99 protein-coding genes, 1 tRNA gene and 3 pseudogenes (1 of these 103 cut by a window edge) are annotated in these 114652 nt (G+C 70.6%); 50 read left to right on the forward strand and 53 right to left on the reverse strand.

Features of this window, described 5'->3' with window-relative positions; translation table 11 throughout:
- From ACQHII_RS30890 to ACQHII_RS30900, 3 genes are all read left to right on the forward strand, one after another.
- Window positions 1-767, forward strand: partial view of a sugar phosphate isomerase/epimerase family protein gene (locus ACQHII_RS30890; protein ID WP_427925443.1) — the 3' portion only. It extends 34 nt beyond the left edge of the window; only the last 767 of its 801 coding nucleotides appear in the window; its start codon lies off the left edge, out of view; its stop codon occupies window positions 765-767.
- Between the two features lie 177 nt (window positions 768-944).
- On the forward strand, window positions 945-1469 hold the full coding sequence (locus ACQHII_RS30895; RefSeq protein ID WP_427922350.1) for an RICIN domain-containing protein: 525 nt from the start codon (window positions 945-947) through the stop codon (window positions 1467-1469).
- Window positions 1470-1793: 324 nt separating this feature from the next.
- Complete coding sequence (locus ACQHII_RS30900; protein WP_427922351.1) at window positions 1794-2150, forward strand: hypothetical protein; 357 nt, start codon at window positions 1794-1796, stop codon at window positions 2148-2150.
- Between the two features lie 97 nt (window positions 2151-2247).
- On the opposite strand, the gene ACQHII_RS30905 is transcribed toward ACQHII_RS30900, so the two are convergent.
- Entirely contained in the window at window positions 2248-2625 is a 378-nt protein-coding gene (locus ACQHII_RS30905; protein WP_427922352.1) for a DUF937 domain-containing protein, read from the reverse strand.
- A gap of 384 nt (window positions 2626-3009) precedes the next feature.
- Between ACQHII_RS30905 and ACQHII_RS30910 the strand changes: the two genes are divergently transcribed.
- From ACQHII_RS30910 to ACQHII_RS30920, 3 genes are all read left to right on the forward strand, one after another.
- On the forward strand, window positions 3010-4005 hold the full coding sequence (locus ACQHII_RS30910; protein WP_427922353.1) for a DUF5937 family protein: 996 nt from the start codon (window positions 3010-3012) through the stop codon (window positions 4003-4005).
- 240 nt (window positions 4006-4245) lie between these two features.
- Window positions 4246-4656: a hypothetical protein gene (locus tag ACQHII_RS30915; RefSeq protein ID WP_427922354.1), complete on the forward strand. Its 411-nt coding sequence runs from the start codon at window positions 4246-4248 to the stop codon at window positions 4654-4656.
- 74 nt (window positions 4657-4730) lie between these two features.
- Window positions 4731-5606, forward strand: a complete 876-nt coding sequence (locus ACQHII_RS30920; protein WP_427922355.1) for a hypothetical protein — start codon at window positions 4731-4733, stop codon at window positions 5604-5606.
- Window positions 5607-5659: 53 nt separating this feature from the next.
- Here the strand turns inward: ACQHII_RS30920 and rbsD are convergent, their stop codons facing one another.
- The 6 genes from rbsD to ACQHII_RS30950 all read right to left on the reverse strand — a co-directional run bounded on the left by rbsD (window position 5660) and on the right by ACQHII_RS30950 (window position 12479).
- Complete coding sequence (gene rbsD / locus ACQHII_RS30925) at window positions 5660-6049, reverse strand: D-ribose pyranase (RefSeq protein ID WP_427922356.1); 390 nt, start codon at window positions 6047-6049, stop codon at window positions 5660-5662.
- A complete protein-coding gene (locus ACQHII_RS30930) occupies window positions 6046-6948 on the reverse strand; it encodes a ribokinase (RefSeq protein WP_427922357.1) in 903 nt (300 codons plus the stop codon). Before ACQHII_RS30930 ends, rbsD begins: the two co-directional genes overlap by 4 nt.
- Before the next feature lie 48 nt (window positions 6949-6996).
- Window positions 6997-8949, reverse strand: coding sequence for a substrate-binding domain-containing protein (locus ACQHII_RS30935; RefSeq protein ID WP_427922358.1), 1953 nt, complete (start codon window positions 8947-8949; stop codon window positions 6997-6999).
- The gene (locus ACQHII_RS30940) at window positions 8939-10483 is read right to left on the reverse strand and encodes a sugar ABC transporter ATP-binding protein (protein ID WP_427922359.1); all 1545 of its coding nucleotides are present in this window, start codon (window positions 10481-10483) and stop codon (window positions 8939-8941) included. Before ACQHII_RS30940 ends, ACQHII_RS30935 begins: the two co-directional genes overlap by 11 nt.
- The gene (locus ACQHII_RS30945; protein ID WP_427922360.1) at window positions 10480-11508 is read right to left on the reverse strand and encodes a LacI family DNA-binding transcriptional regulator; all 1029 of its coding nucleotides are present in this window, start codon (window positions 11506-11508) and stop codon (window positions 10480-10482) included. The genes ACQHII_RS30940 and ACQHII_RS30945 overlap by 4 nt, the downstream gene beginning before the upstream one ends.
- A gap of 146 nt (window positions 11509-11654) precedes the next feature.
- Window positions 11655-12479 (reverse strand): helix-turn-helix transcriptional regulator, encoded by an 825-nt coding sequence (locus tag ACQHII_RS30950; protein ID WP_427922361.1) that lies wholly within the window; start codon window positions 12477-12479, stop codon window positions 11655-11657.
- Window positions 12480-12699: 220 nt separating this feature from the next.
- On the opposite strand from ACQHII_RS30950, the gene ACQHII_RS30955 reads away from it, so the two are divergent.
- The 4 genes and pseudogenes from ACQHII_RS30955 (at window position 12700) to recD2 (ending at window position 16322) form a co-directional block, all read left to right on the forward strand.
- Entirely contained in the window at window positions 12700-13437 is a 738-nt protein-coding gene (locus ACQHII_RS30955; RefSeq protein WP_427922362.1) for an SDR family oxidoreductase, read from the forward strand.
- Window positions 13438-13515: 78 nt separating this feature from the next.
- A pseudogene (locus ACQHII_RS30960) lies at window positions 13516-13821 on the forward strand (Scr1 family TA system antitoxin-like transcriptional regulator); the annotation flags it as partial.
- Between the two features lie 8 nt (window positions 13822-13829).
- The gene (locus ACQHII_RS30965; protein WP_427925444.1) at window positions 13830-14024 is read left to right on the forward strand and encodes a DUF397 domain-containing protein; all 195 of its coding nucleotides are present in this window, start codon (window positions 13830-13832) and stop codon (window positions 14022-14024) included.
- A 33-nt stretch (window positions 14025-14057) separates the two neighbouring features.
- The gene (gene recD2, locus ACQHII_RS30970; RefSeq protein ID WP_427922363.1) at window positions 14058-16322 is read left to right on the forward strand and encodes an SF1B family DNA helicase RecD2; all 2265 of its coding nucleotides are present in this window, start codon (window positions 14058-14060) and stop codon (window positions 16320-16322) included.
- Between the two features lie 28 nt (window positions 16323-16350).
- On the opposite strand, the gene ACQHII_RS30975 is transcribed toward recD2, so the two are convergent.
- Window positions 16351-16872 (reverse strand): hypothetical protein, encoded by a 522-nt coding sequence (locus ACQHII_RS30975; protein WP_427922364.1) that lies wholly within the window; start codon window positions 16870-16872, stop codon window positions 16351-16353.
- Window positions 16873-17051: 179 nt separating this feature from the next.
- Between ACQHII_RS30975 and ACQHII_RS30980 the strand changes: the two genes are divergently transcribed.
- A complete protein-coding gene (locus ACQHII_RS30980) occupies window positions 17052-20771 on the forward strand; it encodes a hypothetical protein (protein WP_427922365.1) in 3720 nt (1239 codons plus the stop codon).
- Window positions 20772-20803: 32 nt separating this feature from the next.
- Here the strand turns inward: ACQHII_RS30980 and ACQHII_RS30985 are convergent, their stop codons facing one another.
- The gene (locus ACQHII_RS30985; protein WP_427922366.1) at window positions 20804-21949 is read right to left on the reverse strand and encodes a hypothetical protein; all 1146 of its coding nucleotides are present in this window, start codon (window positions 21947-21949) and stop codon (window positions 20804-20806) included.
- 369 nt (window positions 21950-22318) lie between these two features.
- On the opposite strand from ACQHII_RS30985, the gene ACQHII_RS30990 reads away from it, so the two are divergent.
- On the forward strand, window positions 22319-23608 hold the full coding sequence (locus ACQHII_RS30990; protein WP_019065715.1) for a citrate synthase: 1290 nt from the start codon (window positions 22319-22321) through the stop codon (window positions 23606-23608).
- Window positions 23609-24480: 872 nt separating this feature from the next.
- On the opposite strand, the gene ACQHII_RS30995 is transcribed toward ACQHII_RS30990, so the two are convergent.
- From ACQHII_RS30995 to ACQHII_RS31005, 3 genes are all read right to left on the reverse strand, one after another.
- Window positions 24481-26739 carry a heavy metal translocating P-type ATPase gene (locus ACQHII_RS30995; protein WP_427922367.1) on the reverse strand — a complete coding sequence of 753 codons (2259 nt, stop codon included), beginning with the start codon at window positions 26737-26739 and terminating at the stop codon, window positions 24481-24483.
- Window positions 26740-26837: 98 nt separating this feature from the next.
- A complete protein-coding gene (locus tag ACQHII_RS31000; RefSeq protein WP_427922368.1) occupies window positions 26838-27077 on the reverse strand; it encodes a heavy-metal-associated domain-containing protein in 240 nt (79 codons plus the stop codon).
- An 83-nt stretch (window positions 27078-27160) separates the two neighbouring features.
- A complete protein-coding gene (locus tag ACQHII_RS31005; RefSeq protein ID WP_427922369.1) occupies window positions 27161-28111 on the reverse strand; it encodes a PrsW family intramembrane metalloprotease in 951 nt (316 codons plus the stop codon).
- 61 nt (window positions 28112-28172) lie between these two features.
- Between ACQHII_RS31005 and ACQHII_RS31010 the strand changes: the two genes are divergently transcribed.
- Window positions 28173-29384, forward strand: coding sequence for a cation:proton antiporter (locus ACQHII_RS31010; protein WP_427922370.1), 1212 nt, complete (start codon window positions 28173-28175; stop codon window positions 29382-29384).
- Here ACQHII_RS31010 and ACQHII_RS31015 read toward each other — a convergent pair.
- A complete protein-coding gene (locus tag ACQHII_RS31015) occupies window positions 29362-30030 on the reverse strand; it encodes a TetR family transcriptional regulator (RefSeq protein WP_427922371.1) in 669 nt (222 codons plus the stop codon). The two genes, ACQHII_RS31010 and ACQHII_RS31015, sit on opposite strands and share 23 nt — an antisense overlap.
- Window positions 30031-30198: 168 nt before the next feature.
- On the opposite strand from ACQHII_RS31015, the gene ACQHII_RS31020 reads away from it, so the two are divergent.
- Together ACQHII_RS31020 and ACQHII_RS31025 are read left to right on the forward strand one after the other, a co-directional pair.
- On the forward strand, window positions 30199-32490 hold the full coding sequence (locus ACQHII_RS31020) for an MMPL family transporter (RefSeq protein WP_427922372.1): 2292 nt from the start codon (window positions 30199-30201) through the stop codon (window positions 32488-32490).
- Window positions 32459-33502, forward strand: a complete 1044-nt coding sequence (locus tag ACQHII_RS31025) for a zinc-dependent alcohol dehydrogenase family protein (protein WP_427922373.1) — start codon at window positions 32459-32461, stop codon at window positions 33500-33502. The genes ACQHII_RS31020 and ACQHII_RS31025 overlap by 32 nt, the downstream gene beginning before the upstream one ends.
- 13 nt (window positions 33503-33515) lie before the next feature.
- Here the strand turns inward: ACQHII_RS31025 and ACQHII_RS31030 are convergent.
- From ACQHII_RS31030 to ACQHII_RS31040, 3 genes and pseudogenes are all read right to left on the reverse strand, one after another.
- A pseudogene (locus ACQHII_RS31030) lies at window positions 33516-33856 on the reverse strand (GNAT family N-acetyltransferase); the annotation flags it as partial.
- 119 nt (window positions 33857-33975) lie between these two features.
- Window positions 33976-34176, reverse strand: a complete 201-nt coding sequence (locus tag ACQHII_RS31035; RefSeq protein WP_200711938.1) for a helix-turn-helix transcriptional regulator — start codon at window positions 34174-34176, stop codon at window positions 33976-33978.
- Window positions 34177-34616: 440 nt separating this feature from the next.
- On the reverse strand, window positions 34617-35450 hold the full coding sequence (locus ACQHII_RS31040; RefSeq protein WP_427925445.1) for a helix-turn-helix domain-containing protein: 834 nt from the start codon (window positions 35448-35450) through the stop codon (window positions 34617-34619).
- A 289-nt stretch (window positions 35451-35739) separates the two neighbouring features.
- Between ACQHII_RS31040 and iolC the strand changes: the two genes are divergently transcribed.
- From iolC to ACQHII_RS31090, 10 genes and pseudogenes are all read left to right on the forward strand, one after another.
- Complete coding sequence (gene iolC, locus ACQHII_RS31045; protein WP_427922374.1) at window positions 35740-36690, forward strand: 5-dehydro-2-deoxygluconokinase; 951 nt, start codon at window positions 35740-35742, stop codon at window positions 36688-36690.
- A gap of 170 nt (window positions 36691-36860) precedes the next feature.
- Window positions 36861-37730, forward strand: coding sequence for a Cgl0159 family (beta/alpha)8-fold protein (locus tag ACQHII_RS31050; RefSeq protein ID WP_427925446.1), 870 nt, complete (start codon window positions 36861-36863; stop codon window positions 37728-37730).
- A 139-nt stretch (window positions 37731-37869) separates the two neighbouring features.
- A pseudogene (locus tag ACQHII_RS31055) lies at window positions 37870-37971 on the forward strand (5-deoxy-glucuronate isomerase); the annotation flags it as partial.
- A gap of 137 nt (window positions 37972-38108) precedes the next feature.
- The gene (iolD, locus tag ACQHII_RS31060) at window positions 38109-40025 is read left to right on the forward strand and encodes a 3D-(3,5/4)-trihydroxycyclohexane-1,2-dione acylhydrolase (decyclizing) (protein WP_427922375.1); all 1917 of its coding nucleotides are present in this window, start codon (window positions 38109-38111) and stop codon (window positions 40023-40025) included.
- A 14-nt stretch (window positions 40026-40039) separates the two neighbouring features.
- Window positions 40040-41542: a CoA-acylating methylmalonate-semialdehyde dehydrogenase gene (gene mmsA, locus ACQHII_RS31065; RefSeq protein WP_427922376.1), complete on the forward strand. Its 1503-nt coding sequence runs from the start codon at window positions 40040-40042 to the stop codon at window positions 41540-41542.
- 208 nt (window positions 41543-41750) lie between these two features.
- Complete coding sequence (locus tag ACQHII_RS31070; protein WP_427922377.1) at window positions 41751-43178, forward strand: APC family permease; 1428 nt, start codon at window positions 41751-41753, stop codon at window positions 43176-43178.
- A gap of 161 nt (window positions 43179-43339) precedes the next feature.
- Window positions 43340-46027, forward strand: coding sequence for an alpha/beta fold hydrolase (locus tag ACQHII_RS31075; RefSeq protein ID WP_427922378.1), 2688 nt, complete (start codon window positions 43340-43342; stop codon window positions 46025-46027).
- Window positions 46024-46887, forward strand: a complete 864-nt coding sequence (locus ACQHII_RS31080) for an ABC transporter permease (RefSeq protein WP_427922379.1) — start codon at window positions 46024-46026, stop codon at window positions 46885-46887. Before ACQHII_RS31075 ends, ACQHII_RS31080 begins: the two co-directional genes overlap by 4 nt.
- Before the next feature lie 148 nt (window positions 46888-47035).
- The gene (locus tag ACQHII_RS31085) at window positions 47036-48640 is read left to right on the forward strand and encodes a YfbK domain-containing protein (protein WP_427922380.1); all 1605 of its coding nucleotides are present in this window, start codon (window positions 47036-47038) and stop codon (window positions 48638-48640) included.
- 107 nt (window positions 48641-48747) lie between these two features.
- Window positions 48748-50679, forward strand: coding sequence for an AMP-dependent synthetase/ligase (locus ACQHII_RS31090; protein WP_427922381.1), 1932 nt, complete (start codon window positions 48748-48750; stop codon window positions 50677-50679).
- 54 nt (window positions 50680-50733) lie between these two features.
- On the opposite strand, the gene ACQHII_RS31095 is transcribed toward ACQHII_RS31090, so the two are convergent.
- Both ACQHII_RS31095 and ACQHII_RS31100 read right to left on the reverse strand, forming a co-directional pair.
- Complete coding sequence (locus ACQHII_RS31095) at window positions 50734-51144, reverse strand: rodlin (protein WP_019065695.1); 411 nt, start codon at window positions 51142-51144, stop codon at window positions 50734-50736.
- Window positions 51145-51369: 225 nt separating this feature from the next.
- A complete protein-coding gene (locus ACQHII_RS31100; protein WP_019065694.1) occupies window positions 51370-51783 on the reverse strand; it encodes a rodlin in 414 nt (137 codons plus the stop codon).
- Between the two features lie 190 nt (window positions 51784-51973).
- Here ACQHII_RS31100 and ACQHII_RS31105 point away from each other — a divergent pair, with 190 nt between their 5' ends.
- From ACQHII_RS31105 to ACQHII_RS31115, 3 genes are all read left to right on the forward strand, one after another.
- A complete protein-coding gene (locus tag ACQHII_RS31105) occupies window positions 51974-52390 on the forward strand; it encodes a rodlin (protein ID WP_200711928.1) in 417 nt (138 codons plus the stop codon).
- Window positions 52391-52691: 301 nt separating this feature from the next.
- On the forward strand, window positions 52692-52919 hold the full coding sequence (chpD, locus tag ACQHII_RS31110) for a chaplin ChpD (RefSeq protein WP_033284615.1): 228 nt from the start codon (window positions 52692-52694) through the stop codon (window positions 52917-52919).
- 107 nt (window positions 52920-53026) lie between these two features.
- Window positions 53027-54037 carry a chaplin family protein gene (locus ACQHII_RS31115; RefSeq protein ID WP_427922382.1) on the forward strand — a complete coding sequence of 337 codons (1011 nt, stop codon included), beginning with the start codon at window positions 53027-53029 and terminating at the stop codon, window positions 54035-54037.
- Between the two features lie 54 nt (window positions 54038-54091).
- On the opposite strand, the gene ACQHII_RS31120 is transcribed toward ACQHII_RS31115, so the two are convergent.
- Together ACQHII_RS31120 and ACQHII_RS31125 are read right to left on the reverse strand one after the other, a co-directional pair.
- Window positions 54092-55348, reverse strand: coding sequence for an NAD(P)-binding domain-containing protein (locus ACQHII_RS31120; protein WP_427922383.1), 1257 nt, complete (start codon window positions 55346-55348; stop codon window positions 54092-54094).
- Window positions 55348-56655 carry an ATP-grasp domain-containing protein gene (locus ACQHII_RS31125; protein WP_427922384.1) on the reverse strand — a complete coding sequence of 436 codons (1308 nt, stop codon included), beginning with the start codon at window positions 56653-56655 and terminating at the stop codon, window positions 55348-55350. The genes ACQHII_RS31120 and ACQHII_RS31125 overlap by 1 nt, the downstream gene beginning before the upstream one ends.
- A 140-nt stretch (window positions 56656-56795) precedes the next feature.
- Between ACQHII_RS31125 and ACQHII_RS31130 the strand changes: the two genes are divergently transcribed.
- Window positions 56796-58097, forward strand: coding sequence for a glycoside hydrolase family 26 protein (locus ACQHII_RS31130; protein ID WP_427922385.1), 1302 nt, complete (start codon window positions 56796-56798; stop codon window positions 58095-58097).
- Between the two features lie 22 nt (window positions 58098-58119).
- Here ACQHII_RS31130 and ACQHII_RS31135 read toward each other — a convergent pair whose 3' ends face one another.
- From ACQHII_RS31135 to ACQHII_RS31175, 9 genes are read right to left on the reverse strand one after another with little or no spacing between them, the layout of a single operon-like run.
- The gene (locus ACQHII_RS31135; protein WP_427922386.1) at window positions 58120-59223 is read right to left on the reverse strand and encodes a GNAT family N-acetyltransferase; all 1104 of its coding nucleotides are present in this window, start codon (window positions 59221-59223) and stop codon (window positions 58120-58122) included.
- A complete protein-coding gene (locus tag ACQHII_RS31140) occupies window positions 59220-59852 on the reverse strand; it encodes a lipopolysaccharide biosynthesis protein (protein ID WP_427922387.1) in 633 nt (210 codons plus the stop codon). The genes ACQHII_RS31135 and ACQHII_RS31140 overlap by 4 nt, the downstream gene beginning before the upstream one ends.
- Window positions 59849-61000 (reverse strand): glycosyltransferase, encoded by a 1152-nt coding sequence (locus tag ACQHII_RS31145; protein WP_427922388.1) that lies wholly within the window; start codon window positions 60998-61000, stop codon window positions 59849-59851. The genes ACQHII_RS31140 and ACQHII_RS31145 overlap by 4 nt, the downstream gene beginning before the upstream one ends.
- Window positions 60997-61755: a polysaccharide deacetylase family protein gene (locus ACQHII_RS31150; protein ID WP_427922389.1), complete on the reverse strand. Its 759-nt coding sequence runs from the start codon at window positions 61753-61755 to the stop codon at window positions 60997-60999. Before ACQHII_RS31150 ends, ACQHII_RS31145 begins: the two co-directional genes overlap by 4 nt.
- On the reverse strand, window positions 61739-63460 hold the full coding sequence (murJ, locus tag ACQHII_RS31155) for a murein biosynthesis integral membrane protein MurJ (RefSeq protein ID WP_427922390.1): 1722 nt from the start codon (window positions 63458-63460) through the stop codon (window positions 61739-61741). Before murJ ends, ACQHII_RS31150 begins: the two co-directional genes overlap by 17 nt.
- The gene (locus ACQHII_RS31160) at window positions 63457-64800 is read right to left on the reverse strand and encodes an O-antigen ligase family protein (RefSeq protein ID WP_427922391.1); all 1344 of its coding nucleotides are present in this window, start codon (window positions 64798-64800) and stop codon (window positions 63457-63459) included. Before ACQHII_RS31160 ends, murJ begins: the two co-directional genes overlap by 4 nt.
- Before the next feature lie 3 nt (window positions 64801-64803).
- Window positions 64804-66225, reverse strand: a complete 1422-nt coding sequence (locus ACQHII_RS31165) for a sugar transferase (protein ID WP_427922392.1) — start codon at window positions 66223-66225, stop codon at window positions 64804-64806.
- Window positions 66222-67400: a glycosyltransferase gene (locus ACQHII_RS31170; RefSeq protein ID WP_427922393.1), complete on the reverse strand. Its 1179-nt coding sequence runs from the start codon at window positions 67398-67400 to the stop codon at window positions 66222-66224. The genes ACQHII_RS31165 and ACQHII_RS31170 overlap by 4 nt, the downstream gene beginning before the upstream one ends.
- Before the next feature lie 54 nt (window positions 67401-67454).
- Window positions 67455-68534 carry a DUF3344 domain-containing protein gene (locus ACQHII_RS31175; RefSeq protein ID WP_427922394.1) on the reverse strand — a complete coding sequence of 360 codons (1080 nt, stop codon included), beginning with the start codon at window positions 68532-68534 and terminating at the stop codon, window positions 67455-67457.
- 254 nt (window positions 68535-68788) lie between these two features.
- Between ACQHII_RS31175 and chpG the strand changes: the two genes are divergently transcribed.
- The 7 genes from chpG (at window position 68789) to ACQHII_RS31210 (ending at window position 73431) form a co-directional block, all read left to right on the forward strand.
- Window positions 68789-69028: a chaplin ChpG gene (gene chpG, locus ACQHII_RS31180; RefSeq protein WP_019065678.1), complete on the forward strand. Its 240-nt coding sequence runs from the start codon at window positions 68789-68791 to the stop codon at window positions 69026-69028.
- A 272-nt stretch (window positions 69029-69300) separates the two neighbouring features.
- A complete protein-coding gene (locus tag ACQHII_RS31185) occupies window positions 69301-70095 on the forward strand; it encodes a hypothetical protein (RefSeq protein WP_427922395.1) in 795 nt (264 codons plus the stop codon).
- A gap of 216 nt (window positions 70096-70311) precedes the next feature.
- The gene (locus tag ACQHII_RS31190; RefSeq protein ID WP_019065677.1) at window positions 70312-70602 is read left to right on the forward strand and encodes a hypothetical protein; all 291 of its coding nucleotides are present in this window, start codon (window positions 70312-70314) and stop codon (window positions 70600-70602) included.
- Between the two features lie 126 nt (window positions 70603-70728).
- Window positions 70729-71226 (forward strand): DUF5949 family protein, encoded by a 498-nt coding sequence (locus tag ACQHII_RS31195; protein ID WP_019065676.1) that lies wholly within the window; start codon window positions 70729-70731, stop codon window positions 71224-71226.
- Between the two features lie 188 nt (window positions 71227-71414).
- Window positions 71415-71933, forward strand: coding sequence for a hypothetical protein (locus ACQHII_RS31200; protein ID WP_427922396.1), 519 nt, complete (start codon window positions 71415-71417; stop codon window positions 71931-71933).
- A 204-nt stretch (window positions 71934-72137) separates the two neighbouring features.
- A complete protein-coding gene (locus tag ACQHII_RS31205; protein WP_427922397.1) occupies window positions 72138-72581 on the forward strand; it encodes a tyrosinase family oxidase copper chaperone in 444 nt (147 codons plus the stop codon).
- Complete coding sequence (locus ACQHII_RS31210; RefSeq protein ID WP_427922398.1) at window positions 72565-73431, forward strand: tyrosinase family protein; 867 nt, start codon at window positions 72565-72567, stop codon at window positions 73429-73431. The genes ACQHII_RS31205 and ACQHII_RS31210 overlap by 17 nt, the downstream gene beginning before the upstream one ends.
- A gap of 98 nt (window positions 73432-73529) precedes the next feature.
- Here the strand turns inward: ACQHII_RS31210 and ACQHII_RS31215 are convergent, their stop codons facing one another.
- Complete coding sequence (locus tag ACQHII_RS31215) at window positions 73530-73832, reverse strand: chaplin (RefSeq protein WP_427922399.1); 303 nt, start codon at window positions 73830-73832, stop codon at window positions 73530-73532.
- Window positions 73833-74029: 197 nt separating this feature from the next.
- Between ACQHII_RS31215 and ACQHII_RS31220 the strand changes: the two genes are divergently transcribed.
- On the forward strand, window positions 74030-74569 hold the full coding sequence (locus tag ACQHII_RS31220; RefSeq protein WP_427922400.1) for a DUF2087 domain-containing protein: 540 nt from the start codon (window positions 74030-74032) through the stop codon (window positions 74567-74569).
- A 151-nt stretch (window positions 74570-74720) separates the two neighbouring features.
- Here the strand turns inward: ACQHII_RS31220 and ACQHII_RS31225 are convergent, their stop codons facing one another.
- Together ACQHII_RS31225 and ACQHII_RS31230 are read right to left on the reverse strand one after the other, a co-directional pair.
- Window positions 74721-75680: a D-2-hydroxyacid dehydrogenase family protein gene (locus tag ACQHII_RS31225; protein ID WP_427922401.1), complete on the reverse strand. Its 960-nt coding sequence runs from the start codon at window positions 75678-75680 to the stop codon at window positions 74721-74723.
- Window positions 75681-75703: 23 nt separating this feature from the next.
- On the reverse strand, window positions 75704-77236 hold the full coding sequence (locus ACQHII_RS31230) for an APC family permease (RefSeq protein ID WP_427922402.1): 1533 nt from the start codon (window positions 77234-77236) through the stop codon (window positions 75704-75706).
- Window positions 77237-77562: 326 nt separating this feature from the next.
- On the opposite strand from ACQHII_RS31230, the gene ACQHII_RS31235 reads away from it, so the two are divergent.
- Window positions 77563-78420 (forward strand): inositol monophosphatase family protein, encoded by an 858-nt coding sequence (locus ACQHII_RS31235; protein WP_427922403.1) that lies wholly within the window; start codon window positions 77563-77565, stop codon window positions 78418-78420.
- Window positions 78421-78529: 109 nt separating this feature from the next.
- On the opposite strand, the gene ACQHII_RS31240 is transcribed toward ACQHII_RS31235, so the two are convergent.
- Both ACQHII_RS31240 and ACQHII_RS31245 read right to left on the reverse strand, forming a co-directional pair.
- Complete coding sequence (locus tag ACQHII_RS31240) at window positions 78530-78934, reverse strand: DUF6924 domain-containing protein (protein WP_427922404.1); 405 nt, start codon at window positions 78932-78934, stop codon at window positions 78530-78532.
- A gap of 49 nt (window positions 78935-78983) precedes the next feature.
- Window positions 78984-79059, reverse strand: a tRNA-Arg gene (locus ACQHII_RS31245).
- 323 nt (window positions 79060-79382) lie between these two features.
- Between ACQHII_RS31245 and ACQHII_RS31250 the strand changes: the two genes are divergently transcribed.
- The 7 genes from ACQHII_RS31250 to ACQHII_RS31280 all read left to right on the forward strand — a co-directional run bounded on the left by ACQHII_RS31250 (window position 79383) and on the right by ACQHII_RS31280 (window position 88231).
- A complete protein-coding gene (locus ACQHII_RS31250) occupies window positions 79383-80990 on the forward strand; it encodes a dynamin family protein (protein WP_427922405.1) in 1608 nt (535 codons plus the stop codon).
- Window positions 80991-80993: 3 nt separating this feature from the next.
- Complete coding sequence (locus ACQHII_RS31255) at window positions 80994-82964, forward strand: GTPase (RefSeq protein ID WP_427922406.1); 1971 nt, start codon at window positions 80994-80996, stop codon at window positions 82962-82964.
- A gap of 199 nt (window positions 82965-83163) precedes the next feature.
- Complete coding sequence (locus ACQHII_RS31260) at window positions 83164-83646, forward strand: single-stranded DNA-binding protein (RefSeq protein ID WP_427922407.1); 483 nt, start codon at window positions 83164-83166, stop codon at window positions 83644-83646.
- Window positions 83647-83933: 287 nt separating this feature from the next.
- A complete protein-coding gene (locus tag ACQHII_RS31265; protein ID WP_427922408.1) occupies window positions 83934-85352 on the forward strand; it encodes a Cys-Gln thioester bond-forming surface protein in 1419 nt (472 codons plus the stop codon).
- 130 nt (window positions 85353-85482) lie between these two features.
- Window positions 85483-87147, forward strand: coding sequence for an energy-dependent translational throttle protein EttA (gene ettA / locus ACQHII_RS31270; protein WP_399118127.1), 1665 nt, complete (start codon window positions 85483-85485; stop codon window positions 87145-87147).
- A 5-nt stretch (window positions 87148-87152) separates the two neighbouring features.
- Window positions 87153-87566 carry an acyl-CoA thioesterase gene (locus tag ACQHII_RS31275; RefSeq protein ID WP_427922409.1) on the forward strand — a complete coding sequence of 138 codons (414 nt, stop codon included), beginning with the start codon at window positions 87153-87155 and terminating at the stop codon, window positions 87564-87566.
- Window positions 87563-88231, forward strand: coding sequence for a hypothetical protein (locus ACQHII_RS31280; protein ID WP_427922410.1), 669 nt, complete (start codon window positions 87563-87565; stop codon window positions 88229-88231). Before ACQHII_RS31275 ends, ACQHII_RS31280 begins: the two co-directional genes overlap by 4 nt.
- Window positions 88232-88321: 90 nt before the next feature.
- Here the strand turns inward: ACQHII_RS31280 and ACQHII_RS31285 are convergent, their stop codons facing one another.
- Window positions 88322-88726 carry a globin gene (locus ACQHII_RS31285; RefSeq protein ID WP_427922411.1) on the reverse strand — a complete coding sequence of 135 codons (405 nt, stop codon included), beginning with the start codon at window positions 88724-88726 and terminating at the stop codon, window positions 88322-88324.
- 154 nt (window positions 88727-88880) lie between these two features.
- Between ACQHII_RS31285 and ACQHII_RS31290 the strand changes: the two genes are divergently transcribed.
- Window positions 88881-89846: a methyltransferase domain-containing protein gene (locus ACQHII_RS31290; RefSeq protein ID WP_427922412.1), complete on the forward strand. Its 966-nt coding sequence runs from the start codon at window positions 88881-88883 to the stop codon at window positions 89844-89846.
- Window positions 89847-89864: 18 nt separating this feature from the next.
- On the opposite strand, the gene ACQHII_RS31295 is transcribed toward ACQHII_RS31290, so the two are convergent.
- From ACQHII_RS31295 to ACQHII_RS31360, 14 genes are all read right to left on the reverse strand, one after another.
- Window positions 89865-91802 (reverse strand): FHA domain-containing protein, encoded by a 1938-nt coding sequence (locus tag ACQHII_RS31295; protein ID WP_427922413.1) that lies wholly within the window; start codon window positions 91800-91802, stop codon window positions 89865-89867.
- A gap of 61 nt (window positions 91803-91863) precedes the next feature.
- Window positions 91864-93210: a vWA domain-containing protein gene (locus tag ACQHII_RS31300; RefSeq protein WP_427922414.1), complete on the reverse strand. Its 1347-nt coding sequence runs from the start codon at window positions 93208-93210 to the stop codon at window positions 91864-91866.
- Window positions 93211-93308: 98 nt separating this feature from the next.
- The gene (locus ACQHII_RS31305; RefSeq protein WP_427922415.1) at window positions 93309-94667 is read right to left on the reverse strand and encodes a PP2C family serine/threonine-protein phosphatase; all 1359 of its coding nucleotides are present in this window, start codon (window positions 94665-94667) and stop codon (window positions 93309-93311) included.
- A complete protein-coding gene (locus ACQHII_RS31310; RefSeq protein ID WP_427922416.1) occupies window positions 94668-97199 on the reverse strand; it encodes a tetratricopeptide repeat protein in 2532 nt (843 codons plus the stop codon). It lies immediately after the preceding gene.
- Between the two features lie 26 nt (window positions 97200-97225).
- Entirely contained in the window at window positions 97226-98557 is a 1332-nt protein-coding gene (locus tag ACQHII_RS31315) for a hypothetical protein (RefSeq protein ID WP_427922417.1), read from the reverse strand.
- 69 nt (window positions 98558-98626) lie between these two features.
- Entirely contained in the window at window positions 98627-99685 is a 1059-nt protein-coding gene (locus ACQHII_RS31320; RefSeq protein WP_427922418.1) for a glutamate ABC transporter substrate-binding protein, read from the reverse strand.
- A 14-nt stretch (window positions 99686-99699) separates the two neighbouring features.
- Window positions 99700-101145, reverse strand: coding sequence for a hypothetical protein (locus tag ACQHII_RS31325; RefSeq protein ID WP_427922419.1), 1446 nt, complete (start codon window positions 101143-101145; stop codon window positions 99700-99702).
- A gap of 185 nt (window positions 101146-101330) precedes the next feature.
- Window positions 101331-102302: an N-acetylglucosamine kinase gene (locus ACQHII_RS31330; RefSeq protein WP_427922420.1), complete on the reverse strand. Its 972-nt coding sequence runs from the start codon at window positions 102300-102302 to the stop codon at window positions 101331-101333.
- On the reverse strand, window positions 102293-103558 hold the full coding sequence (locus tag ACQHII_RS31335; RefSeq protein ID WP_427922421.1) for a 6-phospho-beta-glucosidase: 1266 nt from the start codon (window positions 103556-103558) through the stop codon (window positions 102293-102295). Before ACQHII_RS31335 ends, ACQHII_RS31330 begins: the two co-directional genes overlap by 10 nt.
- 6 nt (window positions 103559-103564) lie before the next feature.
- A complete protein-coding gene (locus tag ACQHII_RS31340) occupies window positions 103565-104458 on the reverse strand; it encodes a carbohydrate ABC transporter permease (RefSeq protein ID WP_427922422.1) in 894 nt (297 codons plus the stop codon).
- 2 nt (window positions 104459-104460) lie between these two features.
- The gene (locus tag ACQHII_RS31345) at window positions 104461-105402 is read right to left on the reverse strand and encodes a carbohydrate ABC transporter permease (RefSeq protein ID WP_262058107.1); all 942 of its coding nucleotides are present in this window, start codon (window positions 105400-105402) and stop codon (window positions 104461-104463) included.
- Between the two features lie 7 nt (window positions 105403-105409).
- Entirely contained in the window at window positions 105410-106747 is a 1338-nt protein-coding gene (locus tag ACQHII_RS31350) for an ABC transporter substrate-binding protein (RefSeq protein ID WP_427922423.1), read from the reverse strand.
- A 129-nt stretch (window positions 106748-106876) separates the two neighbouring features.
- Window positions 106877-108103: an ROK family transcriptional regulator gene (locus ACQHII_RS31355; protein WP_019065639.1), complete on the reverse strand. Its 1227-nt coding sequence runs from the start codon at window positions 108101-108103 to the stop codon at window positions 106877-106879.
- A 189-nt stretch (window positions 108104-108292) separates the two neighbouring features.
- Window positions 108293-109126 (reverse strand): hypothetical protein, encoded by an 834-nt coding sequence (locus ACQHII_RS31360; protein ID WP_427922424.1) that lies wholly within the window; start codon window positions 109124-109126, stop codon window positions 108293-108295.
- Window positions 109127-109476: 350 nt separating this feature from the next.
- Between ACQHII_RS31360 and ACQHII_RS31365 the strand changes: the two genes are divergently transcribed.
- The 4 genes from ACQHII_RS31365 to ACQHII_RS31380 all read left to right on the forward strand — a co-directional run bounded on the left by ACQHII_RS31365 (window position 109477) and on the right by ACQHII_RS31380 (window position 111709).
- Window positions 109477-109950 carry a hypothetical protein gene (locus ACQHII_RS31365; protein ID WP_427922425.1) on the forward strand — a complete coding sequence of 158 codons (474 nt, stop codon included), beginning with the start codon at window positions 109477-109479 and terminating at the stop codon, window positions 109948-109950.
- Between the two features lie 52 nt (window positions 109951-110002).
- Window positions 110003-110437, forward strand: a complete 435-nt coding sequence (locus tag ACQHII_RS31370; RefSeq protein WP_427922426.1) for a VOC family protein — start codon at window positions 110003-110005, stop codon at window positions 110435-110437.
- A gap of 192 nt (window positions 110438-110629) precedes the next feature.
- Window positions 110630-110977 carry a hypothetical protein gene (locus tag ACQHII_RS31375; RefSeq protein WP_427922427.1) on the forward strand — a complete coding sequence of 116 codons (348 nt, stop codon included), beginning with the start codon at window positions 110630-110632 and terminating at the stop codon, window positions 110975-110977.
- A gap of 201 nt (window positions 110978-111178) precedes the next feature.
- Complete coding sequence (locus ACQHII_RS31380) at window positions 111179-111709, forward strand: DUF4760 domain-containing protein (RefSeq protein WP_427922428.1); 531 nt, start codon at window positions 111179-111181, stop codon at window positions 111707-111709.
- 134 nt (window positions 111710-111843) lie between these two features.
- Here the strand turns inward: ACQHII_RS31380 and ACQHII_RS31385 are convergent, their stop codons facing one another.
- From ACQHII_RS31385 to ACQHII_RS31400, 4 genes are all read right to left on the reverse strand, one after another.
- Window positions 111844-112692, reverse strand: coding sequence for an inositol monophosphatase family protein (locus ACQHII_RS31385; RefSeq protein ID WP_427922429.1), 849 nt, complete (start codon window positions 112690-112692; stop codon window positions 111844-111846).
- A 114-nt stretch (window positions 112693-112806) separates the two neighbouring features.
- Window positions 112807-113430, reverse strand: a complete 624-nt coding sequence (locus ACQHII_RS31390) for a hypothetical protein (protein ID WP_427922430.1) — start codon at window positions 113428-113430, stop codon at window positions 112807-112809.
- A gap of 61 nt (window positions 113431-113491) precedes the next feature.
- Window positions 113492-113665: a DUF397 domain-containing protein gene (locus tag ACQHII_RS31395; RefSeq protein WP_427922431.1), complete on the reverse strand. Its 174-nt coding sequence runs from the start codon at window positions 113663-113665 to the stop codon at window positions 113492-113494.
- Window positions 113666-113668: 3 nt separating this feature from the next.
- Window positions 113669-114547: a helix-turn-helix domain-containing protein gene (locus ACQHII_RS31400; RefSeq protein ID WP_427925447.1), complete on the reverse strand. Its 879-nt coding sequence runs from the start codon at window positions 114545-114547 to the stop codon at window positions 113669-113671.
- Window positions 114548-114652: the final 105 nt, after the last annotated feature.

Here is a 114652-nt window from a genome sequence, read left to right on the forward strand (position 1 = left end):
TCGACGCCTGCCTGGAGTTGGGCGTCCCCGGCGTGGGCCTGTGGCGCGAGCCGGTCCAGTCGTACGGCCTGGACGCCACCGCGAAGCTGGTCCGCGACGCGGGCCTCGCGGTGACAACGTTGTGCAGGGGCGGCTTCTTCACGGCGCTCGACCCCGCCGAGCGCGCCCGCGCCCTGGACGACAACCGCCGGGCCGTCGACGAGGCGGCCACGCTGGGCACGGACACCCTCGTGCTGGTCTCCGGCGGTCTGCCGGCCGGCTCGAAGGACCTGCACGGCGCGCGGGAGCGGATCGCCGACGCGCTGGGCGAGTTGGGGCCCTACGCCGAGGAGCGGGGCGTACGGCTGGCCATCGAGCCGCTGCACCCCATGTTCGCCTCCGACCGCTGCGTGGTCTCGACACTCACCCAGGCCCTCGACCTCGCCGAGCGCTTCCCCGCGCAACAGGTCGGCGTCACGGTGGACACGTACCACATCTGGTGGGACGACCAGGCCCCGGCGCAGATCGCCCGGGCCGGCGCGGGCGGCCGTATCCACACCTTCCAGCTCGCCGACTGGACCACCCCGCTGCCCGAGGGCGTCCTCAACGGCCGCGGGCAGATCGGGGACGGCGCGGTGGACATGCGGGAGTGGAAGGCGTACGTCGAGGCCGCCGGATACACCGGCCCCATCGAGGTCGAACTGTTCAACGACGGCCTGTGGGCCCGCGACGGCCGCGAGGTGCTGGCGGAGACGGCGGCACGGTTCGTGGAGCACGTGATCCGATGAACCTGTGAGCGACCCGCTCGTGTCCCGCCCCGCTCCGCTCCGGCGGGGTGGGGCGGTTCCGTTCGCCGGAACAGGGCGGGACAGGCCTCTCCCGGCCGGGCCACACTGCCCACGGACGGTCCGGCATCGCGGCGGCACGGAGCCGTCGCGGCCGTCCGACGGGGGGATGAGACGGCCATGTCCAGTGTCTGCAGACGCGCGGGGGCGCTCCTGACGCTCCTGGCGCTCGTGGTGATCGGTGCGTCCGGTACCGCCGGCGCAGAATCGGCAGGCCCGGCCCTGCCGGCGCTGGCCGGTGCGTACTTCAAGGTGGTCAACCAGAACAGCGGCAAGTGCCTGGACGTCAGGCGGGAGGACCCCAAACCGGGTGCGTCCGTTCAGCAGTACGGCTGCACCGGAACGGACAACCAGCTGTGGTCGGCGGTGCCCGTCGGCAACGGTGTGTACACGCTGGTGAGCAAGGAGAGCGGCCTGTGTATGGCTTCCTTCCTCTTCAACCTCATGGTGGTGAACACGTGCAACGGCGTCCCCGGTCAGCAGTGGAGGGCGGTACCAGCGGGATTCGAGTGGAGCGAGCTGCGGTCGCAGGGCCTCAATGAGTGCACGACGGTACGAAGCTCCAGCACGGCCGATTCCGCGGTGATCGAGCAGTCGGCCTGCATCGGCCTGCCGTCCCAGCATTGGCAGTTCGTCACCGTCTGATCCTTCTGCCCCGCATCGGCGATTCGTCCTGCGGGGCAGTTTCATGTCCGGCGCCGGAATGTGAGAGTCGCCTTCACACAGGTCTCTTTAATAAATGCAGATCACGGCGTGTGTATTGGCCGCAATTCCTGTGATTGAGCTGTCGATTCGTCTTTTTCGGAGTCCTCCGGAACCGTATCTCCCCAGGTCGTGTCTATAGGATCGTGCTCGCCGCGGGGCCGGGGGAAATCCCGGAAACGCGGTAGGCCGGGCTTTCTCTCGCATGAGAGAAGTCTGAGAGCCGCATAAGAGAAGTAATTCTCGGAATCGAACAAGGAGTTATCTGTGAACGTGCGTATCGCCGCCGTCTCCCTGGCCTCCGCCGCGCTCGTCGCCGTCGGCGCCACCGCTGCCGTCGCCGCGCCCGCCCCGGCGCCGGGCATCACGCTCAAGGCCGATCACACCGCTGTGAAGCTCGGCGACGTGGTGACCTTCACCGGCAAGTCGACCGGTCTGAAGGAGGGCTCCAAGGTGACGCTCCAGGTCAAGACGGGCGCGACCTGGAAGTCCCTGCCCGTGACCGCCAAGGTCAACCACAGCGCGTACAAGCTGACCGACAAGTTCCAGAAGAAGGGCGTCCAGGTCCTGCGCGTCAAGGACGGCGCCACCGTCTCCAAGGCGGTCTCGGTCACCGTCCGCTGACGTCGGCCGCCCCGCGCTGAAACACCCCTGAGCCCTGCCCCACCCCGTCCGATCCGGGGTGGGGCAGGAGGTCAGGAGTATGCCGTACCGGCCCGCCCTACTTCTTCGCCGCCCGCTTCGTCAGGACCGCCAGCACCACCGGGATCAGCATCTCGACGACCCGGGTGACCGTCGCCGGCGGCAGGCCCGTCTTCTTGGCGACCGCGTTCGCCACCGGCTTGGCCGCCTTGGCCAGCACTCCGGCCATGAGCCCGCCGGTCGCGAAACCGCCCAGCGTCGCCACGCCCTGGAGGGGAGCCTCCTGGGGCGTCTCCACGGTCGCCGCCTCGCCGGACAGCGCCGAGACCGTCGTACCGACGACCTCCCTGGCGCCCGCCTCGTCCGTCCCCAGCAGGCCCGCGATCTCCTGGACCCGGGCGTCGCCCAGCTCGTCGAGGACGTCGCCCTGGAAGGTCGTAGCAGAGTCTTCGCTCATGCCTGAAACGCTACGTCCGCCCCGTTTCGTCGGCACCCGGAGCCCGCCCGGAAGCCGTTCTGAAAAATTCTCAAGACGGCGTACAACCCTCCCGGCGGCCCGCGGGTCGTACTTGGCATCAGGACTCTTGGAGGGGGATCTGGGGGGATCTTGAGGGGTCCTGATGTTGGAGGGGAATAGCCGAGGGGGCTTGGTCGACGGACCAGGCCCCCTCGAATGTGTGCCGCCCCTGTGCGGTCCCTGTGCCGTCCGCCCGGTGCCCGGCCGGAACCCGTGCGCCGAGTGTGACAGGACGGAGCGGCCGAATCCGTACGTTGCTTCCGTGACGGTCGTCGCCCAGGCTCCATCGTGTGGCGAAGGACGACCGAGCCGGGAGCACCAGCGATGCTGCGGATCCACTTCACACCCCAGGACCTGGCCCGCCTCCACGTCGCGAGCACCCCCGACCCGCTCTGGGAGATCGCCTGTAGCCTGCACCGGCTCCAGACCACCCAGGGCCGTTGGGCCTACGCCGACTGGCACCGCGGCACCCGGGCCACCCTCGCCGGCACCCCGCTCGGCGCGGCCGTCCGCCGGCTGCTGTTCCCCTTGCTGCCGCGGGCGCGCTACATGCCCGACTTCCTCAACCCCGCCGAGTCGGCCGACGGCCTGGAGTGCGGACTCGCGGCGGTCGTCGACGTCCCGCCCACCCGTGTCGCCCGGGAACTGGACCTGCTGCGCCGTTCCAGCGGCGCTCCCGACTGGGCCGCGCGCCTGGTGGAACGCCCGGTCCGCGAGGAACTCGCCAAGGTCCTGCGCGCCTACCACGACGCCGTCGTCGCACCCCACCAGGACCGCATCCACGCGGAACTCACCGGCGAACGCGCCCTGCGCGCCCACGAGGTCCTCGACACCGGTGTCGACGGACTGCTCTCCGGCCTCTCGCCGTCCATGCGCTGGCACCCGCCGGTGCTGCACATCGACTACGTCGAGGACCGGGACCTGTATCTCACCGGCCGCGGACTGCGCCTCGTCCCCTCCTACTTCTGCTGGCAGTCGCCGGTCTCCATGGCCGACCCGGAGCTGCCGCCCGTGCTGACCTACCCCCTGCACCACAAACAGCCGCCCGCTCCCGCCCGCCCCGCCGACGCCTCCCTCGCCGCGCTGCTGGGCCGTACCCGGGCGGCGGCGCTGCGCGGGGTCGCGTCCGGCGCGACCACCTCCGAACTGGCGCGCCACCTGGGCGTCTCGCCCGCCACCGCGACCCACCACACCACGGTCCTGCGCGACTCCGGCCTGACCACCAGCCATCGCGTCGGCAACATCGTGCTGCACACCCTCACCCCGCTGGGCGCGGCACTGCTGCGCCGGCCGGTCCCCGCGGCACCCGTCCAGCCGTAGCCCCGGGCAGTCGCTTTCACGTCACCCGGCACACCCGCTCGGCGAACACCCCTCACTCCTTTCGTCCCAGCCGTCCCGCGGACACCGGTGGAGCAACCGCCTCCGCCACCCGGCCTGCGACTTTCGAGCCAGCTCGAAGGTGGTCGTCCGCACCCGGCCCGCGCTGCCAACGTGTCCGGCGAAGCACCGGCGGGGGAGTGAACCGTCCCCGCCCCTGACCACCGTCGAAGGGGGAAACCCATGAAGAACGCCATCGCGGCGGGCGCACTCGCGCTCGTCGCCGCGGGCGGCTGTCTGGTCCTGGCGCCGACCGCGTCCGCGGCGCCGGACGCGTGTGTGACCAGCACCCTGACCACCGGATCGTACGAAGGCGTCGGCACCCAGGTGCGGAAGTCGTCGACCAGCAGTTGCAGCGACCTCAACCTGGTGTACACCGACGACAAGACGGTCTACGCCAACGACGGCTACGCCGGCCGTCTCTACCACACGTCCAGCAGCTCGTGGATCACCTGCAACGCGGGCTACATCTGGCTCTCGGACGGCACCTACCCCGTCGACTCCGAGCTGCTGTGCACCGACGTCTCCGACAACACGCTGTTCACGGTGGCCAGTGCCGCCAACGGCGGCGACACCGTCAAGGTCGTCCACTGACCCCGAACCCGCGTCCGCCGGCGGGCCGTCCGCACCGGACGGCCCCCGGCCGTCGGGAGGAGAGGAGTGCCCGGATGCTCCGGCGCCCGGTCCTGGTGCGCGCGGCCCTCGCGGCGGCCGTCGCCCTGCTCGTCACGGCGTGTTCCGCCCAGGCCGCCGATGTCGCCGGCCGGTCGTCCGGCACCCGGACCGCCCCCGTGACCCCGGCCCGCCTCGGCCGCACCCTGCCGGACGACCCCGTGCGCATGGTCCTGCCGGCCACCGGCGCCGAGACCCGCTGGACCCAGGGGCTGTACGTGTTCGGACAGCAGGTGACCCGCGCGGCCGCCGCCGACTGCGCGCGCCGGGGCGGATTCACGCTGCCCCGGGAGATCCCGCTCGCCTTCATCCGCTTCTTCGCGCTCCCCGACCTGGACTTCATCGCCCGGCACGGACTGAGCGTGAGCGCGGACATCCCCGCCGCCGTTCCCGGCCCCTCCACGGTCCGCGCCGGCACCGCGGCCGAGGTGAGCCGCTGCCGGGCCGAGGGCGCGAAGGCCGCGGCCGTACTGAGCGACATCTACCTGCCGGTCGAACGGCGGTGGTTCGGCGAACTCGGTTCCCTGGACGACGAGCCGGCCGTCGTACGGGCCCGGCAGGGACTGTCCGGCTGTCTGCCCGGGCACGGTGTCCGGGCCCGCGACGAGAAGACCTTCATGGCGGTGGCGGACGCCCGCCAGAACTCCGCCTCCGCCGCCGAACTCCCGGCCACGGAAAGCGAGTTGGGCCGCGTCTACGCCACCTGCATGCGCCCGGTCGAGGCCGTCCGCGCGCCCGCCCGGCTCCGCCTGCGCGCCGGATTCCTCGCCGAACACACCGCTGAGATCCGCGCACTCCGTACGAAGCTCGTCCCGGCCCTGCACCGCACCGAGCGCCGGTACGGGCTGACCCTGGTGTTCCCGGAACCCTGACCGGCGGCCCCCGGATCCAGAAGCGTTACGTATCCGCCCGAACCGTCACACTTCTAGAAGAACACCCCGCACCGCAGCAGCACATTCGCGTACGGCCGCGCCTCGCCCGTCCGCACGATCAGCCGCGCACCCGCCGACAGCTCCTTGAGCTTCTCGTGGGGGACGAGATCCAGGTCGGGGAAGCGGGCGTCGAGGAGCGCGGTGGCGGCCCGGTTGGCGCCCCGTATCTCGCGTGCCGCCGTCGCGCCCTCCACCACCAGTTCGGCCAGCAGCCCGTCCAGCACCTCCGCGAACGACGGCACCCCGGCCCGGAACGCCAGGTCCACCACCCGGGGCCCGGCCGGGATCGGCATCCCGGCGTCGCACACCAGCACCCCGTCCCCGTGCCCCAACTCGGCCAGCGCGCCGGAGAGATGACGGTTGAGAATCCCTGCCTTCTTCACAGTGCGGCGACCTCGTCCGCCGTCGGGAAGGACTCCTGCGCGCCCTTCCTGGTGACGGCCACCGCACCCACCCGCGCCGCGTACGTCGCAGCCTCCGCCAGGGACGACCCCGTGCCCAGCTTCCAGGCCAGCGCCGCGGTGAAGGAATCGCCCGCACCCGTCGTGTCCACGGCGTCCACCTTCACGGACGGCACCCGGGCGACCCCCTCCCGCGAGGCCACCAGCGCGCCCTCCGCGCCCAGCGTCACGACCACCGAACGCGGCCCCTTCGCCAGCAGGATCCGCGCCCAGTCCTCGGGCCGCTCGCTCACACACGCGTCCCCGAGGATCACCTTCGCCTCGTGCTCGTTGACGATCAACGGGTCGCAGGCGGCCAGGACTTCGGAGGGCAGTGGCCTCGGCGGCGACGGGTTCAGCACGAACCGGCTGTCGGGCGCCAGACTCCGTACGACCTCCACGACCGTCTCCAGCGGGATCTCCAGCTGTACGGAGACCACCCGGGAGGCGTGGAAGAGACAGGCGGCGGCCTGGATGTCGACCGGGAACAGCTTCCCGTTGGCCCCCGGCGACACCACGATGCTGTTGTCGCCGGACGGGTCCACCGTGATCAGCGCGACCCCGGTCGGCGCCCCGCCCACCAGCACACCCACCGTGTCGACCCCGGCGGCCCGCTGCGAGTCCAGCAGCAGCCTGCCGTACGCGTCGTCGCCGACCCGGGCCAGCAGGACCGTACGGGCACCGAGCCGGGCGGCGGCGACCGCCTGGTTGGCACCCTTGCCGCCGGGGTGGACGGCCAGGTCGGAACCGAGGACCGTCTCGCCGGCGCCCGGCCGCCGCTCGACGTCGATCACGAGGTCGGCGTTGGCCGATCCGACGACCAGGAGGTCGTAGTCGTACATGAAGTGACTCCCCACAGTGGTGACTTGGGCTGGGTGGCCGGTCCGCTGTCAGCCGGTGAAACCGGCCACGTTCTCCTTGGTGACCACCTTCACGGGCACCTTCACCGTCGTCTCCACCTTCTTGCCCTGAGCCGCGCGCAGCGCGTTGTCCACGGCGATTTTGCCCAACTGGCTCGGCTGCTGCGCCACGGACGCGTACAGCGTCCCCTGCTTGACGGCGGTCAGCCCGTCGGGCGTGCCGTCGAAGCCTACGACCGAGACCGACCTGCCCGCCTTGGAACCGAGCGCCTTGATGGCGCCGAGGGCCATCTCGTCGTTGGCCGCGATGACGCCCTGGACGTCGGGGTGCGCCTGGAGCAGGTTCGACATCACGTCGAGGCCCTTGGTGCGGTCGAAGTCGGCGGGCTGCTGGGCGAGGACCTGGATGCCGGGATAGGCCTTCAGTCCCTTGGCGAAGCCCTCGGCCCGCTCGCGTGCCGCCGACGTACCCGCCTGGCCCTGGAGGATGACGATCTTGCCGGTGCCGCCCAGCTTCTCGGCGACGGTCTTGGCGGCGAGTTCACCGCCTACGACGTTGTCGGAGGCGACGAGGGTGTCCACGGCCGCCTTGTTGACGCCGCGGTCGACCGCGATCACCGGGATCTTCGCCTTGTCCGCGGCCTTCACGGAGTTGCTCGCCGCGTCCGAGTCCACCGGGTTGACGATGATCGCGCCGTAGTTCGAACTGGTGAAGTTCTGGAGCTGGTTGGCCTGCTGGGACGCGTCGTTCTGCGCGTCGGTGACGGTCAGGTCCAGGCCCAGCTTCTTCGCCTCGGCCTGCGCACCGGACCGGATCTGCACGAAGAACGGGTTGTTGAGCGTGGAGAGGGAGAGGCCGAGCTTGGGCTTCGACGCCGTGGAGGAGTCGTTGTGCAGGAAGGAGGTCGCGCCGACGATCGCGACGGTGACGACGGCCGCGAGCGCGTACGTCGTCGCCTGCCTGCCCTTGCCGCCACCACCGACACCCGTACCGGAGACGGGAGTCGCGCCGGCCTTCCGGCGCACGGTGTCGAGCAGGACGGCCAGCGCGATGACGACACCGATCACGACCTGCTGCCAGAAGGCCGATACCGAAAGGAGGTTGAGGCCGTTGCGCAGCACCGCGAGGATCAGCGCGCCGATGAGCGTGCCGGACGCCTTGCCGGTGCCGCCCGCGAGAGAGGCGCCGCCGATGACGACCGCGGCGATCGCGTCCAGCTCGTAACCGTCGGCGGCCTGCGGCTGCGCGGAGGAGAGCCGGGAGGCGAGGACGATGCCCGCGGCGGCGGCGAACACACCGGACAGGGCGTAGATCGCGAGCTTCTGCCTGGAGACCCGCAACCCCGAGAGCCGCGCGGCCTCTTCGTTGCCGCCGATCGCGTACATGGACCGGCCGATGTACGTCCGCCCGAGCACGAAGGCCGCGATCAGCCCCATCACGATCATCACCAGGACCGGCACCGGCAGCCAGCCGCCCAGCGTGTCACCGAGGTGCGAGACCGAGTCGGGGAAGGCGATCGGCGAGCCCTGCGAGATCACCAGCGACAGCCCGCGCGCCACCGACAGCATCGCCAACGTCGCGATGAACGGCGGGAGTTTGCCGTAGGCGATGAGGAAGCCGTTGACGAGACCGGCCGCGATGCCGGTGGCGATCGCGAGAACGACGGCCAGGAAGACGGGGACGCCGTGCTGCGTGGCGCTCCACGCGAGCACGGTGGCGGACAGGGCGGCCACCGAACCGACCGACAGGTCGATGCCCGCCGAGACGATCACGAAGGTGACACCGAAGGCGAGGATCGCGGTGACGGCCGCCTGGACACCGACGTTGAGGAGGTTGTCGGTGGTGAGGAAGTCACCGGAGAGCGCCGACATGGCGATGACGAGGACGATGAGCGCGGTCAACGCGCCGTTGTCCAGAAGCAGTCGGCGGATGCCCGAGGCGCCACTGGTGCCCGGCGTGCTCTTGAGCGTTTCAGTGGCCACGGCGGCCCTCCACAGCGGTAGGTGCTTCAGCGGTAGTCGTTTGGGTCGGTGTGCTGACGGCGAGCGCCATCACGGAGTCCTGCGTGGCCTGTTCGGCGGAGAGTTCGCCCGCGATGCGTCCCTGGGCCATGACGAGCACCCGGTCGCTCATGCCGAGAACTTCGGGGAGATCACTGGAGATCATGAGAACGGCGGCACCAGCGGCTGTCAGCTCATTGATCAGCTGATAGATCTCGACCTTGGCGCCGACGTCGATCCCGCGCGTCGGCTCGTCGAGGATCAGCACCTTGGTGTCGGCGAGCAGCCACTTGCCGATGACGACCTTCTGCTGGTTGCCGCCGGACAGCGTCCGCACCTGTTGCCCAAGTCCCGCCATCCGCACGCCCAGTTGCTCGGCTATCCGCGCGGTGGCGACCCGCTGCCCCTTGAGGTCGACGAGCCCGCCGTGGGTCGCGGCCCGCATGGTGACGAGCCCGAGGTTCTCCTCCACGGACTGGTCGAGCACGAGCCCCTGCCCCTTGCGGTCCTCGGGCACGAGCCCGATCCCGGCGGTCATCGCCGCGTTGACGTCGTGCCCGCGCAAGGCGGAGCCGCCGACCTTCACGGCCCCGCGGTCGTACGGGTCGGCCCCGAAGACGGCCCGTACGACTTCGGTACGACCCGCCCCCACGAGCCCCGCGATCCCGACGACCTCACCGGCCCGCACCTCGAAGCTGATGTCGTGGAAGACACCGTCCCGGGTGAGCCCCTCGACGGAGAGCAACGCGGCGCCGGTGTCGGCCCGTTCACGCGGATACTGCTGCTCGATGGAGCGCCCGACCATGAGCCGTACGAGCTCGTCCTCGGGGGTGGAGGCAGGCACCTGCCCGACACTCTTCCCGTCCCGAATGACGGTGACGCGGTCGCCGAGGGCGGCGATCTCTTCCAGATGATGGGTGATGAAGACGACCCCGACCCCGTCCGCACGCAGTTGCCGCACGATGGAGAAGAGCGTCTCGACCTCCTCGGAGGTCAGTACGGCGGTCGGCTCGTCCATGATGAGTACACGTGCGTCGAGGCTGAGAGCCTTCGCGATCTCGACCATCTGGAGCCGCGCGATACCGAGTTCACGCACCCGGGCCCGCGGCGAGACGTTCACGCCCACGCGCTCCAGCAGCACGGCGGCGTCGGCCTCCATCCGCTTCCGGTCGATCATCCCGAGCCGACGCGGCTGCCGCCCCAGGAAGATGTTCTCGGCGACGGTCAGATCGGGAACGAGGTTGAACTCCTGGTAGATGGTGGCGATCCCGAGGTGCGCGGAGTCCTGCGCACTGTGGATGCGCACCTCCTCGCCACCGGCCAGGATGCGGCCGCCGTCGGGACGGTAGGCACCGGAGAGCATCTTGATGAGGGTGCTCTTGCCGGCGCCGTTCTCACCGAGCAGCACATGGACCTCGCCCCGGCGCAGATCGAAGTCGACGCCGTCCAGCGCGACGACACCGGGGAAGGTCTTGCGGATGCCCTCGATGCGCAGCAACTCGTCGTCGTTGCTCACGACTCGCTCCTTCGAACAGGGGATGGTGAGGGGTTCGTCTCGCCGCACGAGCGGCGCACGACGAGCCGGGCGGGAAGGGTGACGGACTCCGGCACCCGCCCCTCGATCCGGTCGACGAGCGCGCGCACGGCGGCCCGCCCCAGCTCGGGTGTCGGCTGGGCGATCGCGGTGATCGGCGGATCGGTGTGCACGAACCACCGGATGTCGTCGAACGCGGCCAGCGCGAGGTCCTCGGGAACACGGAGCCCACGCGCCCGTACGGCGTCCAGGGCGCCGAGCGCCATCAGGTTGTCGGCGGCGAACACGGCCTCGGGCGGCTCGGCCAGATCGAGGAAACCCTCCGTCACCCGCCGCCCGCTCTCGGCCTGGAAGTCGCCCTGCCCGATGTAGGCGTCGGGGAGCGGAATGCCGTACTCGGCGAGCGCGTCCCGGAAGGCGGCGACGCGCTCACTGCCGGTGGTCGTGGCGGCGGGGCCGGCGATGATGGCGAGCCTGCGGTGCCCCAGCCCGTGCAGATGCGCGACGAGATCCCGGATCGCGGCGCGTCCGTCGGCCCGCACGACGGGGACGTCGAGCCCCGGGATCCACCGGTCCACGAACACCATGGGGGTCCCGGCGCGGGCGGCGTCCAGCATGCCCGGGGAACCACCGTCGGTGGGGGACACGAGCAGCCCGTCGATACGACGGTCCAGCAGCGTCCGCACGTGGTGGTCCTGGAGCTCCGGCCGCTCGTCGGCGTTCCCGATGATCACGCTGTACCCGAGGGCGCGGGCCTCCTCCTCGACGGAGCGGGCCAGCTCGGTGAAGTAGGGGTTCAGCACATCGCTGATGACCAGGCCGAGGGTGCGGGTCTGGTCGGTGCGCAGCGACCGGGCGACGGCGTTGGGACGGTAGTCCAGCGCCTCTACGGCGGCCAGGACGCGCGTACGTGCGTCGTCACTGACCGACGGATGGTCGTTCAGCACCCGCGACACCGTGGCCACGGAGACCCCGGCCTCGGCGGCGACGTCCTTGATGCTCGCCATCGCCGTTCCACCTCCTCGTGGAATCGATTACATGGAGGATTGGAATCGATTACACGGGGGTTGACAAGACCTTGAGACCGGATCGTGATCCTCGGCGGTCGTACCGTGAGGCCGGTACCGCCGCCGCTCGCCCTCTCCTGTTCGCTTTATCCGCCGGTCACGGCTGCGCTTCCGTCGGGCGGTTCACTGCTGTCGACATAGACGACCAGCGTCTGGTCCGGCTGTTCGGCCAGATGGAAAGCGGTGTACGCGTAGTCGATCGCTCCGCGTTGCGGGTGCCGTAGCTGTTTCCGGCCGCTGTGCCGGGCCTGCACCTCGTACTGCGGCCACCACTTCCGCACCTCGGGGCTGCCCTCGTTCAGGTCCTCGATCAGTCGGGTGTACCGAGGGTCGCCGGAATGGCGTGCCGCCAGTGTCCGAAGGCGCCCGAGCAGGCCGCGTGCTTCGGGTTCCCAGTCGACCAGCACGGTGCGGGCAACCGGTTCGAGGAACACCCAGCGGACGAAGTTGGCGGGCCGGCCCGCCTCGGTGATGAGCCCCGGGAACAACTCGTGGGCCGCCTGGTTGTGGCTGAGGACGTCGTAGTTGCCGCCGATGATGTACGCCGGGTTCGGCTGGAGCAGCAGGGGGACGGCGCCCGCCTCGGCCGTCACCGACTCGAGTTCCTCGGTTTCGGCGGCAGGCGCGTGTCCGGCGAGGTGGAGAAGATGACCACGCTCGTGCCGGTCGAGCCGCAGTGCCGTGGCGAGGGCGTTGAGCACCTGCTCGGAGACGCGGATCTCCCGCCCCTGTTCCAGGTACGTGTACCAGGTGGCGCTGATCCCGGCCAGCAGTGCCAGTTCCTCGCGGCGAAGTCCCGGAGTCCGACGGCGGCCGGTGCGGGGCAGGCCCACCTCGTCCGGGGTCAGACGCTCTCTGCGACTGCGCAGGAATTCACTCAGCTGACGGCGTCGGTCCGGCTGTGTGGACATGGCACATAGCACCTTCGGTTCCAGAATAAACACGCTCTGGATACCAGGCTAAACCAGGCGGAGACTGCTGTCCGAGCACGGGCCGCGGCATCACCCACGGCCTCACACGGTCACACCGGCAACCGGCCGTCCAGTGCGCGCGGCTTCCGGACACTCCTCCAGGTTTCGCCGCCGCTCGGCACCCCGGCCCCGGTGCCGAAGACGGAGAGGGCAACAACTCATGTCCGGAATCAAGGGCAAAGTGGTGGCAATCACGGGAGCCGGCAGTGGCATCGGCGAGGCGACCGCGCTGCTGCTCGCCGAACGCGGCGCACGACTCGTCCTCGGCGCACGCCGGTCCGAACGCCTGGCGGACCTGGTCACCCGGATCGAGAAGGCAGGTGGCACGGCCGTGCAGATCCGCACCGACGTGACCCGGCGGCAGGACCTTCAGGCGCTGGTCGCGCTGGCCGGTGAGCGCTTCGGCCGACTCGACGTACTCGTCAGCAACGCCGGGGTCGGCACCGTCTCGCCTCTCGACGATCTGCGCGTCGAGGAGTGGGACCACATGGTCGACGTCAACGTGAAAGGCGTCCTGCACGGGATCGGTGCCGCGCTGCCGGTCTTCCGGGCCCAGGGGAGCGGCCACTTCGTCACCACGGCCTCCACGGCGGCGTTCCGTATCGTGCCGGCCATGGCCGTCTACGCCGGCACCAAGTTCGCGGTCCGGGCCATCTGCGAAGGGCTGCGCCAGGAGGCCGGCGAATCCCTGCGGGTCACCACCGTCTCACCTGGTGCGACTGCGACCGACTTCGCCGAGGCGTCGACCAACAGCCGGGTCAGGGCGGAGATCACGAAGATGCGGGACGCCATCGCGATCCCGCCCGACGCGATCGCCCAGGCCATCGCTTTCGCGATCGAACAGCCTGCGACGGTCGATGTGAACGAGATCGTCGTCCGGCCCACCGCCCAGAGCTGACCTCCCGCTCTTCGGGTGCGGGCACCGGCATCCGCACCCGCGGGACGCATGGCAACGCAGGCCTCCCGGCCCGCGGGTGACCGTGCCACCACGAAGGCTCAACTCCGCCGACTGATTGAGCTTTCCGAGGCGGATCACGTCACGCTGAGGGTCGTCCCCTTCGACCTGGATGGCTTCGCCAAAGCCTCAAGCACGATGACGTATGCGGGCGGCCCGCTGCCGAAGCTGGACACCGTGGTCCGTGATGCGCCCCATGGCTCGGTCCTGATCGATTCCGAGGCTCAGCTCAATACCTACCGAACAAGCTTCCGTAGAGTGGAAGCCGCGTCACTCGAACCCGAACGGTCGCGCGGATTCATCCACAAACTGGAGCAAGAGCTGTGAGGCAACGCATGGACAACTGGCGGAAGTCGTCCTATTCCGGCGAGGGCGACGGCAACAGTTGCGTGGAGATCGCGAACACCCCGACCCACGTAGCGGTCCGCGACACGAAAACCCCCTCCAGGGCTGCCCTCACCTTCCCGGGCCCTGCCTTCACTGCCTTCGTCGAAGCCCTCAAGCAGCCCCCCCTCCACCAACTCCCCTGAGCACTGTCACACCCTCCCGGTACCGTCGGACCCATGCCCACCCAGCCGACACCCCCGGGGACCCCCACAGGCGAGCGACACCTCGCCGTTCTCGAAGGTGTCCTGGAGCGGATCACCTACGCCAACGAGGAGAACGGCTACACGGTCGCCCGTGTCGACACAGGCAGGGGCGGCGGCGACCTCCTCACCGTCGTAGGCGCGCTCCTCGGCGCCCAAGCTGGCGAATCCCTCCGGATGGAGGGGCGTTGGGGCTCGCACCCGCAGTACGGCAAGCAGTTCACCGTGGAGAACTACACGACGGTCCTCCCGGCCACCATCCAGGGCATCCGCCGCTACCTCGGCTCGGGCCTCGTCAAGGGCATCGGCCCCGTCTTCGCCGACCGCATCACCCAGCACTTCGGCATGGACACGCTCCAGATCATCGAGGAGGAGCCGAAGCGGCTGATCGAGGTTCCCGGGCTCGGGCCCAAGCGGACCAAGAAGATCGCCGAGGCCTGGGAGGAGCAGAAGGCGATCAAGGAGGTCATGCTCTTCCTCCAGACCGTCGAGGTGTCCACGTCCATCGCCGTGCGCATCTACAAGAAGTACGGCGACGCGTCGATCTCCGTCGTGAAGAACCAGCCGTACCGGCTTGCCTCCGACGTCTGGGGCATCGGCTTCCTCACCGCCGACAAGATCGCCCAGTCCGTCGGGATTCCCCATGACAGTCCGGAGCGCGTCAAGGCGGGGCTGCAATACGCCCTTTCGCAGGCCACCGACCAGGGCAACTGCTATCTCCCCGAGGAGCGGCTCATCGCCGACGCGGTGAAGCTGTTGCAAGTCGACACCGGACTCGTCATCGAGTGCCTCGCCGAACTCGCCCTCCCGGACGAGGAGTCGGGCGACCCCGGCGTCGTACGCGAAAAAGTCCCCGGACCCGACGGCGACTCCGAACCCGTCACCGCCGTCTACCTCGTCCCCTTCCACCGCGCCGAACTCTCCCTCGCCGCCCAGCTCCGCCGCCTCCTGCACACGCAGGCCGACCGTATGCCCGGCTTCCACGACGTGGCCTGGGACAAGGCCCTGGGGTGGTTGAAGGGGAGGACCGGAGTGGAGCTCGCACCCGAGCAAGAAGCCGCCGTGCGGCTCGCGCTCACCAAGAAAGTCGCGGTTCTCACCGGTGGGCCGGGTTGTGGCAAGTCCTTCACCGTGCGCTCGATCGTCGAGCTGGCCCGTGCCAAGAAGGCCAAGGTCGTCCTCGCCGCCCCAACCGGCCGTGCCGCCAAGCGACTTGCCGAACTCACCGGGGCCGAGGCATCGACCGTCCACCGGCTGCTGGAGCTGAAGCCCGGGGGCGATGCCGCCTACGACAAGGACCGCCCCCTGGACGCGGACCTGGTCGTGGTCGACGAGGCCTCCATGCTCGACCTCCTCCTCGCCAACAAGCTCGTCAAAGCCGTACCCCCGGGAGCCCACCTCCTCTTCGTCGGCGACGTGGACCAACTCCCCAGCGTCGGCGCCGGCGAGGTGCTGCGGGACATGCTGGCCGACGGCGGTCCGATCCCGGCCGTACGCCTCACGCGCGTGTTCCGCCAGGCCCAGCAGTCCGGCGTGATCACCAACGCGCACCGGATCAACTCCGGCCAGCACCCCGTCACCGACGGCATGAAGGACTTCTTCCTCTTCGTCGAGGACGACACGGAGGAGGTCGGGCGGCTCACCGTGGACGTGGTGGCGCGTCGGATTCCGGCCAGGTTCGGGCTCGACCCGCGCCGGGACGTGCAGGTGCTCGCGCCCATGCACCGGGGCCCGGCCGGCGCGGGGAACCTCAACGGACTGCTCCAGCAGGCGATCACGCCCGGTCGGCCGGATGTCTCCGAGAAGCGGTTCGGCGGGCGGGTCTTCCGGGTCGGCGACAAGGTCACGCAGATCCGCAACAACTACGAGAAGGGCGCCAACGGGGTCTTCAACGGCACGGTCGGCGTCGTCACCTCACTCGACCCGGTGGACCAGCGCCTCACCGTGCTGACGGACGAGGACGAGGAGGTTCCGTACGAATTCGATGAACTGGACGAGTTGGCGCACGCGTATGCGGTGACAATCCATCGTTCGCAGGGGAGCGAGTACCCGGCCGTGGTGATCCCGGTCACCACGAGCGCGTGGACGATGCTTCAGCGGAACCTGTTGTATACGGCCGTCACCCGGGCGAAACAGCTGGTCGTGCTGGTCGGATCGCGCAAGGCGATCGGACAGGCCGTGCGTACGGTGTCGGCGGGACGGCGGTGCACGGCACTGGACTTCAGGCTGGTCGGCGGTTGAACGGGCCGTCCGCCGCGGGTGGTTGACCTCAGGATGTCCGTAGCGCGACAAGAGTGGCGAGCCGGCGGCGAGTGCCCCGGCGCCTCAGCGCGGCGAACGCCGACAGTTCACTGCGCATCGCCAGTAGACACAGGTCCCACTCCTCCTCGCTGTCGTACGGGTAGTACGCCGAGCCGGGGAACTCCTCGTCGCTGACGATGACGGGTTGCTTCCAGGCGTCCGAGCGATACGGCCCGACCTGCCTCCTGGTGCGGCGCAGCAGGATCTTGTACGACTCGGCGACGAGCGGGGAATCCAGACACAGCACCGCTTCGTAGTAGCGACGCCGTGCGGCACTGGCACTAAGCAGCTCGGAGATACGGGCGCGCGTGGCCGCGTCGGGCCCTTCCCTGCGTCGTATGAGATACGGGGTCTGTTCGTACTCGCGGATCGCCTCCAACGCGGAGGCGAAGACCTCGGCCCGACGCTCCCGTCGTTTCTGATGCTGCGTGATCCAGTAACCGACAAGAGCGATCAGTGCAGCGACAAGTCCTGTCAATAACGAGGTCAATTCAGAGACTTTCATGAGTGCCCCGCTGCTCTGCGTGAGTGCACGTCCCTCACGGTCGATACGACCTTCATACTGGGCGGACTACCACTCTTGGTGCCCACATCAAACGCGTCAATGGAGATCGTTTGTCAGCCATAGGTGAGAGCCCTATCGACTGCCGTCCTGGCTGGCCGTTCGATGTGCTCGAAGAATACGGACTGCCGTGCGACGCGGAGGTCTGCTCCGCGGCCGCCGCGCGAGTGGCCCCCGTACCGCTGGAGGCGCTGCTGGATCCGGCGACCGCCGCGGACTCGGTCGGGGCGGCCTGGAAGGCGGTGCTGGAGCACAAGAGGCTGAAGCTGGAACCGGCCGATCTGGCAGTCCTCCTCCTCGTGCACCGCGCTCTGCACATCGACCCGGATCGAGCGGATGTCTCCCTGCGGTCCGCCTTCGCGAAGTTCTCGCGGGACAAGACCTGGTTCGAAGTCCATTTCCGGCTCGCCGGAACCCTCTACCGGATGGCCATGGACAAGCTCAACGAAGGCCCCCAGGAGGAGGGGTACGAGGTGGCCCGCCGGATCTTCCGGGCGGCGCTGACCGAGGGCGAGGTGATCGAGGGAGCACTGCACCTGGTTCCTTTCCCCGCCGCCAAGTTGAAGATATTCCACGGAATTCGTGGTGTCGCGAGCCTGATTCTGGCGCGAAGGGACGCCGACGCACCCGAACTCCTCGAATACGCGGACAACCAGTTGGCGTTGTCGCAGAAGTACGACGACACGACAGCCGAGCACTTCCGTTACCACCTCGAAGTGAAGGTACGCCGCTTCGATCTGCTGCTGAGCCGGGCGCGCGGCGGCCGCTCACCGGCGAGGCCGGGCGACGAGAACCTGGCGACCGCACTCGCGGCCGAACTGCTAGGCGAGGCGGAGGACCTGCTCGACCTCGCCGCGGACCTCGAACACCACTCCAGGGAACTGGCCGTCGCCGATGGAGACGTGGCATTCCGCTGGGGTGTCCACCTGCTCGGTACCGCTGACCGCAGTGGAGCCCTCGGCGAGTTCGAGCGCAGCGTCGCTGCCTATGAGACGGCCGCGGAACGGCCCGCCACCACCCGGGCCTGTCCCGACCCGGTTCTCGCACTGCTCCGGGGCCAGGCACGGTTCCGGGTCCATGTGGGCAGGCAGGTGACGGGGACCGAGGACGCGCCGGCCGAGAGCTGCCTGGACGCGGCGATCGACGACCTCGCCATCGGCGCGGGCGTCATCGACTCGGCGTCCTACCCGTACGTGCTGCTGTACCGGGCCCGCAACCGGCTGTGGACCACGGACATCGACGGAGCGCTCGAAGACGTCGAGGACGCCCTCACCTATCTCCGCGCGGTCGGCTGGCTGACCGGTGACACCTTGACGGCGCCTCAACCGGTTCGCCCACTGGTCACGAGGATGCTGCGCCTGGCGCGCGTCCACGAGGACGAGGCCGCCCTGCGCCGTGCCTCCGCGGCCGGTGACTGGGACACGGTCGAGCCCCTCCTGGACCGCCTCGCCGCAGTCGATGACGAACTCGTGCACAGTGGCGCGCTGGCCCACGCGGCCCGTCTGCTGTGTTCCGCGCGGGGGCGCGCCGCATCCGCCTCCCGGCTGATGGCTGTCAGCGTCGCGCTGGAGCGGCAGTTGTCACGACTGCGCAGACCTGCCCGGCTGTCGTTCGTCGCCAGCCATGCGGCGACGCTCGCCGTGCTGTCCTTCGGCGACTTCACCGACCTCGACGAGGTGCGGCGGGTCCACGAGCTCTACCAGACCGCCCTGTCGTACGTCACCGACCCCGGCCCCGAGTTGCAGCACCACGCCGGCGTCGCCGCGCTCACCCTCGCCAAGGCGCTCCAGGGCGGGGACGAGGGGGAGCGCGAGCAGGCAGTACAACTGCTGCGGGACGCGTTGGCGTTGTTCGTCCGAACCCTCGGTGACGACACCACCGCCGAACTGGCCGACGCGGAGCAGGCCGTCGGCGAGATGATCGACGCGGTCACCGCCGGATCGGCTGTCCGGGCCGCGCCGCGGGCCGGAGCGCCGACACCCGCTCTCGCCCCCGACGGAGTGGACGCCGGCCTCGACGCAGGTGGCGGCCTGGACGCCGACGGCCTCGGCCTCGGCCTCGACGAACTCGACGACGGCCTCGACAGCGCCTTGGACGGGGACTTCGGTTTCGACAGCGGCCTGGACACTGAGGCCGAGGCGGTGCTCGACGCCCTGGGGGAGTCGTCCCGCCCTCTGGGAACCGGTGCGGCCGAAGAGCCCGCCGCCACCGGCGCGCGGCAGGTCCACCTCGATTGGCTCGCGCGCGCTCCCGAACTGCCTCTCGATCTCCGGCGCGCCGGTCTGGAGAGCCGGATCGGTGAGTGCCACATGCGGCTGCACGGCATCACGGGCACCGATGAGCACGCCGACCGGGCGCTCGACCACTTCGCCCGCAGCCGACGCCGCGGCAACGACAGCCCGAACCTGCTCGGCCTCGTCGGTGACGTTTACTACCGCAAGGGCCGCGACCGCCGGAACGCGACGGACCTGCGCCTGGCCGTCGAGCTCAAGTCGGCCGCACGCGCGCAGGGTTCCCTCAGCCGGGAGAACTGGTCGGTGTCGTGCGCGGCGCACCAGATGCTCTTCACGCTGAGCCGCGCCGAGGAGGACCTCGGCCATGCGATCGCCTACGCGGACGAGGCGACCCGGCTGGCCCCCGGCTGGCCGTGGCCCCTGTTCCAGCTCGCCGAACTGGCTTCGCTGCCGCAGCCCGACCGAGACCGTGCCGCACGGTGGCTCGACGAGCCCGGCATGTCCGAGACACGTCGGCTGGCCCTCGCCGGAGAACGCGGCGAACTGCTTCGCCGGGCCGCCGAACTCGTCATCCGCGACGAGGAGTTCACCCGCTTCGGGATGGGCGGCCGGATCACCGACGCCGTCTACGTCCTCGACGATCCGCACCGCCTGCTGAGCAGTGCCGTGGTCATCAAGGAACGCCTCCGGCAGTGGGCCGACACGGAGCGCGAACTGCTCACCGGCTTCGCCGACTGGACCTCCGCACAGGACCAGGACTGGATCAGGGTGCCGGAGGTGATCGCGACCGTGCCCCTGCCGCCGGCCCGGGTCAGCGGCACACGGGAGGTCGCCCTGGTCCTCCAGCGAGTGTCCGGCCGCCCCGTCAGCGCACTGGTCGCCGACCGGGTGGCGGTCGGATCCGTGGAGACACACCACGACGTCGTGGCCGTCGCCGAACCGGTCCTGCACGCCCTGGCGTCCTTCCACCACTGGAGGGGCCCCGGCCCGGCAGCCGACGGGGACGAGATTCGACGCCGTCTGCACCACCGTATGCGCGACGACCTGCGCGCGCTCGGCCGTACCGTCGAACCACAGGACCTGGTCGCCCTATGGGACGGTATAGCGGGCCTTCCTCTTGTGGGCCAGCGCGACGCCCATGCCGACAACTGGCTGATCCCGGCCGCCCCCGGGCGACCCCGCTGGGTCGCTCCGATCGACCTGGAAGGGCGGGCCTGGCTTCCACTGCTGTTCGAAGTCGCGCAGTTCATGGAGGACTTCGCCCTGCTCCCTGTTGACGAGCGGCACTTCGGCACCTGCCGGGACCTCGCGACCCGTTATCTCGACCGGCTTCCGGACACCGTGTGCCCGTCGGCCCTGCGCGCCGACGCCGAGCTGGTGCGGCGCGGTTTCGAGACGTTCGCTCTCGCCAGAGCGGCGTTCGTGCTCAACCACCTCGACGCCCCGCACCGGGCAAGTGCAGGCATGTCCACCGGCGGCCGCCGCCTCAAACGAGCCCGTCGGGCCCACTGTGAGCAACTCTTTGTCCGACTCGCCAACAGCGACATCACCGAGGTGGCGACCGTGGCGGCACAGGCCGCACGCCCACAGTGAGCCCCGGCCGCCACGGGCGCCGGCCCCGACGCTCACCCGCACGAGAGCCGGGGGTGGTGCAGACACAGCCGTAACGGTCCGGTGTCCCGCCCACCTTCCCGCTTCCTGCGATATACGAATCCCAACGCGTCGACGCCGAGCGGCTCTATCTCGCGGCGGACCGCGGAGCGCAGGATGTCCCGTACGGCGGACTCCTCGTGCAGAGGGCGGAATCCGCAGCCCAGGACCAGTCGCAGGCCGTGCGGAGTGTTCCGCCCGACCTCGACGAACTGGGCCGGCAGCCGCCGCAGGCCGAGACGGGCCAGACGCAGCCCGATGCCATACCCGCGATACTCGGGGACCGTGCCGCAGGCCCCCCATTTCCCGTCGGCCCTGATGTGCGAGCAACCGACCAGCCGTCCGCCGCTGCGCGCCCAGACCAGGAGGCCCGGATGGTCGACCATTCTGCGAACGTGTGTGTCCCGGGGATGACTCAGCCGCCCGTACGCGGACACCAGGATGTCTGCTGCCTCCGTCGTGACATCGGGCAGCAACCGCAGCTCCCTCGCCTCGTGACAACCGACTTCGAGCTGCGGCCCCCGTAAGCGCCCGAACTCCGTGCCCGACGCGTCCGAGAAGAACGCCGTCGCCCGTTCCCACACGGCGTGCGCACGGCCGGGACGCGTGACGTGTTCCTCGACGAGGACCGAGGCGGGCATCACCGCGTGCAGTGCTTCGGCGGTGTCACGGGCCCCCGTACGGTCGTCCGCGTCGGCGACCAGCAGGGTGGGCACCCTCAGTGCCGAGAGTTCGTCGGCGGACGGGGCCGCGAACCTGCCCAGCGCCGCTCCCGCCCCCAAGGACGCCGTCACGGGTGCCAGGAGGACCATCGCGGCGACGGGTGCCGGGCGGTTCGGGTGCTGACGCAGCCAGGCGGCCAACGCACCCAGTACGACTCGAACGCCCGTACTGCGGGCGAAGACGTATGTGTCCGCGCGTTCGTCGAACAGAGTTGTCACCGCCGCGGTGGCGGCCAGCAGGGACCGCGGCCGAGGGCCGGGCGTTCCCGGATCGGGGCACAGGAACGTCACGCCGTTCGCCTCGCAGGCCTTCGCGAAGACGTCCGCCTCTCCGGTGGCGGACTCCGTCGGATCACCGCGGAGATACATCAACTCGGAGGCGTGCGTGGGGTTCTTCAACGCCGTTTTCCCTCTCGTCCAGCGCCCCGCCCGGCCTGTGTCCCGGAAGCCGCGAAGGCCGCGCGCGACCGTTGCCGGGATAGGCTTTCCGCCTGGCGGCGGCCCGACCTCGCGACACGACATCCCGACCGACAACCTGCGTTCGTTGGCCGAACACAGCGGGAAAATGATCGATCAAACGAGTCGCAAAGGTCACACGGGGCTTTCGGAACCCGGGGCGAACGGGGCAGGATGAGCAGGTTGGCGGCACTGAGTGCCGCCGATAGGCCCAATGGTCGACCCCGAGTGCACTCTCCTGCGCCAAATGGGGGATGGTAGAGACAGTCAGGGCAACCTCGAAGAAGAGGCACAACGTCGGTGAGGGATGACGTGAGCGACAACTCTGTAGTACTGCGGTTCGGCGACGGCGAGTACACCTACCCGGTGATCGACAGCACCGTCGGCGACAAGGGCTTCGACATCGGGAAGCTCCGTGCTCAGACCGGTCTGGTGACGCTGGACAGCGGATATGGGAACACCGCCGCCTATAAATCCGCCATCACCTACCTCGACGGTGAGGAGGGCATCCTCCGGTACCGCGGCTACCCGATCGAGCAGCTGGCCGAGCGTTCCACGTTCGTGGAGGTCGCCTATCTGCTGATCAACGGCGAGCTGCCGACCGTCGACGAGCTCACCGTGTTCAAGAACGACATCACGCAGCACACCCTGCTGCACGAGGACGTCAAGAACTTCTACAAGGGCTTCCCGCGCGACGCCCACCCGATGGCGATGCTGTCGTCGGTCGTCTCGGCGCTGTCCACCTTCTACCAGGACAGCCACAACCCGTTCGACGAGAAGCAGCGCAACCTCTCCACGATCCGGCTGCTCGCGAAGCTTCCGACGATCGCGGCGTACGCGTACAAGAAGTCGATCGGCCACCCGTTCGTCTACCCGCGCAACGACCTCGGCTACGTCGAGAACTTCCTGCGCATGACCTTCTCGGTCCCCGCCCAGGAGTACGACCTCGACCCGGTCGTCGTCTCCGCGCTCGACAAGCTGCTGATCCTGCACGCGGACCACGAGCAGAACTGTTCGACCTCCACGGTCCGCCTCGTCGGCTCCTCGCAGGCCAACATGTTCGCCTCGATCTCGGCCGGCATCAACGCGCTGTGGGGCCCGCTGCACGGCGGCGCCAACCAGTCGGTCCTGGAGATGCTGGAGGGCATCCAGGCCAACGGCGGCGATGTCGACTCCTTCATCCGCAAGGTGAAGAACAAGGAGGACGGCGTCCGCCTGATGGGCTTCGGCCACCGGGTGTACAAGTCCTTCGACCCGCGCGCGAAGATCATCAAGGCCGCCGCGCACGACGTCCTCTCGGCCCTCGGCAAGTCCGACGAGCTGCTGGACATCGCGCTCAAGCTCGAAGAGCACGCGCTGTCCGACGACTACTTCGTCTCGCGCAACCTCTACCCGAACGTCGACTTCTACACCGGTCTGATCTACCGGGCCATGGGCTTCCCGACCGAGATGTTCACGGTCCTGTTCGCCCTGGGCCGCCTCCCGGGCTGGATCGCCCAGTGGCACGAGATGATCAAGGAGCCCGGTTCGCGTATCGGGCGCCCGCGTCAGATCTACACGGGCGTTGTCGAGCGGGACTTCGTGCCGGTCGAGGGTCGCTAGACGCTCCGCGAACAGCTCCGCTGGGTCCGTTGTCTGTTGGGTGCGGGCCCGGTGGGGGTTGGGCGCGCCCACGCGGCGGAGCCGCATATCGATGCAGCCCCGCGCCCCTAAAAGCCCAAAAACGCCGGTGCTGCAAGCAGGCGCCCCTTTGACTCCCTCGCCTCACGTGGCGAGTGAGCCGAAGGGGCGCGTCTGTGTCGAGAGGCCGAGCGCGCGGAGGCCCGAAGGGTCGAGCACGGTCGGCCTCTCGACACAGACTTCTGCGCCCCGGAGGCGAACCGAGCCTTAAAAAATGGGGAGAAGGCGCCCTGCCGACGGTCCCCCCACGGGCCGGCGTACAGGGCGCCTTCCCATGTCCCGGTGCGGATTCCCCCCACGGGATCCGGCCGGGCGCCTTTGAGAACCAGCGCCTGAATCGCTGTCGTGCCGAAGCTCGGTGAAACTGAGCTTCGTCGAACTGAGCAGAACGAGCAAAACTCCTCGTACTACTGGGTGGAACCAGTGATGTGTGCGATCTGCCGGGACATCGCACGACGGGAGGGCCGCTCAAAGCTCCCCGGTGTACGTGTCCCGGCAACGCATCTCTGAGGAAGTCCCCCAAGACATCCTCAGATGCCAGTTCGCGCCCCCCAAGACGCTTGCTGACATCGTCAACTTAGACCTTCGAACCCCTTCGATGGTTACGTTCACATCACTGTGATCTGCGTCTCTTGCATATGTCCGTTAGATGCGCAAGAGCCCCGATGTCGCGGTCGGGACCCCAGCGTAAGGATGATGCGCGAGGCTTGTGAAGAGCTTATGTGAGGCCGTCGCCGGTCTCTAGAGGGACTCTTACTTCAGGTCCCAGTAACTCCCGGTAACTTTGCGGAACTTCAGCGAAATGTCCTAAGTCGCAGGCTGTTGGTGACCACGAACACCGAGGAGAAGGCCATCGCGGCCCCCGCGATCATGGGGTTCAGCATGCCCGCGGCGGCCAGCGGAAGCGCCGCCACATTGTATCCAAAAGCCCATACGAGGTTGCCCTTGATGGTGCCGAGGGTCCTCCGGGACAGCCGGATCGCGTCCGCGGCCACCCGCAGGTCCCCTCGCACCAGGGTCAGATCGCTCGCCTCGATCGCCGCGTCCGTCCCGGTGCCCATCGCGAGCCCCAGGTCGGCCGTGGCGAGCGCGGCGGCGTCGTTGACCCCGTCGCCCACCATCGCGACGGTCCGCCCCTCGCCCTGGAGTCGCCGTACGACGTCGACCTTGTCCTCGGGCAGCACCTCGGCGACGACGTCCCCGGGGGAGATGCCGACCGCCGCGGCCACCGCTTCCGCCACCGCGCGGTTGTCGCCGGTCAGCAGCACCGGGGTCAGCCCCAGCGCCCGCAGTTCGCGCACGGCCTCGGCGCTGGTCTCCTTGACCGCGTCGGCGACCGCGACGACCCCGCGCGCCTTCCCGTCCCAGCCGACCACCACGGCCGTACGTCCGCCGCTCTCGGCCTCGGAGCGGACGCGGGCCAACTCCTCCGGAAGCTCGTCGAAGAGGCGCCCCACGGCCACCTCACGGCCCTCCACGCGCCCGCGCACGCCGCGGCCGGGCACGTTCTCGAAGTGCTCGACGGGCGGAAGCGCGCCGACGCGCTCCTCCGCGCCCGCCGCCACCGCGCGCGCCACGGGGTGCTCGGAGGCGTGCTCCAGGGCGCCCGCGAGCCGCAGCAGCTCGTGCTCGTCGGTGCCTTCGGCGACGTGGACCTCCTGGAGGGTCATGCGGCCGGTGGTGATCGTGCCGGTCTTGTCGAGGACGACCGTGTCGACGCGGCGGGTGGACTCCAGGACCTCGGGGCCCTTGATCAGGATGCCCAGCTGGGCGCCGCGCCCGGTGCCGACCATGAGGGCGGTCGGGGTGGCCAGGCCCAGCGCGCACGGGCAGGCGATGATCAGCACGGCGACGGCCGCGGTGAACGCGGCGGCCGTGTCGCCGGTGACCGCGAGCCACGTACCGAACGTGCCGAGCGCGATCAGCAGCACCACCGGCACGAAGATCCCGGAGATCCGGTCGGCGAGCCGCTGCACCTCGGCCTTGCCGTTCTGCGCGTCCTCCACCAGCCGTGCCATGCGCGCGAGTTGGGTGTCCGAACCGACCCGGCTCGCCGCCACGACCAGTCGCCCGCCGGCGTTGACGGTCGCGCCGGTGACGGTGTCACCCGGTGCCACGTCCACCGGTACCGACTCGCCGGTCAGCATCGACGCGTCGACCGCCGAGACGCCCTCGACGACGGTGCCGTCGGTCGCGATCTTCTCCCCGGGCCGTACGACGAAACGGTCCCCGACCGCCAACTCGGCCACCGGGACCCGTACTTCACGACCGTCCCGCAGGACCGCGACGTCCTTGGCGCCCAACTCCATGAGCGCGCGCAGGGCCGCGCCCGCCCGTCGCTTGGAGCGGGCCTCCAGATAGCGGCCCAGCAGGATCAACGCGACGACTCCGGCGGCCACTTCGAGGTAGATCGTCGAGGCGCCGTCCGTGCGCGAGACGGTGAGTCGGAACTCGTCGTGCATGCCGGCCATGCCCGCGTCGCCCCAGAACAGCGCCCACAGAGACCAGCCGAACGCGGCCAGCGTGCCGACCGAGACGAGGGTGTCCATGGTGGCGGCGCCGTGCCGGGCGTTGGTGAACGCGGCCCTGTGGAACGGGAGTCCGCCCCAGACGACGACCGGCGCGGCCAGAGTGAGCGCGAGCCACTGCCAGTTGTCGAACTGGAGGGCCGGGATCATGGAGAGGAGGACCACGGGCAGTGCCAGGAGGGCCGAGACGGTCAACCGGTCGCGCAGGGCGCCGAGTTCGGGATCGTCCTCACGGGCCGGTGCCTCCGGCTCCGGCGGCGCGGGTTCCTCCGCGGTGTACCCGGTCTTCACCACGGTCGCGATGAGGTCGGCGACCTGGATGCCCGCCGGGTAGCTGACTTTCGCCTTCTCCGTCGCGTAGTTGACGGTGGCGGTGACGCCGTCCATGCGGTTGAGCTTCTTCTCGACGCGGGCCGCGCAGGAGGCGCAGGTCATCCCGCCGATGAGCAGCTCGACCTCGGCCGCTTCGGGGGCCGGGGTTATGGGTGTGTCTGCTGTGGTGCCGATCGTGGTGGTGCTGGTCATGTCCGGACTCCAGACATCGGACCGGACCGCGCGGAGCCAGTATCAGCTGGTCGGCACGGCCCGGTCGGAGACAACGGAAGTGTCGTACCGGTGCTGATTCAGGCCTGGCCGACGAGCTCGAAGCCGGCCTCGTCGACGGCCGCGCGCACGGCCTCGGCGTCGAGCGGGGCGGCCGACACGACGGTGACCTCGCCGCTCGACGCGACGGCCTTCACCGAGCTGACGCCGGGCAGCCCGGAGATCTCGCCGGAGACGGAGCCCTCGCAGTGCCCGCAGCTCATCCCGCTCACCTTGTAGACGGTGGTGACGGAACCCTGGGTGTCGGTCTGGGCGCTCATGTCGTTCTCCTCGTGGAGGCGTGTGGAGGCAGTTGGGGTCGGAGTGGCCCACGGTGGCTCACTCTGGAACCCAGAGTATACCCCTAGGGGGTATTTCTCCAAGAGGGGTCGCGGCGGGCCAGCGACCGCACCCAGCCGACGCCGAGCAGCGCCACGAGGGCCATCCCGCCCACCGAGAACATCGTGAAGAGGTGCTCCTGCTGGTCGGTCGGCCGGGGGATGTACCCCTGGGCGAACAGGTGCCTGTCCAGGCCCGCGCCCGAGAGTCGGGCCACCAGCCAGATCGCGATGCCGTGCGTCGAGTCCCACAGGGCGTGCAGCACCGAGACGCCGAGATACGTTCCGACGACCGACCCGGTGAAGCGGAAGCGGCCGTTCAGCTGCCGGTAGGAGAGCAGGACCGCACCCGCGACCGCCGTCCACAGGCCGTGCCCGAAGGGCGCGAGGACCCCGCGCAGGATCTCGGTCTCCAGGAGCGCGCGCAGATCGATGCCCTTGGTGGAGACGGCCGCGTTGAAGGCGTACCCGGCGCTCTCCAGGGCCGCGAAACCGAAGCCGACCGTCGCGCCCAGCACCAGCCCCGCGCGGATCCCGTGCAGCCGCGGCTGCCGGCGCAGCACGAACATCAGCGCCCCGAGCTTCGCGGCCTCCTCGATCAGCCCGACGCCGACGAACATCCCCAGGGAGGGGTGCAGCAGGTAGTACTCCATCACCGAGGCGCCCAGGACCCCGAGCGTGCCGCCGGTCAGGAAGCAGCCCAGGATGACGCTGACGCCGAGGTCGCGCCCGTGCCGCTCGTACGCCCACAGGACGAAGGTCACCGGCACCAGGAAGCTGCCGAGCAGGATCAGCGTCGGCAGCAGGGTGGTGTTCCGCGTCTCGTACGTGACCAGCGCGGTCAGCGCCCACAGCGCCAGCCCGCCGCCCAGACAGTGCTTCCACAGGCCGGTGCGGATCTGGGGGTACGTCGGCGGCGGCTGCTGCGGCCCGGGGATACGGGCCCGGGGCGCGCCGGGCGGCGGAGAGTAGGTCACGGCAAATCCCCTCGTACTTCTACAGGGCAGATTTACCGGCACTTTATGGTAGATACGCCTCATGTCGCAGTCCGGGACGCTCGTCCTGATCATGGCCATCGCCGTACTGGCACCCCTGCTGGCCTACGGGATCGGCCGGTGGCTCCCGGTCCCGCTGGTCATCTTCGAGATCCTGCTGGGCATCCTCGTAGGACCCGACGTACTCGGCTGGGCGGGCGACGGACAGGTGATCGACACCCTGTCCGACCTCGGTCTGACGATGCTGATCTTCCTCGCCGGGTACGAGATCGAGTTCGACCGGATCCGCGGCGACACGCTGAAACGGTCGGTACGCGCGTGGCTGATCTCCCTCGCGCTCGGCCTCGCCCTGGCCACCCTCATCGCCGGCTGGTCCAAGGGCGTCTACGTCGGTACGGCCCTCACCAGCACCGCCCTGGGCACGGTCCTGCCGGTCCTGCGCGACGCGGGGGACCTGCACTCGCGCTTCGGCTCCGTGATGCTGGCGTTCGGCGCGGTGGGGGAGTTCGGCCCGGTCATCGCCATGGCCCTGCTGCTCAGCGGGCGCGCGCCCGGCCGCTCCACGGCCCTGCTGGCCGCGTTCGCGCTCCTCACCGCCGGGGCGGTGTGGTGGGCGCTGCGCCCGCGTCCGCCGTGGTTCTCCCGGGTGATCGCCAAGACCCTGCACAGCAGCGGCCAGTTCGCCGTACGGCTCGTGGTGCTCCTCCTGGCGGTGATGCTGGGCATCGCCCAGGTCCTCGGCCTCGACACCCTCCTGGGCGCCTTCGCCGCCGGCCTGATCACCCGGCTGGTGCTGCACGGCGCCGCCCCGGAGAGCGCGGGTTCGGTCCTGGAGAAGGTCGAGGCGATGGGCTTCGGCTTCCTGGTGCCGGTGTTCTTCGTGGTCACCGGCATCGAGTTCGACCTGGACGCCCTGCTGTCAGGGGGGCACGCCCTGCTGCTCCTCCCGGTGTTCCTGGCGCTGTTCGTCCTCGTCCGCGGCCTTCCGGTGTACGTCCTCGCCCCGCGCGATCTCCTGCGACGGGACCGGCGCGCGCTCACCCTCCTCGCCTCCACCGCGCTGCCCCTGGTCGTCGCCATCACCACCATCGGGGTCGACGACAAGGTCCTGAAGTCGGCGGACGCGGCGGCGCTGGTCGGCGCGGCGATGGTGTCGGTGCTGGTGTTCCCGCTGGTCGCGCTGCGGATGCGGGGCGAGCGGGCGGGGGCGGCCGAACGGGCGGAAGGGGCCGTCAGGGGGTCCGAGTCGTGGTGAGGTCCGCGGCGGCCCGGGGGTCCCTGTACTCGGCGAGCAGCGGTTCCAGATAGCGGATCAGGACGTTCTTCAACTCCCGGATGTACGCGTCGCGTTCGTCGCCCTCGTGGGAGAGGACCAGCTCCAGGCCGGCCTTGTAGAGGCCCAGGCACAGGTGCGCTGTACGGGTGACGTCGGCAGCGGGGGCGCCGGGCAGGAACGCGGCGATGAGCGCCTCGACCTGGCCGAGCAGGTGCGCGTGCAGCGCGTCGTGCTCCTCGGTCAGCCGGCCGGGGATGTCCGGGCCGTGCATCAGGGCGAAGAACACCGGGTGCTGGCAGCTGAAGGCGGTGAAACGGTCGACGACGGTGCCGATCGCCTGCTCCAGCGGGGTCGCCGGGTCGACCGCGGCGAGCGCCTCGCCGGTGGTCTCCCGCATCTGGTGGATGAGCCGGTCGCCCAGCTCGATCGCGATTGCTTCCTTGTTCGGGAAGAACTGGTAGAGCGTGCCCGGTGAGACGCCGGCCTCGCGGGCGATGGCGTTGGTGCTGGAGGCCGTGTAGCCCGTCGTGCAGAAGACGTTGGCGGCGGCTTCCAGCAGCTGGGCGATGCGGCGCTCGCCGCGGGCCTGGCGGCGGGGGCCGGCCTTCTCCTGGTCCACGGACACGAGTTATCCCCAGCTCTCCGAACGGCGTTGACAAACGCGAGCGGTCACTCGCATTCTGATTCTGGCGAAACGCGAGCGATCTCTCGTGTTTGTCATTCTATGGCAATGCCGACCCCTGCCACCTGCTTGCGCGCAGGCACGGGTCATGGTGAAGGGGAGCACCGCGCGATGACCGAAGTCAACAGCCCGCCGAGCCTCGGAGGGTGGACACGTTTCGTGACCGCCCGCCCCCGGCTGTCGCTGCTCGTGGCCCTGGTGCTCACCGCGCTCGCCGTGGTGGCGGGCAGCGGCGTCGCCGACCGACTGGGCAGCGGCGGGTGGGAGGATCCGACGGCCCAGTCGACGTACGCGACCAAGGCACTGGAGCGCGAGTTCCCGGCCTCCCAGCCCAACCTCCTGCTCCTCGTCGACTCCGGCGCCGCCTCGGTGGACGACCCGGCGGTCGCCGCCGAGGCCGCCCGCCTCACCGCCCGGCTGACCGGCGAGCGGGGCGTCACGGGCGTCGGCTCCTACTGGGGGACCAAGTCCCCGGCCCTGCGCGCGAAGGACGGACACGAGGCGCTGATCGCCGCCCACCTCACGGGCGACGAGAAGACGACGACCGACACCCTGGACCGCATCGCGCCCGCCCTCCGCGGCACCCACGGCCCGGTGAAGGTCAAGGTCGGCGGCATCGTCGCCGTGCGCCACGAGATGCAGACGACCATCAAGGAGGACCTCGCCCGCGCCGAGATGATCGCCTTGCCGGTGACCCTCCTCCTGCTGGTGATGGTCTTCGGTTCCGCGATCGCCGCCCTGCTCCCGCTCGGCATCGGCATCGTCGCGATCCTCGGGACGAACGCGGTGCTGCGCGGCCTCACGGAGTTCACCGACGTCTCCGTCTTCGCGCTGAACCTCACCACGGCCCTGGGCCTCGGACTGGCCATCGACTACGCCCTGTTCATCGTCCGCCGCTTCCGCGAGGAACTGTCCACCGGCGCCGAGCCGCTGCCCGCCGTCGCCACCACCCTGCGCACGGCCGGCCGCACGGTGCTCTTCTCCGCCCTCACGGTCGCGGTCTCCCTGGCCGCGATGCTCGTCTTCCCGATGTACTTCCTGCGCTCCTTCGCCTACGCGGGCATCGCCGTGGTCCTCCTGGCGGCGGCAGCCGCCCTGATCCTCCTCCCCGCGGCCCTGCTCCTGCTCGGCCACCGGGTCAACTCCCTCGATCTACGGCGCCTGTTCCGCCGAGGGCGCCCGGCGAAGGCCTCGGGCTCCGGCGAGGAGGGCACGGCCTGGGCCCGCCTGGCGACCCTCGTGATGCGGCGGGCCCCCTTCTTCGCCCTAGCCACCACAGCCGTCCTCGTCCTCCTCGGACTGCCCTTCCTGGGCGTCAAGTTCGGCACCGCGGACGACCGCCAACTGCCCTCGGGCGCCGAGTCCCACGTCGTGCAGCAGCACATCCGCGACGGCTTCCCGGGCAACCCCGGCGGCACCCTCGAAGTACTCGCCGAGGGGCGGGCGACACCGGCGCAGTACACCGCGTACAAGACCAGGATCGCCCAACTGCCCGAGGTGGTAAGGGTGGACGGCCCGGTCGTCCAGGGCGACTCGGCGTACTTCACGGTGCTCCCCAAGGGCGAGGCGGTCGACACCACGGCCCAGCGCCTGGTCGGCGACCTGCGCGCCACGAAGGCCCCCTTCACCACCGAGGTGACCGGCACGGCGGCCGTCCTGGTCGACTCCAAGCACGCGATAGCGAGCCGCCTGCCCTGGGCGGCCGGCCTCATCGCCGTGGTCACCCTGCTCCTGGTCTTCCTCCTGACCGGCAGCGTGGTCATCCCCCTCCAGGCGGTCCTGCTCAACGCGCTCAGCCTCACCGCGATGTTCGGCGCGGTCGTCTGGGTCTTCCAGGACGGCCACCTCTCCGGCCTCCTGGGCTTCACCAGCACCGGCTCCATAGAGACGACCCTGCCGGTCCTCATGTTCTGCGTCGCCTTCGGACTCTCCATGGACTACGGCGTGTTCCTGCTCTCCCGCATCAAGGAGGAGTACGACCGCACAGGCGACCACGACGAGGCGATCCGCCACGGCCTCCAGCGCACGGGTGGCCTGATCACGGCGGCAGCGGTGATCCTGGCGGTGGTGATGGTCGCGATCGGCACGTCCCGGGTGACGAACACGAAGATGCTGGGCCTGGGCATCGCGCTGGCGGTGTTGATGGACGCGATGATCGTCAGGAGTCTGTTGGTACCGGCGGTGATGAGACTGACGGGACGGGCGACTTGGTGGGCACCGGGTCCGTTGCGACGCTTCCACGACCGGTTCGGTGTAAGTGAGGGAGGAGAGAACTCCCTTAGGGGCGCGGGGCAGTATCGACATGCGGCTCCGCCGCGGGGCGCGACCAGCCACAACGCACCCGCAGACGAAAACGGCGATGGGAGTTTGAATGAAAGCGGTGGTGTTCGAGCAATACGGTGACCCCGCCGAGGTACGAGACGTACCCGACCCCCACCCCGCAGACCACGGCGTGATTGTCAGGGTCCAGGCCACAGGCCTGTGCCGAAGCGACTGGCACGGCTGGCAGGGCCACGACCCCGACATCACACTCCCGCACGTACCGGGCCACGAACTCGCCGGCGTCATCGAGTCGGTAGGCACCAGGGTGACCAACTGGCACCCCGGCGACCGAGTCACCGTCCCGTTCGTGTGCGCCTGCGGAACCTGCGGGGCATGCGCGGCCGGCGACCAGCAGGTGTGCGAACGCCAGACCCAGCCCGGCTTCACGCACTGGGGCTCCTTCGCCCAGTACGTGGCGCTGGACCACGCCGACGTGAACCTGGTGGCGATCCCCGACGGAATGTCCTTCGCGACGGCGGCCTCGCTCGGCTGCCGGTTCGCGACGGCGTTCCGCGCGGTGGTGCAGCGGGGCCGGGTCGCCGCGGGGGAGTGGGTCGCGGTGCACGGCTGCGGCGGAGTCGGCCTGTCGGCGGTGATGATCGCGGCGGCCTCCGGAGCCAGAGTCGTCGCGGTCGACATCTCGCCCCAAGCGCTGGACCTGGCAAGGAAGTTCGGGGCGGCGGAGTGCGTGGACGGGGCGAGCAATCCGGACACGGCGGCGGCGATCCGTGAGCTGACGGGCGGCGGCGCCCACCTCTCCCTGGACGCCCTGGGCTCACCGGCGACCTGCGCCGCGTCGGTGAACGGCCTGCGCCGCCGGGGCCGCCACATCCAGGTGGGCCTGCTCCCCTCCGCCTCCGGTACGACCCCGGTCCCGATGGCCCGCGCGATCGGCCTGGAACTCGAACTGCTCGGCAGCCACGGCATGGCGGCCCACACCTACCCGCCCATGCTGGAACTGGTCCGTTCGGGAGTGCTCCGCCCCGACCTCCTGACCACGTCCACGATCACCCTGGAGGAGACCCCGGCCGCCCTCGCGGCAATGGGCACGGCACCGGGAGCGGGGGTGACGGTCATCGAGCCGTGGCGGTGAGGGCGGGGCCATGACCGCACCGACGCGATACCGGGTGGGCCCGGTGGTTGTGGCCGTAGACCTCCAACTGGATCCGATGCAGCCCCAGTTGCTCGAAGGCGTGGCCGACGATCAGTCGCGTCGCCTCCGTGCCGATGCCCCGGCCGCGGCCCCGGGGGCCGATGAGGGTGCGGAAGGTGCGGCTGCGGGCGGTGGGATCCCACTCGGGGAGGACGACCTCGCCGAGGAGTTCACCGGTGGCGGGGTCGGTGACGGCGAGGTCGAGGCGGTCGGGTCGGTCGGCCCGGGGGCCGTGCCAGGGCCCAGCCGCGCCGGTGTCGGTTCGGCCGACGACTCGAAGGCGAAGCCGACGATGGATCCTCGGCGGTGGCCGGCCGCGCGGGCAAGCGAATCGCCTCACCCGCAGGCACAGCCGAAGCGACCGGCGCGGCACCGGACGGACACCCGGCACCGCGTCACCGCACCGGCTCGGGTCAGTCCTCCCTGCGCCCCCGGTTGCCCGGCCGGGCGGCCACCCAGGCCCGGACCGTGTCGGCATACCAGTAGGGCTTGCCGCTCTCCACGTGGTCGGGCGGGGGCAGCAGGCCGTGCTTGCGGTAGGAGCGGACGGTGTCGGGCTGGACCCGGATGTGGGCCGCGATTTCCTTGTACGACCAGAGCCGTCGGTCGGTCATCAGTGCACCTCCCTGCGCGCGCCGCGGCGGCGGCCGGGGGCGGCCGTCGGGGGAGCCGTGCGCTGCGCTGGCGATCACAAAGCCTGTGCCCGGTCAACGACACAGAGTGAGGAACAGGCAGTGCCTGTGGGGCGGGTGTGACCCAAGACCCGCGTACACGCGACATGTGTGACGCGAGGGGGGCTTTTGTGACGCAAGTGACGCAAAGGCGCACGCGGGCGTGCGGGCGCGGCGCGTTGACACCTGGCGGAAGGGCCGGCACCTGACCGAAAAGAGAGGGCGCGCAGCAAGGTGGGCCGGACCCGCTGCGCCGGGCCCGGCCCACCGGCTTCCCCGCCCCCCCCGGGGGTATCCCCCGTATCCCCCGTATCCCCCGAACCGGCCGGTCCCCGGAGGCCTGCGCGTCCCCGGGGATCAACCGGCCAGGTGGTCAGCCTGCATCAACGCGCCCGGCCGGTCTTGGAGAAATCCGCACCCCGACCGGGAGCGACCAGCAGACTCGTCGCCTCGCCGGTCATCCGGTCCCCGGCCGGCATCCCGGGCTGCGTCACCGGCGGAGTCGCCCGGCCCACCATGAACTGGCCCGGCGTGCATCCCGTCATCGCCCTGAACTCGCCGCTCAGATGCGCCTGGTCGTAGAAACCGCAGACCGCCGCCGTCTCCGCCTGGCTGTGGCCGGCCGCGAGGAGCCGCCGGGCGCGTTGCAGTCGCAGCACCCGGGCCGCGGCCTTGGGACCGAGTCCGATCTGCTCCCGGAAACGGTTCTCCAACTGCCGTACGCTCCAGCCCACTTCGTCGGCGAGCCGGGGTACCGGCACGGCGCCCCAGTTCCGCACCAGCTCGGACCAGGCCCGCTCCACCCGCGCCGAACTCGGCGTACCGGCCGCCGACCAGCGGGTGAACACCTCGTCCAGCAGTCCGAACCGGGCGCTCCAGGTCGGCAGCGCGGCCAGCGCGGCGGCCAGTTCACCGATGCCGGTCCAGCGGGAGCCGAGGGCGTGCGGCAGTTCGTCGGGGTCCACCACCCGGTCGGCGAGCTCGTGCTGAGCCGTACCGAACAGCGTGAACGCGGCCCACGGCATCAACAGCACCTCGACCCCCGCGAGCCGCCCACTGTGCTCACCGAGCGCCGCAGTGGTCGTAGGCCCGCAGAAGACGGATCCCAGCGTGGCCGATTCCCGCCCCGCCCGCGAGATCCGGACGACCCCTTCGAACCCGAGAAGCAGCGTCGCGGCCCCGATCGGCGCCTCCAGTCGAGCCCGAGGCCCCGACAGGGCAAGCCGAATCCCGCGATAACTGATGACGCCGGGCCGCAGCCGAGGATGCGGCACCCCAAGCACGGTCTCCCAGGACCCACCGGGCCCATGCCCGGTACGAACGCGCACAGCAACAGACATCCACGCATAGTCCTACGGGTCTGGAGCGCCCCGTAAGGGGCGCGGGGCTGTAGCCCCCGACAAGCAACCGCTTCCACCCGTCTCGTCCGAATGTCCGGACAAAACATTGACAGGGCTCGGCCCCCGGGACTAGAAACCGTGGAGAGCCGAAATAAAGGGGAAGTCGATGGCGTACGACCTGATCACCATGGGGCGGCTAGGGGTGGACCTCTATCCGCTCCAGACGGGCGTGCCGCTGCCCCAGGTGACGACCTTCGGGAAGTTCCTCGGCGGCTCCGCGGCGAACGTCGCCGTCGCCGCCGCCCGTCTGGGTCGCGAGGTCGCCCTGGTCTCGCGCACGGGCGACGACCCCTTCGGCACCTACCTGCACGAGGCGCTGCGCGACTTCGGCGTCGACGACCGCTGGGTCACCCCGGTCGCCGACCACCCGACCCCGGTCACCTTCTGCGAGATCTTCCCGCCGGACGACTTCCCGCTGTACTTCTACCGGCAGCCCAAGGCCCCGGACCTGGAGATCGACGCCCACGAGCTCGACCTGGACGCGATCCACGGGGCCCGCATCTTCTGGATCACCGGCACGGGCCTGAGCGAGGAGCCCAGCCGTACGGCGACCCTCGCGGCGCTCGCGCACCGCGCCAAGTCCGGTACGACGGTCTTCGACCTCGACTGGCGGCCGATGTTCTGGAAGGACCCGAGCGAGGCCCGCCCGTTCTACGAGGAGGCCCTCCGGCACACCACCGTCGCGGTCGGCAACCTCGACGAGGTGGAGGTCGCCACCGGAGTGCGCGAGCCGCACGCCGCCGCCCGCGCGCTGCTGGACGCCGGTGTCGAACTCGCCGTGGTCAAGCAGGGCCCCAAGGGCGTCCTCGCGGTCAACCGGGACGGCGAGTCGGCCGAGGTGCCCCCGCTGCCCGTGAACGTGCTCAACGGACTCGGCGCGGGTGACGCCTTCGGCGGCTCGCTCTGCCACGGTCTGCTGGCCGGCTGGGACCTGGAGAAGATCATGCGCCACGCCAACGCGGCCGGGGCGATCGTCGCCTCGCGCCTGGAGTGCTCGTCCGCGATGCCCACGGTCGCCGAGGTCGAGGGCGCGATCGCGGCCGGAGCGGTCCTGTGAGGGCCGGCCGCGTGGCGGGCGCGGAGCACGAACGCGAGGGCGGGGACGGAACGAGGGACGAGGCCGGCGTGACGCACGCGCATGTGGACCAGGACGGCGACGACGGCCTCACCGGTCACGACACAGGCCATGGCGCAGGTGCCGGCACCGGAACCGGCCCCCGCGTCGACATCTCCGAACTCGTCCGCGTCCGCGCCCGCCACCCCGAGGCGATAGCCGAGGCCGCCGCCCGGCGCGTCCGGCGTCCGCTGCTCAACGACGCCGGCCGGCTGATGATTGTCGCCGCCGACCACCCCGCCCGCGGCGCACTCGGCGTGGGCGACCGCAAGCTCGCCATGGCCAACCGCGCCGAACTGCTCGAACGCCTCTGCCTGGCGCTGTCCCGCCCCGGCGTCGACGGCGTCCTCGCGACCGCCGACATCCTGGACGACCTGCTCCTCCTCGGCGCCCTCGACGGCAAGGTCGTCATGGGCTCGATGAACCGCGGCGGCCTCCAGGGCGCCCGCTTCGAGCTCGACGACCGCTTCACCGGCCACCGCGCCGAGGACATCGAGCGGCTCCGCTTCGACGCGGGCAAGCTGCTGCTGCGCATCGACTACGACGACCCGGGCTCCCTCACCACCCTGGAGTCCACCGCCCGCGCCATCGACGACATGGCCGCGCGCCGACTCCCGCTGTTCGTCGAGCCGTTCATCAGCCGCCGCACCGACGAGGGCAGGCTGAGGAACGATCTGAGTGCCGAGGCCGTCATCAAGTCCATCGCCATCTCCTCGGGCCTGGGCGGCACTTCGGCCTACACCTGGCTCAAGCTCCCGGTCACCGAGAACCCGGACGACATGGCCCAGGTCATGGAGACCTCCACCCTCCCCGCCGTCCTTCTCGGCGGCGAGGTCGGTGACGACCAGGACGGCGCCTACGAGAAGTGGCGCGGCGCCCTCCAACTCCCCACCGTGCGGGGCCTGGTGGTCGGCCGTTCGCTGCTCTATCCGCCGGACGGAGATGTGGCCGCCGCCGTCGACACCGCCGTGGGGCTGCTGTGAGGGCCGGCTGATGACGGCCGCCGGTGACGAGCACCGGATCGTGCTTCCGATCGGCGGTGGATGTACCGTGCGAATTGCGGACCAAAAGGTCCGACTCGTGGACTTGAGGGTCCAACTCCCGGGTGGGGAAAGCATGTTCGCCCGGGCCCAGAACGCCTCCGGCGCGGGAGGCCGCTTCGCCCTGGCAGGAGCGAAGTGCGAGCGACGACTCCCCGCTCGCTACGGCCCCGCGCCGGAGGTCTCCAACACGACTGGTCACCCTGCGTGTTGGAGCATGCGCACCGAGGTTCCCGGCCCCGGGCATCGAGTCGGACGGGGTCGCGCAGCCGTACCGGAGTGGCGGATCAGCTTGCACCCGGAACACACGGAGGAACACCGATGACCTCAACGACGAGGCTCACGGTCGCACAGGCGCTCGTACGCTTCCTGTCCGCCCAGTACACCGAACGCGACGGCGTACGGCGGCGGTTGATCAGTGCGACCTGGGGCATCTTCGGCCACGGCAATGTGGCCGGGCTCGGCCAGGCGCTCATCGAGTACGCCACCGTGCCCGGCGGGGAGACATCCCCAGCGTCACCGGTCATGCCGTACCACCAGGGCCGTAACGAACAGTCCATGGTGCACGCGGCGGTCGGCTACGCGCGGCAGTCGAACCGGCTGTCCGCGCACGCCGTCACGACCTCCATCGGACCCGGCGCCACCAACCTCGTCACCGGCGCCGCGCTCGCCACTATCAACCACCTCCCGGTCCTGCTCCTCCCCGGCGACACCTTCGCCACCCGGGTCGCCGACCCGGTGCTCCAACAGCTCGAAGTCCCGTACGCGGGCGATGTGTCGGTCAACGACTGTCTGCGCCCGGTGTCCAAGTACTTCGACCGGATCACCCGCCCGGAAGCGCTGATCCCCGCAGCCCTGAACGCCATGCGCGTCCTCGCCGACCCCGTCGAGACCGGAGCGGTAACTCTCGCTCTCCCGCAGGACGTTCAGGCCGAGGCGCACGACTGGCCGGACGAGTTCTTCGCCGAACGCGTCTGGTACGTAAGGCGACCGGCCGCCGATCCGGCCGAACTCGCCGAGGCGGTAAGGGCTGTTCGGGCCGCGAAGCGCCCCCTGATCGTCGCGGGCGGCGGAGTCCACCACAGCCGCGCCGAAGCCGCCCTCGCGGAATTCGCCGCCGCCACCGGCATCCCGGTCGCCTCCACGCAGGCCGGCAAGGGCTCCCTGAACCACGACCACCCGCAGGACGTCGGCGGCATCGGCCACACCGGCACCGCCACCGCCGACGAACTCGCCCGCCTGGCCGACCTGGTGATCGGAATCGGCACCCGCTACACCGACTTCACCACCGCCTCCCACACCCTCTTCGAACGCCCCGGCGTCCGCTTCCTCAACCTCAACATCGCCCCGTACGACGGCCACAAGCTCGCCGGACAGCCGCTGATCGCCGACGCCCGCGGCGGACTGGCCGCGCTGGCAAAGAAGTTGGGCCGCCACGAGTACCGGGTCGACGCGTCGTACATCGCCGAGTACCGCGAGGACAAGGAGCGTTGGGAACAGCGCGTCGACGCCTGCTACGAGGCCGACGAGCCCGACGTACGCCCCACGCAGCCCCAAGTCCTGGGCGCACTCGACGAGATCGTCGACGAGTCGGACATCCTCGTCAACGCGGCCGGCTCACTCCCCGGCGATCTGCACAAGCTGTGGCGGACGCGGTCGTCCGACCAGTACCACCTGGAGTACGGCTACTCCTGCATGGGCTACGAGATCCCGGCCGCGATCGGTGTGAAGCTGGCCGCGCCGGCCCGGCCGGTGTGGGCGCTGGTCGGCGACGGCACGTATCTGATGATGCCGACGGAGATCGTGACCGCCGTGCAGGAGGGCATCGCGATCAAGGTGCTGCTGATACAGAACCACGGGTACGCCTCCATAGGCGGCCTGTCGGAGTCGGTGGGCGCCGAGCGGTTCGGCACCGCCTACCGGCACCGGGCCGACGACGGCACCTACACCGGCGCCCCGCCGCCCGTCGACCTCGCCGCCAACGCGGCCAGCCTCGGCATGCGCGTGCTGCGCGCGAAGACCGTCCGTGACCTGCGTACGGCGCTCGCCGAGGCGCGGGCCGCGGACACTCCCACTTGTGTCTACGTGGAGACCGAAACCGCAGACACTGTGTCGGGCGCGCCTCCGGCGCAGGCCTGGTGGGATGTTCCTGTGGCCGAGACCGCGGCCCGATCGTCCGCGGTCAAGGCACGTGAGCTGTACGAACGGCACGTCACCACCCGACGCCGCCATCTGTGAAGGAGCAACTGGGCATGACGAAGATCGTCAACCACTGGATCGGCGGCAAGACCGTCGAAGGCGCGTCGGGGAACTACGGGCCGGTCACCGACCCGGCGACCGGCGCGGTCACCACGAAGGTCGCGTTCGCGTCGGTCGACGAGGTCGACGCGGCCGTCGCCGCCGCCAAGGACGCCTACGCGACCTGGGGCACCTCCTCGCTCGCCAAGCGGACCACGATCCTCTTCAAGTTCCGGGCGCTCCTCGAGGCCAACCGGGACGCCATCGCCGAGCTGATCACCGCCGAGCACGGCAAGGTGCACAGCGACGCGCTGGGCGAGGTCGCGCGCGGCCTGGAGATCGTCGACCTGGCCTGCGGGATCACCGTGCAGCTCAAGGGTGAACTGTCGACAGAGGTCGCCAGCCGCGTCGACGTGGCGTCGATCCGTCAGCCGCTGGGTGTCGTGGCCGGCATCACGCCGTTCAACTTCCCCGCCATGGTGCCGATGTGGATGTTCCCGATCGCCGTCGCGACCGGCAACACCTTCGTCCTCAAGCCCTCCGAGAAGGACCCGTCGGCGTCCCTGAAGATCGCCGAGCTGCTGGCGGAAGCGGGCCTGCCGGACGGTGTGTTCAACGTCGTGCACGGCGACAAGGTGGCCGTGGACCGCCTCCTCGAACACCCGGACGTCAAGGCGGTCTCCTTCGTGGGCTCCACGCCCATCGCCCGTTACATCCACACCACGGCCTCCGCGAACGGCAAGCGCGTCCAGGCCCTGGGCGGCGCCAAGAACCACATGCTGGTCCTGCCCGACGCCGACCTGGACGCGGCGGCCGACGCGGCCGTCTCCGCCGCCTACGGCTCGGCGGGCGAGCGCTGCATGGCCATCTCCGCCGTGGTCGCGGTCGGCTCCATCGGCGACGAACTGGTCGAGAAGATCCGCGAGCGCGCCGAGAAGATCAAGATCGGCCCCGGCAACGACCCGACGTCCGAGATGGGCCCGCTGATCACCGCCGTGCACCGCGACAAGGTGGCGTCCTACGTCACGGGCGCGGCGGCGGAAGGCGCCGAAGTGGTCCTCGACGGCACCGGCTACACGGTCGAGGGCTTCGAGGACGGCCACTGGATCGGCATCTCCCTCCTCGACAAGGTGCCGACGTCGGCGAAGGCCTACACGGACGAGATCTTCGGCCCGGTCCTCTGCGTCCTGCGCGTCGACACCTACGACGAGGGCGTGGCCCTCATCAACAGCTCGCCGTTCGGCAACGGCACCGCGATCTTCACCCGCGACGGCGGCGCCGCCCGCCGCTTCCAGCTGGAGATCGAGGCCGGCATGGTCGGCGTCAACGTCCCGATCCCGGTCCCGGTGGGCTACCACTCGTTCGGTGGCTGGAAGGACTCCCTCTTCGGGGACCACCACATCTACGGCAACGACGGCACGCACTTCTACACCCGCGGCAAGGTCGTCACCACCCGCTGGCCCGACCCGGCCGACGCCCCCACGGGCGTGGACCTCGGGTTCCCGCGCAACCACTGAGCAGTCTTCAGCAGCGCTGAACGGGGCCGTCCGTATTGCGGACGGCCCCATTTTTTCGTTACGACGGCTGCGGTTACCGTAGGAACCCGAACCGGGGCCGACACTGCCCACGGACGCCGAATACGTCACTCTCGACGGACTGGATCAACGGATTCCGTAGGTGAACACCCATTGACGTGATGGTTTCCGTCAATGTTCCATCAGGCCCGTGACCGACACCCTCCCCACTGCCGAGGCCGCCGTTTCCCAGGCGCCGTCGGACAGCTCCCGAAGCCCCCGGCAGCTCAAGCGCTCCATCGGCATCGTCGGCGGCACGCTCCTCACGCTCTCCTGTGTGACGCCGGCCTCCACGCTCTTCGTGGTCGTCCCCGACCTGTTCGGCTCGCTCGGCACCGCGACCGCCCTCACGATCGCGATCGGCTCGGTCCTCTGCATCGCCGTCGCGTTCTGCTACTCGGAGCTGGGCACCCTCATCCCCAGCGCGGGCGGCGAGTACGCGATGGTGTCGACGCTGGCCGGCCGTCTGGCGGGCTGGCTGGTCTTCGTCCTCTCGCTCCTGGTCGTGATGATCGTCCCGCCGGTGATCGCGATGGGCACGGCGGACTACCTGACCCCGATCGTCCACCTGAACCCGTCGATGACCGGCGCGGGCGTGATGCTCCTGGCCACGCTGGCGGGCCTGCTGGACCTGCGCGCCAACGCCTGGATCACGGGCATCTTCCTGGTCCTGGAGGTCATAGCGGCCGGCGTCGTGGCCCTCCTCGGCTTCACGCACAGCCACCGGGGCCTGGGCAGCCTGACCTCGATGCAGGTGGCGGGCAGCGGCGGTCACACGGACACGGTGACGGCGATGCTGGTGGTCTCCGGCCTGGCGATCGCCCTCTTCGTCACCCAGGGCTTCTCGACGGCGGTCTACCTCTCCGAGGAGCTGGAGAACCCCCGCCGCAACGTGGCCCGCACGGTCCTCGCCACCCTCGCGATCTCCACGGTGATCATCCTGGTCCCGGTGGTCGCCATCACCATGGGCGCGTCCGACCTCTCCGAACTGACCGGCGGCGACATCAGCAGCATGGTCACCGCCTGGTCCAACTCGGCGGTCGGCACCTTCGTCAGCCTCTGCGTGGCCCTCGCGATCATCAACGCGGGCATCGTCATGGTCATCCAGAACTCCCGAGTCCTCTTCGCCTCCGCCCGCGACAAGGCCTGGCCCACCCCCGTCAACACGGTCTTCTCCAAGCTCGGCCGCTTCGGCTCCCCCTGGGTGGCCACCCTCGCCGTGGGCATCCCCGGAGCAGTCCTCTGCTTCGTCAACCTGGACACGCTGTACGGCGTGACGGGGGTGTCGGTGACGGGCATGTACCTGCTGGTCGCGGTGGCTGCCTTGCTCTCCCGCCGCGGTCAACACAGGCACACGCACGCGTGGCGCATGCCCCTGTGGCCGGCGATGCCGATCCTCCTGATCGCGGTCCTGGCGTACATCCTCACGCAACAGGAGACGAGCTACCTGCTGTGGACGGGAGGGATAGTGGCAGCGGCAACGCTGTACTGGGCGCTGTATCTCCGCCCCCGCAGGGAGACTCGCTGGCTGATCTCACTCCCTGAGGAGGACGAAGCCCCGCAGGGGCGAGTCCTCTAGGGGCGCGGGGAACTGCGCGCCCAGCCCCCACGCACCCGCACCCGGCAAACCACATAAGCCCCCCGAGCTAGTAGCCATACACCAACCGCGGTACACCCCCAACCCCCGGTTCACCCCAGGGTCGCCCCCAACTGTCAGAGACGCCCCGTACCGTTGACGACATGGATCTTCGCCCGCAGCTACGACTACGACGCCCACGGCAGTGGCTCGCCGCCACCGCCGCCGTAGCCGTGCTCGCCGCCGCCGGCACCTGGACGGCCGTCGCCTCCGACAAACCGCCGGAGGTGCACCGCGCGGACCGGGTGATGGCGGTCGACGGCGTCAGCCTCGACACCTCGTACTTCACAACCGGCGGAGCCGCCCGCCGCCCCGCCGTCCTCCTCGCACACGGCTTCGGCGGCAGCAAGGACGACGTACGGAAGCAGGCCGAGGGCCTGGCCAGAGACGGCTACGCGGTACTGACCTGGTCCGCGCGCGGCTTCGGGAAGTCGACCGGCAAGATCGGGCTCAACGACCCGGACGGCGAGGTCAAGGACGTCTCCAAGTTGATCGACTGGCTGGCCAGGCAGCCGGACGTGCAGCTCGACAAACCGGGCGACCCGCGCGTGGGCGTGGCGGGCGGTTCCTACGGCGGGGCGATCTCCCTGCTCGCCGCCGGATACGACGCCCGCGTGGACGCCATCGCCCCGGCGATCACGTACTGGAACCTCGCCGACGCCCTGTTCCCGAACGGCGTCTTCAAGAAGCTGTGGGCGAGCATCTTCATCAACTCCGGTGGCGGCTGCGCCAATTTCGAGCCCCAGTTGTGCGCGATGTACGACCGGGTCGCCGAGTCGGGCAAGCCGGACGCGGCAGCGCGCGCACTCCTCGACGAGCGCTCCCCGTCCGCCGTCGCCACGCACATCAACGTGCCGACCCTCCTGCTCCAGGGCCAGACCGACTCCCTCTTCCCGCTCGGCCAGGCCGACGCCGCCGCGAAGGCGATCCGCGCCAACGGCGCCCCCGTGGACGTCGACTGGATCGCGGGCGGCCATGACGGCGGCGACATGGAGACGAGCCGCGTCCAGGCCCGCGTGACGTCGTGGTTCGACCGGTACCTGAAGGACGACAAGAACACCGACACCGGCCCGGCCTTCCGCGTCACCCGCACCGGAGGCGTCGACTCGACCGACGGCGCCGCCCAGCTGCGCGGCGCGAGCGGCAGCGCCTACCCCGGCCTGGAGAACGACCCTCGCACGATCGCCCTCACCGGCCGCCGCGAGCAGTCCTTCACCAACCCGGCCGGCGCCAGCCCGCCCGCGATCTCCGCCCTGCCCGGACTCGGCAGCGCGGGCGGCCTCTCACAGCTGTCCTCCCTGGGAGTCGGCATCTCCCTCGACTTCCCCGGCCAGTACGCGGCCTTCGACTCCAAAGCCCTCACCCGGGGCCTCCGCATCACCGGCTCGCCCACGGTCACCGTCCACGTCAAGTCGACGAGCGACGACGCCGTCCTCTTCGGCAAGGTCTACGACGTCGGCCCGGGCGGCACCCAACAGGTGCTCCCCTCCCAGCTGGTGACCCCCCTCAGGGTCGAGGGCGCCAAGGCGGGCAAGGACGTCACGATCACCCTCCCGGCCATCGACTACGACGTGCAGAGCGGCCACCACCTGCGCCTGGTCCTCGCCTCGACGGACCTCGCGTACTCCTCCCCGACGACACCGGCGACGTACACCGTCACCCTGAAGAGCGACCTCAAGGTGCCGACGGCCCCGGGCGTGACGACGGCCGCGGCGACGCTGCCGTCCTGGGTGTGGTGGTTCCCGCTGGCCGGCGCGGCGCTCGCCCTGGCGCTGCTGCTGACCGGACGCAGGCGTACCGCGTCCACACCCCCCGACCCCGAACTGGCCGAAGTCCCGCTCCAGATCACCGACTTGAGCAAGCGGTACGCGAAATCGGCGGACCGGTACGCGGTCCGGGACCTGTCCTTCCGCGTCGAGAAGGGCCAGGTGCTCGGCCTGCTGGGTCCGAACGGCGCGGGCAAGACGACCACCCTGCGCATGCTGATGGGCCTGATCAAACCGGACGACGGCGAGATCAGGGTCTTCGGTCACGCGATCCGCCCGGGCGCCCCGGTGCTGTCCCGGGTCGGCGCCTTCGTCGAGGGCGCGGGCTTCCTCCCGCACCTCTCCGGCCGCGAGAACCTGGAGCTGTACTGGCAGGCGACGGGACGGCCCCCGGAGGACGCCCACCTGGAGGAGGCCCTGGAGATCGCGGGCCTCGGCGACGCGCTCGCCCGCGCGGTGCGCACCTACTCCCAGGGCATGCGCCAGCGCCTCGCCATCGCCCAGGCCATGCTCGGCCTCCCCGACCTCCTCATCCTCGACGAACCGACCAACGGCCTCGACCCGCCGCAGATCCGCGAGATGCGCGAGGTGATGATCCGCTACGCGGAGGCCGGCCGCACGGTCATCGTCTCCAGCCACCTCCTCGCGGAGGTCGAGCAGTCCTGCACCCACCTCGTGGTCATGGACCGAGGCCGACTCGTCCAGGCGGGCCCGGTCGCGGAGATCATCGGCTCCGGAGACACCCTGCTCGTCGGCCTGGCCGCCGACGTCTCCGACCCCCTGGTGGAGAAGATCGGTGCCCTGCCGGACGTCGATTCGGTGACCCGCGCGGAGGGCGGTCTGCTGCTGCGACTGGCGTCCGGCGACAGTCCCGACAGTCCGACACCTGAGGATCGACCGGAAGGCTCCGCCACCGCCGCCCGGCTCCTCGTCGAACTCGTACGACTCGAAGTCCCCGTCTCCTCCGTCGGCCCCCACCGCCGCCTGGAAGACGCCTTCCTCACCCTGATCGGAGGTTCCGCATGAGCACGCTCGCCGAGCCCGTAGAGGTGGCCTCCGGCTACCGCGCGGGCCGCACCTTGCCCCTCCGGGTCGAGCTGGTCCGGCAGTTGAAGCGGCGCCGCACGCTGGTCATGGGCGGGATCCTCGCCGCGCTGCCCTTCATCCTGGTGGCCGCCTTCGCGATCGGCGGCACCCCGGGCGAGCGCAACGGCCAGGTGACCCTGATGGACACGGCCACCTCGTCGGGCGCCAACTTCGCCGCGGTGAACCTCTTCGTGTCGGCGGGCTTCCTGCTGGTCGTCCCGGTCGCCCTGTTCTGCGGCGACACCGTCGCCTCGGAGGCCAGCTGGTCCTCCCTGCGCTATCTGCTGGCGGCACCCGTGCCCCGGGCCCGCCTGCTGTGGTCCAAGCTGGTCGTCGGCCTCAGCCTCAGCCTCGGCGCGATGATCCTGCTCCCGCTCGTCGCCCTGGCCGTCGGCACCGCCGCCTACGGCTGGGGACCGCTGGAGCTGCCCACCGGCGGCGCGATCGGCTCGGGCACGGCCGCCGAGCGCCTGCTCGTGGTCGTGGCGTACATCTTCGTGTCCCAACTGGTCACCGCCGGGCTCGCGTTCTGGCTCTCGACGAAGACCGACGCACCTCTGGGCGCGGTCGGCGGCGCGGTCGGCCTGACCATCGTCGGCAACGTCCTGGACGCCGTCACCGCCCTCGGCCACTGGCGCGACTTCCTGCCCGCGCACTGGCAGTTCGCCTGGGCGGACGCCGTACAGCCCCGTCCCGAGTGGTCCGGCATGATCCAGGGCACGGCGGTCTCCGTTACGTACGCCATCGTGCTGTTCGCCCTGGCCTTCCGGGGTTTCGCCCGCAAGGACATCGTGTCCTAGGTCACCGGAGGATCACCCACCGGTCTCGACGGGCCTTGATCGCGACCCCTTCGAGACGCTTCCGCAACTCCCCGTGCCGCACGTTCCCGCCCCCTCCGCCGTCACAGTCGCAGAAAGCCGACGTCAACGGACCGAGGGGGCACGGGAGATGGAGTCCAGCCACACCGACCGAACACGACCGGGGCAGGCGTACGCCCGCCACCGCACCCGGCACCTGCGCGCCACCCTGCTCGCCCTCACCGCCGCGGGCGGCCTGCTGCTCACCGGTTGCAGCGCGGGCAACAGCTCCAACACCTCCGACGCGTCCAACCGGACCGGCTTCCCGGCCCCGGCACCCGCCGTCACCTCAGGCGGCGAACGGAGCGACGGCCAGAGCGGCGACGGGACCGCGGACCAAGAGGGCGAGCAGACGGACAGCCCCGAAAAGATCGCCCCGTCCCCCGACTACCTCTCCACCTTCGCCCTCGACGTCGACACCGCCTCCTACGGCTACGCCCGCCGCGTCCTCGCCGACGGACAGCTGCCCGACCCGTCGACGATCCGCCCCGAGGAGTTCGTCAACAGCTTCCGCCAGGACTACGAACGCCCGGGCGGCAACGGCTTCACGGTCACCGTCGACGGCGCCCGCACCGACAGCGCCAACTGGTCCCTGGTCCGCGTCGGCCTCGCCACCCGCACCGCCGACGACAGCGCCGAACGCCCGCCCGCCGCCCTCACGTTCGTGATCGACGTCTCCGGCTCCATGGCCGAGACGGGCCGCCTGGACCTCGCCAAGAAGTCCCTCGACGAGATGACGGACCGGCTGCGCGACGACGACTCGGTCGCGCTCGTCACCTTCAGCGACGAGGCCGAGACCGTCCTCCCGATGACCCGCCTCGACGGCCACCGAGGCAAAGTCCACCACGCCATCGACGAGTTGGAGACCCAGTCCTCGACCAACCTCGGCGCCGGCGTCGAGACCGGCTACGCCACCGCCACCGAGGGCCTGCGCGAGGGCGCCACCAACCGGGTCGTCCTCATCTCCGACGGCCTCGCCAACACCGGTGACACCAACGCCGATTCGATCCTGGAACGCATCGCGAACGAACGCCGCGACCACGGCATCACCCTCTTCGGCGTCGGTGTCGGCAGCGACTACGGCGACGCCCTGATGGAGAAACTCGCCGACAAGGGCGATGGCCACACCGCGTACGTCTCGGACGACGCCGACGCCCGCAAGGTCTTCGTCGACCAACTCCCGCAGAACATCGACCTCACCGCCCGCGACGCCAAGGCCCAGGTCGCCTTCGACCCCGAGACGGTCGCGCAGTTCCGCCTCATCGGCTACGAGGACCGCAAGGTCGCCGACGACGACTTCCGCGACGACAACGTCGACGGCGGCGAGATCGGCCCCGGCCACACCGTGACCGCCCTCTACGCCGTCCGCACCAGGCCCGGCGCCGACGGCCACCTCGCCACGGCCAGCGTCCGCTGGCTCGACCCGAACAGCCGCGCCCCGCACGAGGAGTCGGGCCAGCTGGAGACCGAGGCCCTGCACGACTCCTTGTCCAGTGCCTCGCCCCGCTTCCAAGTCACCGCCGTGGCCGCCTACTTCGCGGACTGCCTCCGCACACACGGAAAGTCCGGCTCCCTGCCCGGCGACCCCGGCCTCGACGAACTCGCCGACCGCGCCCACGCGTTGGCGAAGCGGACGGAGGACAAGGACGTACAGCAACTCGCGGAAGCGATCGACGAGGCAAGCCGGATGAACTGAACCCGTCCGAACCCGCACTTGATCCCACCGGCCCCATTGACCTTCCCCTACTTGCGAGTAAGTTGACGCCCCAGTCACCGTCTCACCGCCGACCGGGAGCAGCCGACATGGGCGTACGCAAGGACCTGAAGCGGGCGCGGCAACGCACCGACCTGGCGGCCCGTACCCGGGTCGAACTCACCAGGGACGCACGGGGCGTCGTACGGGAGGCGAGCACGCTGCCGCTCGCCCCGCGCCCGACGACCGGCAGCACCGCCGACCTCCCGTTCACCAACGCGGCGGAGGCACCCGACACCGTGGTCCTCCGCCGCGAACAGAACGGCGGCTGGCACCCCGTGACCGCCGCCGCCTTCGCCCGTGAAGTCACCGCCACCGCAAAGGGGTTGATGGCCGCCGGCCTCGAACCGGGCGGCCGGGTCGCGGTGATGTCCCGCACCCGCTACGAGTGGACGGTCCTCGACTTCGCGATCTGGGCGGCCGGCGGCCGGACCGTGCCGATCTACGCGACCTCGTCCGCCGAGCAAGTGGAGTGGATCGTCAGGGACTCGGCCACCCGCTTCGTCGTCACGGAGACCTCCGAGAACACCGACACGGTCATGACGGGCACCGCCCGCCACCCCCAACACCCGCGCATCTGGCAGCTGGACACGGGCGCCCTGGCCGAACTCGCCACCCTGGGACGGGACATCACCGACGAGGAGGTCACCAAGCGCCGAAGCGCTCTCACCCCCGACACGGTCGCGACGATCTGCTACACCTCCGGCACCACCGGCCGCCCCAAGGGCTGTGTCCTCACCCACGCCAACCTGCACGCCGAGGCCGCCAACACGGTCGAGCTGCTGCACCCCCTCTTCACCGAGGTCACCGGCCAGGTCGCCTCGACGCTGCTGTTCCTCCCGCTCGCGCACATCATGGGCCGCACCCTGCAGATCGCCTGTCTGATGGCCCGCATCGAGATCGGCCACTGCCCGAGCATCAAGCCCGACGAACTCCGCCCGGCGCTACGGGAGTTCAGGCCCACGTTCCTGGTCGGGGTGCCGTACCTCTTCGAGAAGATCCACGACACCGGCCGCGCGACCGCCGAACGGATGGGCCGTGCCGCCTCCTTCGACCGCGCCGACCGCGTCGCGGTCCGCTTCGGCAAGGCGTACCTCGACAGGTTCCTCGGCACCGGCAAGGGCCCGAGCCCCGCCCTGTACGCCGCGTGGGCCCTCTACGACCTGCTGGTCTTCCGCCGTATCCGCAGCGAACTCGGCGGCCGGATGCGGTACGCCATCAGCGGCGGCTCCCCGCTCGACCGCGACCTCAACCTCTTCTTCGCCGCCGCCGGAATCGTCGTCTACGAGGGCTACGGCCTCACCGAGACCACGGCCGCCGCCACCATCGTCCCGCCGCTGCGGCCCCGCCCCGGCACGGTCGGCCTCCCGGTGCCCGGCACCACGATCCGCATCGCCGACGACGGCGAGGTGCTCATCAAGGGCGGGGTGGTCTTCGGCGCGTACTGGAACAACCCGGCGGCCACCGACGCCGTACTGCGGGACGAGTGGTTCGCGACCGGGGACCTCGGGGCGCTCGACGAGGACGGCTATCTCACCATCACCGGCCGCAAGAAGGACATCATCGTCACCAACGGCGGCAAGAACGTCTCGCCCGCCGTCCTGGAGGACCGGCTGCGCAGCCGCGCCCCGGTCGGCCAGTGCCTGGTCGTCGGCGACAACCGTCCCTTCGTCGCCGCCCTGATCACCCTCGACCCCGAGGCCGTCGCCCACTGGCTCGCGGTCCGCAAGCTTCCCGCGGACACCCCGCCTGCGGAGCTGGTGCGGAACGCGGACCTGCGCGCCGACGTCCAGAAGGCCGTCGACCACGCCAACCAGGCCGTCTCCCGCGCCGAGTCGATCCGCGCCTTCGCCCTGGTCGAGGGCGAGTTCACCGAGGACAACGGCCTGCTCACCCCGTCCCTGAAGGTCAAACGGCATGTGGTGACGGCGGCCTACGCGGACGACATCGAGGCCCTGTACGCGAAGCCGAAGGAGACATAGCAAGAAGCGGGCCGCCGAGGTGCTCGGCGGCCCGCTCTCGTGGTGCTGGTGGGGTCAGCTGCCCACGGCGCCGTTGCCCGACAGGACCGGGATGTTGTCCAGGATGTGCGACAGCGGCTCGTCGCCCTTGGCCTGGGTGGAGTTCTCGGTGCACTGCTGGTTCTGCGGGGCCGACAGGATCGGCACGTCCTGCAGAACGGTGACCGGCACGACGCCGACGATCGAGGCCAGGTTCGCCTTGACCGGCAGGCCGACACAGGGCTTGTTCAGGGTGCCCTGGACGAGGGAGAGCTGGGGGCTCATGTCGCCCTTGGTCTCCTGGTTGCCGTACTTCTGCACGGCGCCGTTGCCGTTGGTGGTGGTGACACCGTCGTCGTTGCCGATGGCCATCGCCGGGGTGGCGACGGCGGCGGTGGCACCGGCGATGGAGGCGGCAACAGCCGCGGTCGCCCACAGCTTCTTCATGTTCTATCCCTTTCGGAGGACGGACTCCCGTTGCGGAGCCGCGCGATGATCAACTGGGTGACAGCCGGTTTGGTTGCGGCCTTTGCCCTGAATGGAGCAATAAGTCTGCTGGGGTGACAAGTCGGCTCACGCGCGGGCGGGAGCGTGCCCCCGTGGACGGTCCGCGCGCGGAGGCAGACCAACGGGCCGCCGAGAACTCGACGGCCCGTGGTGCGCGTCCGGGGATCAGCTGCCCGCGGAGCCGTTGCCCGAGAGGACCGGGATGTTGTCCAGGATGTGCGACAGGGGCTCGTCGCCCTTGGCCTGGGTCGAGTTCTCGGTGCACTGCTGGTTCTGCGGCGCGGAGAGGATCGGCACGTCCTGGGCGACGGTGACCGGCACGACGCCGACCAGCGAGGCCAGGTTCGCCTTGGCGGGCAGGCCGATGCAGGGCTTGTTCAGCGAGCCCTGGATGAGCGCCATCTGCGGGCTCATGTTGCCGTACGTGGCCTGGTTGCCGTAGACCTGCTCGGCGCCGTTGCCGTTCGTCGTGGTGACGCCGTTGTCGTTACCGATCGCCATCGCCGGGGCGGCGACGGCAGCCGAGGCTCCGACGACGGAAGCGGCGACAGCCGCAGCAGCCATAACCTTCTTGATCACTTCATGATCCCTTCTGGAGTAACCCCGTCCACCGGAGCGACCTGAACAACTGGCACCGGGCCGCATGGTTGCTCCGATTCACTCCAATGGCCCAGATGAATCCAACCGGGTGAAGTCACGCAACCATTCCGGCCCGCCCCGGTTGATGGGGGAGCAGGAATTGTGTCTCTGCCAGGAAAGGACCGCAGAAATGCTCAAGAAGGCAATGGCTGCGACGGCTGTCGCGGCTTCCGTCGTCGGCGTCTCGGCGACGGCCGCCCCGCAGGCGCTGGCCATCGGCAACGACAACGGCGTCACCACGGTCAACGGGAACGGTGCCGAGCAGGTCTACGGCAACGCCAAGACCACCGGCGACATGAGCCCCCAGCTCGGACTCGCCCAGGGCGACCTGAACAAGCTCTGTGTCGGCCTGCCGGCCAAGGTCAACGCGGCTTCGATCGTGGGCGTCCTCGTCCCGGTCACCGTCCTCCAGGACGTGCCGATCCTCTCGGCGCCGCAGAACCAGCAGTGCACCGAGAACTCCACCCAGGCCAAGGGTGACGAGCCGCTGTCGCACATCGCGGACAACATCCCGGTGCTGTCGGGCAACGGCGCCATCGGCAGCTGATCGTCCGTCAATGCGGTGGCCGGGGCGGCCCGTCGGAATTTTTCCGTACGGGCCGCCCTTGTCGTTTTCCAAAACTGTCCGCCCTCTGCCTTCCCTTGAAGAGAAGCGTTTCTGCGTTGGTGCGCCCATCGCGTCAATTCAGTGCCGACGATCGAGTGAATTGTCAGGTGACACGCGTTCTTCAGTTTCTTCCTGTGTCTATCCCTCGTTTCACAGGCTGCAGGTCATGGTGCGAGCCGCCCAAGCTGTGCTCGCTCGGTTTCGGCCGTCATAGGGCATGACCGCAGAGAAGGGAACGTTCATGAAGAAGAGCGCTGCTGTTGTCGCTGGTGCGATCATGGCTCTCGGTATGGCCGCCCCGGCCTTCGCCGACGCCGGTGCCGAGGGTGCGGCCGTCGGTTCGCCGGGTGTCCTCTCGGGCAACGTGGTCCAGGTTCCCGTGCACATCCCCGTCAACGTGTGCGGCAACTCGATCGACGTGATCGGCCTGCTGAACCCGGCGTTCGGCAACACCTGCGTCAACGACTGACGACGCAACGCACCAGCCGCTCCGGCTGTGTCACGGCCGGCCTTGGACACTTTCCTGTTCCAAGGCCGGCTTTTTTTCCCACTTCTTCAAGCAGGAAGACAACGAGATTGCGACAGACCCTGGGTAAGGGAATGGTCGCGGCTGCCGCCGCGACAAGCATTCTGTCCCTGTGCGGCAGCCCCGCCATGGCCGAGACGTACACGGCCGGCGCTGCCAAGGATTCGCCGGGCGTCCTGTCCGGCAACAGCCTCTCGGTCCCCGTCGACGCGCCGGTCAACGCCTGCGGCAACTCCGTCGACGGCGTCTCCGGGCTCAACCCGACCTTCGGCAACTCCTGCGCCGGCGGCAAGGATGCGCACCGGCACGGCGAGCACACCGGACACCACCGGTGGGCCGAGCAGGCCTACGAAGACTCCGACGACGACTCGGGCTACGGCTCCGGGGACGACGACTCGGGGTACGGCTACGGCGGTGACTCGGGATACGGCTACGGGGGCCACTCCGGCCATGGCTACGGCGATCACTCGGGCTACGGCTCGGGCGATCACTCGGGCTACGGCTCCGGTGACCACGGAGGTTACGGCTCCGGTGACCACGGGGGCTACGGCTCCGGTGACTCGGGCCACGGCAAGCCGGAGGACTGCGAGGAGACGCCGCCTCCTCCGCACGGCGGTGACCACCACACGCCTCCGCCTACCGGTGGGGATCACCACACGCCTCCGCCCACCGGCGGCGACCACCACACGCCTCCGCCCACGGGTGGGGATCACCACACTCCGCCTCCCACGGGCGGCGACCACCACACCCCGCCTCCCACAGGCGGGAACCACACCCCGCCTCCGAGCGGTGGGAACCACACCCCTCCGCCCACGGGCGGCAACCACACCCCGCCTCCGAGCGGTGGGAACCACACCCCTCCGCCCACCGGTGGGAACCACACCCCGCCCCCGACGGGCGGCAACCACACCCCGCCGCCGCACGGTGGGAGTCACACCCCGCCGCCCGTTCTGGCGCACACCGGCAGTGAGGCCATGCTGGCCGCTTCCGGCGTCAGTGCCGCGTTGATCGCGGGTGGCACGATCCTCTACCGACGAGGCCGGGCCGCGTCCCGTCGGTAATGCGCACGGGGTGCCGGACGTCGCCGCCCGGCACACCCGCACCGCACTACGCGGTCAGCGCCGTACGAAGTCCAGCGCGCCCCGTCGCCCCGGCGCCGGGATCATCCCGCCGCGCGGCTCCGAGCGCAGCCGGCGTCGGACTCCCCGGACCAGCGCGCCCGCCGTGAACGTGGCGCCGTGCACGAAGCGCATCGCCGGGCCGAAGCCCGAGGCGGTCAGCAGGCCCGCCATGAAGAGACCGGGGTGCGAGGACTCGAAGTCCCGGCCGACCTCGGGGGAGCCGTCGCCCACCGTGGCCAGGGATCCCCTCAACTCGCCGGAGAGCAGCCCGAGTCGGCCGGTCGTCGCCTTGAATCCCGTGGCCGCGATGACGTGTTCGGTCTCCAGGGAGCGTGTCCCGCCCGCCCCGCCCACCGTCTCCAGGCGTACCCCGCCCGGCACCAGGTCGGCCGCCGCGACCTCGTGGCCGAGGAGCACCTCCACCGCCGGTTCGACCCGGTCCCGTACCCACCAAGCACCCGCCGGGCCAAGGGCGTTGGCGGCGATCCTGGCCCGGGTCGCTTCCGGGAGCCGGCGGAAGAGGTCGGGGCGCTCGGCGTAGAACCAGTTGCGCCAGCCGGGGCCCAGGCCGCTGTGCGGGGAGCGGGCCTCCTGCCACCACGGGCGCTCCCAGGCCGGCGGCACGTCGTTCCAGCGCAGTTCGTCGGCCCGTGCCAACACCCTTACGCGGGTGCCCTGTTCGGCGAGCAGGGCGGCCGTCTCCAGTGCTGCCTGGCCGCCGCCGATCACCGTGACGTCCTTGCCGCGGAAGTCGTCCAGCGTGCTGTGGTGGCTGCTGTGCGAGACGAGGGACCGGCTCAACCCCCGTAGTGCGGACGGGATTTCGACGAACGGCATGACACCGACCGCGAGCGCGACGGTCCGGGCGTGCAGCACTGTGCCGTCGTCGGTCACCGCCTCGAAGCCGCCGGGTACCGGGGCGATCCGCTCCACGGTCCGCTCGTCCACCTCGGGCACGGCGTTGCGGGCGAACCACAGGCCGTACGAGGCGAACATCTCGACCGGGATCGGCTCGCCGTGCCGGGCCTGGACGCCCTGGGTCGCGCAGTACGCGTCCAGCGGCCAACGGCCCTCGGGGTCGGACAGGTTGGAGGCCCAGGGCTCCGACTTGAGGAACATGCCCCGGGGCATGTGGTCGCGCCAGGACGCCATCGGCCTGCCGAAGACGCGCAGGTTCAGCCCGGCGGCCGCGGCGTGGGACGCGATGGACAGGCCGTACGGGCCCGCGCCCACCACCAGCAGGTCGTACATCAGCAACTGCTCGCTTTCTCGTCGTCGGACAACTCGGTCAACTTGGTCAACTCGGCCTGTTCGGCAGGCGTGTCGAGCGGGCTCGTGCCCGACTGGCGGACCACCCGCGCCGCCGTGGGCGCCGGTTGTGGCCCGCTGCCCAGCCGCCCCCGCAGCTTGCGCAGCACGTGCCCCGCCCACAGGCCCCACATCGCCCGGCCCGGTGCCCGGTCGTCCGGCGCGTACCAGGCCAGCTCGCGTCCGGCGGGGGCTGGGCGCAGCGCGCTGAGCGGCGCGTAGTTCTCCACGACGAAGGAGCGACCCGGCCGCGGCGACCCGTCCGGCAGCGGACGGTGGGTCAGGTCCAGGTGCTGCGCGCGGACGACGTCGAGGCCCCCGCTGTCGGTGAAGAGCCGGAACTGGGCGCCGGGCCGCGGGTTGAAGTCGAGCAGGTGATAACTGCCCGTCGTGCCGCAGCGGCGGAAGTCCAGGTCGAAGATGCCGCGGTAGCCGAGCTCGGCGGTGAGGCGTTCGGCGAGCGCCTGCACCTGCGGGTTGGGCGTCCAGCGGCCCACCGCCGTCAGGCCCGCCCCGCGCGGCCAGGCCCGCTGCTTGCGGCCGGGGCCGCCGCCGCGCACGGCGCCGGTGCGGTCGACGTAGCCGTGGAAGAACCAGTCGCGGTCGGGCCCGGACGGCAGGAAGGCCTGCAACAGCAGTCGGCTGCCCGCTTCCTCGGCGCGCAGATACAGCTCGCGCGCCTCCTGCGCGCTGTGCACCACCACCGTGGAGCGCAGCCCGGTCCCGCACGGCACCAGCCAGGGCCGGCTCCACTTCGCGACCACCGGCAGCCCCAGTTGCCAGGCGGCGCTCGCGGCCTGTGCCGGGCTCTCCGGGATCAGCGTCACCGGGTGCGGGATGTCCGCGCTCGCGCACACGGCGGCCAGTTCCGCCTTGTCGGCGACCCGTTCGGCCAGCGCGCCGGGCTGCTGCGGCAGCAGATAGGAGGGCGCGAGCTCGTCGCGCAGCCGGCCGACGGCGATCGCGCTCGCGTCGTCCATCGCGATCAGTACGGCCGGACGCGCGATCCGCGCGGCCACCCGGCGCAGCGTGACGGCGATCTCGGCCAGGGACGCGCCGGGTGCCGGCGGTGGATGCATCTGGCAGACGAAGCGGGAGCTGCGTACGGGACTTGCCGAGGAGTCGGCGACCACATGCACCTCCACTCCCGCCCTGCCGAGCGAACGCACGGCCCCCAGCGTTCCGTGGTGAAAGGGATTCCGGTCGATCCGCAACAGAACTGCGGGGACACGGATGTCGAGCAGCGACACGGACTGTTTCCTTCGGTTCGGTTCACCCACGAGGGCGACAGGGACACTCAAAAGCCGTAACGGCGGTGGCGTAATTCATATTCGTATGACTGAGTGTCAAAAAGAGAGACGAGAACACGAGAGTGGAGAGAGGAGCAGGCATGGCCCCACAGCAACGACGGTCCCGGACCGGACGACTGGCCTTCATCGCGGCTACGGTCGCCGCGTCGGCGGCTTTCGCGTCGGGTCCCGGGTTCGCGGCGGGAGCGGGGGTGGCGCGGGCCACCGATCCGCCTGCTCCGGTGACCACCGCACCTACGGCCACCGCACCTACGGCCACCACACCCACCGCCACACCCACCACCACACCCGCACCCACCGCATCGCCCACGGCTCCGGCCTTCGGCGCCTTCCTCGACTCCGGTGCCCGCGGTGTGGCCCGGATGGCCGCGCTGAGCAGCTGGCTGGGCGGGGCCGAACTGCGCGTCGGCCACACCTACCTGCCCGGCAACCACTGGAGCGACATCGAGGGCGCCCCCGGCCTCCTCGACGTATGGGCGGACTGGCGCACGGAGAAGACCGACCGGATGCTCGTCCTCAACGTGCCCATGCAGGAGCACAACGAGGACGGTGTCTCCGACTGGCAGGTCCGGCGGCTGCTCCAGCTGGGCGCGGCCGGCCAGTTCGATCAGCACTTCAAGGCCCTGGCCGAACGGCTGGTCGACCTGAAGGTGCCGGACACGGTGATCGTGCTCGGCTGGGAGATGAACGGCACCACGTACACCTCTCGCTGCGGGCCGGACCCGGAGGCCTGGAAGAAGTACTGGAACAGGATCGTCACCACGATGCGCTCGGTGCCGGGCCAGAAATTCCGGTTCGACTTCACTCCGAGCCGCGGCCGGGACGCCGTTCCCTGGACGCAGTGCTATCCGGGGGACGACACGGTCGACATCGTCGGAATGGATTCGTACGACCAGCCGTCCGGGCTGACGTTCGACGAGCAGGTGAAAGAGCCCTACGGACTCCAGGAACACGTGGACTTCGCCAAATCCCACGGCAAGCCCATTTCCTATCCTGAATGGGGACTCTTCCGCAATGGCGACAACGCGGAGTACATGAAGCGCATGCTCGCCTGGATGGACGAGCACAAGCCGCTGTACAACACGGTGACCGACTACTGCCCGCACGGTGTGTGGCAGTGCTCCCAGAACCCGAAGTCGTCCAAGGTCTACCGCTCGGTCCTCTTCGGTCGCACGGAGGAACCGGCGCCGACCACACCCACGACTCCGACCACACCCACGACCCCGGTCACCCCGGAGCCGCCCAAGCCGACCACGCCCACCACACCGCCCACTCCGACGCACCCGGCCAACTGCTCGCCCGTGGAACTCGGCGACTGGGTCGAGTACTGGCTCGGCGGGAAGCTGTGCGTGAAGTTCGACTGGTGGCAGCGCGACCGCTGAACCAGAGATGGCGGCGGGCCGCTCACGGTCCGTCGCCACCGCGCTCCCTCCACTTCCGCAGTATCGCCTTGCCCCGCCGGCGCGCGGCCACGTCGCAGACGACCGCCGCCATCAGCGGGGCAGTGCGCTTCCGGGCCAGCAACAGCCGCTGGTTGACGACCGGTTCGGGCCGCCAGTGGTGCTTGTACGGCTCGTTGCCCCGCAGCAGACTGAGCGTGCCGGGCCCGTCGGTGCCGGTGTGCTCGGCACACGCGTCGAGCAGCATCACCGCCACGTCCGCCTTCCGCTCCCGCAACCGCGGATGCGCGCCGTACAGATACCCGCCCGCGAGCCGCCGCGACAACAGCGTGAGATCCACGGCGACCACGTCCTCGTCGAGCCGGAACTCGGTGACGACGGCGTCCCCGGAGCGGACCATCGGCCCGACCGAGCGGACCAGGTGTTCGCAGAACCGGGTCTGAAGGTGCTCGGACGTCACCTTCCGCCCCTGCCACTGGAGTTGATGCAGCTCCAGCAGCCGCCGCAGCGCCGAGTCCACCCCGTCCGGCTGTACGACGGTGCGCTCGACGCCCAGTGCCGTCAGCTTGCGCAGCTTGGCGCGGACGCGCTGGGCCTTGGAGGAGGGGAGACGGGCGACCAGTTCGTCCATCGGTACGGCGGGCAGCTCCAGGCACAGCGAGTCGTGGACGCGGCGGCGAGGGCCGCGCCAGCGGTCGTAGACGCGCTCGACCGCGCCGCCGGGCCGCACCTCGCGGAAGTCGATCAGCGCGGTGCGGGCGGCGGACGCGAGGCCGTCGGTGAGCGCGGCGACCGCCGGGTCGCCGTGGTCGTCGTCCAGCAGGACGTCGCCGTAGTCGGAGATCGCCCCGCCGAGCGGGACCAGTGAGGGGACCGGACTGCGGACGAGCATCAGGGGTGCCGCGGCGACGAGTTCGCGGCCTTCGCGCACAACGAGCAGGCGCAGTCGGCCCGTTCGGCCGTACGACAGCCACCAGGAGTGCAGCCAGGCGTGCGACTGGAACGGGGTCGCCGCGCCGCACTTCCCGTACAACCGGCCCCAGGCCGGGGCCAGTTCGGCGAAGGCCTGGGCGTCGGTGACGAGTTCGGTCGAGTACACCGGTGTCACAGGACGTCGGCCGCGGTGGCCGGGCTGGGCACGGAGGCCGGGCGGCCCGTCTCGTCGGTGGCGCGGCGCGGCCGGACGAGCAGCAGCAGGCCGCCGAGCAGGCCGCCCGCGCTCGCGCCGACCAGACCGGTCACCGCGGCCGAGGCAGAGGAGGGCCCGGCCGGCTTGATGGCGCGGGCGAAGGTCTGGAGTTCGACGTGGGTCGAGTCCTTCGAGTCGTTCGCGTGCACGGTCAGCGAGCGGGACACCGCGTTGGCCATGTCGGCGGCGAGGTCGGCGCGCGAGGAGGTGGCCGTGACGGCGACCATCGGTGCGTCCGGCGAGGTCGCCGTCCGCACGCTCGACTGGAGCGTCTTCACCGGGACACCCGCCCACACCTGCGCGTCCCCGAGCACCGCGAGCTGGGTGGCGACCCGGCCGTAGGCCTGCGCGAAGCCGAGCGCGGTCGAGGAGTCGGCCTTGTCGGTCGGTACGGCGATGACGTAACTCGTGGCCGTGTACGTCGGCGGCTTGGCGAGGCCGTAGCCGGCGCCGAGGAGTCCGCCGGTCACGGCGCCGGCCGCGAGGAGGGACCAGGCCGGGAGGGTCTTCGCACGGGCGAGCGGACGGTGCTGTCGGATCTCGGTCATGAGGAACTGGCTCCCTGGGGTGCGGGGGACGGCGACGAGGTGGAGACCGCCGCGTACACGTCCATGAGTTGGGCGGCGCTGCGGGTGATGCAGTAGTGGTGGGCGGCGTCCGGCGCGGTGCGCGGACGCGGGCCCCGCGCGCGGGCCGCCGCCAGCGCGCGGGCGAAGACCTCCGGCCCGCCCTGGACGCGGTGTGCGCCGCCAGCGGCCTGCGGCGGGAGATCTTCTACGGCGGGGCAGGAGGCGTAGAGCACGGGCAGCCCGGCCGCCAGACCCTCTACGACGGCCAGGCCGAAGGCCTCCTCGGGGGACGGCGAGGCCAGCAGGTCCATCGCCGAGGTGAGGGAGGGCAGATCGGGGCCTGGGGTGCCGTCCGGGACGTAGGGGCGTTCGCCGGTGAACAGCACCCGGTCGGCCACCCCGCAGTCGTGGGCCGTGCGGCGCAGGAGGCTCTCCTCGGGGCCGCCGCCGACCAGCAACAGCCAGTAGTCGGAAGGGAGTTGGGTCAGGGTGCGGATCAGGACGTCGAAGCGTTTGCCCGCCGCGAGCCGCCCGATGCCGCCGACGACGTACGCGTCCTCGGGCAGGCCGAGGCGCTGGCGGGTGCGCAGTCGCTGGACCGGGTCGAAGCGGAAGCGGGGCAGGTCGATGCCGTTGGGGACCACTTCGATGCGCGGGCCCGGCACGCCCCACTGCCTGAGGCGCTCGGCGACCGTGGGGGAGACGGCGACCGTGGAGCGGCCCAGGCGCTCGCTCGCGAGATACAGGGCGCGGACACCGGAGTTGAGGCTGCGGCCCTCCATCTGCGAGTCGCCCAGGGAGTGTTCGGTGGCGACGACCGCCTTCACACCCGCGATCCGGGCGGCGAGCCGGCCGTAGACGCAGGCGCGGTAGAGGTGGGTGTGGACCAGGTCGTAGCCGCCGCTGCGGATGAACCTGGCCAGGCGGGGGAGGGCGGGCAGGTCGCGGTTGCCGGTCATGCCGAGGTGGTGGACGCGCACCCCGTCGGCGGTGAGACCGGCGGCGACCGCGCCCGGGTTGGTGAGCGTCACGACGTCGCAGTCGACCGGCAAGTGGCGCAGCAGCAGCCGGAGTTGCTGCTCGGCGCCGCCGATGCCGAGCCCGGTGATGATGTGCAGGGCCTTCATACGAGCCCCTCCACCGGGCGGCGGCGCAGGCCGTGCAGCCGGTACTTGAGGAAGAGGCGGACGGCGGTGTCGTTCTGGCCGATGTGCACGCGGGGGAAGGCGTGCCGGCCGTTGAGGTCGCCGGGGTCGATGGCGCAGGCGTAGGTGTATCCGGCTTCCTGCACGGCGGCCACGGCGCGGGCGTCGATCGTGCCGTACGGGTAGCAGAAGCCGTCGACGGTCGTGCCGGTCAACTCGGCGAGTACGGAACGGCTTTCGGCGACCTCGGCCTTCAGAGTGGTGTCGTCCGCCTTGGTCAGGTCGACGTGGGTCAGGCCGTGCGAGCCGATCTCTACGCCCTCGGCGGCGGCCCGGCGGATGCCGTCCGCGGTGAGGAGCGGTTTGCGCGGGCCCAGCGGGTCCCAGGCGTTGTCGCCGCCGAGCCTGCCGGGCAGGACGAAGAGGGTGGCGCCGCAGTCCCAACGGGCCAGCACGGGAAGGGCGTTGTCGACGAAGTCGGCGTAGCCGTCGTCGAAGGTCAGCCCGACCAGACCGTGGCCCTCGCCCCGGGCGCGGGCGGCGAGCAGCTCGGCCATGGACACGCCCCGCAGCCCGCGCCGGCTCAGCCACCGCAGCTGCCGGTCCAGGCGGTCGGGGGTGACCGTGATGCGGTAGGGGTCGTCGGAGCAGTCGCCCACGGAGTGGTACATCGCCACCCACGGGACCGGGCCCGTGACGCGACTGCCGGTGGTCGGGGAATCAGCGGGAGCGGCCATGCGGGAGCCTTCGTGTGACGGAGCGGACGGATTCCAGTGCGGGTGCGAAACCCTGGGCGCCCAGGGCCCGGCCGAGCAGGACGAAGACGACGGCGACGGCCGCGCAGCCGACGGCGAGACCGAGCAGCGGCGAGGGCATCGCGCGGGCGGCGAACGCCCCGGCGACCGTCGCGACCGCCGCCGCGCGCACCGGCCGGCTCAGCTCGACCAGGACCTGCCGGGTGCGGATCGGGACACTGCGCGGGCCGCTGCCGCACAGCAGGAGCACGGCGGTGACGGTGATGCCGGTGGCGTTGGCGATCGCGATGCCGATGACGCCCCAGGGGCCGACCGTCCAGGCGCCGATCCAGGAGGTCACGACGATGCCGGCGGCCATCGCGCCGACCGGGTACCAGGTGGGGCGGCCCGCCGAGAAGTAGGAGCGGACCAGGACGCCGACCAGGGTCTGGCCGAGCAGCCCGAGCGCGTACACGCGCATCACCCCGGCCGTGGCCGCGGTGTCGTGGGCGGTGAACGCGCCCCGCTGGAAGAGGAGTTCGATGATCTGCGGGGCGCACGCGATCACCGTGGCGGCGCCGAGCAGGACAAGGCAGGCGGCGAGCGCGAGGTCGCGCTCCACCCGGTTGCGGGCCTTCTCCGTGTCGCCCTCGGCGAGCGCCCGCGCGACCACCGGGAAGGTCACCGTGCACAGCATCAGCGACAGCACCATCGGCATCTGGGCGACCTTCTGCGCGTAGTTCAGATGCGAGATGGCGCCGGCCGGGAGATGGGAGGCGAGAAAGCGCTCGATGAGGACCTGGGACTGGCGGCAGAGCGCGAAGAGCAGCACCGTCGCCATCAACGCGAAGTTCATCGGGCGGGGGGCCTCGGTGGTGCCGTCGTCGACGGTGTCCGGGGTCGTCGGCTTGTGGCTCCTCAACTGGCGTACCAGGGCGGGCAGTTGGGTCAGCACCATGAGGAAGCCGCCCCCGGCCACACCGAGCGCCGCCGACCGTACGCCCCAGTGGGCGCCGAAGGCGTACATCCCGGCGATGATGCCGATGTTGTACGCCACGTAGATCGCCGCCGGGGCCACGAAACGGCGGTGGGCGCGGAGCGCCGCGCTGCAGTAGCCGGCCAGGCCGAAGCTCAGGACGCAGGTCGCGGTGATGCGGGTGCAGCTGATGGCGAGGGCGGGGTGGGGGAGGCCGGGGGCGAGGGCTTCGACCAGGTAGGGGGCCGTTGCGATGAGCAGTGCCGATACCGCGACGAACGCCAGGGCGAGGCGGGGGAGGGTGGCTCTCACCAGGGCGCGGACCGGGTCGCCGGGGGCGCCTTGCGCTCTGCGGGCCAACGCCATGCTGAACGCCGGGATCAGGGCGAACGCGAGGCCGTCCTCGATGAGGAGGGTGGCGGCGAACTCGGGGATGGTCCAGGCGACGAGGAAGGCGTCCGTTTCGCTGCCGGCGCCGAAGAGGCGGGCGAGGGACTGGTCTCTGGCGAGGCCCAGGAGGGAGCCGGTGATGGAGAGGACGGCTGTGACGAGGGCGGCTTTGGCGAGGAAGCGGCGGGATTCTGGGGCGGGGTTTTCTTTTGAGGGGGATGGGATCAGGGGTGGTTCGGTGGGTGGTTGACTGCTGCGCCGTTGGGGCTGGGCGCGCCCCGCGGCGGAGCCGCTGATCGATACAGCCCCGCGCCCCTTTGGGGCGCTACCAGTGACCGTCATTGGATCGCGGCCTCTGTCTTGGGCACGCACACCGAAGCCGGCACAGGAAGCTGCTGTTCCGTGTTCGCCCCCACCACCGACCACCATGCCGCCACCCCGAACACCACCGCCGTCAGGACCGTCGACGGGCCGCCGATGTCGGCGTACATGAAGTCGATCAGCTGCCAGATCAGGAGGCCGGAGGAGACCAACGCGCAGTCCAGGCCCGGGAGTCCGGTGCGGTGGGCGCGGAACAGGCCCCGCAGCGCGCACACCAGGAGGGCCAGCCAGCTGCCTGCCAGGGTGATGAGGCCGATCAGGCCCTGTTCGCTGAGGACCAGGAGGTACATGTTGTGCGGGGAGAGCAGGGGCTGTTTGAGGTACCCGGCGCCCGCGCCGTCCGTGTCGCTGCCCGAGGAGAGGGCCAACGAGGCGTTGCCGTCGCGGTGTTCGGGGAAGCCCTTCAACCCGACGCCGGTCAGCGGGTGTTCGCGCCACATCGCGGTCGCCGCCGCCCACATGGTGTAGCGGTCGGTCACCGACTGGTCGGGGGCGTCGGTGACTTGGGTGATGCTGCTGATCCGCTCCTGGAGCATCGCCGAACCGACCCCGAAGCCGCCGACCAGCACCACGCCCGCCGCCGTCACGGCCGCGGCCACCTTCAGTGCGCGCCGCAGTCCGGCCAGCGCCAGTTGCAGCGCGCAGGTCGCGGCGGTCGCGATCCACGCGCCGCGGCTGAAGGACAGGGCGAGGGGGAGGAGCAGGGCGACGGCGCAACCCGCGGCAACTGCCCGCTGCCGCACGTCCTTTCGGCCCGCGCCGCCCAGTGCCAGGGACAGCGCGCAGATCAGGCCGAAGGACACCACCGTCGCCATGCCCATCACGTCGGTCGGTCCGAAGGTGCCCACCGCGCGGATGTCCTCGCCCTGGTAGGAGGCGCCGGTCGCGGTGACGTACTGCTTGACGCCGATCGCGCCCTGCCACAGGGCGAGCGATACGAACGACCAGGCCAGCACGCGGAAGTCGCGCCGGTCGCGGATCAACAGGACGACCGCGGCCGGGACCAGGACGAAGATCTGGAGGTAGCGGCCCAGCCCACTAAGGCCCGCCCCCGGTGAGGACGCGCCCATCGCCGCAATGGACAGGCCGAGGACCGGAAGTCCCATGACCGCCACGGCAGTTGGGGTCAGAGGGCGCCTGCGCTCCCGGAGCAGCCGGATGCCGCAGTACAGCACCACCAGCCCGGAGACCGCGTCGGCGGGACCCGCGCCGCCCGCGCCCGGGGCGAGCGGCAGGCCGAGCAGGGCGATCACGGCGATGACCGGCAGGACCGGGGCGAAGGTGCGCAGGCGGTGGTTCACGGCTCAGCTCCCCGTCGGACGTACGAGCGCGGTCGCGGTGCGGGCGAGGATGCAGATGTCCTGCCACAGCGACCAGTTGTCGATGTACGCGTTGTCGAACCGGCAGCGGTCCTCGATCGAGGTGTCGCCGCGCAGCCCGTGGATCTGGGCGAGGCCGGTGATGCCGGTCTGCATCCGGTGGCGGGCCGCGTAGCCGGGGTAGGTCTGGCTGAACTGCGCGACGAAGTAAGGGCGTTCGGGGCGGGGGCCGACCAGGCTCATGTCGCCCCGGAAGACGTTCCAGAGCTGGAGCAGTTCGTCCAGCGAGGTCTGGCGCAGGAAGCGGCAGAAGCGGCTCATCTGGTGTTCGCCCGCGACACTCCAGCGGGTCGCCGCCTCATGCTCGTCGACCGGGCGGTGGGTGCGGAACTTGAGGAGGGTGAAGGGGCGGCCGTCCTTGCCGATGCGTTCCTGGCGGAAGACGACGCCGGGTCCGTCGGTGAGCCGGAGGACCGTCGCGCATACCAGCAACAAGGGGCTGACCAGGAGGAGCAGGATCCCCGACACCAGGACGTCCAGCGCGCGCTTCCCGAAGCTGCCGCGCCTGCGGGAGCCCAACTCCAGCCGCCGGCAGGCGAATCCGGCGAGCTGGTCGCGCATCTCGTACGAGGGGGAGTCGGCGTCGACCTCCCAGACCGTGCAGCCCGACTCCGCCAACGCCCGCAGCAGCGGCCCGCGTTCGGACCGTACCGAGGGATGCACGGTGAGGACGGCGCGGACGCCGTTCTGGATGAGGGCGCGTTCGACCTCCTCGCCGGTGGTCAGCACGGGCAGACCCTCGGTGCCGTCCGGGTGGTCGGCGACGATGCCGATCGGCTCGATCCCGCACCCCGGGTGCCGTAGCACCGCCGCCGCGACGCGCTGTGCGGTGGTCGCCGGGCCGATGACCAGGGCGGTGCGGGGGTGGTTGAGGAGGGCCTTGCGGCGGCGGTGGTGGACCGCGCCGCGGGTCACGCAGGCGGTCGCCGTCTGGAGGGCGAAGCCCAGCAGGAGGGTGCGTGCCGACAGGGCGCGGTCGGGGGCGTAGGCCGCCGTGAGGGTGCCGAGCGCGAGCCAGGCGACCGCGATCCGCCCGCAGACGGCGGGCAGTTCGTCCAGGACGCGCGGTACGGCCCGGGGGAGGTGCGGGCGCAGCAGTATCGAACCGGCGATCAGCAGCGCCACCAGCAGCGGCCGGCGCTGGCCGCCGGTCAGCGCGAGGGCGCCCAGCAGGGCCGCGGCGAGGTCCGCGCCGAGCAGCGGCAGCGGTGAGGCCGGGCGCGCGGGCGGGCGGCGGACCGGGAACCGGAAACCGCCGCCGGTGCGCCGCGGGATGACCGAGACGTTCGAGGATCCGTGGTCCCGTGGCTGTCCGCCGGGGGAGGGGACGGTGCTTTCCGCAGTCACGAGTGGATGGACTCCCTGCACTCGGAGGGCACGACGGGTTCGCCGCCGAGCAGGTCGCGATAGACCCCCGCGACCTGCTCGGCGGTGTGCCGCACGTCGTGCGTGGACTGGACGTACCGGCGTCCCTGGTGGCCGAGGGACTCGCGCAGCAGCGGGTCGAGCAGCAGCTCGGCGACGGCTCCGGACAGCACCGCCGGGTTGCCGGCCGGGACCAGGCAGCGCGGGGCGAGACCGGGGGGCAGGCTCTCGCGGGCGCCGGCCACGTCGGTGACGACGACGGGGCGCCCGCAGGCCATCGCCTCCAGCGGCGCCAGTGCCATGCCCTCCCAGCGCGAGGGCAGGACGACGAGGTCGGCGGCCTGGTACCAGGGCACCGCATCGGCGACGGCACCCGCGAACAGCACGGATTCCGGCGCGAGTTGGCGCAGCGCGTCCCGGTCGGGTCCGTCGCCGACGAGGACGAGCCGCGCCCTCGGCACCCGCCGGAGCACCACGTCCCACGCCCGCAGCAGGACGTCCTGGCCCTTCTGCCGGCACAGCCGCCCCACGCACACCACCAGCGGCGCCGTCGGATCGACCCCGGCGAGCTGCTCGATCCCGGCCCGTACGGTGTCCACGGCGGCCGGGTGGAAGCGCTCGGCGTCGATGCCGTTGGGGATCACGCTCCAGCGGCTCCGGACCCCGGCCCGCAGCCCGGTCGTGCGCTCCGCCTCGCTCACGCACACCGTCCGGGTGGCCCACCGCGCGCCCCACCGCTCCCAGCCGACGGCGAGCGCGGCGGTGACCCCGCCGACCGCTTCGAACGACCAGGCGTGCGGCTGGAACACGGTCGGGATCCGCCCCCGCACGGCGAGCCGCCCGGCCAGACCGGCCTTCGCGCTGTGCGCGTGCACCAGATCGGGCCGCACGTCCTCGACCACCCGGGCGAGCCGCCGTACCTCCGAGACGAGCGCCGGACCCGGCGACCGCGTGGCCTCCCACCGGCGTACGTCGGCGCCGAGCGCCCCGATGCCGTCCGCGAGGGAGCCGCCCTCGGGGCAGGCGACCGTGACGTGCAGGCCGGCCGCGAGCTGGGCCCGCGTCAGATCCGTGACGACCCGGGCGACCCCGCCGTCCACGGGCTGGGCGAGGTGCAGGACCCGTGGCCGGGGGTCGGTGGCTGACTGGTGGTGCATTGCGCGGTTTCCTCGCTCACGGGTGGCGCTCGGGACTGCGGGCGGGAACGCGCCTCACTGCTGGGCGTCGACGGCGACGAAGAGCGCCCCGAACCACGCCGCGTCCCGCTGGGAAACGAGCCGGAAGGCAAGCTGGTCACCGCCGGGGCGCAACGCCTTCCCGAGATCGAACACATCGGAGTCGTAGCCGAGCGTGTTCGCATACGCGGGCGCACGCTCCGAAGGCGCCGCCCCCGGGTCGCTGATCGTGGAATTCAGTACGTCGTCACGGGGATTGGCGCCGTCACCGAGCGGGATGGCGTTCGTACGACCGGTCGAGAGCGTGAGCGAATCCCCGGTCCGGCCGCGATCCCCGTTGTACGCCACCACGCCCGCGCGTCCCCCGGCGTGCGCGGGCGTGCGCAGGCCGCGCAACCGGATCTCCGCGCCGGTCCGGGAGTTCAGCGCGTCGAAGCCGTCCCACAGCTCCAGCCGGCGCAGCGGCTCCTGCGGCTTCTCGTACGCCACGACGAGTGTCCAGCCGCCCCACGCGCCGGCCGCCGACCGGCCCATCGCCGTGTTGACCTGGGCCACCGTGTAGAGGCCCGAACCACTCTCCCGGACCAGTGCGGTGACGTCCGCCGAGGCCTGGAAGGCGTCCGCGCCGTCCGCCACCCGGTGTCCCACGACCGTGTCCGCGAGCACTTCCTTGTAGTCGCCGCCGGGCTCCGCGATCAGCACCCGCCCGTTGTCCTTGGCCGGCTTCTGCTCGCCCACGCGGAGGTTGCCGCCCCAGTACAGGCGTGCGTACGTGGCCCGGGCACCCTCGGGCAGCCGGACCTCCGCGCGGGAGGAGTTGTAGGTGTTGGGATCGCGGTCGACGTCGACGTAGAACATGTCGAAGTCGCCGTTGACCGCGGCCTCCCCCTCGCGCACGGAGAGGCAGGCGGCCGAGTCCGTACGGCAGCTGATGGAAGTGTTGGCCGCGCGGACGAAACCGCCGTGCTGGAGGGCCTGGTAGCGCTGGGCGGGGGCGATGCGTTCCGTCTCGGCGGGCGGGGCAAAGGCGCCGGAGGCGGCCGGGGCCCAGATCGTGGCGAGGGCGAGGGCGGCCGTCGACGCCCGGCGCAGCAGCGGACCCTGGGAATTGCGCATGACCGGCGGTGCCCTTTCGGGAAGTACGGCCCCTATGTGCGATTTGCTGGCTATAGGGGTACTTCGGGAGGTGCGCAACTCTAGTAGCTATCCGGATTAATCCGTCGAAACGTGACAAGTGTGTCGGAATGGTGAAGTTCGGCCCTGTGGCACATCACCCCATTGGCGGCACAACCCCGGTGAGCGCCGCGCGTTGACACAGCGCCGGGCATCCCCGCCCGGGTGTTTGTTTCAACCCCAAGGAGCACCTCTCCATGTCGCGTATCGCGAAGGGCCTGGTCCTGACCTCCGTTGCCGCCGCCGCCATGGCGGGCACCGCCGGCATCGCCGCCGCCGACAGCGACGCGCACGGCGCCGCCGCCCACTCCCCGGGCGTGCTGTCGGGCAACGTCGTCCAGGTTCCGGTTCACATCCCGGTCAACGTCTGCGGCAACACCGTCAACGTCATCGGTCTGCTGAACCCCGCGTTCGGCAACACCTGCGTCAACGACTGACGTCCGCGCGCATCCCTTCGGCCGGCCGTCTCCCCGTGGTCCTTCCACGGGGAGACGGCCGGTTGGCGTTGGGGGGCGGGTGAAGGCCGTTGCCCCGAATGGGCGGTAGCGGCACCGGTCCGGCGGTCCGGTCTTGACATGGCCCTCACCAGGCACGACGTCGTCCGTACGGCTGACGGGCGGTCACCCGGCGCGATCGACCGGTTGCAGATGGTGGTGAGCGCTTTCACGGTGGGCTCAAGATCTCAAAGCACCACCGAAAGGAACACCCCATGCGTGGTCTGCCCGCACGGCGCATCGCGTCCTCCGTACTCTGTGCCACCGTCCTGATCGGGATCGCCGGCCCCGCCGCCGTCGCCGCCGACAACGACTCGGCGCGGAAGCACGTCCACGCCGCGCCGGGCGTGCCGGTCCCTGGAGCCGACGGGCTGCTCGCCCAGGTCAAGGGCCTCGGCGATGTCGGCAGCGTGCTCACCCCGGTCACCGACCTGCTCAACCAGGTGCTCAAGGCCGACAACGGACAACTCTCCGCCGACCAGGCGCAGAAGCTCGTCGACACCGTGAACGAGGCCGTCGCCAAGATCACCGCGGCGGCTCCGGCCGCTCCGGCGGTTCCCGCGGCCCCGGCCGTGCCGGCGGCTCCCGCCGTACCGGCTGTTCCGGCCGTTCCGGCGACGCCCGCGCTGCCCGCCACCCCTGCCCTGCCCGCGACTCCCGCGCTTCCCGCGACGCCGGCCCTGCCCGCGCTGCCGAAGAGCGGTGACGACTCCAAGGGCAGGAAAGCGCCCGCCGACCTCGCCGGGGACGCCCTCGCCTCCCTGCAGAAAGCGGTCGCCGGCCTGCTCGCCGCCGTCACCTCCGGCGATGTCGGCGCGGTCGTGCCGGCGGTCACCGGTGTGGTGACGGGCCTCGTCAACGTGGTCGCGGCCACGCTGCTGGGCGGCGGGCTGCCCGCGCCGAGCCTCGCTGGTCTGCCGGCGCTGCCCGCGCTGCCGTCCACGTCCTCGCTCCCCGCGGTGCCGGCGACCCCGGCCCTGCCGGCGGTGCCCGCCGTTCCGGGAGTGTGAGGCGGGCAGTCGTAGAAAAGGCCGTTGGGCCGGTTCTTTCCGGGACCGGCCCAACGGCCTTTTCATATGAGGATGGGAAACGCCGATGAGACACACACCGCATTCGGGTGGGGGAGCAGAAAGTTTCTGCGCACGGGTTTCCGGCCCGGCCGGAACTCGTTACACACGGCGACAGAATTCCCTCTGGTGACATCAGTTGCCGAAGAAAGGAACACGATGAAGTCCCTGAAGGCTGCCGCTGTCGTTGCCGGGTCCGTCGCCCTCGCCGGTGCCGCCGCGCCCGCGTTCGCCTACAGCCCCGCCGACGTGACGCCCACCAGCCTCACCGGCGCCGTCAACACCCTCACCAGTGGCCGGATCCAGCCCGTCGACGTGATGCCGCTCCAGCACCAGTCGGACGCGCTCGACACCGAGAACAAGCAGTCCCCGCTCAGCACCGTCAAGGGTGCGGCCGGCGCGCTGAACCAGCACAACCCGCTGCTCGGCGGTCTGCCGCTGCAGGGCTGAGTCCGCCGGTGGTGTTCGAGGGGCGTCGCGAGGCGTCCCTCGTTCGTGTGGCGGGTCGACCGTGCCATCGGCCGGACGGGTGAGAACGCGTCCGGTGGCCTTCCGGCCCGTCGATAAGGTCGCGCGGTGACCTCAACCTCAAGCGAAACGCGCCCCTTCCGCGTCGCCGACCTCGGCACCCTCGTCGTCCTGGCGTGGAGCGGCGAGGCCCCCGACGGGGACATGCCGTACCTCCTCGCCTACACCCTGGGCGACGCCGCGGACGGCCCCGAGGCCGCCAGCGCCGCGGTGGAACGACTGCTGACCGACAACGGCCTCCCGGTCGGCGGCGACGTCGTCGACGGAGCCACCCGGCCCAGCCTGCCGATCACCATGCTCGTCGAGTCGGGGCAGGCCGTCCTCAACATGCCGCAGCTCAACGCCCAGTGCGTGCCGCCGCCCGAGTGGCTCGCGGCGGTCGGCGAACGCGGCTTCGCCTACCTGGTGTTCACCACCCGCCCCTGGCCCGAGGCCGAGCCGGGCAAGCCCGTCACCCCCGAGGCGCTGGCCGAGTTCGCGGGCGCCGAGGAGACCCTGACCGCCGCCGCGCACGTCGTCCTGCCCGCCCGCAGCCTGCGCGGCTGACGACCGGACAGCGGGCGGGAACACCGGTTCCGGCCCGCTGACGGGAAGATGGTTCCGGCCCGCCGATGGGAATTCGGGAAAAGCTGATTACTGCGGCACTCGGGGGAATCTTGAACTGGTCTCCTGCCCGGGATCGTTACCCGGTCAGCAGACAGTGCCTCCGAATTCCGAAAGGGACCGTACTCGAGATGAAGTCGACCACCCGAGGAACCATCGCCGCCGTCGTCACGGCCGTGGCGGCCGCGACCGGCGCCGCCGCCGCGACCCCCGCCGCCGCGCTCGGCACGGTCCCGGTGCCCGTGCCCCTGGGGGGCGCGGAGAGCGCCCTCGGCATGGAACTCCCCAAGCTGGGCGGCGAGATCCCGGTGCCCATGCCGGGCACCCCCGAGGGCCCGCGGTACGTCGAGGGCCGGCTCATCCCGGAGCACGCGCTGCCCCAACTCCCGGTCCACGGCGGCCTGCCCGGCATCGGCCTGCGCGCCCCGCTGCCGCACGTCCTCGGCGACGGCTTCGACCACGTCGCCGTCAGCACCCCCGCCTCCGACCTGCGCACGCTGGCCCCGGGCCTCGCCCTGGACGCCCCGCTGACCCCGCCCAACCCCGACAACTTCGGCCTCCCGGACCTGAAGGCCCCCCAGGCGGGCATCCTGGCCCCGGTCCTGCAGACCGTGCCGGGCGCGGACCTGGTCACGGGCGCGGGCCTCTAGCGCCGTAGCGCGGGAGCGAATACGGCCGTACTGCTGGAGCGGCAGCGGCAGCGGCCGTAGCGCAGGAGCGGACATGGGCCCGGGTGGTGCGACCCGGGCCCTTCCGCATGTCATGGCATGTCATGGGCGCGTTCGGACGGTGACCGTGCGGGGGTTCGGACGGTTAGCCCCTCGAACGGTCGGAACGGACGAGGGAGTTGGGCCATGAGCGTGAGTGTCGGTGGAGTGTCGGTGGGGCGGGAGCCGGTCAGACCCGGGTCGGTGCGCAGGACGCGGCGGGAGGCGCTGCGCGGGGCGTTCGGTGCCGTGCTCGGGGTGGCGCTGGTGCCGGTCGTCGCGGCCTCCCGGCCCACCCGCTCCGGTGAGGATCCCGGGGACACCGCCTTCGACGAGACATACCGGGGCCGTCGTATCCACGGTGTGCTGAAGGGGAGTTGGCAGGTGACGGTCGACGGCCGGCCACTGCATCTCATGCGCCGGGCCGACGGCACCTGGCTGAGCATGGTCGACCACTACCGCTCGTATCCCACCGCCCTGGAGGCGACCCGCGCGGCCGTCGACGAACTGAGTCCCGGCCGTGAACTGCGGGAGGCGGACGGGCAGATGGGGCAGATGCACATGGGGGGAGACCATGGCGTACACGCGTAAGGACGTCAGCACGCTCACCGCCGCCGAGAAGCGGCGGTTCGTGGCGGCGATGCTGGAGATCAAACGGCGGGGCGAGTACGACGAGTTCGTGCGCACGCACATCGAGTTCTTCGTGCCCGACGGGGAGTACGGGCTGCGCTCCGCGCACATGGCGCCCTCGTTCCTGCCCTGGCACCGGCAGTTCCTGCTGGACCTGGAGCGGGCGTTGCGCCGGGTCGACTCCTCGGTGACGGTGCCCTATTGGGACTGGACGCGGGACCGCGGCGCGAGTGCCCTGCCCTGGACGAAGGACCTGCTCGGGGGCACCGGGCGGCGCTCCGACCACCAGGTGACGACCGGGCCGTTCGCCTACGCGGCGGGCAAGTGGAAGATCACGGAGAACATCACCGACGAGCCGTACCTCACAAGGGACTTGGGCCGGGCAGGCGCCCCGATCGCGCTGCCGACCAAGAGCGACCTGGACGGGGCGCTCGCCGACCCGGTCTACGACGTCGCGCCCTGGGACTCGACCTGCCGCACGGGGTTCCGCAACCGGCTCGAAGGGTGGGGCACCGGGTCCGGCAGCGCGTCCTGGCGCAACCACAACCGGGTCCACAAGTGGGTCGGGGGCGTGATGCTCGGCGGCGCCTCCGTCAACGACCCGGTCTTCTGGTTGCACCACGCCTTCATCGACCTCCAGTGGTCGCGCTGGCAGAACCGGCACCGCGGCGCCCGCTACCTCCCGGCGAAACCGCCGGGACCGGGCGACGACCAGGAGGGGCGGATCGTGGCACGGCAGCAGCGGCTGCCGCCGTGGGACGTGACACCGGAGCAGCTGGAGGACGTCAGCCGTATCTATCGCTACGCCTGACCGGTCCATCGCTACGCCTGACCGGTCGCGGACACGGGGAGAGCCCCGGCGCCTGAGGGTGCCGGGGCTCTTCGCGTACGTCCGCGTGTGCGGTCGAATCAGTGGCCGTAGCCGTTGTCGCCGTAGCCGCCCGGGCCGGGGTGGCCGCCCTTGCCGTGGTCGCTCACGTTGGCGCAGGTGTTGCCGAACGCCGGGTTCAGCAGGCCGATCACGTTGATGGTGTTGCCGCACACGTTGACCGGGATGTGGACCGGCACCTGCACGACGTTGCCCGACAGGACGCCGGGCGAACCGACGGCCGCACCCTGCGCGCCCGCGTCCGCCATGGCCAGACCGGCGCCGCCGAGCGCCACGGCGCCCGTGCCGAGAGCGACCACGGCCGCCTTCGCGATGCGAGACATCACGTTCTCCTTTGGTTTCGGTGAGTGCGGCGGCAGGACTCGCCGTCGCACTTCGGGTTCAACGCGGCGGCCCAGGCCTGGTAACGGCGCCGACCCGGAGATCACCCGTTTTGAACAGGACTTCGAGCGCCGGGAGTGGATGTTCGACGGCAGGAAAATCGGTGTTCCCGGCGGGTGCGGTCGCATAGCCTCCCGGCATGGCAACCGACCAACTGTTCCGTCTGTTCGCCGAGCAGAACCGCGTACGTGCCTTCGCGGCGGTGGCCCTGGGCGCGGAGAACTCCGAGCAGGTCGCCGAGGTGGCCGGCCTGACCCCGAAGGGGACGGCCCTCGCCCTGCTCAAGCTGCGCGAACAGGGCGTGCTGAAGACCATGGACGACGGCGAACTCCGCGTCGACTACGACCTGTTCAGGAACCTCGCGCGCGAGGCCGAGGAGCCCGCCGAGGAGGCTCCGGTCACCGGCGACGAGCACACCGACATGATCCTGCGGACCTTCGTCCGGGGCGGCCGGCTGATCCGCCTCCCCGCACAGTGGACCCGCAAGCAGGTCGTGCTCCAGCACATTGCCGAGCAGACCTTCGCCCCCGGCGTCGAATACCCCGAGCGGACCGTCAACGAGAAGCTGCGCGCCTGGTGCGACGAGGGCGAGGTCGACCATGTGACGCTCCGCCGCTACCTGGTGGACCTCCACCATCTGCGGCGGGGCGACGGCATCTACCGGCGCGTCGGGGCGTGATCCACGTCAACTGCGGGGCAGGCGCCCGGCTTTGCGGCGGCTGCGGCGCGGGCGCTCGACTCCACAGCCGCTGACGCATGGGTGTCCGGTTCTACGGCAGCCGTCGTACGGGCGCCCGGCTTTACGCCAACTGCCGTACCGGCCAACGGTTCTACGGCAGCTGTCGTACGGGCGAACCCGCCAGGTAGGCCCGGATGTTCTCGACGGCCTGGCCGTAGTACGTCGTGTAGTTGGCGTGCGACACATAGCCGAGGTGGGGTGTCGCGAGCAGTCGCGGTGCCGTGCGCATCGGGTGGTCGGCGGGGAGGGGCTCGATGTCGAAGACGTCGATTCCGGCGCCGGCGATGCGGCCCTCGTGCAGCGCGGCGAGCAGGGCGTCCTGGTCGACGATCGCCGCGCGGGACGTGTTGACGAGATACGCGGTCGGTTTGAGGAGGGCGAGTTCGGCGGGGCCGAGGAGTCCGCGGGTCCGGTCGCCGAGGGCCAGATGGACCGAGACGAAGTCGCTCTCCGCGAGCAACTCCTCCTTGGAGGAGGCGAGTTGTACGTCGAACTCGTCCGCGCGTTCCTTGGTGAGGTGCCGGCTCCACGCGGTGACGCGCATGCCGAAGGCGAGTCCGATCGTGGCCACCCGGCTGCCGATCTTCCCGAGTCCGAGCAGTCCGAGGGTACGGCCGTGCAGGTCGGCGCCGACCGTCTGCTGCCAAGGGCCGCCCGCGCGAAGGGAGTTGCTCTCCTCGACGATGCCCCGGGCGAGGCCCAGCAGCAGCGCCCAGGTCAGTTCGACCGGCGGGGCCGAGGAGCTGGCCGTACCGCACACGGTGACACCGTGCGCCTCGGCGGCCGCGTAGTCGATGACCGTGTTGCGCATGCCGGAGGCGATCAGCAGCTTCAGCCGGGGGAGGCGGGCGAACAGCGAGGCGGGGAACGGGACGCGTTCGCGCAGGGTGACCACGATGTCGGCGGTGGCGAGGGCGGCTGCCAACTCGTCCTCGCCGTCGAGGTGTTCACGCAGGCTGACGACGTCCACCGCGTCCTCGACGACCGTCCAGTCGGCGAGTTCGGTCGCCACGTTCTGATAGTCGTCGAGGACAACACAGCGCAAGGTCACGGAGGAACGCTACTCCTTGTTCCTTACTCCTTGGCCAGTGAGTTGGCCGTGCGGGTCGGCTTGCCCAGAGCCCAGAACAGGACGCCCAGGAGGATGAACCCGACGAGCGGTACGGCCTCCGTGAGGAGGTACTTCACGCGCTCGGCGTGGGTCCAGCCGTCCGGGAGGTAGTCGGCGCCGAACCAGGCGTCACCGGCTCCCGGGGCGATCAGCTGAACGCTGGCGAACAGGATGAGCACGGTGAGCACCACACTGATCAGGATGGGGAAGGGTGCCCTGTAGGGGCGGGGGACGTTCGGGGCCTTGTAGCGGAGTACCGCGAGGGCCGGGAAGATGCCCAGGTAGCTGATGAGCGTGGTGGAGATGGCGAGACCGAGGACGGCGCCGAAGAGCTTGGCCGCGCTGCCGTTGGTGAGCTGGTGGGCCAGGACCAGGACGAGGGTGGAGACCAGGCCGCTGAGGATGTTGACCCGGACCGGTGTGCCGAACCGGCTGGAGATCACGCCGAGGAAGCGGGGCGCGGCGCCGTCGTAGCCGGAGACGGCGAGGGCGCGGTCGGAGCCCATGACCCAGGTGACGCCGGAGGACAGCACGGTGAGGATGAACAGGATCGCGGCGATGTCCCCGAGCACGGTGCCCGCGCCGCTGCTGGTGATGGTGCCGTCGGCGGCCACGTTGCCGCCGTAGACGGTGAAGACCTGGCGGATCGCGTCCAGGAAGCCGCCGAGGCCGGTGATGGCCTTGACCGGGAGGACCAGCAGGATGCCGAGGATGGGCAGCGCGTAGAGGAGCACGGACAGGGCGGCGCTGCGGAAGATCGCGAACGGCACGTCCTTCTGCGCGTCGGTCATCTCGTCGCCCGCGGTGTTGGGCAGTTCGAAGCCGACGTAGTTGAACATCAGGACGGGCACCAGGCCCACGAAGCCCGCGTACGTCGGGGAGAAGTCGCCGGGGCCGAAGCCGTGCAGGCCGTGCTTGATGCCGTAGATGACGACCGTGATCGTGAAGAAGCCGAGGAGGACGAAGCGGCTCCAGGCGCCGATGGTCGGGATCCACTTGCCGACGTCGAAGGAGAGGATCGCGGCGAGCACGCCCACCCAGATGAAGACGAGGGCGAAGGCGTAGAAGGCCGGGGTGCTCAGGTCCTTGCCGTCGTTGAAGAAGGTCGTGAACGCGGTGACGGCGGCGACGGCGAGGGTGCCGCCGAGCCAGACCGGGTTGGTGATCCAGTACAGGAAGTTGTTGACGGCGCCCGCGAGGCGGCCGAAGGCGCGGCTGGTCCAGATGTAGGGGCCGCCCTCCTCGGGGAACGCGGCACCGAGCTCGGCGATCAGTAGCGCCGAGGGGATGAAGAAGATCACGGCCAGCACGATGAGCCAGGTGAACGCCTCGGCGCCGGAGGAGGCGACCGTGCCGATCGTGTCCACGCCGACGATCGTGCAGAGAAGGAAGAAGAGGATGTCGAAACGGCCGAAGTGCTTGCGCAGCTTCTGCCGCTCCGTCTGCGCTGCGGCCGGCATGTCGGCCGGCTCAAAAGCTGTCTGACCAGCGGCCACCGGGGGGCTCCTGCGGGGACGAGGGGCGGGATTCGGCCAATGATCGGTGCGGATGGGGAACCCCACAAGCGTTCGGGGGCAAGTCTTGACCATTACGTGTCCATTGGGGCGTAACGGAAATCGGGGGGAAACGTGGGGGTGATCGGGGCGGGGGCGGGGGAACGTCCCCTGCCGGTGGGGTTCCAGGCACCGCACGTCACGCCTACTGCGGATCGGCATGCTGCCGCTCTCGCGGGTGATCGCAACAGCCGCGCCTTGATAACCTCACGGCCCGCGCGCGCTCCCTCGGCGCCGCGCCGGCGGACCAAGTCAGGAAGGGCGGCCTCGTGACGGACCCGGCGGACCTGGCTCTGGCGCACCGCCTCGCCGACCGGGCGGACCTCATCGCTCGTCGCCACTTCTCGGCCGCGGCCGTCGAATCCCGGACCAAGAGCGACGGGAGTCCGGTCACCGACGCCGACCGGGAGATCGAACTCGTCCTTCGCTCCTTGATCCGCCAGGAGCGCCCCGACGACGCGTTTCTCGGTGAGGAGTTCGGCGCCCAGGGGCACGGCAGACGGCGCTGGATCATCGACGCCATCGACGGCACCGCGAGCTTCGTCGCCGGTGAGCCGGAGTGGAGCACGCTGATCGCCGTCGAGGAGGACGGTCGCGTCATCCTGGGCATGGTCTCCGCCCCCGTCCTGGGCCGTCGGTGGTGGGCCGGGCCGGACTCGGGCTCCTGGACGGGACCCTGCCCCTCCGACTCGGCCGTACCGGCGCGCCGGTTGGCGCTCACGGAAGGCGGTAGTGCCCAGGACGCGGCCATCGGCATCTGGCCGCCTCCGTCCAGGCTGAACCGGCAGGAGCGCAGCGTGGCCGCGAGACTTGCCCGGGGCGTCTCGCGGGTCGTACCGCCGCTCGACTGGACCGCGGCGGATCCCACCGCGCCGGCGCCTCGCAAACCGTCCGCCGGATCCGGCACCTGCCACGGCGCCCTCCTGGTCGCGACCGGTCAGCTGGACGCCTTCCTCCTCCTGGGCGCCGGCCCCTGGGACATCGCCCCGCTGATTCCCGTCGTCCAGGAGGCCGGCGGTACCTTCAGCGACCTCACCGGCCAGTACCGGACGGACACCGGAGCCGCGCTGTTCGCCCGCCCCGGACTCCACCGGCAACTCCTGGACATCGCGGCGACCGCCGACTGAACTGCCCGTTCCCCCGGGCACGTTGTGCCGCCCTGCACGGCGGCCGGGGGACAGGTCCTGGTCGGGCGGGACGGAAGACCGAGTCGGTCCGCAAGGGCGGGCCGGTGCCTCAGAACCCCCGGAACACGCCGTCGCCGTCGGCCGCGTCGGCGAACTCGTGGAAGTCCATGTTCGCGCCCGAGAGGTTGTTCTCGATGCTCCACAACTCGGCTGCCACGACGCGAACACACCGCTCGGCCGTCAGGTCCACCACGAGGAGCGGCCGTTCGGTCGAGGCGAGGGCCGCGGAATCCGCGAGGACCACAAGCGGATGCTGATACTCCACAGGGACGAGGTCGAGGATCCGGTCGGGCGTCAGGCCCTCGTACTGCCGGTCGTCGACGAACGCGACGTCGGGCAGAAAGCCGTCCTCGTTGGGGGAGGACAGCGCCTCGCGAACGGCGTTCCAGGCGGCGTCCGACGAGAAGTCGGTGCGCACGACGAGGGCTTCCAGGGCGCAGGGGAACTGGTTCATTCGGCCTTCGGTGATCCAAACGACCGGTACACGCAGGTCAGAGACTCAATGGCGCCCCCGGCAGGACTCGAACCTGCGGCCAAGCGCTTAGAAGGCGCCTGCTCTATCCACTGAGCTACGGGGGCCGGGTGTGGTGGCCTCGGTCGTGGTGTGCCCGGGTGTGGGCCGGTCCGTGACGTTGCCGGGGACAAGGATAGGGCTCCCGGGTCCTTGTCCCTGTTGCTTCCCCTCCGTGGCTCGATGTGGAGGTTCGGTGAAGCGGTCCTGATAATCGCAGGCAGGTACGAATCGTGCATCGCTTTTGGTGCCCCGCGCCACGGGTGTTGTGCACTCGTTATGCCTGGACTGTGCCCATGCCCCAGTCATCCCTTCCGTCCGTTGTGTTCTGTCGGCGCGCAGACATGCTCATATGCTTCAGAATTCCCCCAAAATTGGGCATTCTTCACATGTGGTGACCTTGGACGTACGGCCTCAGCTGCTCGACGCACTCTCCGCCCTGCGCGACCGTGTCGCCGCCGCACGCTTCCCGCTGCCCCTGGCGGGGGCTCCACGCGCGCGTGCCAACCGCGACGAACTGCTCGCCCAGCTCGACGACTATCTGGTGCCCCGCCTGAAAGAGCCCGAAGCGCCCCTGCTGGCAGTGGTCGGCGGTTCCACCGGCGCGGGCAAGTCGACGCTCGTCAACTCCCTTGTGGGGCGCCGGGTCAGCGAGGCCGGCGTGCTGCGCCCGACGACCCGCACACCGGTGCTGGTCTGCCACCCGGAGGACCATCACTGGTTCAGCGGGATGCGCGTGCTGCCCGACCTCACGCGCGTGTGGGTGCCCCATCAGGACCCGGGGGACGAGTTGCTCCTCCCCGGTGAGGACGGTATGCGCGTGCTGCGGGTCGAGACCGCCGACTCCCTCCCGCGCGGAATCGCCCTCCTGGACGCGCCCGACATCGACTCCCTGGTCGCCGACAACCGGGTGCTGGCCGCCGAACTGATCTGCGCCGCCGACATCTGGGTGATGGTCACCACGGCCGCCCGCTACGCCGACGCCGTGCCCTGGCATCTGCTGCGCAGCGCCAAGGAGCACAACGCGACCCTGGTGACCGTCCTCGACCGGGTCCCCCACCAGGTGGTGTCCGAGGTGTCCAGGCAGTACGGCGCCCTGCTCGCCAAGGCCGGACTCGGCGACGTACCGCGCTTCACTGTGCCCGAACTCCCGGAGTCCGCCTGGGGCGGGGGCCTGCTCCCGGCCAGCGCCGTGGCGACACTGCGGAGTTGGCTCGTGCAGCAGGCCCAGGACCCCGGGGCCCGGCACCAGTCGATGGCCCGCACGGCCTACGGCGTCCTCGACTCGCTCAAGTCGCGGATGCCCGAGCTGGCCGGTGCCGCCGCGGCCCAGTACGCCGCCGCGCTGCGGCTCACGGCCGCCGTCGACGGGGCGTACGACAGCGAGCACGCGCGCGTGCGGGGCCGGTTGCAGGGCGGGGCCGTGCTCGCCGGGGACGCGTTGAAGCGCTGGCGCGCCTTCCCGCTCGACTGCTCCGCCGGCGAACTCCTCGACGCCCTTGCCGAAAGCCTCGCCGCCCTGCTCCTGTGCGCCGTCGCGGCCGCCGACGAACGCGTCGACGACGCCTGGCGCCGCGAACCGGCCGCGAGCGCCCCCGAGCTCACCGACCGCGACCCCTCGCTGGAGAGCGCCGAGCACCGCATCGGGATGGCCGTACGGCGGTGGCGGCGCGAGCTGGAGGAGTACGCCGAGGAGGAGGTCGCCGACCTCGACCGGAGCATCGCGCCCGACCCCGAGGTGGTCGCCGCCCTCGTCGCCACCGCGCTGCTGGGCGGCCGTAGAGCGAGGTCCGCGGGGGAGGGGCTCGCCGAGCGGATCGGCGCCCACGGGGCGCTGCGGCTGCGCGACCGGGCCGGGCGGCTCCTCAACGACCACCTGGACCGGGTCGTGCACACCGAGCGCGAACGGCGGCTCGCCCCGCTCGACGCCCTCGACGTGCACCCCGAACCCCAGGCCGAACTCATCGCCGCGCTGTCCGTACTGCAGAAGGAGAGGTGACCGGTGACTGCCGTCACTGACCAGGACCACACGGACGAGATGGACCACGCCGATCACGCCGACGACGGCCGCGACGCGGACGTTAAGGACGAGCGCCCTGAAAATCCCTCCCCCGTAGAGGCCGCACAGGAAATCGGCGACCAGGAGGACACCGACGGCCACGCGCGCGTGCGGGCCGACGGCACCTCCGGCCCTACGGAATCCAAGGCGGCCGTGGACCCGACGAACCCCGCGGACCCCGAAGAGCCGACCGGCTCCTGGGACGACGGGCTCATCGCGCGGCGGGTCAACGAGGCCACCGCCGCGCAGCAGGCCGCCGCCGTGGAGATCAGGGCCTCCCGGGGGCAGCAGACGGCGCACCCCGCCCAGGTCCCGGCCCCGTTGGCGTACGACGGGCCGCTACGGTCCCGTCTCGACGCGCTGCGCGAGCTGGTGGGGCTCTCCAGGACCCGGCTCGACAGCGGGACCCTGGCGGAGGCGGGGCGGGTCCTCGACGAGGCCGCCGCGCGGCGCAGGCTCTCAGGGCAGCACACCGTGGTCGCCATCGCGGGCGCCACCGGCAGCGGCAAGTCGCAGCTCTTCAACGCGCTCGCCGGAGTGGCCATTTCGGAGACGGGCGTACGACGGCCCACCACCGCCGCGCCCATCGCGTGCAGCTGGAGCGACGGCGCGGCCACCCTCATCGACCGGCTCGGCATCCCGGGGCGGCTGCGCAGGCGCCCCCTCCAGAGCGCCGAGATGGAGGCCCAGTTGCGCGGGCTCGTCCTGGTGGACCTGCCCGACCACGACTCGGCGGCCGTCGCCCACCGCGAGCAGGTCGACCGGGTGCTGGCGCTCGTCGACGCGGTCATCTGGGTCGTCGACCCGGAGAAGTACGCCGACGCGATCCTCCATGAGCGCTACCTGCGGCCGATGGCGGGCCACGCGGAGGTCATGTTCGTCGTCCTCAACCAGATCGATCGGCTCCCCGGGGAGGCCGCCGACCAGGTCCTCGACGATCTGCGGCGGCTGCTCGACGAGGACGGGATCGCGCTGGGGGAGTACGGCGAACCCGGTGCGACCGTGCTGTCCCTGTCCGCGCTCACCGGCGACGGCATCCCCGAACTGCGCGAGGTTCTGGGCCAGTTCGTGGCGGATCGTGGAGCGGCGGCACGGCGAATTTCAGCCGATGTTGACGCGGCCGCCTGGAGACTGCGGCCCGTCTACGCCACGGGGCGGCGGACCGGGCTCAGCGAGGAGGCGCGGGACGAGTTCGCCGCGCGGCTCGCGGACTCGGTGGGCGCCACCGCGGCGGGCGAGGCGGCCGAACGCGCCTGGCTGCGCAACGCCAACCGGGCCTGCGGCACGCCCTGGCTGCGGCTGTGGCGCTGGTACAGCGACCGGCGCGAACCGACCACCGGCCGACTGCCCGTCCGCGCCCAGGCGGACGAGGAGGCCACGGCACGCCAGCGCGTCGAACAGGCGGTCCGCACCGTCGCCGACCGGGCCTCCGGCGGGCTGCCCGCGCCCTGGGCGCAGGCGGTGCGGGAGGCGGCCGTACGCGGGGCGCAGGGGCTGCCCGAGGCGCTCGACGAGCTGGCGGCGCGGGCCGGGCTGCCGGTGGGGCGCCCGCCGCGGCCGGGGTGGTGGCCGGCGGCCGTACTGGCGCAGGCGTCCATGACGATCCTCCAAGTCGTCGGCGGGCTCTGGCTGTTGGGCCAGATCATCGGGTTCATGGCGCCGAACCTGGGGGTGCCGGTGCTGCTGATGGTGGCCGGCATCATCGGCGGCCCGCTCGTCGAGTGGAGCTGCCGGATGGCGGCCCGCGGCCCCGCCCGGCGCTACGGCCTCGACGCCGAGCGGCGGTTGCGGGAGGCCGCGGCGGGCTGCGGCCGGGCGCGGGTGCTCGATCCGCTGGCCGCCGAGCTGCTGCGGTACCGGGAGGTGCGGGAGCAGTACGCGAGGGTCACGGGGGCGGGCGTCGGGGCCGGGTGAACGGCGGGCGTCCTGGCCGGGTGAACCTCGGTCCGAACGTCGTTCGCTCGTCCGGGTGACGAGGTTTTCCACAGGTGGGCGGCGGTGCACAGCGATCGGCGGGCCCGGCTCGGCGGAGGCAGTCTGACTGCAGCCGTACGGGACGGGCCCGTACGCGTTTCCGCCCGGCCGTCGCGGTCGGGTGAGGGAGGGATGTGCGATGAACGAAACCATGGTCTGCGCGGTGGGCAACGTGGCGACACCGCCGGTGTACCGGGAGTTGGCGGCGGGACCGTCGGCGCGGTTCCGGCTCGCGGTGACCTCGCGGTACTGGGACCGCGAGAAGAGCGTCTGGACGGACGGCCACACCAACTTCTTCACGGTGTGGGCCAACCGGCAGCTGGCCACGAACGTGGCGGCGTCGCTGACGGTCGGTGACCCGGTCGTCGTCCAGGGCCGGTTGAAGGTGCGCGAGGAGGCGCGGGAGGGGCAGCCGAACCGGTCCTGGACGGACCTCGACGCCGTGGCGATCGGCCACGACCTGGCGCGCGGCACCTCGGCCTTCCGGCGGGCCAACAGGCCGGACACGGCGGCCTCTCCGCCCCGGCCCGAGCCCGACTGGGAGACCCCGGCCGGGGATTCCGCCGACGCCACCGAGCGACAGGACCGGCAGCGGCAGGCCGAGCCCGTCGTGGTGACGTGATGTCAGTGAATGCCCCGAGCTGATCGAACTACGGCTTTTCCGCGGCTTATCGATGAATGCGTTCCGAATGGCTCGGTGGATTTATCGATAAGCCATGCTCGCGGGTGATCTTGGCGATAACGATTCCGATTCGGAACGGTTATCGGATCACCCGACTGGAGAACGTGGTGCGCCAGCCTCCTTAGGATGCCGGACATAGCTCGGGCACAGCTCTCGGCGCTACAGATTCTGCTGGTGGGACCACGCCACGCCCCCACGCCCATGGGTCCTGCTCGAAGGGGAATTCCGTGTCTTCTGCGTTGTCTGTCTTCTCCGCGCTGTCACCACGTGGCCGGGGCACCGTGCGCCTCGTCGCCGCGACCTGGGCGTGCGGACTCGCCGCCGCCGCTGTGCTGGCCGGTGCGGGCCCGGCCGTGGCCGACGAGACACCGCAGACCCAGGGTGGGGCGACGGCCACGATAGGCGGGCTCAAGACGTACGGCGACGCCGTGATCCACGACGCCGGCGGCAGCGATGTGCAGGTCTCCGCGGGCCTGTTCGAGATGTCCGTGGACGGCGGCGGCACCCTCCAGACGTACTGCGTCGATCTCCAGAACCCCACCCAGCGCGACGCCAAGTACCACGAGACCGCGTGGAGCGGCACGTCGCTGGGCACCAACAAGAGCGCGGGCAAGATCCGTTGGATCCTCCAGCACTCCTACCCGCAGGTGAACGACCTCGCGGCGCTCTCCGCGAAGGCCGGCACCAAGGGCCTGACCGAGAGCGACGCGGCGGCCGGCACCCAGGTCGCCATCTGGCGCTACTCGGACGGCGCCGACGTCGACGCGGTCGACCCGCAGGCGGAGAAGCTCGCGGACTACTTGCAGAAGAGCGCGCGTGACGTCGCGGAGCCGCAGGCCTCGCTGACCCTCGACCCGCCCGCGGTCTCCGGCCACCCCGGCGAGCGGCTCGGCCCGGTGACGGTGCACACCAACGCGAACGGGGTGACGGTGAGCCCGCCCGCGGACGCCGCCACCACCGGGGTGCGGATCGTCGACAAGGACGGCAAGGCCGTCACGTCCGCGGCGAACGGCAGCCAGGTCTTCTTCGACGTCCCCGAGGACGCGGCGGCCGGATCGGCCGAGCTGACCGTGCAGGCCTCCACGACCGTGCCCGTCGGCCGGGCCTTCACCTCCGAGAACCGGAGCCAGACACAGATCCTCGCCGGCTCCAGCGAGTCGACGGTCTCCGCCGCCGCCGACGCGGACTGGGCGAAGACGGGGGCCGTACCGGCACTGTCGGCGCGGAAGAACTGTGTCGCGGGCGGCGTGGACATCACGGCGGCCAACGAGGGCGACGAGACGTTCACGTTCACGCTCATGGGGGTCGAGCACGGCATCGACGCCGGGGAGTCGCAGACGGTGACGATCCCGCTCCAGGAGGACCAGGCGTACGACTTCACGATCACGGCGCCGCACGGCTACGAGAAGCGGTTCGCCGGGGTCCTCGACTGCCGGACGCAGAGCGACGCGGGCGGCACCGTGACCCAGACGCTCAGCGAGCCCAGCCCCGCCACGGTGGGCGGCACCGCCGCCGACACCAACCTCGCCGAGACGGGCGGCTCCGCCATCACCCCGATGATCACGGTCGTCGCCCTCGGCCTGGTCGGCATCGGTGCCACCGCCCTGATCCTGCTGCGGGACCGCAAGCCCGGACAGCAGGGCTGAGCGGTACAGCACACGGCCGAGCCCCAGCTCACAGCCCCCTCGTCCATACGCGTTTCCCCCGAGGGGCAGGGGTCAGGCAAGATGGACTACATCTGCCCACTCCAGATTTCAAGCTGCCGGACGGTTTCTCTTGGCTGAGTACATCTACACCATGCGCAAGACGCGCAAGGCGCACGGCGACAAGGTCATCCTTGACGATGTGACGCTGAGCTTCCTGCCCGGCGCGAAGATCGGTGTGGTCGGACCTAACGGTGCCGGTAAGTCCACCGTTCTCAAGATCATGGCGGGCCTCGAGCAGCCCTCCAACGGCGACGCCTTCCTGTCGCCGGGGTACAGCGTCGGCATGCTGCTCCAGGAGCCCCCGCTCGACGAGTCGAAGACGGTCCTGGAGAACGTGCAGGACGGCGCCGCCGAGATCATGGGCAAGCTCAAGCGGTTCAACGAGGTCGCCGAGCTGATGGCGACCGACTACTCCGACGCCCTGCTCGACGAGATGGGCAAGCTCCAGGAGGACCTCGACCACGCGAACGCGTGGGACCTGGACACGCAGCTGGAGCAGGCCATGGACGCCCTGGGCTGCCCGCCCGGCGACTGGCCCGTCACCAACCTCTCCGGTGGTGAGCGCCGCCGCGTCGCGCTCTGCAAGCTGCTGCTCGAAGCGCCCGACCTGCTGCTCCTCGACGAGCCCACCAACCACCTGGACGCCGAGTCCGTCCAGTGGCTGGAGCAGCACCTCGCGAAGTACCCCGGCACCGTCGTCGCCGTCACCCACGACCGGTACTTCCTGGACAACGTCGCCGAGTGGATCCTCGAACTCGACCGCGGCCGAGCCCACCCCTACGAGGGCAACTACTCCACCTACCTCGACAAGAAGGCCTCCCGCCTCAAGGTCGAGGGCCAGAAGGACGCCAAGCGCGCGAAGCGTCTGAAGGAGGAGCTGGACTGGGTCCGCTCCAACGCCAAGGGGCGTCAGGCCAAGTCCAAGGCGCGACTGTCGCGCTACGAGGAGATGGCCGCCGAGGCGGACAAGATGCGGAAGCTGGACTTCGAGGAGATCCAGATCCCGCCGGGCCCGCGCCTGGGCTCGATCGTCGTCGAGGTCAGCAACCTCTCCAAGGCCTTCGGCGACAAGGTCCTCATCGACGACCTCTCCTTCACGCTGCCGCGCAACGGCATCGTGGGCGTCATCGGCCCGAACGGCGCCGGCAAGACGACCCTCTTCAAGATGATCCAGGGCCTGGAGACCCCGGACTCCGGCTCCATCAAGGTCGGCGAGACCGTCAAGATCTCCTACGTCGACCAGAGCCGCGAGAACATCGACCCCAAGAAGTCGCTGTGGGCCGTCGTCTCGGACGAACTGGACTACATCAACGTCGGCCAGGTCGAGATGCCCTCCCGCGCCTACGTCTCCGCGTTCGGCTTCAAGGGCCCCGACCAGCAGAAGCCGGCCGGCGTCCTCTCCGGAGGTGAGCGCAACCGCCTCAACCTCGCGCTCACCCTCAAGCAGGGCGGCAACCTGCTGCTCCTCGACGAGCCGACGAACGACCTCGACGTCGAGACCCTGGGCTCGCTGGAGAACGCGCTCCTGGAGTTCCCGGGTGCGGCCGTGGTCGTCTCCCACGACCGCTGGTTCCTCGACCGGGTCGCCACGCACATCCTCGCCTACGAGGGTGACTCCAAGTGGTTCTGGTTCGAGGGCAACTTCGAGTCCTACGAGAAGAACAAGGTCGAGCGGCTCGGCCCGGACGCCGCGCGTCCGCACCGCGCCACCTACAAGAAGCTGACCCGGGGCTGATCTTCTTGCGCCACATCTACCGCTGCCCACTGCGCTGGTCGGACATGGACGCGTACGGCCACGTCAACAACGCGGTCTTCATCCGCTACCTGGAAGAAGCCCGCATCGACTTCCTGTTCCGCCCGGAAAAGGATTTCAAGCAGGGCTCGGTAGTGGCACGCCACGAGATCGACTACAAACGCCAGCTCGTCCACCGGCACCACCCGGTCGACATCGAGCTGTGGATCACCGAGATCAGGGCGGCGTCCTTCACCATCACCTACGAGGTGAAGGACGACGACCTGGTCTACGTACGGGCCTCCACGATCGTCGTGCCGTTCGACTTCGAGACACAGCGACCGCGCCGGATCACCGCGGAGGAACGGGAGTTCCTGGAGGGATACCGGGACGACACCGAGGAGGAGGCCGTCGCCGCATGACGGTCCTCCACCTCGCCGACGAAGGGGAGGCGGCGGATCTCGCGGCCTTCCTCTCCCGGCTGCTGCACTACGACCGCGGCGCCGCCGTCCGCCTCCAGGCGGCCGGCACGGCCCTCGCCGTCTTCGGGCGTCCGCCGTCCTTCGAGGTGCTCGCCATCCGCGCGGTGCGCCTCGCCAAGCCGTACGAGAACGGCCTCGACGCCACGCTCGACGTGACCGTCTCCGCCGGTGAACTCCTGGAGTCCCTCGACGAGTCGGCGGCCACGGCCCGGGTACCGGCCGCGGTGACCGGCCCGCCGTGGGCCGGGGTGCTGCCGCCGCGCGGCGGCTGGGCCCCCGAGTCCGGGCTGCCGGAACCACAGGCGCTGCGCGGGATGATCGCCGCCGGGGTCGCCGAATTCCGGTCCCGTACGCAGGAGTTGGCGCCGGAGGGCCGTACCCGAACCGAACTCGACCGCATAGGGCGGGAGATCTGGTCCCGGACGGTCGGCGACACCTCGCTGCCGGTGCGTGCGGTGCACGCGGCCCAGTCGCTCGGATTCCTGCGCCCCGGCGGGGAGCCGGGCCTCTTCTCGTCCGGCGCGTGGCTCCGGCTGCGCACGCCGTACGGCTCGATTGCCGTCCGCAGGGCGGGAGTCGGCGCACTCGGCGTCAGCGTGCGCTGAGCGCGCCGTTCAACTCCCCGCAGGACAAAGGGCGTTCAGCTCCCCGTACTCAGCCCCGGTGCTCAACCTCCCGTGCGCAGCCCTCCGCGCTCAGCCCGCTGTGTTCACCATCGAAGCGGCCGCGTACGTCAGGTAGTTCCACAGCGTGTGCTCGTGTTCCTCGGACAGGCGGAGTTCGTCCACGGCGACCCGCATGTGCCTCAGCCAGGCGTCGTGCGCGGCCTGGTCGACCTGGAACGGGGCGTGGCGCATGCGCAGCCGCGGGTGGCCGCGGTTGTCGCTGTACGTCGTGGGACCGCCCCAGTACTGGATCAGGAAGAGAGTCAGGCGCTCCTCGGCCGGGCCCAGGTCCTCCTCCGGATACATGGGCTTCAGCAGCGGGTCCCCGGCGACACCCTCGTAGAAACGGTGAACGAGCCGACGGAAGGTCTCCTCCCCGCCGACCTGCTCGTAGAAGGTCTGCTCCTGAAGCGTGCCGCGCCGAATCTCTTTCACGCTCCCATGGTCTCAGACGCCGTGGCGGAGGACTTCGGACTTAGGACCTTGGCCGAGGGGACCGCTTCGTCCGAGGGGACCGCTTCGTCCGAGGGGACCGCTTCGTCCGAGGGGACCGCTCGCCTCCCCGGCCCTGCCGCAGGACAGTGGACGTATGGGCACACACGCTCCCGGCAGGGAACTGGACGCCGTGGCCGGCCCCGCGCGGGCGGAGCTGGTGCGGCGGATCGGGCTGAGCGGGGCGTGGGACGCGGACCCGGGGTGGCGGGCGGTGTTCGAGGCGGTGCCGCGGCATCTCTTCGTGCCGTACTACTACGTCGGTGTCGCCGGCGGCTACGAGCGGCTGTGGGGCGCCAGCCCCGACCCGCGCGTCCGGGAGCGCTGGCTGCGCGGGGTGTACGACGACGCACCGCTGGCCACCCGGCTGCGCGACGGCGAGCTGGTGTCGTCGAGCAGCCAGCCCTCGCTGATGGCCAGGATGCTCGTCGAGCTGGCGGTGACGGACGGCAGCCGGGTGCTGGAGATCGGCGCGGGCACCGGCTACAACGCGGCGCTGCTCGCCCACCGGCTCGGCGACGGCCTGGTGACCACCGTCGACCTGGAGCCGGAGATCACCGAGTCCGCGCGCACCCATCTCGCCGGCGCCGGGTACCGCCCGAGAGTCGTCACCGGCGACGGTGCCCGCGGAGTGCCCGAGCACGCGCCCTACGACCGGATCATCGCGACCTGCGCCCTGCCCTCGGTGCCGCCCGCCTGGCTCGCCCAGTGCAGCCCCGGAGCCCGTGTCCTGGCGCCGCTCGCCACCGGACTGATCGCGCTCACCGTGCGGGACGCCGAGCACGCGGAGGGCGGCTTCCTGGACACGGCCGCGTACTTCGTGCCACTGCGCGGCACCGGTCCCGACCCGGCGGACGAGATCCCGCACCGGTCCGGCGACCACGAGCTCTTCCGCTTCCTGCTCACCCTCACCCACGGCGCCCTCGACCCGCAGGAGGCCCGCGAGTTGTGGGAGCGCGAAGGGAGGCCGGGGCGCGAGCGCTACGGCGTCACGGTCGCCGGCGGCCGGGTGCGGGCGTGGCTGGACGACCCGGAGGGGCCGTACAGCTGGCCCCTCCGCTGACGCCTGTCAGCCTCAGCCTCAGCCCCTGCGGACCGTGATCGTCGTCCAGGCGCCGACGTGCACCCGGTCCCCGTCCTGCAACGGCACCGGCACGAAGGGCTGGATGGGCTCCTCGCCGCCGTTGACCGTCGTACCGTTCGTCGAGTTCTGGTCGACGACCGCCCAGCTGCCGTCGGGCTGCTGGACCAGTACCGCGTGCTGGTGCGAGACGCCCGGGTCCTCCGGCGGCACCGACAGGTCGATGTCGGGGGACTCGCCGGTGGAGTGCCGGCGGCGGCCGATGGTGATCTGGTTGCCGGTGAGCTGGCGCTGCTGCTCGGGGGAGTACGCGGGCAGGTTGAGACCCGCGGCCTCCGGGCCCGAGCGCTGCATCATCGCCATGAAGTACTCGCGGTCCGGGCCGATCGTCGCCAGCCACGTCGTCGGCTGCTGCTGGTACGCCGGGCGGGGCGGGGGCGGGGCCTGGGTGGAACCGGGCTGCGGGTAGCCGTAGCCGCCACCGCCCTGTCCGGGACCGCCTGGGCCACCGGGACCGCCCGGGGAGCCGGGGGTCGGCGGGGAGATCACCCAGTCGTCGTCACCGCCGCCGAAGGACGGGCCGCCCTGCTGCGGACGGCTCGTCTCCTGCGGGAACCCGGGCGGGGCCGGAGGGGCGGACTGCTGGAACGCCTGCGGGGCGCCGCTGGTCTGACCCGGGCCCGCGGACGGGGTCGGGCCGGGCGGCGGCGGAACCGGCCGCGAGCGGTCGGGACCGAAGTTGGAGGGACCCTGCGGGTTCGAGGGGTCGCCGAACGGTGCGGGCGGGCCCTGCCGCTCGCCGCCGAAGGCACCGGGACGGCCACCGCCGAAGTCGCCCTGGCCGGGTCGCTCGCTGCCGAACTGGCCGCCGGGGCCCGGAGGTTGCTCGTTGCCGAACGGCCGCCGGCCGGACGCCTCGTTGCCGAAGGGCGGCGGGGGCGGGCCGGAGGGCTCGTTGCCGAACGGCCGCGGCGGACCGGACGGGTCGTTGCCGCCGAAGGGCGCGGGACCGCCGCCCTGGCGCTCACCGCCGAAGCCGGAGGAGCTGCTGGGGCCACCGGGCCCACCGCCCTGACGTTCCCCGCCGAAGCCCGACGGGTTGCCGGGACCGCCGCCCTGCCGCTCGCCGCCGAAGGCAGCCGGACCGCCGGGGCCGCCCTGTCGCTCGCCGCCGAAACCCTGCGAGCCGCCGGGGCCGCCGGGGCCACCTTGGCGATCGTTGCCGAAGCCCTGCGAACCCTGGCCACCGGGAGCACCGGGCCCACCGGGACCGCCCTGCCGCTCGCCGCCGAAGCCCTGCGCGCCCGGGCCGCCGGGAGCGCCCGGTCCGCCCTGGCGTTCGCCGCCGAAGCCCTGTGCGCCGCCGGGGCCGCCCTGCTGCTGCCGCTCCCCGCCGAAGCCGCCGGGGCCGTTCGGACCCCCAGGACCCCCAGGAGCGCCCGGTCCGCCGGGTCCGCCGGGTCCCGCGGGACCGCCGGCGCCGCCGGGCCCACCGGCACCGCCGGGCCTCCCGGACCGGTTGGTCGGCTCGCTGCCGAAGGGTATGGGCTCGGCCGGGCGGTTCACCTGTGACGGGCGCGAGCCCTGGTACTCGTAGGAGTCACCGCCGTACGTCGGACCGGGCGGCGGCTGCTGGAAGCGGGCCGCCGGGCTCGGGCCGGGGTTCGACGGGCGCGGGGCCGCCGGGGTGTAGGAGGTCGCCGTGTTGGTGAGGAAGTTCCACCGGCACTCCTCGCAGAAGGGCGCACCGCCCTCACGGGGTGTGCGGCACTGCGGGCAGAGCTCCGCCTCGGCGTTCGGGCGCGCGGGCGGCGGGAAGCCGTAGCCGCCGCCGGGGGGCGGTGGAGGGGGCGGGGGTACGGCACCGGCCATGCGGTGACCGCAGACCTCGCACCAGTCGTCGGAACCCGACTGGTGTCCGTTCGGGCAGGTCGGCATGTCGGCGCGTCCCCCTTTCTCACAGGGTCAGGCTTGGTCGAACCAGGTCGTACTGGCTAGGTCACTTCTTTACACGAACAGTCTTTGTGGACCGTGTCTCGAGAGTCATCTCGTCGGCCTCCGCGACCTTCGCCTTCAGTCGCACAGTACCCGCCGCGGCATCGACCACGTCCACCACCTTCGCAAGCAGTTTCGCAGTATCCGCGTTTCCGGAGACGCTGGCGAGCTGAACGGCCCGTCCCAGTTTGGCCGTTGCTCCGTCGACATCACCCGATTTGCGGAGATCGAGCCCTTGTTGGATGACTTCGGCCAGTTCGGCCTGGCCGGTGTAGTGCGCGACCTGGGGGTTGATGGACGTGGAGGCCACCATGTCGTCGGTCCACACGGCCTTCACCAGCCCCTGGGCGCCCAGGTTCTGAGTTGTTCCGTCGGGCTGCGGGACGACCAGCGAAACGCGGGCGGCGAGCATCTCCTGGCCGATGCCGGCCTCGGGGACCTCGACGCAGACGTGGTAGTCACGGGACTCGTCTCCCCAGGACCCGGTGGGGTAGTCCCCGGCGCGCGGGCCCGCCTCGGTGCGGCGGTCGGTCAACTCCTCGACCCGGGGCGCGACTTGCTTGACGAACTTGATGGCCGTGCCCACCGGCGTCCACAGCCGCAGCGCGACGTCCGCGACCTCCTTGCCCATCGCCGTCTCCATCATCTTCGTGAAGTCGGCGGCGAGGTTGGCCGGGTCGGCGACGATGTCGGCGGTGCCGAGCAGCGCGGAGGCGATCCCTGTGACTTCTTTCACTTCCCAGTCGGTGCCGACACCGCGGGCGTCACAGGTGAAGCGTCCGGCGCAGGCGTCGAGGGCGGCCTTCAGGTCCTCCGGCGCCTCGTGCTCGTTGCGGCCGTCGGTGAGCACGATTCCGTGGCGTATGGAGACGTCCGCCGAGGACAGCAGCCGGTCGGCGAGGCGCAGCCAGGTGCCGATCGCGGTGCCGCCGCCCGCGCTCAGCTTGCGCAGCGCCTGCTTGGCCTGGTCGCGGGTGGTGGAGTCGGCGACCGCGAGCCGCCCGTTGCCCGGATAGACCTCTTTGGCGATGTGCGTGCCGCCGATCACCGCGAAGTGCACCCCGTCGCGCAGGGTGTCGATCGCGGCGGCCGTTGCGTCCCGCGCGTTGCGCATCTTGGTCGGCGGGTAGTCCATCGACCCCGAGCAGTCGACCATGATCGCCACGGCCGCGTCCGGGCCCTGCCCGGGCGAGTACAGATGGGGCGCGGCGACCGCGCTCCCCACGGTGCCGCCGCCGGTCGAGGTCACGGTGACGATCGCGTTGACCTCCCGGCCGCCCTCGGGCAGGTACTCGTTCTGGTACACGTCCACCGAGAACTGCGGCACGTTCGACTTCGAGAAATTGGCCATGCCTACTCTGATCCCCCTCAAGTGCCCCACCTGAATGGGGCGATGACTATGAGCGGACCGGTCCCCTCCGGTCCGAGACCGTCCCCGTTTGTGTGGCCTCAGCCGATTACTGCCCCTTGCGGCGGGGCCGGGAACGGCACGACGGCCACTGTTACGTTGTCGTGGCCCCCGCCGTCCAGCGCGTGGCCGACCAGGACCTGGGCGCTGTGCAGCGGGCGGACCATGGCATCGGGGGGCACGACCTCGGCCATCTCCTCGGCCGACTCCGCGTAGTTCCACAGGCCGTCCGTGCACACCACCACTACACCCGGCCGGTCCGGCTTGAAGGAAGCCGTGTGCGGCTCCAGTTCGTACGCGTCCGCGCCGAGCCAGCCGGTGATCGCGTGGGCGCGCTCGTCGGCGTAGGCCTCCGCCTCGCTCATCAGGCCCGCGGCGACCATCTGCGCGGCCCACGAGTCGTCCTCGGTGAGCCGGGCCGGCGGCGAACTGCGGTCCACCGGGATCCAGTAGGCGCGGCTGTCGCCGACCCAGCCGATGACGAGCAGCGCCGGGGTGACGACGGAGGCGACCAGGGTGCAGGCCGGCGCGTTCTGGTGCGGGGCGTGCTCGCGGGCCGTCGCGGGCTCCTCGGCAAGGGAGTTGACCGCGTGCGAGGCCGCGATGATCGCGTCGTGCATCGCCTGCTGCGGATGCGTGCCCTGCGGCAGCGCGGCCAGCAGCGACTCGCCCGCCTTCTGCGACGCGGCCAGCGAGGCCGCGTCCGGCCGGGTCGCCGAGGACACCCCGTCGCACACGACCGCGACCAGCGCGGGCGCCCCGTCGGGCAGTGCGCACTGTCCTACGGCGAAGGCGTCCTCGTTGCGATGGTGGCGCAGCCCGCGGTCGCTGACCGCCGCGAGCGGGCCCGACTCCTGTTCCATGTGGTCGCGTTCGCGGGGCTGGGCGTGCCCGCAGTTCTCGCAGTAGCCGTCCGGATCGACCCGGCCCGACCGGCAGGCCACGCACACCTTGGTGCCCTCGGCCGGGGTGGGCAGCTCGGCGGCGACCCGCGGGTCCGGTGCCTGGAGCGGGTACTCGTCGGGCTCCGGCGGCCGGTCGAACCGTACGCCCGTGGCCGGGGAGACCGGTGAACCGGTCGGCGGCAGCGGGGAGTTGGACGGCAGAAGGTTGGACGGCAGCGGGGTGCCGCCCGAGTCGGTGCCCGCCAGGTCGGTGGGCAGATGGACCGTCGGCGCGGTCTCGGCGCCCTCCGGCTGGGGGACCACGGGCCAGGTCACGTCCGTGGCCTCCTCGGGAGGGAGCGAACCCGCGCCGTTCATGGTCAGCGTCGGGTGGTCGTCCGGCGGCGCGGGCGCGGCCGACAGGTCGTACCCGCACGCACCGCAGAAGCGGTCACCCGATTCGAGCGGTTCCTCGCAGCTCGGGCACGCGGACAGCTGGGGCATCTGGGACATCAACTACACCCACGTCCGGGGGCGGTAACGGTTGGCACGTTCCACCAGGTCGATCCTCTCCTCGCCGCCCCGCGCCAGCCGGGCCAGCGTGCGGTACGAACGCTCCAGGCCGAAGCGGAGTCCCCGCTCGTCCAGCTCGTTGCCGAGCAGCTCCGGCCGCGTCGGCGGCACGGAACCCTGGCCTCCGGAGAGTATCCAGTCGAGGGCGCAGCCGAGGACCTCGGCCGACAACTGCTCGCGCCGCACCGCGTCCAGGCCGTATCCCTCCAGTGCTTCCACCTGTCCGGCGGACGCGGTCAGATCGTCCAGGAACGGCGTGTCGCCCGCCGTCGCGATCCGCCGCCGAAGCCGCGCCCGTACGGCGGCCACCCGCGCGGCCGTGTAGTGGATCGAGGCCTCCGACACCGACTCCAGCGTCTGTACGGAGCCCGCGCGGTCGCCGGTCGCGAGCTGGACGCGGGCCAGGCCGAAGGCCGCGCTCACATAGCTCGGGTCGGTCGACCACACCAGGTGGTAGTACTCGGCCGCGTTGTCCAGCTGGCCCAGGACCTCGGCGCAGAGGCCGAGCGCCAGCTTCGGCGCGGGTTCGCCCGGGAAGGCGTCGTAGATCGCGTCGAAGGAGAGCGCGGCGGCCTCGTAGTCGCGGGTCGCGAGAGCGGCCACGCCCCGGTACCAGACCACCCGCCAGTCGTCCGGCCGCTCGTCCTCCACCTTCGCCAGGGCCTCCAGCGCGGTGTACGAGTCGCCGTTCTCCAGCCAGGCCCTGATCTGCCGCAGCCGGGTCTCCACGGACGGCGAGGGCGCGGACGCGAGGGCGCCGAGCAGTTCGGTCGCCGCGGTCGTCATCAGCCCGGCCAGGAAGCCCGCGTTGGGGTCCGTCGGGTCGACGTGCGGCACGGGCAGGGCGAGGGCCACGGCGGGGGAGTCGACCTGCTTGACGATGTCCGGGGTGACACCCGCCGGGCCGTTGACCGCCCCGTTGGCGGCGGCCGGCAGCGCCGCGTCGGTGCGCGGGGCCGCCTTCTTCCCGGGCCGCACCACCCGCGCCCCCAGCAGCGACACGTCCCCGTCCAGCTTCGGGAACAACTCCGTGTCCGTGACCCTGAGTTCGGGCCCGAACAGGGTGGACAGGGACGGGCGCGCACGGCCGGTCTGGAGCGAGACGACCTCCCGCAGCACCCCGGTCAGCTGCTCGGCCATCTCCTGCGCGGAGGCGAACCGGCGGGCCGGGTCCGGGTCGGTGGCGCGCACCAGGAGCCGGTAGAACGACTCGTAGCGCCGGAACACCTCGATGTTGTCCGGGTCGGGCAGCGAGTCCACGAAGACGTTCGTGTAGCCCTGGAAGTCGAAGGTGAGGACGGCCAGGGTGCGGCCGACGGTGTAGATGTCGGACGCCACCGACGGGCCGACCTCCGCGACCTCGGGCGCCTGGTAGCCCACCGTGCCGTAGATGGCCGACTCCTCGTCGTCCATTCTGCGCACCGCGCCCATGTCGATCAGCTTGAGCTGGTCCTCGGTCTGGATCGCGTTGTCGACCTTGAAGTCGCAGTACAGCAGGTTGCGGCTGTGCAGATGGCCGAGCGCCTCAAGGGCCTCGATGCCGTAGGCGCAGGCCTGCTCCACCGGCAGCGGATCGCGCTTCCCGGTCGCCGTACGGCGGTCGTTGGCGATCTCCTTCAGGGACTTGCCGCCGACGTACTCCATGACGATGTACCCGTCCAGCGAACCCGTCCGCTGGTCCAGGTGCTCCACGAAGTTGTAGATCCGCACGATGTTCGAGTGCTCGATCTCGGCGAGGAAGCGCCGCTCGGAGATCGCGGCGGCCATCGCGTCCTCGTCGCCGGTGTCGAGGAGGCCCTTGAGCACCACCCAGCGGTCGGAGACCGCGCGGTCCACGGCGAGATAGACCCAGCCGAGGCCGCCGTGCGCCAGACAGCCCACGACCTCGTACTGGCCGTGCACGACGTCCCCGCCGGTCAGCTTGGGCGTGAACGAGTACGGGTTGCCGCACTTGGTGCAGAACCCCTCCGTGCGCCCCGGGCTCTCGCCGCGCGAACGCCCCACCGGCGCACCGCAGTCCGAGCGCGAGCAGAACCGCTTGCGCTCGGGCACCTCCGGGTTCTCCAGCACCATCGCGCGCGGGTCGGGCCGCGGCACGTCCGGCACCTGCACCAGGCCGACCCCGAGCCGGCCGCGCGTCGAGGACGCCGAGGACGAACCGGAGCTGCGCACCGACACCGAGCGGCCCGACGACCGCCCCGACACCGAGCGCGAGAGCCTGCCCGACACCGAGCGCCGCGACTTCGACGACTGCGACGACGTACGCGAACTGCGGCTGCTGGAACGGGAACTGCTGCCCGAACCGCGCGAGCCCCCCTTGCCGCCGGTCATCCCGGTGGGCGGCGAACCCAGCGCTCCGTCGGCCGCCACCACCGGCGCGAGACCGCAGGTGTCGCAGTACAGCTCGCCGCCGCCCACGTCCTCGTACGACCCCTCGCAGCCGGGCCGCTGACACTTCCGCTGTGCCTCACTCATGACCGACCCCGCTTCTCCCTCGTCACTCACGCGCCCGGCCCCCTCTGGTCCTCGGGACCGCCCTGCGGCCGGGTCCGCGAAGCGCTCAACTGCTCGGCGGCGGCGTGCTGGTAGCGCAGCACCGCCTGTTCCGCGACGCGCAGGTCGCAGGGCGCGCTCCACAGCATGCGGCGCGCCGCGTCGTACCGCTCGATGAGGAACGGGTCCTCCGCGAGGCCGTGCCGGGCGACCTTCGCCTTGTACGCGTCGAGGCGGCCGCGCAGCTCCGCGCGGACCGCCAGCGGCTGGGTGACCGCCGTCAACGACTCGCGGGCGCGCAGCAGTTCGTCCTCCGCCTTCTGCTCCAGGGACTCCAGGAGCGGCGAAAGGCGGTGCCACTGGGCGTGTCTGCGGTACTCCGCGGCCGTCGACAGCTGCTCCTGGAGCACCGTCGGCGGGCCGCTGACGACCGGCACCTCCGTGGCCGCGATCTTCGCGAGGACCTCACCGCGCGCGGTGCGCGCCTCGGCGAGCGTGCGGTCCGCGCGGGACAGCACGTCCCGCAGCTTCACCAGCCGGGCCTCCGCGTCCTGCCGGACGGTCAGCACCGCGTCGATCTCGCGGCGCACCTCCTCCAGCGCGCGCGCCTCCCGGTCGTAGACCGTGGTGTCGGGCCGGCCGCCGCCGGGGGCCGAACTGCCCTGCGCCCGCACCCAGAAGGCCAGCGGGTCGGAGATGACCCGCTCGCGCAGCTCGGTCAGGGTGGTGGTGATGCGCTCCAGGTCGTCGCCCGCCGGATGCTCGCCCGGGCGGACGCCGACCGAGTGGGCCAGCTGCCGGGTGCGCTGCAACTCCGCGGCCAGTAAATCGATCCGGGCGGGCAGCGCGGACCACACCGCGTCGGACGTGACGACCATGTCGAGAGAGGTCGCGTACAGCTCGTTCATCTCGTCCACCAGCGCGCTCAGCGAGAACTGGTGGCTCAGCTTGCTCGAACCGCCCGTCAGCGTCGGGGCGTTGGCCGTCGCCGTGGTGGATCCGGCGACCGTGACGGACTCGCCGCGCAGCAGCTCGGTCAGCTCGACCAGGTCCTCACGGCTGGACCAGCGGCGCCGGGAGCGGATGCTCTGGGCGGCGTGGAACGCGTCCGTGTACGCGTCGAAGTACGCCCACAGCAGGGTGATCGACGAATCGGTGGTCGCCCAGCGCTCCTTGGTCGTGCCGGTGAGCTCGGCGCCTTCGAGGAGTCTGCGGCCCGCGTGGTCCTGGAGGGCGAGGAGCGAGGTCTCGATGGCCTCGTGCTCCGCGCCGAGCCGCGCCAGCGCACGGTCCACCTCGTCCCGGTCCATTACCGGCCCGGGGGGTCCCGTGACGCCCATCGATCACCTCTCGCTGCGTTGTGTTCCGTCGGTGGTCCGTGTCTGTGCCGTTCGGTGGTTGACGGTCCGTCACTTGTACTGCGGTACGGGCGGGTTGGCGGACTTCGAGTCGGCGCGCAGGGTGGGCAGCAGCCACTTGTCGTACGACGCCCGCCAGCCGCTGGGGCTGGTGCGGTAGGTCTCTAGTATTCGGTTGACCCGGCGTACCAGATCGGTGGCCTTCAGGTTCATCGCCACGCCGTAGTACTCGGTGGTGAAGGGGCTGCCCTTCAGCTCCACGGTCGGGTCCTGCGCGGCCTGGCTGGCGGCGAGCGCGCCGTCGGTCACCACCGCGTCGGCCTCGCCGAGTTGGAGCTTCACCAGACAGTCCAGCTGGTTGGGCACGGGAGGCATGATCGTGACGCTGGCGGGGATCTTGTGGCCCTTGTCGTCGTTCAGACGGTCGTTCGCCGTGGAGGTCGCCGCTGAGCAGACCCGCTTGTTCGCGAGGGTGTCGTTGTAGCCCGTGATCGTCGACACCTTCGGGGCGAGGACCTGCTGGCCGGTGACGAAGTACGGGGCGGAGAAGGCGACTTGCCCGGCGCGCTTGCAGGTGATCGTCATGGTGCGGACGACCATGTCGACGCGCTTGTCCTGGATCGCCGGGATGCGCTCGTTGGTCGGGATCGCCAGGAACTGGATGCTCTTGTCGGTGTAGGCGCTGCCGAAGATGTCCTTGGCGATGGCCCTGGCGATGTCGATGTCGAAGCCCGCCAGGTCACCCTCGGAACTGTTCGGGTCGCGGTAGCCCCAGCGGTAGCTGTTCTGGTCGACGCCCACCTTCAGGACGCCGCGGGCCTTGATGGCGTCGATCGTGGTGCCACCGGCGTCCGACGGGGCCGGGCTCTGGTTCTGGATGGTGCTGTCGTCGCACTTGGGGGCCCTGGCCTGGACGCCCTGGGCGGTGCGCTGTCCGCCGACGTCCGCGCCCGCCTCGCCGCGCGACTGGGTGAGCGGCAGCAGCAGGACGAAGGCGACCGCGAGGACGCAGACGACCGCCATCGCGCCCACCCCGCCCCAGCCCCGCAGGCTGATCCGCAGGCGCCGTACGGCCCTCAGGCGGCGAAGAAAGTCATCGCGTGCTCGCATGGTCACGCCCCCTTTCACCGGTACTCCGACAGCCTGCGCCCGATGCCCAGCACGGCGCCGGCCGCGCCGAGCACGGCGAGCACCGCGGCGCCGACGGTGAGGCCGGTCATGGCGTCCAGACCGTCACCCGCGGACCGCTGGAACTCCTTGGTCTCGTGCTTCAGCGCCTTGTCCAGCGAGGCGTCCACCGCCTGGAAGCACTCGGCCGTCGCACCGTCCTTGCCGATGACACCGTCGCGGGCCGCCTGGTAGTCGCCCGCGTTGTTGTCCGCGCTGACCTGCTTGTGACGGGAGATCCACACCGTCATGGACTTGTTGGCGACCGCGACGGGCGCGCGGCCCGCGGAGTCGTCGGCGAGCGAGTCGGCCAGTTTCAGGCCCTTGCCCAGCACGGCGATCTCCTGGTCGTAGCCCCAGTCGTAGGCGTCCATGACCGTGCCGTCCGCGAGTTCGTGGGTCTCCGCGCCGCGGCTGACCAGCGTCAGGTTCTCGTCGCTGCGGGCCTTCAGGGAGGCGATGCGGGCGTCGTGCAGCACGTTGAGCGACTTGACCCCGTGGTCGTAGGAGTCGTCGAGGCCCGCGCGGGCGACGGTGTGGCCGACGACCACCCACAGCAGGACGACCGCGGTGGTGGCGGAGGCGGCGACCAGGCCGTGGTTCAGCACCCGGTTGGTGCGCTGGTAGTTGCGCCGCTGGGCCCAGGCGAGGCCGCCGAGCGCGACGAGTCCGAGGGCGATCGCGAACCACGGGTACGGCGTCGCGTTCCCGTAGTCGGTGCTCAGCCGCGCGTTCTCGTTGTTGTAGAGCTTCTGGGCCGTCGGCAGCATCCGGTTCTGCATGGTGTCGTTCGCGGCGCGCAGATAGGCGCCGCCCACCGGGAAGCCCTGCCGGTTGTTGGCGCGGGCCGACTCGACCAGGCCCTTGTACTCCGGCAGGAGTTCGTTGAGATCCGTGATGTAGGCCGCGGACGACGTGCCCGGGTCGGTGTTGGCGGCGGCCGTGACCAGCTTCGCGGCGGCCGTCTTGATGTCCTTCTCGTACTGGTCGCGGGTCGTCTGCGTCTCCTGCAGACCCGCCAGATACCCGGTGGCCGCCATGGTGTTGGCGTCCGCGAGCGAGCGGTAGATGTCCGCCGCGTCCGAGCTGAGCGGCTGGCTGTGGTGGAGCACGTCGTCGGCCGCCGAGGCGCGGCTGTCGGTCTGCCAGGCGGTGACGGCGCCGAACGCGACCACCAGCAGGGCCAGCAGCGCGCCGATGGCCCGCAGCCGCCCCGGCTCGGTGGTGGCGGCCGCGCGCAACTGGTCGACGCCCTCGGCGATTGCCGTACGGCGCGCGGGTGCCGTGTCCGGCGCACGCCGGGGCGCGGGCGCCCCCGACCGGCCCTGCTGCGGCGGCAGCGCGGGCATCGTGGGCACACCGGAGCCCGGTGGCGCCGTACTGCTCTTCGGCGGTTGTGTCACCGCTGACCTCCCCCAGGGTCATCCCGTCGCCGCAAGTATCGCCGCCAGGACTGACATTCCGCACGGGCCTTCACTGGATCTTGATCGGATCGCAGCGTGACGACCGGATTTCCGGCACCACACAACGCCCCCCACCGCCCCCTTGTCCATGAATACGCCGTGGGAATCTGTTCGGTTCCCGGGTGTCAGTGCTCGTAGTACCCCCGCGCCCGCACATGCGCCTCGGCCGGAACGCCCACGTGGTCCAGCCCCAGCAGCACCGCGCCGAGGACCGGCCGCGCGGTGACCACCGTCGCCACCGCCTTGGGTGCCCGGGCGGCCAGCAACTCCCTTATCCGGTCGTCCAGTTGGCTGTGCCGGGCGGCGAGGACGCTCCCGCCGAGCAGCACCGGAGCCTCCTCGTCGAGCAGGTCGAGGCGGGTCAGCGCGACCATCGCCATCGCCACCACCTCCTCCGCCATCCGGTCCACGATCGAACGGGCCACCGGGTCGCCGTCCGCCGCCGTCGCGAACAGCACCGGTGTCAACTCGTGCCGCCGCTCGTGCGCGACCTGTTCGAGATGCAGCGCCTGGATCAGGCCGTACATGGAGTCCAGGCCGAAGTACGCCGGGAGCGTGCGCGCCAGGGCCGTGGGACCGCCGCGGCCGTCCTCGGCGCGGGCCGCGTGCCACAGGGCCTCCTCCGCCAGGCCCCAACCGCCGCCCCAGTCACCGGAGATGCGGCCGATCGCAGGAAAGCGGGCGGTACGGCCGTCGGGCCGCATGCCGACGCAGTTGATGCCCGCCCCGCACACGACGGCGACCCCGCGCGGCTCGGGGATGCCCGCCCGCAGCACCGCGAACGTGTCGTTGCGCACCTCCGTGCTCGCACCCCACCCGCGCCGGTGCAGCGCGCCGGCCAACTGCTGTTCCTCCACGGGGAAGTCGGCGTTGGCGAGACAGGCCGACACATGGTCGACCGCGCTCACGCCCGCGTCCGCGAAGGCGCGGGCCACCGTCTCCCCGAGGGCGTCCAGGGCCGTGTCGATGCCCACGACCGGGGGCCGGAACCCGCCGCCGCGGGCCGTGGCGAGGATCTCTCCGTCGGCCGCCACGACCGCGACGTCGGTCTTGCTGTTGCCCGCGTCGACGGCGAGGACACTTGCGGTCAGGCCCACGCGAGGTGCTCCCGGTTGTGCGCGATCAGCTGGTCGGTCAGGGCTTCGGCGTACTCGTACTGGCCGATCAGGGGATGCGAGAGCAGCGCCCGGAACACCCGGTCCCGGCCACCGCGCAGCGCGGCCTCCAGGGCGAGGTCCTCGTACGCGGTCACATTCGCCGTCAACCCCGCGTACAGCGGATCGACTTCGGCCACATCGAGCGGCGTCGCGCCCTTCGCGCCGACGGCCGCCTGCACCTCGATCACGGCGTCGTCCGGCAGGAACGGCAGCGTCCCCCGGTTGTACGTGTTCACCACCTGGTAGGGACTCCCGCCCCCGCCGAGCAGCGCGGCGGCCAGGTCGACAGCGGCCTCCGAGTAGTAGGCGCCCCCGCGCTTGGCGAGCAGCGCGGGCTTCTCGTCGAGCGCCGGATCGGCGTACATCTTCAGCAACTCCCTTTCCATCTCGGCCACTTGGGAGGCCCGAGACGGCTTCGTGCGGAGTTCCCGTACGACCTCGTCGTGCGCGTAGAAGTAGCGCAGGTAGTACGACGGGACGACGCCGAGCCGGTCGAGGAGCACCCGGGGCAGGCTCAGGTCGGCGGCGATGTCGTCGCCGAACTCGCCGAGCAGCTTGGGCAGGACGTTCTCGCCCTCGGGCCCGCCGAGCCGCACACCGGTCTCCCAGGTGAGGTGGTTGAGGCCCACGTGTTCGAGGTGCACATCGGTCGGGGCGACCCCGAGGAGCCCGGCGAACTTCCGCTGGAAGCCGATCGCCACGTTGCACAGCCCGACCGCCTTGTGGCCGGCCTGGAGCAGCGCGCGGGTCACGATCCCCACCGGGTTGGTGAAGTCGATGATCCAGGCGTCCGGGTTCGTATGGCGAACCCGTTCCGCGATGTCGAGCACCACCGGTACGGTCCGCAGCGCCTTGGCGAGGCCGCCCGCGCCGGTCGTCTCCTGGCCGACGCAGCCGCACTCCAGCGGCCAGGTCTCGTCCTGCTCACGGGCGGCCTGGCCGCCGACGCGGAGCTGGAGCAGCACCGCGTCGGCGCCCTCGACGCCGGCGTCCAGGTCGGACGTCGTCACGATCTTCCCGGGGTGCCCCTGCCTGGCGAAGATCCGGCGGGCCAACCCGCCCACCAGCTCCAGGCGTTCGGGCGCCGGGTCGACGAGGACCAGTTCCTCGACGGGCAGGGTGTCCCTCAACCGGGCGAAACCGTCGATGAGTTCGGGTGTGTAGGTCGAGCCTCCGCCGACCACGGTGAGTTTCATACGTGGTTAACCCTTCACTCCGGTGAGCGTGACACCCTCGACGAACGCCTTCTGCGCGAAGAAGAACACGAGGATCACGGGGGCCATGACCAGCACGGTCGCGGCCATGGTGAGATTCCAGTCGGTGTGGTGCGCGCCCTTGAACGACTCCAGGCCGTAACTCAGGGTCCAGGCACCGGGGTTCTCGGACGCGTAGATCTGCGGCCCGAAGTAGTCGTTCCAGGCGTAGAAGAACTGGAAGAGCGCGACGGCCGCGATGCCCGGCTTGGCCATCGGCAGCACCACCCGCAGCAGCGTGCGCAGTTCACCGCAGCCGTCGACCTTCGCCGCGTCCAGGTACTCGTTCGGGATCGTCATCAGGAACTGGCGCAGCAGGAAGATCGAGAACGCGTCCCCGAACGCCATCGGGATGATCAGCGGCCACAGCGTGCCCGACAGGTCCAACTGCTTGGCCCAGAACAGGTACATGGGGATGATCACGACCTGCGGCGGCAGCATCATCATCGAGATGACCAGCATCAGCGACAGATTCCGGCCCCGGAAGCGGAACTTGGCGAGCGCGTACGCCACCGGGATCGACGACACGACGGTCAGGACGGTGCCGAGACCGGCGTAGATCAGCGTGTTCTTCCACCAGGTGAGGAAGCCCGGGGTGTCGAAGACCTTGCGGTAGTTGCCCCACTCCCAGGTGTGCGGGATCAGGTCGCGGCTGAGGGCCTGGCTGTCGCTCATCAGCGAGGTCAGGAACACGAAGACGAAGGGGAGCGTGAAGAAGAGCGCGGCGGCGACACCGAGCGAGTGGACCGCGACCCACTCGACGAGCGCCTTGCGGCGGGCGGTGCGCTCGGCTGGGGTCACCGGGGCCCGCAACTCCACGGGCTTGTCCAGTACTTGGGCCATGGTCAGTCACCTGCCAGATTGAGGCCGCCCCGGCGCCGCATCAGGAACGCGGTGAACACCATCGACAGGGCGAACAGGACGAGTGCCACCACGCAGGCAGAGCCGTAGTCGAAGCGCTGGAAGCCGAGGTTGTAGACGAGCTGGGGAAGGGTGAGCGTGGACTTCTCCGGGTAGCCGGGCTCGAACTGTGTGCCGGCACCCTGGATGACACCGGACGCGACCTTCCCGGCGATGAGGGGCTGTGTGTAGTACTGCATGGTCTGGATCACGCCGGTGACCACGGCGAACATCACGATGGGCGAGATGTTCGGCAGGGTCACGAACCGGAACCGCTGCCAGGCCGAGGCACCGTCCAACTCGGCCGCCTCGTACTGCTCTTGAGGAACGTCGAGCAGCGCGGCCATGAAGATGACCATGAGGTCGCCGATGCCCCAGAGGGCGAGCAGGGTGAGCGCCGGCTTGGACCAGGTGGGGTCGTTGAACCAGCCCGGGGCCGGGATGCCGACCTTCTCCAGGATCGAGTTGACCGGCCCGGTACCGGGGTTGAGGAGGAAGGCGAACGCCATCGTCGCCGCGACCGGCGGAGCGAGGTACGGCAGGTAGAAGAGCGTCCGGAACACGCCCGTCGCCGTCTTGATCTTGGTGATCAACAGGCCCACGCCCAGGCCGAACACGACCCGCAGCGAGACCATCACCACGACCAGCCACAGGGTGTTGCGCATCGCGGGCCAGAAGTACGGATAGTTCTTGAAGACGTACGTCCAGTTCTTCGTCCCCACCCACGTCGGCGGCTTGAAGCCGTCGTAGTGCATGAAGGAGAAATAGACCGTCGAGATCAGCGGATACGCGAAGAAGACCGCGAAGCCGATCAGCCAGGGCGACATGAAGGCGAGTGTCCGAAGCGCCGACCTGCGGCGCTTCGACGCCAGGGTGATTGTGCTCATGCTGCGGCTACTTCGCCTGCGCGATGTCGGTGTCGATCTGCTTGGCGGTGCTCTTGAGGGCCGAGTCGAGGTTGCTGACCTTGCCGCTCTCGTAGTCGTAGCCGAGGTTCTGGATCGTCGTCAGGTACACACCGCCGTTGATCGAGGCGGGACTTGTCGTCGAGTACTGGTTCGCCGCGATGTCCAGGAAGGTCTTGAAGCGCGGGTCGTACTTCAGCTTCGGGGACTTGAGGGCGGCGAGCGTGGAGGGCACGTTGTGGATGGCGTTGGAGAAGCCGACCACCGCGTCCGTGTCCGTGGTGATGTACTTGACGAACTCCCAGGCCGCGTTCTGCTTCTTGCTGGTGGCGGCGATACCGGTGATCGTGCCGGTGATGTAGCCCTTGCCGTACTGGGCGACCTGGTCGTCCGGGACGGGCAGCGGGGCAACTCCTATGTCCAGCTTGGGATTCGCGGCCGTGGCCATCCCGAGCCGCCACTCGCCGTCGAGCTGCATCGCGACCTGGCCGGTGTGGAAGGGGTGCTTGTCGCCCCACTCGTCGCCGAGCGTGGAGCGGTAGCTCTCCAGCTTCTTGAAGCCGCCGAGTTCGTCGACGAGCTTCTTCTGGAGCGTGAATCCGGCCTTGAAGGCGGGGTCCGTGGCGAGCGTCGACTTGCCGCTCGTGTCGAAGTACGTCGGCGAGAACTGCGCGAAGTAGTGCTCGGTCGTGGTCTCCCAGCCGTGGTAGTCCGGCATGAACCCGAGCTGCGAGTACGTGTCGCCCTTGCTGATCGTCAACTTCTTGGCGTCCGCCTCGAATTCGGACCACGTCTTGGGCGGGCTGGTGATGCCGGCCTTCTTGAACTCCGTCTTGTTGTAGTAGAGCCCGTACGCGTCGCCCAGCAGGGGAGCGGTGCAGCGGTTGCCGTCGAACTGGGTGTACTCGTTCATCGCCTTCGGGAACGTGGTCTCCGGGTCGATGCCGTCCTTCTTGAAGAAGGGGTTGAGGTCGACCAGGGCGCCCGAGGAACAGAACTTGCCCACGTTGTTGGTGGTGAAGGACGAGATCACGTCCGGGGACTTGTCGCCGCCGGTGCGCAGCGCCTGGTTGATCTTGTCGTCCGTCATGTTGCCGACGACGTTCACATGGATGTTGGGGTGCGCCTTCTCGAACCCGGCGACCAGCGACTTCACGGCGCTCAGCTCGGAGGCCGCGCTCCAGGCGTGCCAGAAGTTGATCGTGACGTCCTTCGACGCGTCGTCGGAGGCACCGGACGAGGACTGGCCGGTACAGGCGGTGGCGAGCAGGGCGAAGGAGGCGGTGGCGGCGAGCGCGACAGCCGCTTTCCGGGATGTTACGGACATCTTCCGGGGTGTTCCGGGCATGGCGAGGTCTCCCAAGGGCGGGGCGGGGCGAGGTGGTCGGGGAAGCCGAGGGGGGTGGGTAGAGGTGGGCCGACGGGGGTCTGGGGGAACCGGAGCCGGCCGGTGGGGTCAGCGCGAGGTGTCGAAGACCTCGTCGCGGGTCGTTGCCAGCGCGCTTTCCAACGCGCCGCGCAGCACGGGCTGTTCATGGACGTCGCCGACGACGAGCCGGGGCCGGGACGCCGCCAGCTCCTCCAGCTCGGCCTGGACGAGGGCGCGTAGGGGCTCGCCGCCGGCGGTCAGCGAGGCACCGCTGAGGACGACGAGTTCGGGGTCGAGTACGGAGACGAGCGAGGCGAGACCGGTCGCGAGGTGGGTCGCGTAGATCTCCAGGAGCCGCCGCCGGGGGCCGGTGGTGTGGTCGGCGGCGGTGGCGACGAGGGCGGCGGCGACCTCGGCGTAGGGACCCGTCGGAATCTCGGTGATGCCGAGTTCGCGGGCGAGTTGGGGCAGGGCCTGCGAGCCGGCCAGGGCCTGGTAACCACCGCTGTTGGCCTTGGTCACCTGGCGGACCAGGGGAGCGCCCGGCACGGGCAGGAAGCCGACCTCGCCCGCGCCGCCGGTCCAGCCGCGGTGCAGCCGGCCGCCGAGGACCAGGGCGGCGCCGAGGCCGCCCTCGTTCCACAGCAGCACGAAGTCGCCGTGTCCGCGGGCCGCGCCGAGCCGCTGTTCGGCTATGGCGACGAGGTTGACGTCGTTCTCGTACTCCACCGGCATCGGCAGCGCGGCGGCGAGTTCGTCGAGCAGGGCGGGGGAGTGCCAGCCCGGCAGGTGCGAGGCGTACCGCAGCCGCCCGGTGTTCGGGTCGAAGGCGCCGGGGGTGCCGATGACCAGGCGGTGCACGTCACCGCGGGCCAGCCCGGCCGCCTTGACGGCCCCGTCGAGGGCGTCGGTGACCTGTCGTACGACGGGCTGGGCGGGCCGCCGGCCGGGGGTGGCGAGCTCGAACTCGCCCACCGTGCGGCCGGTGACATCGGCGACGGCGGCACGGATGCGCTCCGGCGTGACGTCGAGCCCGGCGGCGTACGCGGCGCCCGGATTGACCACGTACAGCTGGGCGTTGGGACCGGGCCGCCCCTCGCTGGTGCCCGTGGCGAGCACGAGGCCCGCCGCTTCGAGGCGGGCGAGCAGCTGGGAGGCGGTGGGCTTGGAGAGTCCGGTGAGCTTGCCGATGCGGGTGCGGGAGAGCGGGCCGTGCTCCAGGAGGAGGTCCAGGGCGGCGCGGTCGTTCATGGCGCGCAGGACGCGGGGGGTGCCCGGGGTTCCCGTGCCGGGGGTACCGGAGGTTCCTGCCATGTCGACGCCACCTGCCTCTCGAACTCTCGAACCACCCAGCGTGTCATGTGATCACTGTTAGGAAAGTTTCCTATTGGGTGGGAGGAACGTAAGCCCGGGACGAAGGGGGCGTCAATAGACACCGCCCCCGAGGCAACAGACTCGTTACCTGCGGGGGCGGTGGGAGGGGAGCTGGTGTTACTTCTTGTCCTACTGAACGTCGATGTAGTCACCGGCGGCGGTGGCCGCGCCGGTGGTGGCGGTGCCGGCGAAGACGTAGCGGAAGTAACCGTCCTTGGTCGCCTTGACGGTCGTCTTCAGGGCGCCGCCCTTGACGGTGGTGACCGTCTTCACGGTGGTGTAGGTGCTCGAACCCTTCGCCCGGAACTGCAACTTGGCGGGCTGGGACACGTAGCCGGTGTAGACCTCGTTCTCCCAGTCGGCGCGGGTCAGCTTGCCGGTGACCGTGATGGTCCTGCCCTTCTTCACCGGCTCGGGGGCGGCGTTGGCGGTGAGCCTGGCCGCCCGCTGCACCTTGACCTTGCCCTTGCCGCCCCAGGCCGCGAAGTCGGTCGACATGCTGATCTTGTCGTCGGAATCGTCCGTGTCGGCGTCGATGTGACCGTAGAAACCGCCGACGTTCCAGGTGGTCGCGTCGGCCGCCTCGTACAGACTCTCCTGCGGATCGATCGTGATCGTGTCGGAGCAGGACTCGGTGACGGTGGTGTCCGTCGTCGCCGTCGTCGTGCAGGTCGGCGCGAGGTTGCTCTCGATGTCGTTGTCCATGTCGGCGAGCCGGCCGCGGTAGAGCATGATCCCCGCGAACGTCGTCTTGCTGTCGATGACCACGTCCGACGGACGCGTCAGCGTGTACGTCACGGGCACCTTCACCGCAGCGGTGGTGCCGACGACGATCGCCTTCCCCTTGTTGACCGTCACGCCCGAGAAGACCAGATCCGGCGTCGCGGCCTGCGCGAGCGGCGCGGCCAGACCGGTCAGGGCCAGGGCACCGGTCAGGGCGGCACCGATGGCGAGTTTTCTCATTCTTGTCCCCACATTCGAAACGAACCCCTGGGCGTTGCGCTCCAGAACAAGGGCCCGTCGTGGGGCGACCTTAGGCATGAGGGGCCTGCGAGGGAAATGAGATCAACCTGTGAAGGTGAGCGCATCACGGCTTCGTCACGATGGCCAAAGCCGCAGGTGGGAGCGGTGGTTGGGAATTTGGCCGATCTGCCGCAATTGCGAGGCCTGTTGGACGCTTTTCGGCCGCTACGGCTCCGCCGCCGAGGCCGATTCGTAATGTCGCCGCGGACGCCTGCCAGCCGCCTCACAGCATCCTGACTTTTGATCAACCGCGTTCGCGGGACATGGGGAACGGCGAGAGGAGTGCGGGCATGAGTGCCTTGGCCGAATGTCGGCAGGAGGCGGGGAGCACGCCCGCCGTCAACGTCGTATGGGCAGTGGCCGTATGGGCAGCAGCGGTACGCCCGTCCTTGCGGCGCCGAGCCCGCACCGCGGGCATCCCCCTCACCCCCGACGTCCTCGCCCGCCGCCAGACACGCCAACTCCGCGTCCTACGGCCCTCCGTGGGCTGGCCCGACCGGATGCGTACGGAACTGAAGGCGTCCGACCGGGCCGTCGTCACGGCGGAGAAGGGCCGCGAGGAGCTGTGGTTCCACTGGCGCCCGGGCTTCCGCAGGCACACGGTCTGGGGCTCGATCACCTTCGACGAGGCGGCGGGGACGGTGCGGCTGGACCTCCGTGAGGGTGCGGAGTACACGGGAGTCTCGGGGGTGCGGCGGGGCGCGTCCTTCGTGGCGTTGTGTCAGGTGGCCGGGGGGCTGGGGCTGGTGGAGGGCGGGCGCTGATCCGCCCGGGAAATGAGCGGCGGGGTCCCCGGGTACGCGGTACCGTGCGCCGATGTCTGCGATCAAGAAGTTCCAAGTCACCTTCGACTGCGCGGAACCGGAGCGTGTCGCCCGCTTCTGGTGTGAAGTACTGGGGTACGTCATGCCGCCGCCCCCCGAGGGCTTCACCACCTGGGACGACTTCAACCGCACCCTGCCTCCCGAGAAGCGGGGGGCATGGTCCGCCTGTAGTGATCCCACGGGCGCGGGCCCGCGCCTGTTCTTCCAGCGCGTCCCCGAAGGCAGGACCGTCAAGAACCGGGTCCACCTCGACGTCCGGGTCGGCACCGGACTCGTCGGCGACGAGCGCCTCGCCGCTCTCGAAGCCGAGTGCGCACGCCTGGTCGCACTCGGCGCGACCCACGTCCAGACGCTGTACGCCGACGAGGAGAACGAGTCGTGCATCCCGATGCTGGACATCGAGGGCAACGAGTTCTGCATCGACTGAGCGTCGACGGGGCGGGGGTGGGCGTCGATGACGGGCGGATTGCCGTGGTGCGGGCACCGCACGTTTCGACGGTGTTCGAAAGGATGGCTGGTATCCACGGGCGGTGCCTACGGTGTGGCGCGAAGAGGTCGACCACAACGAGTTGCGTCGGTCGGCCGAAAGGCAGGTCCTCAGGGGCAGGGAGACTTCTGGATGCAGTTGCTCAAAAGGCACGTGACCCGTACAGCTGTGGCTCTCACTCTTGGAATCGGCGCGCTCATCGGTGGCTCCAGCACCGCTTCAGCTGCCGACGTCCATCCCCAGTACGTGACCTACAAGTGCGATCCCGGGCGGGCCTGCGTATACGATAATTCCGGGGGTGTCTGGAATATGGATGGCTGTGGCGACAACTGGATCTACGGCCGTTTCAACTATGCCAGGGCCCACGGCAACAGCTTCACGGTGTATTACGTGAACGGCACATGGGATTACGTCTGGGCAGGGGGCCAGCGGACCCTGGACGGCAACAATTACGTCGAGAGAGTGCACGTGGATTGCTGAGCGCTGACGACAGAAGCAGCCTCCTTCCAGCTTTGTGGAAGGAGGCTGCTTTCTTGGCCGGCCTCTCACGTGGAGCTTGAGCGCTTGATCACTGGTGGCCGATCCCCCGATGGTGGCGGAGCCGGAGCCATGTGTCCCTGCTGCTGGAATTGGGCAGCCTCAGATGTGCCGATCAGGGCGCATGGATGCTTGGGGGGCCTCGTGAACGTAGCAGCTCTGCTTGTTTCTGTCGGTGCTTTGCTGGTGTCGGGAGCGGCTTCGTATCGTCAGCTGAGGCTGGCCGCGCATGCCAACACCTTGCCCGTCCTGGTGGAGCTGTTTCGGGAGCACAGAAGCGACTACCTGGCGGAAGCCCGTTGGTTTGTGCATCAGGAGTTACCTGGTCGCGATGTTTCGGAAGGCTTGCACAGCCTTTCCCCTGAAGAGCTCAAGATGGTACGTGATTTGGCATGGTTCTATGACAACCTGGGAGCTCTCGTAGCTCATGGGATTGTTGATATCGACCCAGTCTCGGGATATCTGGGTGGCTCTGTGATCTCCACTTGGGAGAGCATGGCACCACTCATAGCTGCTCATCGCGTTCGAAGGAGCGCAATAGGGCGGGACGACGGCGCGGAGTGGCAGGGGTACTACGAGAACCTCTACCACCTGATCAAGCAGAACCCGCCCGGTGCCGTGCGTAATCGGTTGGAGCGATGGTCTTTGAATACCTCAGTTCCGCCTCGGAACTAGGGCGTCTGCGGAGTCGTGATCAGCGTGCCAGTGGAACGTTCGTGTGGCGAGACGCGAACTGAGCGATAACGACTGGGCGTTGGTGGAGCCGTTGCTGCCGATCGGCGAGTACGGGTCACGTTCCTGCACCGGCCCTATTCCTCATCGGTGAGGGCCCGGAAGTCGCGAGTGCGCGGCAAGCCCTCCACCAGCTGCAAGAACTCGTCATGCAGCCGACCGTTGGTGACCAGCACCGACTTGTCGCCTTCCAGCACGGACGCTCCGCTCAGGTCGGTCACCCGGCCGCCCGCTTCCGTGACGATGACCGGCATCGGAGCGACGTCCTCATAGCCCATCGGAGGACCGGCAATCACGCCGGCATCGACTCGGCCTGTCACCAGGGCCGCGATCATGCCCGTTGAAGGGATCAGGAAGACCCGGCGGTGAAGAGCGGAAAGGAGTTCTTCCGGCCAGCCTGCCGGGTTGTGCATCACGGTCCGTGCCCCGCCGAGGTTGGTCCGCTCCGTGACCCGAGCACGGCGGCCCGACGCCAGGTCCGGCTCCGGCCCGGGCAGCACCCAACAGCCCAGACCACGACCCGCCACGACCATCTGCTGCCTCAGCGGCATGTTGATCACACCGATGGCCGGACCGTGCTCGTCCTCGTAGGCGAGATCGTTCGAGAACAGCGGTACCCGGTGCGTGAAGTACGTGGTGCCGTTGATGGGGTCGATGATCCATCGCCGTCCTGATGACCCGCTGGTTGAACCTCCCTCCTCACCGAAGACCCCGTCATCCGGCATCTGGCGACTCAGCTCGGCCCTGATCCACTCCTCAACCGCCACGTCGATCTCGGTGACTTCGCTGCCGTCCTCCTTGCGACGGCTGTGCCAGTCACCACCGAAGAACCCTTCCGCAGACATCTGCCCGGCACGACCGGCCACGCGGACAGCGAAGTCCAGAAGCTCCCGGTCAACGGGAGGAGCATCGAACGCATAGTCCATCCGACGAGCCTTTCACGACCTCCATGACCACGTGGAGCCAGATCAACTTCCTACGCCGCGGAGCCAACATGATCACGACTCCGCACACGCCTTAGGAGAAGGGCATGGGAACGGCTAAAGCCTCTCCCGCAGCTGAGTGGTTGGCGGCGCTGCGACCAGCCGCAGACGTTGGACACCGCCGCGTTTCAGCGGCATCCCGCTGTTGGCCACGAGGTCATGGGCTGCAGGGCCGATCCTCATGCCGGAGATTCGTCGGCCCTGTGTGGTCTCGACGCAGGCCGGCCGGGTCGCTGCTCGCAGGGCCGTCCAGACAAGGCGCGTCTCCTCGGTCAGGAGTCGATGTCGCTCGCGCCCGACCTGCTGCTCGAACCAGCGCGCTGCGAGACGACCGGCTTCGAAGACTTCGCCCTCACCGTCCTGAAGGCGGCGTGAGCAAAGGAACTGCACGATGGCCGAGTGCCCGATGTCGGATCTGGGGCCGACCGCCTGGTCCACCAGGACATCTTCAGGTGCGCGAGCCCCGTCCGGCAGAAGCAGAAACGCCTGTCGACCGCCGCAGCTCAGGGCCTTCCCGAGTGAGCGATGCAGATGCACCTGGTGAAGGCCCCGCGGGCCGGGGTGACTGCACAGCCAGCCGGATCGTGGCAGGGCTTCGTTGATGTGCTGCCCGATGAGCTGCTCGTCTTCGGGCAGCGACCACACATCGGTCGTCTTCGTACGGGAGCCGGGAAGAGCCATGGCCTCAGAATCGCAGAGGGCGAGGAATTCCCCGCAGGGGGTCCGGGCCCCGCTATCTGCGTCAGTGCAGGGCTGCGGTGAACCGCGTCCAGGCGGCGGGGCCCAGGCGGAGTACCGGACCGCCCGGGGTCTTGGAGTCGCGGACGGCTATCGTGCCGGGGATGTTGCGGGCGACTTCGAGGCACTCGTTGGCTGCCGTGCTGTAACTGGACTTCGTGAAGTTGAACTCGGGCACGGCTCACATCTCCTTGCGCAGGCTGTCGATGAGAGTCACGGAGTCGCGTGGGGCGAGGCTCAGGCGCGATGTGCGATCGAACAGCACGCTGTAAGTGTTGCTTTCCACCTCGTTCTCCACCCACACCATGCCCGTGATGGTGTCGCTCTGGACCACATCGAGGGCTTCGTCCTCCGCGAAGGAGATGATGCTGAACGGGCCCGCGATGCACGGGTGTGCGCCAGCTCGGAATGGAAGTACCTGGAGGCGTACGTTCGGCAACTCGGCCAGTTCGAGCAGGCGCTCCAGTTGGGCGCGCATGACTGCGGGGCCGCCGATTTCCTGGCGCAGCGCGGCCTCCCAGATCACCGCGTACGACTGGAGCGGACGTTCGCCCACCAATCGCCCTTGGCGCTTCTGCTTGATCTCGGCCGCTCGCTCGATGTCGTTCGGGTCATCCCAGGTGCCCTCGGCGACGGCCAGCGCGCGCGTGTACTCGGGGATGTGGAACAGGCCGGGAATCAGGGACGACTGCCAGTTGCGGATGTGGGTCGCCACGTCCTCCATGGCGATGTACTCCGCCATGGTTCCGGTGTCGAGCGAGTCGCGCCACCAGCCCTTGGCCTTACGGCGCTCGCGGTCCAGTTTCGCCAACCCCAGTAGCCGTCCTACGACTTGACTGTCCTCCACGCCGTAGAACTCGCACAGCACCCGGATGTCGGGGTCACGCATCGGTACCCAGCCGCGCTCCATTTTCACGATCTTGGTGCCGGTCGCGTTGATGGACTCCGCGGCCTGCTGCTGGGTCCTGCCTGCGGCGTCTCGCAGGCGCAGTAGTTCGCCACCGAGCTTGCGTGCCAAGACAGTTGAGACCTGGCCCTGTCGAGGCTGAGTTGATCGCATCACGGTCACAGTGTGTCCCATCGGCGTCACCGGGTCGAAGAGATTCACCCTCTCAGGAAGAACTTCCTCAAGTAGATTGTGCTCAGGATGGAGTTGTCGCTACTT

This window comes from Streptomyces sp. cg40 (assembly GCF_050320165.1).
GTDB classification, from domain to species: domain Bacteria; phylum Actinomycetota; class Actinomycetes; order Streptomycetales; family Streptomycetaceae; genus Streptomyces; species Streptomyces hokutonensis.

What these genes read in the sequence shown, in the direction of transcription:
- ACQHII_RS31205 (WP_427922397.1), top strand. Translation starts at nt 72,138, where the DNA reads ATGAGCGTGAGTGTCGGTGGAGTGTCGGTGGGGCGGGAGCCGGTCAGA.
- ACQHII_RS31240 (WP_427922404.1), bottom strand. Translation starts at nt 78,934, where the DNA reads ATGAACCAGTTCCCCTGCGCCCTGGAAGCCCTCGTCGTGCGCACCGAC.
- ACQHII_RS31190 (WP_019065677.1), top strand. Translation starts at nt 70,312, where the DNA reads ATGAAGTCCCTGAAGGCTGCCGCTGTCGTTGCCGGGTCCGTCGCCCTC.
- ACQHII_RS31390 (WP_427922430.1), bottom strand. Translation starts at nt 113,430, where the DNA reads ATGGCTCTTCCCGGCTCCCGTACGAAGACGACCGATGTGTGGTCGCTG.
- ACQHII_RS31215 (WP_427922399.1), bottom strand. Translation starts at nt 73,832, where the DNA reads ATGTCTCGCATCGCGAAGGCGGCCGTGGTCGCTCTCGGCACGGGCGCC.
- iolC (WP_427922374.1), top strand. Translation starts at nt 35,740, where the DNA reads ATGGCGTACGACCTGATCACCATGGGGCGGCTAGGGGTGGACCTCTAT.
- ACQHII_RS31335 (WP_427922421.1), bottom strand. Translation starts at nt 103,558, where the DNA reads ATGAAACTCACCGTGGTCGGCGGAGGCTCGACCTACACACCCGAACTC.
- ACQHII_RS31220 (WP_427922400.1), top strand. Translation starts at nt 74,030, where the DNA reads ATGGCAACCGACCAACTGTTCCGTCTGTTCGCCGAGCAGAACCGCGTA.
- ACQHII_RS31340 (WP_427922422.1), bottom strand. Translation starts at nt 104,458, where the DNA reads ATGGCCCAAGTACTGGACAAGCCCGTGGAGTTGCGGGCCCCGGTGACC.
- ACQHII_RS31260 (WP_427922407.1), top strand. Translation starts at nt 83,164, where the DNA reads ATGAACGAAACCATGGTCTGCGCGGTGGGCAACGTGGCGACACCGCCG.
- ACQHII_RS31320 (WP_427922418.1), bottom strand. Translation starts at nt 99,685, where the DNA reads ATGCGAGCACGCGATGACTTTCTTCGCCGCCTGAGGGCCGTACGGCGC.
- ACQHII_RS30965 (WP_427925444.1), top strand. Translation starts at nt 13,830, where the DNA reads ATGGACAACTGGCGGAAGTCGTCCTATTCCGGCGAGGGCGACGGCAAC.
- ACQHII_RS30895 (WP_427922350.1), top strand. Translation starts at nt 945, where the DNA reads ATGTCCAGTGTCTGCAGACGCGCGGGGGCGCTCCTGACGCTCCTGGCG.
- recD2 (WP_427922363.1), top strand. Translation starts at nt 14,058, where the DNA reads ATGCCCACCCAGCCGACACCCCCGGGGACCCCCACAGGCGAGCGACAC.
- chpG (WP_019065678.1), top strand. Translation starts at nt 68,789, where the DNA reads ATGTCGCGTATCGCGAAGGGCCTGGTCCTGACCTCCGTTGCCGCCGCC.
- ACQHII_RS31150 (WP_427922389.1), bottom strand. Translation starts at nt 61,755, where the DNA reads ATGGCCGCTCCCGCTGATTCCCCGACCACCGGCAGTCGCGTCACGGGC.
- ACQHII_RS31295 (WP_427922413.1), bottom strand. Translation starts at nt 91,802, where the DNA reads ATGCCGACCTGCCCGAACGGACACCAGTCGGGTTCCGACGACTGGTGC.
- ACQHII_RS30950 (WP_427922361.1), bottom strand. Translation starts at nt 12,479, where the DNA reads ATGTCCACACAGCCGGACCGACGCCGTCAGCTGAGTGAATTCCTGCGC.
- ACQHII_RS30905 (WP_427922352.1), bottom strand. Translation starts at nt 2,625, where the DNA reads ATGAGCGAAGACTCTGCTACGACCTTCCAGGGCGACGTCCTCGACGAG.
- ACQHII_RS31385 (WP_427922429.1), bottom strand. Translation starts at nt 112,692, where the DNA reads ATGGACTATGCGTTCGATGCTCCTCCCGTTGACCGGGAGCTTCTGGAC.
- ACQHII_RS31130 (WP_427922385.1), top strand. Translation starts at nt 56,796, where the DNA reads ATGGCCCCACAGCAACGACGGTCCCGGACCGGACGACTGGCCTTCATC.
- ACQHII_RS31095 (WP_019065695.1), bottom strand. Translation starts at nt 51,144, where the DNA reads ATGAAGAAGCTGTGGGCGACCGCGGCTGTTGCCGCCTCCATCGCCGGT.
- ACQHII_RS31315 (WP_427922417.1), bottom strand. Translation starts at nt 98,557, where the DNA reads ATGGGCGTCACGGGACCCCCCGGGCCGGTAATGGACCGGGACGAGGTG.
- ACQHII_RS30995 (WP_427922367.1), bottom strand. Translation starts at nt 26,739, where the DNA reads ATGACCAGCACCACCACGATCGGCACCACAGCAGACACACCCATAACC.
- ACQHII_RS30955 (WP_427922362.1), top strand. Translation starts at nt 12,700, where the DNA reads ATGTCCGGAATCAAGGGCAAAGTGGTGGCAATCACGGGAGCCGGCAGT.
- ACQHII_RS31000 (WP_427922368.1), bottom strand. Translation starts at nt 27,077, where the DNA reads ATGAGCGCCCAGACCGACACCCAGGGTTCCGTCACCACCGTCTACAAG.
- ACQHII_RS31280 (WP_427922410.1), top strand. Translation starts at nt 87,563, where the DNA reads ATGACGGTCCTCCACCTCGCCGACGAAGGGGAGGCGGCGGATCTCGCG.
- ACQHII_RS31020 (WP_427922372.1), top strand. Translation starts at nt 30,199, where the DNA reads ATGACCGAAGTCAACAGCCCGCCGAGCCTCGGAGGGTGGACACGTTTC.
- ACQHII_RS31145 (WP_427922388.1), bottom strand. Translation starts at nt 61,000, where the DNA reads ATGAAGGCCCTGCACATCATCACCGGGCTCGGCATCGGCGGCGCCGAG.
- ACQHII_RS31120 (WP_427922383.1), bottom strand. Translation starts at nt 55,348, where the DNA reads ATGTACGACCTGCTGGTGGTGGGCGCGGGCCCGTACGGCCTGTCCATC.
- ACQHII_RS30930 (WP_427922357.1), bottom strand. Translation starts at nt 6,948, where the DNA reads ATGTACGACTACGACCTCCTGGTCGTCGGATCGGCCAACGCCGACCTC.
- ACQHII_RS31355 (WP_019065639.1), bottom strand. Translation starts at nt 108,103, where the DNA reads ATGGCAGGAACCTCCGGTACCCCCGGCACGGGAACCCCGGGCACCCCC.
- ACQHII_RS31200 (WP_427922396.1), top strand. Translation starts at nt 71,415, where the DNA reads ATGAAGTCGACCACCCGAGGAACCATCGCCGCCGTCGTCACGGCCGTG.
- ACQHII_RS31170 (WP_427922393.1), bottom strand. Translation starts at nt 67,400, where the DNA reads ATGCACCACCAGTCAGCCACCGACCCCCGGCCACGGGTCCTGCACCTC.
- ACQHII_RS31210 (WP_427922398.1), top strand. Translation starts at nt 72,565, where the DNA reads ATGGCGTACACGCGTAAGGACGTCAGCACGCTCACCGCCGCCGAGAAG.
- ACQHII_RS31360 (WP_427922424.1), bottom strand. Translation starts at nt 109,126, where the DNA reads ATGAGAAAACTCGCCATCGGTGCCGCCCTGACCGGTGCCCTGGCCCTG.
- chpD (WP_033284615.1), top strand. Translation starts at nt 52,692, where the DNA reads ATGAAGAAGAGCGCTGCTGTTGTCGCTGGTGCGATCATGGCTCTCGGT.
- ACQHII_RS31105 (WP_200711928.1), top strand. Translation starts at nt 51,974, where the DNA reads ATGCTCAAGAAGGCAATGGCTGCGACGGCTGTCGCGGCTTCCGTCGTC.
- ACQHII_RS30915 (WP_427922354.1), top strand. Translation starts at nt 4,246, where the DNA reads ATGAAGAACGCCATCGCGGCGGGCGCACTCGCGCTCGTCGCCGCGGGC.
- ACQHII_RS31075 (WP_427922378.1), top strand. Translation starts at nt 43,340, where the DNA reads ATGGATCTTCGCCCGCAGCTACGACTACGACGCCCACGGCAGTGGCTC.
- ACQHII_RS31185 (WP_427922395.1), top strand. Translation starts at nt 69,301, where the DNA reads ATGCGTGGTCTGCCCGCACGGCGCATCGCGTCCTCCGTACTCTGTGCC.
- ACQHII_RS31010 (WP_427922370.1), top strand. Translation starts at nt 28,173, where the DNA reads ATGTCGCAGTCCGGGACGCTCGTCCTGATCATGGCCATCGCCGTACTG.
- ACQHII_RS30945 (WP_427922360.1), bottom strand. Translation starts at nt 11,508, where the DNA reads ATGGCGAGCATCAAGGACGTCGCCGCCGAGGCCGGGGTCTCCGTGGCC.
- ACQHII_RS31310 (WP_427922416.1), bottom strand. Translation starts at nt 97,199, where the DNA reads ATGAGTGAGGCACAGCGGAAGTGTCAGCGGCCCGGCTGCGAGGGGTCG.
- ACQHII_RS31140 (WP_427922387.1), bottom strand. Translation starts at nt 59,852, where the DNA reads ATGACCGAGATCCGACAGCACCGTCCGCTCGCCCGTGCGAAGACCCTC.
- ACQHII_RS31080 (WP_427922379.1), top strand. Translation starts at nt 46,024, where the DNA reads ATGAGCACGCTCGCCGAGCCCGTAGAGGTGGCCTCCGGCTACCGCGCG.
- ACQHII_RS31400 (WP_427925447.1), bottom strand. Translation starts at nt 114,547, where the DNA reads ATGCGATCAACTCAGCCTCGACAGGGCCAGGTCTCAACTGTCTTGGCA.
- ACQHII_RS31035 (WP_200711938.1), bottom strand. Translation starts at nt 34,176, where the DNA reads ATGACCGACCGACGGCTCTGGTCGTACAAGGAAATCGCGGCCCACATC.
- iolD (WP_427922375.1), top strand. Translation starts at nt 38,109, where the DNA reads ATGACCTCAACGACGAGGCTCACGGTCGCACAGGCGCTCGTACGCTTC.
- ACQHII_RS31300 (WP_427922414.1), bottom strand. Translation starts at nt 93,210, where the DNA reads ATGGCCAATTTCTCGAAGTCGAACGTGCCGCAGTTCTCGGTGGACGTG.
- ACQHII_RS31025 (WP_427922373.1), top strand. Translation starts at nt 32,459, where the DNA reads ATGAAAGCGGTGGTGTTCGAGCAATACGGTGACCCCGCCGAGGTACGA.
- ACQHII_RS30920 (WP_427922355.1), top strand. Translation starts at nt 4,731, where the DNA reads ATGCTCCGGCGCCCGGTCCTGGTGCGCGCGGCCCTCGCGGCGGCCGTC.
- ACQHII_RS31365 (WP_427922425.1), top strand. Translation starts at nt 109,477, where the DNA reads ATGAGTGCCTTGGCCGAATGTCGGCAGGAGGCGGGGAGCACGCCCGCC.
- mmsA (WP_427922376.1), top strand. Translation starts at nt 40,040, where the DNA reads ATGACGAAGATCGTCAACCACTGGATCGGCGGCAAGACCGTCGAAGGC.
- ACQHII_RS31350 (WP_427922423.1), bottom strand. Translation starts at nt 106,747, where the DNA reads ATGTCCGTAACATCCCGGAAAGCGGCTGTCGCGCTCGCCGCCACCGCC.
- ACQHII_RS30910 (WP_427922353.1), top strand. Translation starts at nt 3,010, where the DNA reads ATGCTGCGGATCCACTTCACACCCCAGGACCTGGCCCGCCTCCACGTC.
- murJ (WP_427922390.1), bottom strand. Translation starts at nt 63,460, where the DNA reads ATGACGGTCACTGGTAGCGCCCCAAAGGGGCGCGGGGCTGTATCGATC.
- ACQHII_RS31085 (WP_427922380.1), top strand. Translation starts at nt 47,036, where the DNA reads ATGGAGTCCAGCCACACCGACCGAACACGACCGGGGCAGGCGTACGCC.
- ACQHII_RS31375 (WP_427922427.1), top strand. Translation starts at nt 110,630, where the DNA reads ATGCAGTTGCTCAAAAGGCACGTGACCCGTACAGCTGTGGCTCTCACT.
- ACQHII_RS31290 (WP_427922412.1), top strand. Translation starts at nt 88,881, where the DNA reads ATGGGCACACACGCTCCCGGCAGGGAACTGGACGCCGTGGCCGGCCCC.
- ACQHII_RS31175 (WP_427922394.1), bottom strand. Translation starts at nt 68,534, where the DNA reads ATGCGCAATTCCCAGGGTCCGCTGCTGCGCCGGGCGTCGACGGCCGCC.
- ACQHII_RS31090 (WP_427922381.1), top strand. Translation starts at nt 48,748, where the DNA reads ATGGGCGTACGCAAGGACCTGAAGCGGGCGCGGCAACGCACCGACCTG.
- ACQHII_RS31345 (WP_262058107.1), bottom strand. Translation starts at nt 105,402, where the DNA reads ATGAGCACAATCACCCTGGCGTCGAAGCGCCGCAGGTCGGCGCTTCGG.
- ACQHII_RS31370 (WP_427922426.1), top strand. Translation starts at nt 110,003, where the DNA reads ATGTCTGCGATCAAGAAGTTCCAAGTCACCTTCGACTGCGCGGAACCG.